This is a genomic window from Shewanella nanhaiensis (assembly GCF_019457885.1).
GTDB classification, from domain to species: Bacteria; Pseudomonadota; Gammaproteobacteria; order Enterobacterales; family Shewanellaceae; genus Shewanella; species Shewanella nanhaiensis.
The window spans coordinates 1-102032 of record NZ_JAHZST010000019.1; the positions used below are offsets into that span (position 1 = coordinate 1).

Here is a 102032-nt window from a genome sequence, read left to right on the forward strand (position 1 = left end):
AGATGAAATGTGCTTTTACCTAAATCAATCCCTATAACGCGAAAGTTAGACATGATGACCACCTCTTCTTTGTTAACCAGACAAACTGGAGTTTAACACTAGGTTGGGGCGTACCATCTTATTAATGCGTTAGAGTTTAAGCTCTGAAAATGACCGCTGCCATTAAGGGAGCTATGGCAATTAGATAAGCGGTAACGCCGCGTTAAGCGGACTAAAATAATTGGTTACAATGTGGAGTAAATAGAAATCTAACCAACTGTTTTAGTTACGTTTTAACACCTTGTTATAACCGATTACAATAAACTTTGAAGCTTGGTTAATATCGAATCAGAATAGAGGCCTGCCAAAACGCCTATAATTAGCCCTCCAGTCAGATCTTCTACTGTAATGGCTTTCGTGGTTTCTGGCTTTCTAGAAACCAATAAACTGATTACCAATCCTAACCCGACACTGCCAGCCAAAACTCCCCAGTTAATTAGTGGGTCATTAGTCGTTGCTATTAGAGTATTTTTTATCATATACCCCACTGCGGCGCCTATCATTCCACCTGTAGGTACTGCAAAAGCAGAAGGAAGAATTGAAATCCGTGAAGTTATTGTGCGTGTATGCACCACATCATCATTTAACTTATATGAGGCTTTAAAAGAAGCATCCATTTTCTTTTGCTTTAAAAGATGAGGGGCTCTATATGAAAATGGAAAAGTAATTGTACTCCCGACAGGTAAAGAAACCCCCTTAGTAAAATCTTTTCCTTGGACTTTTTCAAGGCGATCCATAACTCTTTTTAATTTATCTTTATTTATAGAGTAAGCTTTAGGTAAGAAAGATTCTTCAGGCTCAAAGCTTATTACCTCTTTTTCAAGTCGCTCTACATCTTCCCATTCATCAATTTTTAATGCTTCTTCTGCCCAATAAGGAGTTGTTGGCTGTGTTTTCTTTTTAGAAAATATAGAAGCATATCCGTCAATTATTTCGATAATCGCTAAAGCAATAGCTTCCGTAAATGAAATCTTTCTTCTACGTTTCTTAGCATAGGCACTTTCCACACCTCTTTCTAATTCGCGAATTAGACGTCGCTTCTTATCTTCTAGCTCTGTTAAATTTGTTGCCTCAAGGTCATCATTTATTGATAGCTCTCGACCCGCAGAAAGAGTGTTAAAAACCTGCAAATCTAATATTGGTTGGCCAGAAATATTAGTAACATTTAAGCTAACTGAGTATTCTTGGCTTCCAGCAATATGCTCCTGAGATACCAAATTAATTGCTATATTTTCTGAATCTTTCACCAATCCTCCTTGAGGTTATAACGAGCCTGTAGAATTTCTCTTCTAGAAAAATAGGCTCAAAAATGATAAAAATTAAGCCCCAAAACGCGGAGCTACGTGAATTCTGAGGTGGTATACTTCTAAACAATTGCTTTTACGCGTTCTCCGAACGTAAATTTCATTCATCATTTCAGCTTGGGAATAATTCTACAGCCTCAACGCCCAAATAACAGGCTAAGTAATTGTTGGCTAAAATTGTGTAGCGAAGCGAAACGTAGCCAACTGTTACGTGTCCTTGTTGATTTTCTTGTTAGCCGTAAATTGGCAACATGCAAGTTTATATGCAGCAAGACCAAACCAGCCCATTGTTGGAATTGCCCATAACCTTTGGATTAAACCATTAATTTCTTGAGGGATAAACCCTGCATAAATAAGCCAAAACATAAAAACATGCAACACAGTTACAGCAACAGATAAACTCTCAAACATACTAGACTTAATCACGTTTTTGAATTCTAGGGCAAAAGCCATAGGAGCGAGAATCATAAAGATCGATAGGTTATACAAAAGGTGAAGGGGTGTTTCGAGTGTCCAAACCCCAGCACTAATCATACTTATACCAAATAAAGATGTTGCTAACATGGCAGTAGAAAATCGATTTGGTGAAAATGACTGCATAGCAAATGCAAAACCACACATAGATAATCCAATGACAATATCAGCTATGCGATGGGTATACGCATAAACTGGATCTTCTAATGCAACATAACTGATACTTTTCGCAACGAAATCAAAATCAGGAATGATAACTCCAAGCCCAATATTGACTATTGAAGCGATCCAAATGATATGAGCTTGTTTTAGTAACCTGTAGTTTAGATTATTCACCGTACTTCCTTTTTCGGCTAACATTTGTATATACGCCTTGCGCGTTTATCAAGTTAGACCAGTAAAAGTGTATGTGTTTAATCGTCTGATTTATATCATTTACAACGATCAGTCTAAACACACCTTCTGGAAAAACGAGAATGCACACTTTGTTTGCCTCGTATCTCCTGCAAACCGAGCAAGCGCGTTTTTAGTTACTTGAATTTACATCTATTTCTATTTCCACTCAATAACAAACCGTGAACTGATTGCGCAAAATTTAGAGGTTTACCGCACAAAACCGATACTACTGTACATAAGTGCAAACACTAATGAACTTAGAGGTTATCGTTAGACGGAGTCCTTACCTTTCCGACTGATGAAAGAAGTGCTGAAAAAGAGGTCTATGCTGCATAGGATGAATTGCTGTGAATAGCACATAAAGGGGCAAAAACCATTTGTAAAATTCTCCCAGTAAAGCCAAATCGAAGAGATTCATGAGCAGGTGTAGATGCGGCTACGAGCTTCGACTTCAGGGCGAAGTTTCACCCTGTGAAACTCTTTGAGCGCGAGGTAAGGATACCGAGCTGGCCGTTTAACAGGGAAGTTATTGGAAATAGCAGAGCGCCCAAGGATAACTCTTATGAAATCAAGAGCCAGTGTACCGAGAGATTACTTGCACATAAGCACGCTGCAAGCGATAGGTAACCATAAAGGTACGATCTTCAAACAGACCACCAAATAACAAAACACCTAAATATTAATCAAGAAATGTAATCAGCCTTCATTCGAAGGCTAACCAATTTTGGGGCATTTCCTACTATCCGTGTAGGTCAGACGTGCTTGCGGCGTCTCGCAGAAGTAATACACATAAGGTCGTTCTTTCAAATCCATGTGATCACGACATTGGTACATCTGACCCATAGGGATATGGGAAATGTCTTATGTATGTAGGGAACATCCAAGACCATGCACGGCACCTGCGGCAGGCAATAAACAGCAGTGAAGGCAAGACCTTCAATAATCAGCCCCAATTCCAACTTAGCCAAATGAACCAAACCAGAAAATGTGTTCTGCCTTCATTTGAAGGCAGATTAAACTCTTGGTATAGAGACCATCACACCAAGGCCTGGCTTACAATCATGTAAGGCAATAGTACCATGGTGCAAACCAGCAACCGCTTTTGCCAACGAAAGACCTAGCCCCAAGCCACCATCGGTACGGCTTTTATCGACACGATATAAACGCTCAAAAACACGCTCTCTTTCAGCTTCCGCAATACCCAAACCATTATCTTCAACCTTAAGCCAAACCAAGGAATGGTTATTATCCGCGCCGCAGCTGAGTCTGATCACACTCCCTGAAGCACAATATCGCAGCGCATTTTCAATCAAGTTGGCGGCTTGCTGGATCAACAGTTCCCGATCGCCCTGAATAAGTAACGGAGATTGCGCTTTATGCACCAGCAACTGCATTCCAGCATCTTCGGCAACATCAACATAGATCTCAGCAACCGTATCGACAATTTGAGTCAAATCAGTTTCAGTAAAGCGACTGCGCCTTGCACCAGACTCAATTTGAGTAATGCGTAACAGGGCATCAAAAATAGCAGCAAGACGTTGTGAATCAGACAAGGCATGGTCGAGTTCACTCATAAAATTCTGGCTGTGTGCTATCGGTGCAGTTTCGGCCTCGTCGCGTAAGGTCAGTAAATTGTGCCTTAAACGCGTAATAGGTGTCTTGAGTTCGTGAGCTATGTTGGCCGAAATATCGCTCATTGCAGCCACAGAACCCTCTAAACGAGACAGCATTTCATCCACTGATACCGATATTCTCGCCAGATCGTTATAGGTGTTTTTCTCACCCGTTCGTGCCGATAAATCTCCATCTGCCGCCGCATTTAATACCTGTTCAATACGAGATATCCGATGCTGACTCAAACGGCTCATCGCGACAACGATGGCAATAGTGAAGAGTGAGACCAAAACACCTGCCAGTATAAAACCACTGATAAGGACTGCAATAATGTCATCGTCTTCAATCGGATCGTCGTCGATATCGTGTTTATCACCTGTAGTCCGCTGCTTTGACTCTTTGACAATCTCACTGTTCTGCTTACCCAATTCATAGTCAACATAGGCAATGGTCACACTGGCCATCAGCACAAGACTAAACAACGACACCACAGCGAACATCACCCCTTGCTGAGTAGCAGAACTTTTCATCCAGAGAGGAAGGCAATTAATCATCTGCTGAGGTGAGATTTTGCTTTGTAATGCATCAAGAAACCTGCGTTTCATTTGGCTTCCTCATTAGATCGATGCTCTAACTTATAACCTGCGCCTCGTACGGTTTGGAGCAGTGTATCGCCAAAGGGCTTCTCTATTTTATTCCTAAGGCGACTAATGTGGGTTTCAACCACGCTAGTTTGGGGATCAAAATGAATATCCCACACATGCTCAAGCAACATAGTTCGGGTGATCACGCGACTAGGATGGCGCAAAAACAGCTCTAAGATACGAAACTCTTTAGGCTGCAGATCAAGCTGCTTTCCTTGGCGGGTCGCAGTATGTTCATACAGATTTAACACCAGATCGCCAAAAGTCAGTTGCGGTTTAGTGTCAGTCGATGTTAATGAACTGCGGCGAGAAAGCGCACTAACACGCGCAAGCAGTTCAGAGAAGGCAAATGGCTTAGTGAGGTAATCATCACCTCCAGCCTCTAACCCCTGTACACGATCATCCACCCCACCTAAGGAGGTCAAAAACAAGATAGGCGTTCCAACTTGCGCAGCACGAAGTGCCTTAACTAAAGACAGTCCGTCTAGACCCGGCAACATACGATCGACGATTGCGACATCAAAATGCTCCGTCATGCATAGGGTCAACGCATATTTGCCGTTTTCCGTCACCTCAACTTGGTGCCCAGCTTCACGCAGCCCTTTTTCAACAAAACTGCTCAGACTCACATCGTCTTCAACCAGCAACACTCGCATGACGCCTCTCTCTCAGAAATAAGGTTATAATGCCACAACAGGGACATTCTCTTGCTCCTCTGTCGCTGGTTCTGCCACATTATTTGGCGGAGTTTCCTCATTATGCTGCTGCCATTTCATCATAATCACCGCTGCGACACCAGCTAATAAGCTTACCCCCAATGTCACCAATCCCAGCATAAAAAACAGAGAGAAAGAGACCACGCCTACCAGTGCTTTGGGTCCATTTTCACAGACAGTTTTTAGCCCTAATCGTATTTTTGACGACCATAGCTTCGATTTATTAATACAGTCAGACCAAGATGTCGCTCTTTTGGTATCAGATTCAGTTTCTTGATTGGCATTTGACCCTGCTGATTCAGTCATTATATCTCCTTAAGGTGTCATCATAGATCACACCCTCTTAGTTATTCACAGTTAGTTATTCACAGCTCGTTTAAACTGTTCACAGAGAGAATTATTTCGCCGCTGATGATGTTAGTGCATTCACCTCAGTTTCAATTTGCTTACCATTGACTGTCATCAACTTGATTTCATAAGCAAGACTACCATGATCATCATCCAGTTCGACACTCCACGCTTTACCACTAAATTGCGTTTCAGCCTGCTTCACAACCTCTTCTAGCGATAAATACTGACCACTGTTCAAGCCCGATAGAAACAATGCATCTTCCAACTTATCGTCCTCATCGTCATGCTCGTCACGCTTGCGACGATTGTCAGTCAAAATAACATCTCCTGTTTGTATATTGATTGCGGTATATACTTTTTCGCCGTTTTTACCTAGCAACTCTATTTCATAGATAGCTTGGCCCATTTTGACTTCACGCTCTGCTTCAATAGTAATGCCACCTGTATTGGTTTCTGCCAATGCAACGGCCTGAAGGAGAGAGACTGAATCTTGATTCGGTAATATCGGTGCGTCATCTGCATTTGCAGAGCCTACTGCAGCTATAGCACTCAGCCCAAGAAGAGTAGAGATTGCCGCGGTTTTAAAAACTGATGAATTGTTCATGGTAAAGTCCTCATATTGTTTTGATACTGACAAGGTGAATTCCCTGTCGATGAGGTAACTTTACCTAAGTCATCTTTCCGCAAGTTTTCCTGAACTATACAATTTTGTAAGGTTTCAAAGCGGGACAATATTTCACAATAAAATAATCATGTTCGAGGTTTTAAAGCCTGATCAGTTATCGTTCCATCCCACCAAAATCATAACTCTCCCACAAAGAAGTCGTAGCGAATGATTAAATCAAAGAGATAACTATCTTGTTATTAGCACTGAGGTGCCGCAGTGAGCTTTCAAAACAAGGTGAAGTGTCAATAAGTAGTACGCTTCGAGTGAGGAATATAGAAGATCTCTTTAATACTTAAGACTCTAGAGGGTAGATGTAATTGGCCTTCATTCCAAGACCAGCCACTTTATTGGTTAAAAGCAAAGCTGATAACCCCTAATACACGGTATTGCCATTCTCAGACTTACCAGGGATCTCCTGCATGGAATCCCAATGTTCTATGATTTTCCCAGCATCATCGAAGCGGAAAAAATCCATGGTCACATACTCAACACCACCCGGCCAGGTTTGGTGTGTGTGAAGGGCGACTAAATCCTCCTCAGCCACGGCACGGACAAATTCGATGCTTTTATCTGGGTACTCAGTTGCCATTCTGTCGAAATAGGAAATAAAGGGTTCTTTTCCATCTCCCACTAGTGGGTTGTGCTGAATATAGTCTGCTCCAACATAAAGCTCGACCGCTTTACGAGGTTCGCCTTCATATGACATTTGATAAAAAGCAATTGCATGGGTTTTATTGAGCGCTAAGTTATGAGCCATATTCATCTCCAAGAATCTAGTCACTGACTAAGACGTTACCACACAGGAAAGTGTATGAATATCACAAAGTAAGTGCACACTTACCATTAAGTTGGCAACCTAATGAACCTCTACTATGAGCCTGTCTATCATAGAGAGTGCTGAGTCCATTCCAGAAAGATCACTATGGATATCTCCATCTTGGCCCGAGTGATGACCTCTGCCAGCTAACCCCATCAGATAAAGCCTTTCGGGGTTATCAAAATCAAGAGTTGTTTCATAGACCACGGAGGGCTGCGCAGAGAAACCGCTGCCTGAATAGATAGGATCTGAAGGGAAGCGGTCGCTCGAGTAGTACTGGTTAAAATCAAAGGACTGGTTCATCTCCAGCTTCAATCTAAATTTGCCACTAAGTACTCTTTCAAGCTTGGTTCGATAGACAAAATTATCACTCATGGTCGCGCCCGTGTAAGCGTCAGGTATCAGGTTTTCACCATGAGTAACAAACTGTCCCTCCTCATCCCGTATCCCTAATTGATGCAGAAAAACAGGTAAAGATTCCGGCCTTACTCTCTCTGATTTAGATTCAGGCTCTACCACTAAATTAAAGGCATCCTCCATCTTGAAACCTGCTGTATTAAAAGGGTTATCTTTAAAGACAGTGGACTCATCAAGCTGAGTGACCCTATTTTCAAAATTATTCTTTGCCAACTTACTAGTCACATATAAAGGTTGAACTAACTCTCCCTCCATGGTTTCTAACCAGATTGCATACTGAGGCCATAAAAAACTAGTTCCGGTTTTTAGCTCTATAGTCAGCTCTTGCCCTGGTAAAGATTTATCTGTTTTATCCACCACAATGTATTGGTAACTCGGCGCATCACCAAAGGTATCGGCGACTCTCAACTCCATTCCCCATTGATAGAAGCGTTTTATGGGCCCATAGCCATACCAGCTAAGGCCGATTAAACTTGCTCCTAAAAACAGCACTAAAGGGAAACTGGCCTTATATCTCGACGTTTTGCCCCAAAACTTTAATGACAGATAGCTCTTTAAGGGAGAGAAGTTATTTTTAAGGTGTAAGATTGCAAATAGCAGTAAGCTAAAACCAAGCACTGTGTGTAGCATCGCCACAGGCATATAGTGGTTTTTAGCGAACATCAGCACAGAGGTGACTAACATAACAATCAAGCAAAGCAGTATCGACAAGCTCACAAGGGCTCGTGGGTTTAACCATCTATTCAACATAACGACTCTTATAAGTGGAAAGTTGAATGACTTTGCTTTGCTAGATTAAACCTCACCACAAAAATTTTCTAAAATTTTATCAAAGCATTGATTTTAATTATTAAAATCAACTAGCGGGTGCTCTATTTTTAATTGATGTAGCTCAATCTGCTCCCTCGCCGCCATTAAAAACTCATCAGATAACGCCATATTTCCATTTTCACGGTAGAACTCAGCGAGTACTAATTTGGCAGTGCTGATCCCCATAGGGCAAAAAATAGCTCGGTGAAAATTAAGGGTATCTAAAAAAGCGGTTTCCGCCTTTTCCATCTTGCCAGACATCTGATAAAGCTTCCCTTTTGCCAGTGAAGCATAAGCCAAATACAAACTATCACTCTCTTTAAGGCTATAGGTTAACGACTTGTCTAACTCAAGCAGGGCTTTTTCGGCGGCGGTATCAAACAGGGTGATGGCTCGCCAATAATAGAGACGGCCAAGCCTAGCTTGCGACTTGTCCTCCCCTTGTTCTATCGCAACATCAAGAAGCTCTCTAGCTCTGCTTAACATCTCTTGCTCAACAAACCATTGAGCCAACAATAGTCGCACTCGATTGTTCTCAGGTTCTAGCTCCAGCACACTGATCAATAGCTGATTGGCAGCTATCAGTTGCTTCTCTTTTTGTAACCCTATGGCGCGATGAACCATCTCGTTTTTGAGCTCACTCTCAAACTTAACCTTGAGTTGCTCAACCTTGCCACCTTGGTAAACCAATATCATTTTAGCTAAAGATATTAAGGCTTCATCCACATTGTCACTAAACAGAACCCCGACTTTTACATCATGTTGAAAGTGCAGTTTATAACTCAACTTATACTCATGCACAGAGCCAGATAGCTCACTCTCAACAATCAAATTTGCACCGGTAGTGTTAAAAACACTAGCTACCTCATCCACACTGTATGCCGTTGTCCGCTTTATCTGTGATACCAGCGGCAATACATACTCAGTGCTCATCATCTTAGCCCCTCTGCTCAGTTTGCCAATCAACTGATCCATGGCTCCCAACGGTACCCAAAGATGATCTTGACCAACCACATTATTAACAACAGGCAATACAATCACAGTCCCCTCATTGAGAGCCGTAGGTTTGGAGGGGGAAAATAGAAAAATAAGCAAAAGTGATACGGTAAAAAAGTAGAGAGGCAAAGCTTGCTTACTCTTCCCCCAACGAAGTAGTAGACCCAGAGGGTTTTCAGAACTTAAATCATCACTTGGGGTTGTTTGTGAAGATGTATCGCTTACAGTCTCGCTACTAAGATCACAGTTAACAGTAGCAATCCAAGCATAACCTTTACGGGGGTAGGTTTGAATGACCTGAATAGGCCCAAATATTTTACGGATCTCACTGATGGTTTGAAACAGAACTTGTTCATCACAAACAACATCGTCCCAGACCTTAGCCAGTAAGCTCTCTTTATTCACGACATTATCTTGCTGCTTAATAAGTTCAATGATCAATGCCAAGGTTTTTGGGCGCACGGTAACTTGACGATCATTAAATTGGATCTGATGTGTACTACAACATATAGAGAATCCATCTCCATAGTAGACCTTTGCCACTTAACAACCTCAAAAGTGATGAATGCTTAGGCAAAGACAATAAAACAATACTGTAACAATTTGAAGTTAAAGAACTAAAAAGGCACTTAATATCGAGCAATATACAGCGCCTTCCATATGACGTTCATTTAAAAGCGATAACTCATGCCGAAATTGAAGCTGTGTACTTGTAACTCCTGCACTGGGACATATTGATACTCCAGATTTAAACCAAGACCCGATTGAAAACGAACCTCCCAGCCGACAGCGCCATAAAAATCGCTGCCACTACTTTCAATACTCTTAACCTCGTCACTACTGAAAACGCCTCTAAAATCATAATCTAGCTGATTGGCACTCATGCCAACTTTAGCATAGAGATGGTTACTCTCAGAGAGTGGAACTTGCCCATAAACGGCGCCTCTAAAACCTTTATAGCTAATATTATCAACACTAGTAAATACACCAGAAATTGCACTGACTATGCCACCAGTACCAGACATGACACCAGCTTCAAGACCAAAGTGCTCATTAAGCATGTATCGATAATAGATATCAGAACTAAAACTGTCCCCAGCGCTAAATTCCTTGCCATCATTGGACTCAAAATCTTGAGATCCATAGCCGACGCTCCCGCCAATAATATGATCTGATTCACCAGCATAGGCCACAGAACTCATTAGGCAGAAGGCCACCAACAGTACGTTTCTCATATTCATTCCCTTATTGTGAGTTTTAGTCACTCTATTTATGCACTACAACTCAAGTTACATCTGTTAGTAATATTGAGCATAAGTAGCTTACAACTCAAAACAGCAACATTATCAGCAATGCTGCCAAGAAAGCTGTACTGAAACTGAACACATCAAAAAATATCAGGTCACGGGACTATTTTTATTCTTAAGTCTCTGGTGGAGAGAAGAGTTTCCCCCACCTCTGCTTTAGCGTCAGCCCAGATGCAAACGCGTCACTGAACATATCCCGCCATTCGCTAAAAGTCACAACAAGGGGGTTATGGCTATTAATAGGTTTAGTGATCCCATACTCAACGCTCTCCTCCTCTTTAACATAAGTGCCAAATATCTTGTCCCAAACAATCAAGACTCCAGCATAATTTTTATCGATATATTGAGGGTTACGGCCGTGATGCACTCTGTGATGAGACGGTGTATTAAAGATAAGTTCCAAAGGGCCCAATGATTTAACCGCTTGGGTGTGGACAAAAAACTGTAGACCAAGATTAAGTAATACGACAAAGATAACCCAATTAGGGTCAAACCCAAGCACAACTAAAGGCAACCAAAAAAGCCACATCCCTGCAAAGGGGTACATCAATGATTGACGAAATGCAGTGCTAAAATTCATGGTTTCAGAGCTATGATGCGCCACATGAGCCGCCCACATCCAACGGAGCCGATGGCTGGCTCGATGAAACCAGTAGTAACAGAAATCCTGCAACACCATGAGTAATAAAAAGGTCAAAGGACCCATCTGGATATCAAAGAGACGCCAGCCGAAAAAGAGCAGGTAAAGCTTAGCAATAAGTAGGCCTGTGAGTATATCGGCCCCTTGATGCAGTCCTGCAAGAGAGAGGTTACATAACACTTCAGGCAACCGATACTTGGCATTTACTGGCAACTTATTGCGCCTATCCCCCAAGTACCACTCCAATAAGATGCAGATGAAGAAAAGAGGCGCTAGGCCAATGAGTAGCAACTCGGGGTGAGTAATGAGAGCATCAAAATCCATCTAACTTCCTATGTTGTTAGTTTATATCGGACAGGCGAGCTTATCGCTTACCAGCGAGCAAAGTGGTCTTCGGTGAGTCCCAACACATTATCCAAAACATGTTTAACGCCTGAGTTATCGATAATATGACCAGAATAGTACCCAATGTACTGCCTAAAATTACTCTTCAACAGGAGTAAATTGAGCTTCTCTTGCCTGCAATTTAGCGAGCTAAAGGTAAGATCCACCTGACCATTATCGGAATAAATTCGCCACGACTCACCCAGTGTCCCACCTTGGGTTTCACCTCTCAAACGGCCAAAATCAAAATGCACAGGACCTAGTAAGTGCCTCTCTCCATTCACCCAAAACACATTTTCATTACAGCCAGTTTCATTGACCCCCGCCGCCAGATTCAAGCCGATAACACCTTCATCACTATGGGCATTTATACAGGCCCAGCGCCAACTGGTTTCTCGGCGCATATAGCCAGCAGAGAAGTCATAACTTGCTAACGCTCGATTCAAAGGTTGAGGCTCGTCATTGACGGTAAGCTGCCCCTTGAGTGTTAACCCATTATGTTTCTGGGTGTAGGTCCAGCCGCTATATCCGGTTGGATTGCACATGGCCATGGGTAAACTCAATACTGGCGGTGACAGGGTTAACTCAGCATGAATGGTGGGAGTATTGATAGATAGAGACCAGATCCCCTCATGCAGATTAAATACGACAGCACCTTTACCTCCTGAGATCTTGGCCGTCCCCTCCATAGGCGAGGGCGTTAAACTGTAACCTAAGCCCAAAGGTTTTAGCCAACTGGTCTCCACTAGGGTGTTCTTCTTGATATCAAAGAGGTAGCAAAATGCACTGCCCACATAGCGAATATCGGCAATGGCAACACCAATGATAAAGTGGGGCGTGACTATGCTGACAAATTGAAACTGCTTGTAATGAAAATAGCGAGCTAAATTAGATACTTGCCTATCCATCTCATTGTTATAGTGAAACCGTTCAAGTCCCAGAGAGGCCACTGTGCCATCAAAATAACCAAAAATGGGCCTCCCCTTTTCTGAGATGAGCACCTGAGGAGCAGATTTCGTATTGACTCTCATAGGGTTAAACTCTTCCACACTCATCACCTTAAATTGTTCAATATCAAACACTGACTCTAACCTGATGTTAACAGAGTTGAAAGTCTCTTTATTGACCATAGATACACAGATTTGTAGCGAAAGGATAGGCGATGGAATATAGACGCATTTCTGGTATGCTGATGCCACTCAGTTTTGTTCATTTAATTAAAGATAAACACCACTATGAAATCTCTTTTTCTATCATTAATAGCGCTAGTTGCTCTATCGGGCTGTGCCTCTCAAATGCCAAGCCACATTGCACTCAACCCTCAAGTACCAGATATCCAAACTCAATCTCACTCCTTACAACCTCTGGCGCTGGAAACCATAGATACCCGCCCAGCTAACTTTATCGTTCGATTCAATAATGGCGATGAAGCAGCCAAGCTAGTGAGCCCATCTGAAGCACCAAGAAGGCAGATGGATGAGGTGTTTCGTGAGGGATTAGTTAAAGCTGGATATCAGGTTACTCCCAGCTCAATGAAACAGGTACAGTTTCAATTAGAGCAGTTGTTAACCGACGTTAACGACACCACTTTTGGCTATGAAGCTAACAGCAATATCGTGATCAATGTGATTGCTAAAAATGATCGCGATACACTCACCAAACGCTATACCGCCCGTAACACAGTAACAGGGCCATTTAGTGCTGACTTTGCCACCCTTGAGCTTGCCATTAATAAACTGCTTGATGAGCTAAGCAGTAAAATTTTAACCGATCCTGAACTGAATACTTTTATTCAGCAGTGATTGCCAACAAATTAATAATAACAAGGAAGCCCTATGTTCCGCTTATTCAACGCCTTCATTTTACTCTGTTTAAGCCAAAGTGCCCTAGCTGTCGATATTCAGCCCAACACCCTCTATCCCAAAGTGCAACTTGACACTAACATGGGCAAAATAGTGGTAGAGCTCGATAGAACCCGAGCACCAATCACAGTCGATAACTTTCTCACCTACGTGGTAAAAGGTCACTACGATAAGACACTGTTTCACCGCGTCATTGCCGAATTTGTGGTGCAAGGTGGCGGATTAGATCTTAAGCAGGAGGAGCGCCCAGTCGATACTCCTATTATCAATGAGTCTGGCAATGGCTTATCTAACGGCTTTGGCACAATTGCGATGGCGCGAGATCAAAATCCTCATTCAGCAACCAGTCAATTTTACTTCAACGTTGCTGAAAACCAGAGACTAGACCCATCATCAAGACGCTGGGGATACGCGGTATTTGGTGAGGTGATCGAAGGTGAGGAGGTACTCACTGCCATGTCAAATGTTGAGACAGGACACAACGCAAAACTTAAATGGCCTGATTTTCCTATAAAAGACATTATATTAGAAAAAGCAACACTTTTACCCAGAGAGTAATGTCTATCTGTATCATTCAATAATAGTCATTATTTTTCACAAATAATGGGCAAGCTGTTGCCATTTAGTTCTATACTGAATTGGCACAAATAATAAGGAGGCGAACGATGACACCTAATGAGTTCATCGACAATAAAGCGCCCCAGCTGGCCCAATATGGAAAAGCGTTTCTGAGTAATCAACTCGATTTTAATGAGGTACAGCTATATCTATGGGACACCCTAGAGGAGTGGCAACAGTTCAATCATCAGGGTGATGCGCAAACGGACATGGAGCGAGTTTTTTGGCACCTATTGCATGCTTTTGACAAATGGCCCGACTGGATGATCCGCGGCAATCAATATCTACGTAGACAGATAGATGAATGTTGTGATTTTCTCAGTATCGGTGGTCAAATACCCAAAGGATGCATAGGTATCAGACCTTAGCTTCAGGTTACAACACCATAAAAAGCAAAGCCCAGACAGATTGTCTGGGCTTTTTATATTCAGTCACTAACACGCTTTTTTACCTTGTATCAAACATCATCCCCCCTTAAGCTAACCCCAATGACAACTCAGAATTTTTTTTATGCCTCCAGTCGATAACTCACCGCTTTCCCAAATAAAAGAAGCGCTCTCCATCTACAGCCATAAAAGGGTACTGGTTTTACTCCTACTGGGTTTCTCAGCTGGCTTACCTTTGATGTTGGTATTCTCAACCCTCTCTTTTTGGTTAAGAGAAGCTGGCATTGATAGAACTGCAATTGGTTACTTTAGCTGGATTGCACTCGCCTACGGTTTCAAGTGGGCTTGGTCCCCCTTGGTCGATAGACTCTCGCTACCTATCTTCACCCGGCTATTAGGCCGCCGGCGAGGTTGGATGCTGTTTGCACAGATACTGTTAGTCACCGCAATCTTAGGCATGTCATTTAGCGATCCAGTTAAGGATTTGGAGCGCCTCGCCCTCTTCGCCTTAATGGTGGCGTTCGCCTCGGCAACTCAAGATATTGTGATCGATGCCTTTCGTATCGAATCGGCGCCAGAGAAGATGCAAGCCGCACTTGCAGCGGCCTATCAAGTTGGCTATCGCAGCGCCATGATTGTCGCGACAGCAGGGGCGCTCACCATTGCCGCTTGGGTAGAACCAAGCAGTGATGCCTATAATCTGTTGTCATGGCAAACTGCTTACTTAATCATGGCTGGGCTCATGTCTGTGGGTATTCTCACCACCCTGTTCAGTAAAGAGCCACAAGTTGAAACTAAGCTTGCCGATGAGAAAGAGTTAGCGATTAAAAGTGAGTTTAGTCAGCGCTATCCAAAAGCCATTGCAGGAACCCTATCTTGGTTTTACACCGCAAGCGTCTTGCCCTTTATAGATTTTTTTAAACGCTATGGGCATAACGCCATCCTCATTTTATTGCTTATTTCCTGCTACCGGATCTCTGACATAGTGATGGGGATTATGGCCAATGTTTTCTATGTGGATATGGGATTTGCTAAAGATGAGATAGCAGCGATAAGTAAAGTTTATGGTCTCATTATGACCTTAGTCGGAGCGGGGTTTGGTGGGGTACTACTCGCCCGTTATGGCACCATGAAGATCCTGTTTTTAGGTGCACTGCTTGTGGCCGTGACCAATTTACTCTTCGCTTATCAAGCCATGATTGGCTATAACGTGCCGTTTTTAACCTTGGCCATCTCAGTCGATAACTTCAGTGCAGGTATCGCAACCGCCGCCTTTATTGCGTATCTATCAAGCCTAACCAGTACCGGGTACAGTGCAACCCAATATGCCCTGCTCTCCTCGATTATGTTGCTCTTCCCTAAGTTTATTGCAGGCTTCTCCGGTGTCTATGTCGATACTTTTGGCTATATCAACTTCTTTATCGCCGCCAGCATCATAGGTCTCCCAGTACTTTGGTTAGTGCGTATCGTTGATAAGCGAACGAAACATGACAGTGGCATGATTGAGCAAACAGATAAACAAGTTTACGAACAGGAGCGATGACCGTAACTAGTGATTAATTTAACTATTATGTGGTTATTTTATCACTAATTGGTGTTTCCTTAGTGGCGCAAAGAAACTTAAAGCCATGTTTTAAAAAGACAATAAGCCTTGGCTCGCATATTGCTTAACTTTTTTCACCTAAAAAGCATCTTGCATCATTAAAGGAGTAATTGATGGATATTGAACAAATTATCATCGTAGCGCTAATATTTGGTTTTCCTTGGCTAAGTTATGACTACTTTAAATATAAAACCAAAATGAAACAGCTAGAAGCCAAGCTGCAGGACTCTGAAAAAGTAAAAGTCATCGATGAGTTAGACAGTGTGAAACACCGCTTGGTCGTGCTCGAAAAGCTAATAACAGATAAAGGCTACGAAGTGAATGAAGAGATCCGAAAGCTTTAATACCAATCAGTATAACTTACTGTCTTAAATAAAAAAGACGCTTTAAAGTGGTGTTCTTTAAGCGTCTTTTATCTTAATTTTTTCGCAGAAAAAATTAATCTCGGAAGTTATTAAACTGGAAAGGCTGATCTAAGCCTGACTCTCGAGCCAGTGTCATAACAGCTTGTAGATCATCACGCTTCTTACCTGTGACACGTACAGAATCGCCCTGAATTGAAGACTGTACTTTCAACTTGCTGTCTTTAATTATCTTCACCAGCTTCTTAGCTGTCAGAACCTCAATCCCCTCTTTAAAGCGAACCTTTAATGAGAATGTCTTGCCACTGTGTACCGATTTATCATCCACATCCATCGAAGCGGGATCGACATTACGCTTACTCAGCTGCATACGCAAAATATCAACCAGCTGCTGACACTGAAAATCATCTTCAGCAGAGAGTGTTACCACATGGTCTTTGTATTCAATGCTTGCATCTTTACCACGAAAATCGAAACGACTCTTAAGTTCACGAACCGAGTTGTCTACCGCATTTCTTAATTCAACTTCATCGACTTCTGAAACTATATCCATTGAAGGCATTTCATGGACCCTATTACTAGATTGATCGTGGCGCTAGTTTACCTCATACCAAGCGGGATCACACTAACCGCTATGGAAAAGTGGGTGACAAGGGGGCAGCATTTTCCTATTATGACCCAAATAACAAAAAGCTTCTGAACCAGTGATATCTAAACGAAATATATTCAAATTAGCCCTGATAGCCGCCTTAATCGCGATCAGTTATCTGGTCTTCTCCCGACCTAGCTATCCTCAGCTTATTCCTCATATGGACAAGGTTGGGCACTTAGTAAGTTTCTTCTGTCTATCCTATCTGACCTACTTGGCTTTCAAACCCAGATGGGGGGTTCTTGCCATAACACTTGCTTGTTATGCTATCTTCATCGAGTTAGTTCAGTATTGGCTCCCCTACCGAAGTGCATCACTGGCTGACTTTGCTGCCGATATGCTTGGCGTTCTGCTCTTCTATTTTTGCCATTGGAGCTACCTAAGGTATTTTCAAGCATCCCATCTATCAGAGCCAGAGTAGTTAGGGCAATAAACATGAATAAAGCAGAGCCTAAAGTGGCTATTCTAGGAGCTGGCGCCATTGGCCAGCTGCTGTATCATCAGCTATCCGCTGCCGGTATCTGTCCTTACTTTATTACTAGAAAAGAGACATTGAGTAAGCAAACACTTACTTTCACCTCCCTTGAAAACAAGGTTAGTGGCTCAGAAGCTCAACTCCTATCCAGTGATACTCAATCACACTCAGGTGATGAGCTTGCCAGCATATTAGCTGGCACAGAACTCATCATAGTGTGCGTTAAGGCTTATCAAGTCAGGAGCGCCATCGATGCTATCCTTTCACGGCTACCTAAACAGTGTCATATCCTACTGCTCCATAACGGAATGGGCCCACATCTTGAAGTAGCCAAACAGCTATCAACTCAAGGACTAAGTGTCGGCACCACCTCTCAAGGCGCGCTCAAACTCGCCCCTTGGCATATACAGCAAACTGGTTCAGGCAGCACTCAGCTCGGTCATGTATGCGGCTCAAAACTGCCAGACACACTCAAAGCGTTATTGCTTAATGCCATTACACACAGCCAATGGTGCGATCCCATATTACCGCTGCTTTGGCAAAAATTGGCCATCAATGCGGTGATTAACCCGCTTACCGCCATTGAGCAGTGTCGCAACGGCGACTTAGCAGCTCCTCGCTATCAAGCAATGCAGGCTGAAATCATCTCCGAGCTTGTTGAGGTCGCCCATGCAGATGGAGTGGAACTCGACGAGTTAGTGCTTACCAACCGGATAAATGAGGTGATAATGCTCACTGCTAATAACTTCTCCTCCATGCATCAAGATGTGACAAACAAGCGGCAAACAGAGATAGAGGCCATCAGCGGTTATATTATTAAACGAGCAGCTATACATGGGCTTGAATCAAAAGCCAATCAGCAACTTTTCGAACAGGTAAAAACTCTCGAGTCTCGCTACCTCTATTAATTCACATAGAGATAAATCTCAAACTTAAAATTCAGTATTTTTCTCAACGACTAGAAATAGCCATAATTAGCCTCGAGTAAATTAGCCCTAGACGCCATACTTCTTATCTGTCTACTATGATGGAATAATAAATAGACAGATATCATGGTAGAGTTTATGAAAAGAGAGCAATGGAACTCGCGAATAGGCTTTATACTCGCCGCCGTAGGCTCGGCAATAGGACTGGGGAATATTTGGCGCTTCCCCTATATGGCCTACGAGAATGGTGGTGGTGCCTTCTTTATCCCCTATCTTTTCGCCATGCTTTCAGCCGGGATCCCATTTATGATAATGGAGTTCAGCCTGGGACATAAACTTCGCGGCGCTTCACCTAAAATTTTTTCCAAATTAGGGGAAAATTACGGACTCAGACTCGAATGGTTAGGCTGGTTTCAGGTCTTTATCGCCGCCATTATTGCTATCTACTATGTAGCTGTTATCGGTTGGGCCATCTCCTTTTTCAGCTTCTCATTTGATCAAAGTTGGGGGGGCGACACCAACGCCTTCTTCTTCAGCGAATACCTTAAAATTGGCGACCACTCCCCCACCAGCCTAGGCGGTTTTCAACTGCATATCGCCATCCCTATGGCCATCGCTTGGTCAATCACCTTTATGGCCATATTTACAGGTGTCAAAGGCGGCATTGAGCGAGCTAGTAAGATAATGATGCCGCTGCTCTTTTTTATGGTGTTGATATTAATTGGACGAATAGTCTTTCTACCTGGCGCACTAGAGGGGCTTAACTACCTGTTTCAACCTGACTTTAGTAAAATCATGGATGCAAAAGTCTGGTCGGCGGCTTATGGTCAGATCTTCTTCACCCTAAGTGTTGGCTTTGCCATCATGTTGGCCTATTCGAGTTACCTTCCTGAAAAGTCAGATATTAATAACAACGCCTTTATGACGGTATTGATAAACTGTGGCTTCTCAATTCTGGCGGGGGTACTCATCTTTGCCATCTTAGGTTATATGGCGCAAGAACAAGCTAAACCTCTGACCGAAGTGGTCTCATCTGGGGTTGGTTTGGCTTTCGTGACTATCCCCGCCGCGATTAACTTACTTCCAGCCCCCTATATTTTTGGCCCCCTCTTCTTCTTTGCCTTAGTCGTTGCAGGACTAAGCTCACACATATCGATAATTGAAGCGGTCACCTCGGCCCTGATTGATAAACTCTGTATGCCACGAAAAAAAGCCGCCATCATAGTGTGTGGCAGCGGCTTTATTATCTCCATGGCATTTGCCACCAATGGCGGATTACTGCTACTCGATCTAGTTGATTACTTTATTAATAATGTCGCCCTACTCTTTAGCTGCTTTGCAGAGCTGATAATATTGGCTTGGTTGTTTAAGATTGCCGACATTCGAGAGTACGCGAATCGAATATCTGATTTCACAATTGGCAGCTGGATGGAGCTCTGTCTGCGCTTTATCAGCCCCGCCATGTTAGCGATTATCTTAGTTAAAAACCTGATCAACACAGTCAACAACGGTTATGGCGATTACCCCATTACCGATCAGCTGATCTTGGGCTGGGGGCTTATCGCCTTTATGTTGTTTGTCTCTCTTATCATCAACCTAGCATCCAATAAGGAGGAGCTATGAGTACTGGCGCCTTAATCATGATGACACTAGCACTACTGATCACTTGGGGCGGTGCGGGGATATGTATCGCTATTGCGATGAAAAAATCCAAGGCTTAACCCAGTAAAAAGCCCCTTTCGGGGCTTTTTTATTGCTCAAGCAAGCTGACTCGCTCGATATCATTATCACGATACCACTCATCCAGTAGTGCAAGTAGATGTGCCCGCCGCTTAGGCTCTAAATGCTCAAGATTGACCTGCTCAGCGATATCATTGCTTAGATTGTATAACTCCACCCTATTTTGTTCATAAAAGTGCAGCAGTTTCCAATCACCTACACGAATAGCGGCACTTGGTTTGTTACCGCTGCCATGATAATGCGGATGATGCCAGACTATGACTCGCTGCTTAGCAAGCTCTGGCGCTTCATCCAATAAAAAGATATCTGAGCCATCAATCCCAGCAGGGAGCTTAGCACCTGCCACATTAGCCAATGTTGGATAGAGATCTGCCGATGTCGTCAGGGTATCGTGCTGACTCTGAATTTGCTGACCGGGTTGATGAATAAGCAGAGGAATACGCACTCCTCCCTCATAGACCCAACCTTTACCAGAGCGCAGAGGCAAATTAGCAGTCGATGTCACCCTTTCATCCCCCTGAAGGCGTGTGGAAAAACCACCATTATCAGAGGTTAATACCACCAAAGTATTCTTATCTAGCCCCTGCTTTTCAAGTGACTCAAGTATACGGCCAACAGACTTGTCTACCGCCCAGATCATGGAGGCGTAGTTGGCATCGACTTGATTTATCTGAGTTCGACTTTGATGGCCTTTGTCGATTAAAAAAGCTTTCTCACCTGCCACAGTATTGGTTTTCTCCTTAAAGTACGCCAACTTATCAGGCCCCGCCTGCAGAGGAGTATGTACCCCATAATATGACAAGAGAGCAAAAAAAGGTTTCTCATGTTTTTGTGATAAAAAGTCTATGGTTTCATCAGTCAACCGCTTCGTCAGGTGCTCGCCTTTGTCACGATTTGGAAGATTGGGGTTTTTATAGGGATCGTAATATCCACCAGGTGGAGAGCCACGGTGCATTCCACCAATATTGATATCAAAACCTTGATCTGTCGGTAGGTAGCCCTCTCCTCCCATATGCCACTTTCCCGCAAAAAAAGTTGCGTAGCCTCGAGATTTAAAGGCTTCGGCTAAGGTAAATTCAGTTAAGGCCAAGTGGTCTGTTTTCCACGGCTCCTTCAACTTAGGAAACTTAGCTTTATAACCAGGGAAATGGGTCGTAATTTTGAGTTTACTGGGGTGCTTTCCCGTCATTAAGGCGGCCCGAGAGGGAGAGCAGACCGGAGATGAGGAGTAAGCTTGAGTATAGAGTCGACTCTGCGATGCTAATGCATCTATGTTTGGAGACTCATAATATTGACTGCCATAGGCACCCAAATCTGTCCATCCGAGATCATCTATCAGCAGGACAAGCACGTTTTGCTCAGCGCCATTAGGTGATTTCTCTAATTGCAGTTCAGGTTGAGGAGCAGCAAACACACTGAAGCTGACAAGGCTTGCTAATAACAGGGGATTGTATTTCTTCATCACAACAGATCCATATTATCAAATTAACATCATAGCTGGGCTCAATTAAGCCCAACTAAACACAGAAATTTACTTAACTTCTAACTGTTGCCAATAACGTTTCTCCCAGCCAGCTGGCTTTGCCAGCGTATCAAACCAGGCTTTGTAATCAGCAGTCAGTTGCTTCACAACTTGAGGATGCTTATTGGCAATATCCTGGTGCTCAGCATGATCTGTGCTCACATCAAACAGCTCCGTCTTCTTGCTATCGGCCCAATACCTGAGCATCCACTCACCACTTCTTACGGCCCAAGCAGGCTCTGCGGTGGACTTATCATCTATCTTCTTCCCCTTAGCATCACGAATAAATCCCCAGTGGTAAGAGAGCTGACTTGCCCAGAAAAGCTGACGGTTATCTTCTTCAGCCCTCTTCAGCTTAGGCAGTAAACTGTTTCCATCAAGATCCTCTGATAAATCCACACCAGCAGCAGCCAGAGCAGTCGGCATCAGATCCATTGAGGAGATAACAGCATCATCAACACGCCCACCATTAACTAAGGCTTTAGGCCCCCAAATAACGACGGGAACCCGAGTGCCACCTTGCCATACCTGTCCCTTGTAACCGGTAAAAGGGGCATTGGCAGGTAGAGGGAAAGGCTTACCACCCGGCGCACCATTGTCACTTAAAAACATGATGATGGTGTTATCTAGCTGACCATTACTGTCCAACTGCTTGATAATTTTGGCCACTCCTTGATCTAACGCGTAGAGGTAGGAGTAGAAATAATCCAGATATCGGTCACCACTGTTAAAAGGTGCCTGATACTCTTTAGGAGCTGCCTTATTTAAGGGGCCATGCACGGCGTTATAAGCCATATAGAGGAAGAAAGGCTTACTCTTGTCTTGATTAATGAAATCAATAGCATTATTAGTCAACTGATCGGTCAGGTAGCCTTCAGCCTTCACAGGTTTACGATTAAGTTCGAGAATTTTGGAATCATAATAGGGGGTGCCTGAACGATCAAAACCGAAAAAGAAATCGAACCCACGATCTAGCGGGTGTTGAGCTAACTTGTAGGAAGCTTTTTTCTCTCCCTTTGTCAGGTGCCATTTACCAACAGCGCCAGTACGGTAACCCGCTTTACGGAAGTTATTTGCCAGTACATTCTCCTCAACGGGTAAACCAGCGGCCTTAACATCTGCATTATTATATATACCAAATCGCTGTGGATAGCGGCCAGTCATCAAGGCTGCACGGCTAGGACCACACAGTGGGCTAGGAACATAAGCATTGGTAAAACGAACCCCTTCACTGGCTAATTGAGTCAAAGTTGGCGTCGCTTTTTTTGCATAAGAACGAGCAAGCTCAGGTTTATGACGCTGACTATCCCGTTTAAGGTTTTGAGGGTTATAGCTATCGGCTGTTGCCAAGTCCAGATTCATGGCCACATGACCAAATCCCATGTCATCAGCCAACACGATGACGACATTCGGCGGTGTCTGCTGCGCTGCAATAGCTGAGCTACCAAGCATCAGACCCATCAAGCTCCAGCGTAAGGAGGTTATTAAACTCATGACTTCTCTCTTTCCTTGCTATCATTATTATTTAGGTTTGAAAATCCACCTTAGCAATTAAATGCTATTTATAATACATAAAGGCTGGAGCTTTACCTTTTTTTACAAATCAGCCACATTTAGCTCTACCAGTGTAGTGTGGCACTAGACCCCTTATCACCTAAACAACTTAACCGACTAATTAATAAAAATAATAAATTAATAGCCGACTTATATTCCAGTCAAGATCTCCTTGGCGGTAGATTCCCTGTCAGGGTGATTTAAAGGCGGACAAGCAATGAAATATTTAACAAGTGTATGGTTCTTCCTCTATAAAATATATATGATAATTAGAAAATAATAACATCTTGGCAGTCGATCCTCTTCTAGATATTGGTTGCAAAAGGTTTGGAGTCATTGTGCTGCGTTTCTCTATTCTCATCATGCTAATCTTATCCCTTGAGCTCTCTGCTTCAGAGAAGGCACAGCCAAAAAGTAATACTAGCTGTATCAGCTGCCACCAACAGGAAGCTGGCCATTGGCAACAATCTGATCATGCTAAAGCGATGGCAATTGCAACGGAAGCCAATGTATTAGGTGACTTTTCCTCAGTCGATATCCAGCACTATGGCCAAAGAGCTCACTTTTACCACAAGAGTGGAAAATACTTTGCCGATATCAGCTATGACAAAACTGAAAAACAGCCGGGTAAAGCCAAGCAAAGCTTCGAAGTAAAATACAGCTTTGGCCACTACCCTCTGCAGCAGTATCTAGTCGAGACTGGCAAAGGAAAGCTACAGGTATTGCCATTTGCATGGGACAGTCGACCAAAAACTGAAGGTGGGCAGAGGTGGTACCACAACTACCAAAATGAAGCTATCGCTCCCAACGACAGACTACATTGGCGACAACCACTACAGAACTGGAATGGCATGTGCGCCGATTGTCACTCTGACGGACTCAAACGACACTTCTCTTTGAGTGAACAATCTTTCGATACCCAGTGGGATAATATCAATGTGGGCTGTCTATCCTGTCATGGAGATATGTCGGCCCATAGCCAAGCGCAAACAATCAAAAGTAATAACCCAAGTCAGTTATCACTCAACACTAACCCCATGCATAGGGACGATAAAGGAGTCTGGAAACGAAAGGTCGAGGAAAAGGTAGCCACTTGGCACGGAGAGCCCAGAGACAACCGCTTTATGGAAACCTGTTTCGCCTGTCACTCCCTAAGATCGCCACTAACCGACGGAATTGAAGCGCAAGAGCCGTTTCTGGATCAATTCTCCCCTAGATTTATCAATGCTCCAAGCTATTATCCTGACGGTCAAATTAAGGAGGAGGTCTATGTGTATGGCTCCTTTATGCAGAGCAAGATGCAAGCCGCTGGTGTCAACTGCCTAGATTGCCATGATAGCCATACTATGAAGCTTAAAGCTGAAGGTAATAATCTGTGTCTGCAGTGTCATAGTCCAGCGCACTTTAATACTAAGGAGCACCTTCACCACAAAGCGGGAACAGCCGGCAGTCTATGTGTTGATTGTCATATGCCACAAACCCGTTATATGGGCGTTGATGACAGGCGAGACCATAGCTTTAGTATTCCGCGCCCTACATTGAGCGAACAAACGGGCTCACCTAACGCCTGCAATCGTTGCCATCAAGATAAAGATCCTAACTGGGCAGCTGCACAATTAAAAGACTGGTTTGGCGGTGAAAAACAGCTAGCGTCAAACCAGCTCGCACTCATCTCCCTTAGAGCTGGGGAGGCGATCTCGCCAATCGCCCACAGAAAAATAATCGATGATGCAAGTATTGCAGCTATCAAGCGTGCCAGTGCAATCGAGCTACTACCTATGACCCATGAGACCGTCAACGTTAACTGGTATCAGAGCCAACTCACCTCATCAGAGCCACTTATTCGCTTAGCTGCTGCGGAGCAAGGCTACCTCTTACCAGATAATATTCGAGCACAGGCGCTTTCCCCTTTATTAAACGACCCACTACGCTCTGTTCGTATCGCAGCAGCAAGAACCTTGAGTGCAGATACAAAGCTAAAGGCAACCCAAGAGTTAACCTTTTCTAATGAAGTCAGCAGTTGGCGAGGAGAGGGAAGATTGAATCTGGCATTACAACATCTGGCACTAGGCCAATGGGAGAAAGCTGAAACCCAGCTTATCGCCAGCATTGCCACCGACCCCTATTTCGACCCAAGCTATATTAATCTGGCAGATATTTACCGAGCAAGCGGACAAACGAGCAAGGCCAGTAACACTTTTAAAGAGGGACTATTACACAACCCTAACTCTTCAGGTCTGCATTACGGATTAGGTTTACACCTCATAAGAGCTAAAGATTATTTAGCCGCTGAAAAATACCTAGAGAACGCTGCCACACTAGCCCCTCAAAATGTGCAATATCAATATGTCTATCTGGTGGCATTAGATCATAACGGCAAAACGACTGACGCCTTGGACTACCTTAAGCGATACCTATCAAATTATTCCGCGCATCCACAACTTATCGACACAGGCATCAGCTTTGCCCGAAAACAGGGCCACCTGAGCATGCTCAACTACCTGCAACAGCTGAAAAGATCCAAAGGATAAAGTAATTAACTATGAGAAAGAAAACCAGAAGTCATGACTTCTGGTTTTTTATTTGAAGAGACTTAGTTAACTGTTAGTTTTTAAATTTAATCTAGCACCTTGCATATCATCGCTTTGCAGATAAGTAGCACTAACCTTATTCAGCGTTATGGGTCATACAGCCGGAAACTGCAACTTCTCTAAGTAAAGGGGTGACTATCATATTTAGCAGCTAGCTTTGTTTGGAAGTTTGACCCTAGTGGGCGAAACTTTTTCGCTGACATATAGCCTTCTTTACCATCTTAAAATTGGGCAAAAAAAAACCGAATTCAGGGTTTAACAAACCCAGAATTCGGCAAACAAAAGGAAAACTACACATTAAACCTAGCAATAAGGCATCAACATAGTGATTAACAAATCTTCAGGAATGCCTGTCCAAGCGCCCTAAAGCAAAAGTGCAGCAGTGTCGCTTCAGCTCCACCAACTCATGGAGTGTTGATGAAACTGACTAATTCCTCCTATCAATCGCTGCACGAAATACTGATAGGAGAAACTCTTTAGTCCCTTAACATCAGAGCAGATCAGGTCGTTTAAGTATTGGGTTAACCCCCACATCCATCTGCCACTCTAATAGGGTTTGCTTTAACTGAGCTACACGCTCCGGTTGCTGCTTAGAGATATCCATGGTTTCAGCAGGATCGGTGAGCAGATCATAAAGTTCCGTTTTACCAGAGACAAAAGCAATCAACTTCCAACGTTTACCTATAACGGCAGCATACGCATCTTCATAGTTGCGATATAAGATCACATGTTCGCGACTCAATACCTCTCCCTTCAACATAGGCACTATGCTCTGACCATCCAACTCTTTAAAACTAGATGGATCTCCACCGGCAATATCGACAAATGTGGGTAAAATATCTGTTGATAGCACCAACTGCTCCGATATTTGCGAGTTAGGTGTGACCCCAGGCCAACGTACCATTAATGGCACTCTTGCACCGCCTTCATACAAGGCTCGGCCTCCAATTTTGCCTCCGCGAAGAGGGGCATTGGTGAAGTATCCACCTTGATCTGAGTAAAAAATAACAACGGTATTGTCCGCCTGTCCAGAATCTTCTAAGGCTTGTAGAATGCGACCGACTGAGGTGTCTAAAGACTCAACCATGCTACCGAAATTGGCATATCTCTTATCTAAACCTCGGTCTAAATATTTTTGAGTAGCCGCCTTTGGCCCTTGGTGTGGTGTATGCACTGAGTAGTAGAAGTTAGTCAACATAAAGGGCTGATCTTTATCGTAATCATTGATAAAGTTCACGACATCATCCGTTAAACGTTCAGTCAGATTCTTACCTTTGGGCGCATCGGGATAGGGGTTACGGTATGCCTCCCAAAATGGCGCGTGATAACTCTTTGGATGACCCGCTGTCGATACTCCAAACTGCTCATCAAAGCCCTGCTTTATTGGAAAATACTCCTCTGAACCCAGATGCCATTTACCGGAAAACGCCGTGTAATAACCTAAAGGCTTAACCGCTTCGGCGATGGATGTCACCTCCAGCGGTAGGTAGTTCCTAGAGGGTTCCTGAGCAGGATCTGTCGGCAACAGATGAAACTCTTTCGTCGCTCGATGAAATTTATCAAAACCTAGTTCAGTTTTGCCATCGGGAATATGCCGCGGCATCTTCAACCTCGCGGGGTGTTGCCCTGTGATAACAGAGGCGCGACTTGGGCTACAGGTGGGCGATGCAACATAAGCCCGAGTAAACTCAAGACTCTGCTGTTTCAAACTATCTATGTTTGGTGTATCCCAACGAGCCGTGCGGTAACCTAAGTCTGTCCAGCCCAAGTCATCAGCAAACAGCAATAAAATATTAGGTTGCTTCTGAGCCTCGGCGACTGACTCAGTCGCTATGGCACCAACCTCAGAGCTGACAGACTCGTTTGTTGGCGAACATGCTTGTAGTAATCCCATGAATATCGGTACTAATACGGTACAAAGTGCTGTTTTACGGGTATTCATTGTCATTTTACTCTCCGGCACTGTTATCTATCGTTTTGCTCTCATCCTTAAAACGCTTTGGATGGTCAAACATCATGGCTTTAAACGATTGGCGATGTTTGCTTCGTAATAGCTCGGAATTAAATAGATGCTCTGGCGGCGTTAATCCCTCTACATGGATTGGGGCTGGTTTATCCGCTTGCCAAGCGTGAATGCTTTGCTGCATCGATTTGACCTTAGCTTGATACTCGGGCATCTCAGCCAAATTATGATTCTCAAGGGGATCCTCGGCTAAATTGTATAACTCAAGCTTCCCTTTCTTGCCCGCTTTGGCTGGCATAATGAGCTTAAAATCCCCCTCTCTGAACATAAAGTCGGAGCGTTGGGAGAATGCCCTATTTTTCCAATTTTTAGCCTCTCCGGAAGTAAGCGAAAGTAGGGACTCTCCCTGCATTCCCATCGGTGCCTTGATATCAAGCATCTTCAATAGGGTCGGCATAACATCGATACTCTCCACCACCTGCTCAACCACCCTACCGCGATTCATTAACTTGGCATAACTTGTGTTTTTTCCTGCTCGAATAATCAATGGAATACGACTTGAACCTTCATGCATGACACCTTTAAACCACTTGCCATGATCCCCAAGCATATTGCCGTGATCGGCAGTAAACACCACAATAGTATTGTCAGCTAACCCTGAACTATCTAGGTAATCCAAGACTCGTCCAACATTGTCATCCACATTAGACACATGGCCGAGGTATTGAGCCGTTAAGTCCCGCATCATCTGCTCATCATCGATCAGATGACGAGACTTCCCTTTTATCTTCTTCTCCAAAGCAACTTTACGGTCAGCCTTAACGCTTGCAGGAATATTAGGTACTGACAAGGTTTTGGGGTCGTACATAGAAGCATAAGGCTCTGTCACCATGTAGGGGCTATGGGGCTCGTTATAACTCAAAAATAGGAAGAAAGGTTTCTTCTCCTTTCTGGCCAAGTAATCCAACGCTTTGTCCGTCAACCAATAGGTTTCAAAATCCTCTTTGCCGAATCTGTATCGCCCCAAATCATGGCCAAGAGGATCATCTGGATAGGTGACGCTGCCCTTAATAGGCTTAAATGCATCATTGCCATGTTTAGCCACCATATACTGACGATAAGTTTCCAAACGGTTTGGACCTTCACTGCTACGAGCCCAAAACTCATCGAAGCCCCAATCATGCCACTCAGGATAAAAGTGTAGCTTGCCCGATATCGCAGTACGGTAACCTTCATGTTTAAGTATCGTCTGTAGATCAACCTCACCATCATTGGCTAAAGCCTGTTTACTGTTATCTATAACCCCATGGACGTGGGTATAGCGTGAGGTAAAAAACGAGCGTCGTGACGGTGAACAGATGGGGGCTACTGTATAAGCAGTTTTATAGTAGGTCCCCTCTGATGCCAGCCTATCAAGATTAGGTGTTTTCACTACAGGGTGACCCGCCACCCCCATCACATTCCACTTCATCTCATCTGTCATGATAAACAGTAAGTTATCTTGGGCTTGTGAACTACTAAAGGGCAGTAAGCAAGCTAGGGCAGAAGCAAGTAATAAACGTCCCATTACCCCTCTCCTCGCAGCTTTTCCCAACCAGAAACGAACTGGCCATCGATAGAGAGGAGCTCACTGTGCCCAAAACCTGCAAACTCATTGCCTTGGTACACAAAATTACTGGAACGCTCTACATGAATAGGTGCAAAAGTACTCTTTCTTTCAGGATACTCATTGGTTTTCACGACCTTATTATTCACAAAGGAGACCCCTTGAGTTCGGCTGGTAGTGAGAACTCGCTCGTTATAAACCCGAAACTCATTTTGGTGAATCTTCACATTCTGATGATAAGGAGTGGTCGCTTTACTCTTTCTACCAGGAACAATATCGATAGCAGAGCTGTCTTTAGCGTAGTTACAGTTATCGAAGATGTTATTACGGATCTCGACCGATTCAACTGGCCCAGACTCATACCACTTTAGTCCGCCTGAGCCTATCTTTATCGCCATCATAGGCGTACTAAAATAGTTGTTCTCAACAATGATCTTCCCAGAGACGGTCAACAAGGCACCTCGTGCTCGGTTACCAGTAAATCTGCAACCGCTGATCATTACATGATCAGGTTGCCAGGTCATATTATCCAACACATCATCTATCTTGAGCGCTGTATCTAATGGCTCTTTAAAGCTCACAGTCCAATACTTAGCATCTTGACGCACGGCTTTATCGACCACATTGTCATGGAAAACATTCAAGACACTGTCACTGAAGTTCACTTGACTACCAGGTTTAAAGATATCTATCCCTAACTGCTGATAATGTACTAACTCAAACGTGATTGTGTTCGAGTCATGTATCTCAGCAACCCTCGCATACATTCCATGCACATTTGTGCCATCATCAATCTGTCCCTGAAACAGACAGTCTTTGAGGACGACATGCCCTTTACAGTTGATAAAATGTGTTGCATCGACGGTAGTTGAAACCGTACGCCCACTACCATCCCTTGGGTGAACATTCACCTTATCCAGCTTAATGCCGTCCGCAAGTTGAGCGATGACTCCCATGGCGCCAGAGTGGTGGATATCAATATTTTCCAGCCAAGTATTTTTGGTGTCTTGTACCGAGAAAGCGGGCCAATCTCGCCTCTCCTGCATAATGAGCAAGGTATTGCCCACCTTGGGCAAAGTGGGGTACTTACCTTGTAAACGCAACACGCCGGGACGGATCTCGGTCGTCACAGGTTGGATCTCTCGCTGAAAATTGTCTCGCGCCATATAAGCTTGCTTCTGTCGCTTAGTGTCAAACTCCAGCAAGTTTTTGATCACTGGGTTTTCAAAACCTTCCCCCACAAAAATAAAACGCCCATTCTCGACCTTGTAGCTAAAACCATCTTTAATCTTAAGATCGACATAGCTCTCTTTTTCATTTACCGCTTCAACAATACCCTCACAATGAAATGGCACATCCCAATCCACAGAGAAATTTTTCAAAGTAATGCCGCTAGACTCACGAACAATAACAGGCACCATGCCGCCATGAAAAACGAAACGGGAACCCCGACCATCGATGATCAAGTTTTTAAACTCTGTCAGTGGAAAAGCCACCGGCTTGATACCGTCATCGTTGTTAGAGATATAATAGAAATCACGATCTGCCTTGGTACTCCAAAAGTCATATCGTCCAAAAGGAAATATAAGGGAAGTACCAGGGTGCTTTTTACAATATGCCAGCGCCTTTTGCAGTGCAGGAATAGCATCATCACCTGAGTTAGGTTTAAGCCCAAAATCTGTGATTGATATATGTTTCTCAGTCGCCAAAGAGTTAGATACACAACCAAGCGTGGTCGATGTAGCCATCATGGCGGAGATCGATTTAATAAAAGTACGTCTTTGCATGATCACGCTCCTCTAATCACTCTTATTGCCACTTAGCTGATGGCGGGTACGATAGCTTTGGCACTCTGGGCTTTGGCATTTATCATGGTAAAAATCCAGCACCTCTCGGATCCCAACATCAGACTCAGGAAGTTGACCTTTATCACCCGTCTCAGCAACCCAGTTATTGAGAACTCCACGCATCTTAGTTAACTGGATTTTATAGGCAGCAATACCTGCTAAGTTATTAACTTCATGGGGATCATTATCCAAATCATATAGCTCCTCAGCAGGCTTACGCTCAGCCATTAACTGCGCCTCAATCTCATTAAACTCTCCAGCTGCGAAGGCTTTTTTATACTCCTTTACCAGAGGCCATTTATCACGATACTGTGCTTGCATATAGGGACGCTCGGGGAAGTAATTACGGATATATTTAAACCTGTCGGTGCGCACTGAACGCATCTTTTCAAAGGTATAATCACAGCGGTCTCGAGCTGAGATAACCCAAGGCTTAGCTTGATAATCTGCAGCGAAGAAGTTTTCAGTTGTCATATATGCTGGGATATCGATACCGGCAAGACCTAAGCTACTACCACCAATATCAAGACCGCGGATCAGCTCCTTACGTTCAGCCCCTAGCTCACGTAACTTATCGTTACCATTCATCCAGCTGATCACTAAAGGAACTTGAAGACCACCGTCATACAGGAACTGTTTGTGTCGCAACAATCCCATGCCATGGTCGGTAAAGAAGAATACGATAGTGTTTTCCAGTAGGTTGTTATCTTTGAGTTCTTTAACTATCTCTCCCACATCAAGATCCGTCAGGTGGATATTCTCATAGTGGCGCGCCCAAGCGTCGCGAGTTAAAGGTTGATCATTATAGTAAGGCGGAAGCGTCACGCTGGCGCGATCGACTTTAACAGGGGGATTCTTGACTTTATATTTCCCGCCACGTAACTGGATCTGCCCAAAGAAAGGCTTGCCTGATTGAGCTAACGTTTTACCCCAATCAAAATCTGGACCATTTTTTGCGCCTTGATGACCTGCTACAGGCCCAGGATGAAGTGAGTATAATTGACTACGATCGTAGTGAAAGTTGTAATCATCCTTACCAATATTAAAGGTTTCGTAACCGTTATCGCGAAATAGCTCAGGTACCGTTTTATGACCTTGAGGTAAGGTAATAGGGTTATAATCGAAGCGGCCACTACGATGATTATGAAAGCCTAAAGTGGTTTGCATCTCACCAGAAATAATGGCGGAGCGAACAGCAGAACAAACTGCTGCAGGCATGATCACCTTATCAAAGCGCACACCTTGACTAGCCAGCTGATCAATATTTGGAGTCGGTACAGTCTTGTCACCATAAGCCCCCATCCAATCATTCATATCTTCCACATAGATCCACAGAATGTTGGGCTGCTTTGTTATCTCTTTTGAAACCTTATCTTCCTCTGTGGCCTGACAACCAGCCATAAATAACAACAGGATGATGACAATTCCGATACGCATATTTTATCTCCGATCACAGCTACTCTGTTTACTGTAGAACAGCTTTTAATTATAAGCTCGAACAATAATACTATTAATATTACAATTAACATTCAACCCATAATTACAACATTAATACAACTTTACAGAGTTTTACATTGATAGCTAACACTAACTGCCTGCAACCAATGGGAAAGTAAGAGGAAAATAAAAAAGGCTTCAATATATGAAGCCTTTTCAATTCAATCAAAATGTATGCTTAAAAGCGGTAGCTCAAGCCTAGGTGGAATCGACGACCATACACATAGTTCTCATACAAACGCTCATCAAACTCAGAGTACTGACGCTGCTCCGCCTCGGTTAAATTAATCGCATTAAAGCTAACAGTTAGATTTTTCAAAATATCGTAACTGACCGAGTAATCCAGTTGACCATATGCATCACCAAAGACCACGTCATCTTGACGGCCATCAGGATCTAACAGGTACTTACCACGGTAGTTGTAAGCAAGACGAGTGCTGAATGCATCTTTCTCATAAAAAACAACGGCGTTATAGCTGTTCTTAGAGAGACCCGGCATACCGAAACTATTACTCACTCCCTCTTGGCTAAAGTCTGCATCACTGTCTTGATAGGTGTAGTTGAGGTTAACACCAAAGCCATTAAGCAAACCTGGCAAGTAATCAAACATATGCTGGAAAGCAATTTCATACCCTTTAACTTTCGCACCCGCCCCGTTGACTGGCGTTATCAACTCAACATCCTGACCATCATCATTAACTGAATCGACTCGGGTATCAAAGATAAAAGAGTCCACATCTTTATAGAAACCCGCCACCGAAAAGAGTGACGCTTCATCAAAGTACCACTCTAATGACAGGTCGTATGCGGTAGCGCGGTAGGGGTCTAGCTCTGGGTTACCACCTCGAATCTTGATAACCCCATCAACCTCACTTATCGCGCGGTGAGCAGACAGATCAGACAGAGCCGGACGAGACATCACTTTGGCAACAGCGCCACGTAATACAAGGTCATCTGATAAACCCAGCGCAAAGTTCAAGCTAGGTAACAGATCGCTATAATCATTTTCAACAGTTCTATCTACGACAAGCGTGCTCTCATCAGTATCTAAGCCCATCCCTTTTGATTCGACATCGGTTTCAACATAGCGCGCGCCGAAATTACCTCTCAAGGGCATATCGCCAAACACTTGAGTAGCATAATCAAAACGAACATAGGCAGCCTGAGTCTGCTCAGTGACATCATAGGCAAAATCAGCAATAGGCTTAGTAGTTAAATCTTCACCGCTCTCAACGGCAGCATCACGCAGTGCAAATAGATCCGTTTTAGACCAAGCTAAACTAGATTGCTCTGCATCCGAGCCAGCAAACAGATCTGAGACTGAATCGTTGAAAAACTCATTCAAACTGCGTCCAGCAAACTTTTTCACTACAACTTCATTTTTGATTCTAGTTTTGTTCTGATCTTTAAACATGGCGCCAAACTGAACGCTACTGAGAAACTCAGAATCAAGTTCACCTTTAATATCAAATTTAAATGTATTTTTAGTATTTTCAATATTGAACAACTGCACTCGCAGGTTCGCAGGTTTATTCTGGTAGAGCTCACTGTCACCTGGATTTAAGGCCAGGCTATCAGGTCCAATAGCTTCTTTTTTCTTATCCTCGAAATAATTGATAACAGGAAATTGGCCATCAAGTGAATAATCCAGATCGAAGCGCTGATCAGCCTCAACGGTAGAGCGTATATTATTATCAGTATTGCGCTCTATGTGCGAATGGCCAATTTCAGATGAAAGCTCCCAATTATCATTAAGCATGTAGCTTCCACCTAATGTGGCCGTGATGGTTTCAGTTGTTTCCTCATTATACCAAGCACTGTTGAATACTTGAGCACCATCAATCTGGCCAGCAACTAAGGTACCATTCTCATTTATTACCGCAGAATCTGAGCCATCTAAAATCACTTGACCTGCCTTTTTACCGAAAGGAAATCGAGTCTCCAGATAGGTTTCATCACGGATCTGATTTAGTTGACTGTAAAGCACATCAAGGTACAACTCTGAATCATCTGATGGTAAAAGCTGAAAAGATGCTGTCGCACCAGTACGGGTCCGCTCTTTAGTGCCAGTTTGATGACGTAAACGGTTCAAGTATGAAAACTCATCGCCTACCTCTGCACCTTCAACTAAACCGTCCTTCTCTTCAACATTATACTCACGCCAACCCCAGCCACGTAATGCCTCCTCTTGTAAGGTACGTACAGAGTGGTTCGCAGACAGTAAAAAACCAAAGGTTTCATCTTCATTTTTACGGCTAATCATGCCTGACAAGCGAGGCTCAGTCTTACCCGTTAAGTCAGAGTAATCAGCAAATGCCGACAATTTTGCTTTATTATCCTTAAAATCCAGCGCTCTTCGAGTAACCAGATTTACCGTGGCACCAATCCCCCCCTCTTCCATATCGGCGGTAGGGCTTTTGATAACCTGAAGAGCGGACAGATGTTCAGAAGCAATCGTATCGAAAGAGAATTCACGTCCTTCACCAGAAGCACTTGCCTGACTTTGTCCATTGACAGTCACATTGGTCAATCCAGGATCAACACCACGTACACTGACTAATGCCCCTTCACCGGAATCACGGGTCACTGTAACGCCAGTAACACGTTGAAGCGCATCGGCAACATTCTCATCTGGTAATTTTCCGATATCTTCAGCAGATATCATATCCGCCACTTGATTGGCATATCGCTTATCGTTGAGGGCTTTTTTCAAGCTAGACTTGATCCCCCGCACCTCAATGACCTCCATCTCTTTATTGTTGTTTTTCTTCTGAGCATCATCGGCAGCAAGCGCTTGCCCGGATAAACCGGAAATAACACTGATACACGCCAAAGATACCGCACTCTTACGGAACCAAGCCATAAATCCCTCCCTTCAATCTATTAGTTATAGCAGTAAAAAACTTTATTCAGGCAGAGATAGGATCCTACGTTGCCAAGATAACGTTTCTATTTATTATGATTTATAGTATTAATAAACTGACAAGAATAAAAAATCAACAACAATTAGCGATAAATTAATAATTAATTAACAATCAAGAGAGAGGTGTAACAAGATTGAGTGCAATACAAAAAGTGACAGTGATTTTAAATTTAGATTAAAAACAAACAATTAAAAGTATTACTAATAGTAAATAACACCCCACTGATTGGAGAGTGACTTGAAAACCAACAAAACGCTTCTAACAGCACTTTTACTTGGACTAGTGATTAGCGCCAAGATAAACGCATCCTTTTCTCCCTTAAAAAAGGAGGGAGATAAGCTTAAACAGGCTAATGTTGTCATCATCTATATCGATGATCTTGGCATTATGGATACAGGCATCTACGGTTCAACCCAATATCCAACACCCAATATCAATAGGCTCGCCAACTCAGGAGTTCGATTTACTCAAGCTTATGCCAATGCCGCCAATTGCGCTCCCAGTCGAGCCAGCCTGATGACAGGTCTAACACCGGCAGAGCACGGTATCTTAACCGTAGGCAGCTCTGAGCGCGGAGAGAGCCGATACCGCAAATTAATTCCAGCCACCAATAAAACCGAACTCAATCCTAAACTCACCACTATTGCCGACCTATTTAAACAACAAGGTTACACCACTGCCGTCATCGGGAAGTGGCACCTTGGTAAGACTGCGCCCACAGAGTACGGCTTTGATACCGCTATTGCTGCCTCCCACTTAGGCCATCCCCCCAGTTATTTTTATCCCTACAGTAAAGGGAAACGCAAACTCATAGGGCTTGAAGAGGGGGGGAACAAAGACGAGTACCTCAGCGACCGAATAACTCGAGAGGCCGTTAACTACATCTCATCACAACGGCAACCTTTCTTTCTTTACCTCCCATTTTACGCTGTCCATACCCCGATAGAAGCTCCAAAAGAGTGGGTCAATCAGCACAAAGCCAGACAGCAAGCTGGAGAGATCAAGAGCGCGGCTTATGCGGCGATGATCGCCAACCTTGATAAAAATGTGGGTAAGCTTCTACAAGCCATAGAGAAAAGCGAACAGCGTGAAAATACCTTAGTGGTGTTTGCATCCGATAACGGCGCCTATGATCCCGCAACCTCATCTCTGCCTTATCGTGGCTACAAAAGTAGCTTATTCGAAGGGGGTCTTAAGATCCCACTTATTCTCTCGTGGCCCGCACAGATACCAGCAAATAGTCAAAATAGGACTCCAGTGCAGATGAGCGATCTATTTTTAGGTATAAAACACCTCCTGCAGCCTAAACTAGCGCTACACAACCAAGATATCATTTCACTAGCCGAACAAGACAAGGAGCAACCAGAGAGAGCACTTTACTGGCATGCTCCTGTCTATATCGATCAATTTGCTCCCTACCGTGGTCAAGCTAACCATCCTTACTGGAAACACACACCCGCAGCGGCGATACGATTAGGGCGCTATAAATTAATCCACAGCTATGAAACGGGTAAACAGCTACTATTCGATTTAGACAAAGACAGTGAAGAGAGAAATAACCTTGCTAATCAAAAACCTGAAATAAGGGAGAAACTGTTTAAAGCCTTAAATCAATGGCAAATCTCGGTGAATGCTCCCATGGTTTCTGAACTAAACCCTAACTATCAATCTCAAGCGACGAGTCACTATTAAAGTTGCAAAGGATTACTTAATGTATTATTAATATGACAATTTAAGTTATGGAATAGATATAATGACCTTTACCCGATCTGTGCTACTCACATTGATTACAGGAGCAGTTGTCAGCGGATGCTACAGTGCTGACCAGTCGATACAACCTGATGTAGATACTAGTTTAGCCTCCACCGAACTAGGTAAACCTAACTTAGTGATCATCTATGCCGATGATCTTGGTTATGGTGACATCAGCAGCTATGGAGGAACAGGAGTCAACACCCCCAATATTGATGCATTAGCAGCAAAAGGACTTAAACTAACAGATTCTCACGCCTCAGCTGCAACCTGCACACCGTCACGTTACTCGCTACTGACAGGAGAGCATGGCTTTCGCTCCGATGCGGCCATTTTACCTGGTGATGCACCGCTATTGATTAGCCCCAGACAAGCCACACTACCAAAACTGCTCAAACGTGCGGGTTATGCATCGGCTGTTATCGGTAAATGGCACCTAGGGTTAGGTTATGGTGACGTTGATTGGAACCAGGCTGTCAAACCAGGTCCTCTTGAGATTGGTTTTGACTACAGCTTTCTTTTACCTGCTACTGGTGACAGAGTGCCAACGGTATTTTTAGAAAACCACCATGTAGTGGATCTGCAAACAACAGATCCTCTCTCAGTAAACTATCAGGAAAATATTGGCACGCTCCCCACTGGTATCTCTCATCCTCAGCTGTTAAAGATGAAAGCCGATCCCCAGCACAGCAATACCATAGTCAATGGTGTCAGCCGCATTGGTAGCATGACAGGCGGTGAATCCGCTTATTGGATAGATGAAGACTTTCCTGACATCTTTACCGCCAAAGCCGTCGACTTTATTCGGGAACATAAGGAGCAACCCTTTTTCCTATTTCATTCAATGCATGATATCCATGTTCCCCGTTTGCCTCATAAGCGTTTCCAAGGGAAAAGTGGTATGGGTCCCAGAGGAGATGCAATCGTTCAGTTGGATTGGATGACTGGACAGATAGTTAAAGAATTAGAAAAACAAGGTATTGCTGAAAATACCATTGTCATTTTCACCAGTGATAATGGCCCAGTACTGGATGATGGATACGATGATAATGCCGTTGAGATGTTAGGTAATCACAAGCCTTCAGGGCCATTTCGTGGTGGAAAATACAGTGCATACGAAGCGGGTACCCGCGTACCTACCATCGTCTATTGGCCTGAGCATATTCAGCCTAAAGAGAGTGATGCATTAACCACACAAATTGATATCTACGCATCTATGGCTGAGTTACTGAGACTCGATTTAGTGGAAGATGAAGCCATAGACAGTATACCTCAGCTGGATACCTGGTTAGGCAGATCAGAGAGCGGGCGTGAATTTTTGGTAGAAGAGTCCCTTGGAACCATCTCTCTGCGACATGGAGAGTGGAAATACATCCGCCCAGCTCTCGACAACACACTACCTGATTGGAGCAAGAACAAAGATATAGAGCTAGGGGTACAAAATTCGGAGCAACTGTACAAGTTAACAGATGATATAGCTGAGCAAAATAACTTAGCAAACAGCCATAGTGACCGAGTCAATAACATGAAACAAAAGCTAGAGCAGATCATAGAATCAGGTTATCGATAAAAGCGTTAACCTTATCTTGAGGAGTTGCAGTAACCAGCCAAAAACAGAAAGGAGCCTTCAGGCTCCTTTCTGTTTTTGGCAACTTATAAAGGTGCTAGTTATTCGATTGAAAGTTCCATGGTAGATGAGACGAGCGTTGACGCTGGGCCATGATCATCTCCGCTTGCTTTACCAACTCAGGGTGTTTAGCGGCAAGATCTTCACTCTCAGTCGGATCCTCTTGCAAGTTGTACAGGGCGGTCGCACCGAGTTCTAATACACTGTTGCCACTCTCTTTACTGTAATGCCTGATCGCCTTCCAGTTTCCCATCACCACAGCTTGTGAGGGGTTACGACTAAAAAACTCCCAATATAGGCTCGCGTGCTGCTCATTTTGAGGTTTCCCTAACAAAGTTGGCAACATGGAGATCCCTTGAATATCTTCAGGCACACTCAGATCCAGCAGCTGTGCAAACGTTGGTAACATGTCCCAAAATGCCGATAAGTGATCACTCTCGCTCCCAGCAGAAATATTACCAGGCCAGCGAGCAATTAAGGGCGCGCGGATCCCACCTTCATACAAGGTGGCTTTTTCTCCTCTAGCGCCTGCTGTGCTATTAAAGAAGTTGATATCAGAGCCACCAGCGGTGGTAGCACCATTATCACTGGAAAATAGGACAAGTGTATTGTCATCCAGCCCAAGCTCTTTCAGCATAGCCATAATGTCACCAACATCCCTATCCATTCTCGATATCATCGCTGCGCGAGCCGCTCTAGGCTTAGGATGGGGCGTATAGGCACGAGCTCCACCAAGGCGGTGTGGAGTCTCATCAAATTGATAGCCCTCCAGCTCTTTATCCGGGATCTGAATTGCGGCATGGGGGACCACAAAAGGAACATAAAGGAAAAACGCTTCATCCCTATTTTGATGAATAAACTCCTTAGCTCTGGCTAAGATCTTATATGGCGCGTAATCTTTGCCGATATACTCCCTGTGATCGCTCTTATCACGGCCAAGCTTAGGATGAACATTAATAGCTGGGTTATCTAGCCTAACTACCTCATCACCTGCCCATAGGTATTGTGGAAAATAGTTATGGGCATGACGCTGATCAAGGTATCCATAAAACTGATCAAACCCCATCGCCTTTGGGTTGCCACTACTTTGTAATGAGCCTAGACCCCATTTACCAAAAGCCCCCGTTTGATAACCCGCTTGCTGAAACAGATGAGCCAGCGTGATGGTGCCTTGGGCTAATGGATATTGACCCTGATACTCAGGAATATCAGGTTGGTTCTTAAGTTGAGTATTGCCTCTGATATCTGTATGCCCCATATCCCGCCCAGTCATCAAGCTTGCCCGGGAGGGAGCGCACACGGAGCTGCCTGCATAATGACGGGAAAAACGCATCCCCTCAGCGGCAAGCTTATCAATGTTTGGAGTGCGAATATGTTGCTGTCCATAACTGCCCAAATCGCCAACCCCTAAGTCATCAGCTAGAAAGTAGATAACATTAGGTTGTCTGTTAACTTTAGGTGCTATATTGCTTTGACTACAGCTTGTGACCATGGTGCTACAAAGTACCGCCACGCTAAGCGTTATGCAGCAACACTTCATGGTAAGAACTCCTCGCTCACTAGAGCTGATCTATCTGTACCTAAGGTGGTCATTAAGCCACCAGCCGCATTAACAACATAGATAGTCTCCTGTAAGCCAAAATATTGATGGTACTGGCTTGAAACTGCCTCAACAATCTTAGGCACATCCCCATGGCGACAGATACAGATGACCGCACCGCCAAAACCACCACCTGTCATCCGAGTCGCACAGGCTGTTCCCAGTGCGCTATGGCAAATATCCACCAAGCCATCAGTAACGGCAACGGTGACCTCAAAGTTGTCCCGTAGTGAGATGTGTGACTCAGCCATCAGCTCGCTAAGTGCTTGCAGATTATTCTCTTGCAGGGCTTTAGCAGCTTGCAATACGCGACGGTTTTCAGTGATAACGTGGTGAGCACGCTTATACTCATTTAGCGTCATCAAGGCCCTACTCTCCTCAAGCAGATTCAAACTCGCTTGACGTAAGGTTGAAACTCCCATCTTTGCCGCCGCATTCATGCAGTCTCTGCGACGCTGGTTATATTCGCTTTCAACTAACTTACGCGGAAAATTAGAGTTAATAACGATTAATGCCAACTCTTCTGGAACAGAGAAGTGCTCAATAGCAAGGCTCATACAATCAATCATCAAGGCTTGGTTTTTAATGGCCTTCGCTGAAACCAGTTGATCCATGATCCCGCACTGGCAACCTAAAAAGTAATTTTCAGCCTGCTGACCTAAAAGCGCAATCTTCTCAAGGGTCAAGTCAAGTTCAAAAGCTTGATTTAAGGCGCCACCTAACGCCACCTCTAGCGCCGCAGATGATGATAAACCAGCCCCCTGTGGCACATTAGAGCTAATCAAAATGTCCATACCACTTAACTGATAACCTGCCATTTTATACACATAGGCAATCGCACGAACATAGTTTCCCCAGTGGCTCATCCCATGGGAGATCGCAGGAGCCAGCTCAAAGGCTTCGCACTCATCTGGATAATTTGTGGAATAAGCCATAATGATATTATCGCTACGCTTACGATAAGCCACATAAGTTCTGAATGGCAAAGCACAAGGCAGAACATACCCATCATTATAATCGGTAAATTCGCCAATTAAATTAACTCTCCCCGGCGCACTGCTAACACCCTCGACAGTTCTGGAAAAAAGTGACTCAAATTGTTCAAATAGTTTATTAAGATCCACGATAAATCCTTTCTGAATTATTTAGGCTTTGCTCTAAAAAGGAGCCCCAGTCACTGAAGCTGCTATTAAAATAGAAACCGGCAAGCCCTATATGCCCATTGGGTACTTTGACTGCCAACGCCAAACATCCGCCGTCATCTGGGTTAAATCTCGGCTGGCCTGCCAATCAAGTTCACGCTGAGCTAAGCTGGGATCGGCATATGAGCATGGAATATCGCCACTGCGGCGATCGGCGACTCTATAGGGAATAGCTTGTCCGCTCTCTTTGGAGAAACTATTAACCATCTCTAGCACTGAATACCCTTGACCCGTTCCAAGGTTGTAGGCATAGAATCCCTTTACTCCCCTCTTTCCTTGCAGCGCCTGCACATGGCCGGCAGCTAAATCCATCACATGGATATAATCTCTAACGCCTGTGCCATCATCTGTGGGGTAATCATCACCAAACACCTGTAAATACTCTCTCTTACCAACGGCAACCTGAGCGATAAATGGCATCAAATTATTGGGCATCCCCATAGGGTTTTCACCTAACAGACCTGAATCATGGGCACCAACAGGATTAAAATACCGTAAAGAGATTGCCTGCCAACTCGCTTTAGAGGCGCAGGTATCTCGCAGGATCTGCTCCACCATCACCTTGCTCCAGCCATAGGGATTTGTCGCACGAATGGGATGACGCTCATCGATAGGAATATAATCAGGATCGCCATAAACAGTGGCCGATGAACTAAACACTATGTTGCGTACAGCACTCTCCTCCATCGCTTTGAGTAAAGAGAGGGTACCGCCTACATTATTATCGTAATAACGATGGGGCTGCTCAGTGGACTCCCCCACGGCTTTTAATGCAGCAAAGTGGATAACAGCAACACATTGATGCTTAATCAACACCTGTTTCAGCAGAGCTGTATCGCGAATATCACCTTCAACAAACGAGAGGACTTGTCCACTGATTGTGTATATCTGCTGTAACACGCCAGCACTCGAGTTAGATAAATTATCAAAAATAACAGGTTCAAAACCCGATTCGAGCAGTGCTAAACAGGTATGACTGCCAATATACCCCATCCCGCCAGTAACCAAGATTTTGTCCATGTAGCCCCATTTCTATGATGATTATCTCGTCTAACTTTAATTTATACTATAAATACCATAAAAAACAAGACCATTAATCAACTTTATAAAAAGTAGCTAAAAATCAATTAAATATGATTTTGCCGAGATGATTTATTGCATCGAATTGATAAAGAAAAAGCGGTATTAAAGATAAAAAGAGAAAACACTAGGAATTGATAGCAGAGAAAGACGTAACGGCTCTATAAAGAAGTAGCAGAAAGGGAGTTGATGCTATTTTAAAGCTGACACTATAGTTGATAATGAGGGGTTGGCAGGCCTCGAACGCCTTTCAATTGATACACGAGCAGATCACCGGCTAACGCTTGTTGATCTAACTGTTTTGACGACAAGCCCTCACGAGCCGTTGTGACAAACAGCAAGTTCATCTGCTCCCCCCCAAAAGACACGCAACTAGGCTGACTCACGGGTAACTTGAGTATAAATTGGATATCACCATTAGCAGAGTAACGTACAACTCTTCCGCCTCCCCACTGTCCGCTCCATAAACCTCCTTTTGAGTCAACCGTCGCCCCGTCTGGATAAGTATGCTCCTGAGTCGTAGCAAAGGTCTCAGCAGGTCCTATAGAGGCTGTTTTATCATCAAATGAGTGCCGATAGATACGATTTTTAGCTGAATCAGCACAGTAGAGCCAACGGTTATCAGGGCTCCAGGCAAGACCATTAAATATTTGATAACCATCTCTCTGGAATTGGCACAGGCCTTTATCAATACAATAGAGACTTCCTGTATCCACTTGTGCAGTTTCATTCTCAACCATACTGCCACACCAAAAGCGTCCCTTGGCATCAACCCTGCCATCATTCATCCTATTTCCCTGTAGTGATAACTCAGGACGGGCTAACCACTCAATATCAGGCCCCTTACCTTCAAAACGGTAGAGCGCAAACCCCGAGGCGAAGGCTGCCAGTATCAACCCCTTAGTCTCAGTCAAAGCAAAACTGCAGAGCCGCTCTGGCATAAGCCATTGACTCAATTTGTGACTTTTAGGTTCAAAGGCGTATAACATCTCCCCTTCGATATCTGTCCACCACACCTTTTGACTTAGCGAATCCCAAATGACCCCCTCTCCCAACTGATTAGCCACCGGCACTGAATAGAGGAGCTCTGCCGTTACCTCATTGCTCGCATTATCAGGCTGCATACGTACCATCAAGAAACAGAGTTGAGTTAAGGCTCCCGCCCCCTTTCATCATAAAAGTCATGGATAGCGTCAATTGAATCCTCCTATTTTAACCTGTTTCTGCCATATTTCAGGCCACACTCTTAAACACTTTCTGATAGATGGCACAGAAACCTCTCAGGCAGGTCTCTTTCTCCTGTGTTGAGCGAACAGTAATACCTTTCATCTTCAAGGTTTGGCTAAATAACTCACATAGGGGGTGACTGCCGATCAAACTGATCGAGGTAAGCTCATCGATCCGCCACTGGGGCGCCATCAAAGCTGCGCGAACGTCGCTGCCAATTAACAGGCCTGATAGATAGGATTTGGCATGCTCAGCATCAAGCTTGCCTTGTACTTGCAAAGTGCGGACGCTGAATAGTCCATGAACAAACTGGCCCAACTCACTCTCAAGAGTTAACTTAGCGCCTTGCTCAAAAGCCCTAATATCAATTTCTGACCCTTGCTGTTGGATAAGCACACTGTGGTGGCAAAGTAGATCGAATAATTCACCTGTGATGGCAGTTTTAAATACCTTTATTTTTCCCTCTTCCACTAGCACCCATTTGGTGTGAGTACCAGGTAAACACAGTAGATGCTTACCACGCCGATGAGACTCATCCATTGTCAACCAGCCCAACACATGGGTCTCCTCACCACGCATCACATCAGCATGGCCGTCAGGCTCTTCACAACTAACCCCCGGAACCACAAATATTGAATGGCCGTTTGACTCAAACTCGAATAGCTCTTTGGTCACTTCAAGAGGGGAGACAGGACACGATACATAGGGGGTTTCATGCCAACCTAGACTGGAGCCGATATGACCAGACATCAGTACAGGTAAGGCGCCATATTGAGCACTCCAGCGACCAATGACGCTGTTTAATACCGCTTCAAACTGCTGACTAACTTTGGCTGCACCAGGGCCCGATACCTGCTCAATAATCTCAAGCTCACCACCATTATCAAAACAGAGATACGCTCTGAGAAAGCTGGCTCCCCAGTCAACCACAATCACATCAGCTTGATGGCGCACTTATACTCTACCGCCATCAATAACCATGCACTGGCCCGTAATCAACTCGCTATCTTCAGAGGTTAAAAACAGTGCTAGTTTAGCAATATCTTCAGGGGTGATCCGTTTCTGTATCGCCACCTTTTCCATCAACTGTTGTTCTTGCTCCGGTGATAACCACTGCTCTAGTTGCCTCTGTGTGGCCACCCAACCGGGCACGATGGCATTGACTCTTACTCGACTCTCACCATAATCTTTTGCCAGCGCCTTTGTCATGCCAGCAATACCCGCTTTCGCAGTGATATAACCCGCCATATTGCGCTCTCCGATATAAGCCATATTGGAGCTAAAATTGATAATGACCCCCTGTTTACGCGGCTTCATGACCAGATAAGCGGCCTGTGAGGCAAAAAAAGCAGAATCCAGATTGATAGCCATGCACCGTTTCCATTCATGTTCATCAACTCCATCAGCATCGTGTCGACTATCATTACCTACGTTATTAATTAATATATCTAACTGACCAAGCTTTTTATCTTGCTCGGTGATCATCTGTTGCAACTGTTTAGTGTCTGTGACATCCAGCAGATGGAAAGCAACCTGTTGGCCTTGATTAATATCCAAACCTTGTAGTAACGCTTCCCCGGCATCATGATTTGTATCTACAAAGGTGACATTTGCCCCCTGCTCCACAAATGCTCTGACTAATGCAGCTCCTATACCGCTGGCACCGCCGGTAATAAATACCCCGCGTCCTCCAAGACGATAATCTAGCTGTGAGATGGTCATAAATTTACTCCTGATAGACGGCCTATAACAAACAAGAACTCTATAGTTTACATTTACACAACATAGCCTATTAATCTATGTTGGATAAAACCATCTTTAACCTCTCCCACTAAAAACTTTCCACCTAAACGGTGTAAACCTCTGACATTCCCCCCTTATAAACCAAACCACTGTGGTTCTCAGCAAAGAAAAATTTACATTACAGCTTGCGTCAGATTAACGTTACCGCCTTAATTATCACATTAATACGATATTAAAACAGTGTCAACTGAATGATAAATCTGGCTGATTTAATGTTTAGAATGCGCTTTTTTGCCAATGAAATTGAATTTACTTGTTTTCCAGATAGCTGTATCTAAGGTAGGATGGGAGTATTACTATCTGGGTTGCAGAATATACTCCCTAGATAAAACAATTATTTAAATGATAAATAAGAAACCTTATGAATTTTCGTGAGAAACACAATTTAACCCATCAGCTGACTCATGATCTCGGAATGGAGGTTGTTAAGGGGAACTATGCTGTAGGCGGTGGCCTCCCTTCAGAAGCTGATATCTGCTCTTTATACAATGTCAGCCGCAGTGCTACACGTGAGGCTGTCAAAATGCTTTCCGCTAAAGGCCTTATCACCTCACGCCCTAAGCAAGGCATTCGGGTTATGCCTGAACACAACTGGAATCTATTTGATACTGATGTATTAAGCTGGATATTAAGTAGTAAACCATCGATTCAACTGCTCCATGAGTTCACTCAGATGCGAGTTGCTATTGAGCCACAGGCCTGTGCTTTAGCGGCAGTTCATGCCAATGCTGAACAATTAAGAAATATTGAAGATGCACTCAATCGTATGCGTGACGCCGATAATGGTTTAGATGATCCGCTAGAGGCCGACATCGCATTTCACACTTCGATTCTTGAAGCCAGCTGCAATCGATTTTTTTATCAGCTAACTAACTTTATTGCTACAGCGTTAAGAGTGAGTATTCGCTATACCAATAAGATTAAAGGTGTCCATGGAGCCGATGTTCTTAAGCATCAGCATATTCTTGATACCATTAAATCCAGAGACTCTGAGTCTGCTTATAAAGCATCAAAAGAGATCCTTGATGAAGCGATTGAGCTGATTGAAACTCAATTTGTTGAGCGAACCATTAGTGTGCCTGTTGTCAACGCAGACTAATCCTTAACAGACTCTACATCTTGCCTTAAGGCTACTAATGCTTAAAACCGGCGAACAAGCCGGTTTTCGTTCAAGTTGACCTATCTAGTTGATACTTTTCTTCATCAAATTCTCAATTTTTTCAATAGCATCAAGCAGTAAAGTATCTCGCCTGTAACTTAGATAAACGGGCCTATCCCACGGCTCAGCTCCCTTAACAAGATGCAACCTATTATCTTGCAAGTAAGGGGCTGAAATGGACGTTGGCAGATAGGCAGCTCCCCCCTTTTTAAGAATAAACTCTAGCGCAATGCGCCCCGTTGATGTTCTTAAGTAAGGCGCAGGCATCTGGCTGTGACGCTCAGTATGCTCAGATGAGAATCGAGTTCCCCAGTCAACATACACATAGCGCTGAGACAATGCTTCATCCACAGAGCAGTGAGAAGTAGATACTAACTCAAGCTTAATATCTGCCACTTTCTGGCTAACGAGTTCATCACTTTTTAGTGGCTCGAACGCAAACGCCATATCTAAAGTGCGTTCCAGTAACTGCCGATTTAGTTGCTCACGACTTAGGGCTTCGGCTTGAAAACCATAACCACTAAACACCTCTGTCACTTCATTCAAACACTCTTGCAGATACGCATCCCAAATGTTGGGGGTACCTGCCATGGTCAATTGCAGGCTTCGATTGTCCGCAAGGGATAACTCATTCTTAGCCTGGGCTAGCGTGGTCACCATCACTTCAGCGTAGGCGATTAACCTCTCTCCCGATGTCGTCAACTTGATGCTATTTCTATCTCGAATAAACAACACTTGATCGAAGAATGACTCAAGCTGCTTGATCCTAGCACTCACGGCTGCTTGAGTGATGTATAGGTTCTCAGCAGCCCGACCAAAATGGCGAGTTTTCGCCACCTCTAAGAAGGTTTTAAATACTTTAACGTCCATCGCTATCTCTAATATCGACTCCAGTTGGAGACGGCTTGAGAATAACAACAATCTGTTATGGTGACGACAAAAATATATTGTTTCTCTTTTAAGGGTAAACCCCCTAATTTCTTGAGTCATCTAACTTATGCAATCCAGTTAATTACCACTATTTTTTGGGGTTTAGAATGTCTGAAGATTCATTTCGTTTTGGTCAAAAATGTTTCATCGATAACATCAATTTTCCACGAGGTTTTAGAAAGTCTGGTGACTTTACGCTAGCCGAATCTGAACTGCTTAGTCTTTATGGTGACACCTTGCTTGGTCTAGAGTCAGGGCTACTCTCACCTGAAACGATTGAGGAGGAGCATTTTGTACGCACCTTGACTCAGCCCCATAAAGCAAAAACAAAAATAGAGCTGGTGTGGATTAAATACATGAAGCTGACTCGGGAACCTAGACGTTTTCACAGCTTAAACAGTACCCACTCCTACAAGGTTCCAAGTGAGATAATGCCAGCCGCAAGCATGAAATTTGAGGAGGCAGGCCAGCTAGATGCAAATATATAGCCTTGAAGAGGTTTTAACCTTTATCAAAAAAGGAGAGGTTTTCTCAGGAAAACTCTCCACCTCAGGCTGCTTAATCAAGATTGAGGAGTACCTCCCTGTTGTTTGTAGTGCTATCCATGCAGGTAACCATCTAAGAGATGAGCTACTAAAACACTGCCAGCTCACAGATGAGGAGCGTGCTCCACATGAAGCCAGACTCACAGATGATCTGATCGCTTCGCAACCCATCACTTTAGTCGCTCTAGACTCCAGACTTGAGTATGATCTCGATTGCCCTAAAGCCCTGTCGACATCCTATAAGTTAAGCATGAAACAGAAGCTTTGGGATAAGCCGATGAGCACTAAACAGCGCTCAATAAGCCATGCCAAACACGATGAGTTCTTTCAAATCTACAAAGCTCTTATTACCAAACTAGAGTCACAGTTCGGTAAAGTGATTGTGTTTGACTTAAAGGCCTATACGCCGAACGACTCCGATGCATCAAGCCCGCTATTTGATATTACAACGACTCAAATCGACCTAACTAGATGGCAGTCAGTCGTCAATAAATGCCGTAGTGAGCTAAAACAAGTCACAGTGCCGAATACGGAGTCGAGTGCGGATCTCGACCTAATTCACCGAGGAAGCGGCTACCTAACTACTTACACTAACTCACATTTTGATCGCACTTTAGTGCTGCCGATTCAGGTGAGAAAAGTCTATATCGATGATCAAAATGGTGATCAGTTCCCTCTGGTCCTTGATTCATTGAAGTTAGGGTTAAAACAAGCATTAAGTGAAACCAGCGCCTTCTTCCAGCGCAGAATAAACCTTAAGAACCGAGTACGCAGTGCCGATATGTTGAGCTCGGCCATTGAGCCCGCCGTGCTCAATGTCGATGCCGCTATCTATAAGTTGGCACAGAGAGTTGGCATTCTAAAATATGTAAACCCCGTGAATATCACAGCTGAGCGCCGTCGTTTTGAGCGTGCTCCGAGTCGATTTACACCAAACTTTCATTATCGTCAGCTACCTATCGATGCCAATGCGTTTAAGCAAAAGCTCTATCGCATCCCAATCGAAACCATCTCAGACCCTGCGATGAAACAGCTCTACTCAGATATGATCCACTCCTTGAGTGAGCAGGTCGATCTGCTATCTACCGTCGGCCAAGAGGCGTTTTTATATAACTCTCTACGCCACTACGGCAGGCCCGATGCACTGTCGATCAACAACGCTAAATTTCTTCTGTACGCAAAAGAGATAGCGGAGAACAGTGGCGAGCTCATGGACGCTAAAAGTGCCTGTGAGCTGATGAAAAAGCAGGCAAGTGATTGGGGGATGAAGTGTAAGGTCAACTTAAGTACGGCGATTCTGGCACGAGCTATGGTCAGCTCAGCCCCGCCTCAACTTAAAGTGAACACACACGCTCAATTTAGCTATGCGGAGGTTCAAAGGCTTAACCACCATGAACTGGGCGTTCATATGGCGACGACATTAAACTCTCGCCAGCAAGCACTAAAAGCAGTGAGATTAGGCTTACCTGGTGCAACCCAAACTCAGGAAGGCTTGGCGATAATGGCTGAGTACAATGCAGGTTACATGGCCCATGGCAGACTCAACACCCTCGCTTACCGCGTACTGGCCGTTGACTCCATGTTAAATGAGCAGAACTTCTATCACACTTATAGCTATTTAACCGATGAACTGGAGATGAATAGAGACGATGCCTTCGTGACCACAACTCGGGTCTATCGTGGCGGTGGTTTAACCAAAGATCACCTCTATCTCAGTGGCTTTGTTAACATCAAACAGTTATCTGCTGAACGTGATTTAACCAATCTTATGGTAGGAAAAACCAGTGCAGAGTATCTCGATCTTATCGATGAGTTAGTGCAAAGAGGTTGGCTCACCGCGCCTAAATTTGTTATCGACTCAGCTCAAGGCAGAGCCCTTGAAGCTAGCAGCGTAGAGAGCGAGCAATCAGCAAGCTTAAGCTACTTAATTGACAGTTTAAGGCGTTAAATTCAAGATAGCTGAAGGGTAGATGCATGCCGCACTTAGCATGCATTTATCCTTATAATGATTTTATATCCAAAAAAGGGTAGATTAGGCGCCACTAAATTTGTATTTCGAGTGATACTCATGCCTTCGACTCAAGCTCCCCACCCTCTGTTCTCTCTTAAAAACAATATCATCTTCTACGCAGTGATGCTTTGTATGACGCTACTGAGCATACTCTTTATCGATCGCCATCTGGCAGATTTTATCCATCAGCATGAGTTTGCGAACTCATTCACTAAGTTACTCAGTAATATTCCAGCTCTACTCGAAACATTAGCCGCCATCGCCTTACTAGGCTGCTTAGCCCCAAAACTTAGAACCAAACTATCAGCTTTAGTCATTCATCTGATTTTTACTCTGCTCTTAGCTACGCTAATACGTTTCGGCGCAAAGGCGCTGTTTGGTAGGACTTGGCCAGAGACTTGGGTTGATAATAATCCCTCCTGGATAAGTGATCGCATAGAGGCTTTTCACCCGTTTGCAGAGGGAATAGCCTATAACTCCTTTCCATCGGGACATGCCCTCTTCACTTTTGCACTAGCCAGCACGTTCTGGTTTCACCTTCCCCGTTACCGCCTATTTTGGGCAGTCTGTATGTTAGGGGTATTTATCGGTCAGTTATCTCAAAATTATCATTACTTAGGGGATCTATTAGCGGGTGCAAGCTTAGGGGTTGTTTGTACACAACTCGCCTTCGCCATCGCACAAAAGTGTCACCGATAATTTTCCAAGACTGTAACTATACCTAAGCCACCTCAAGATCAGCCACTAACTCCACATCACTAAAATGGCAGCGAGGGCAATCAAGATTAAAGCCAACATATCCTTAATTTTGACTCGCTCCTTAAGCCAAAACATGGCGATAAACAGAGTAAAGAACACCTCCACCTGACCTAATGTTTTAACATAGGGAACCGCCTGTAAAGACATGGCACTGAACCAGCCTACAGAGCCCAAGCAGCTAGTTGTGCTGATAAGTATCGTCTGCCTAGGACGCTGCCAAAGTGCCACTAATGTGGCCCTCTCTTTCACTATAATGTAGCCCAGTAGTATCAAGGTTTGAAGTGAGATAACTAAGAGTAATACCCAAGCCGCTCTATGGGGAAAAGGTAAGCTTAAACTCAAACTCGCCTCACGAACCCAGAGTGAAGTTAACGCAAATGTGCTGCCGCATGTCAGGCCTATCAGCGCCGTAGGTAAGGAGATATCCCTTAAGCCTTGGCGGCTGCTCATCATAAACACCGCCACGCCACCAATCGACACACCTATCCAGCCGAGCACAGAGAGTTGAGTTCCGAAAATACACAATCCAAGTACCGCAGCCACCAGAGCCTCACTCTTAGCCAAGCCTGCCCCCACAGCAAAGTTCTTCAACTTGAAAAGCTTAACCAACAGAGCTGTCGCTAAGATCTGCATCACTGACGCACCGAAAATGTAGAGAACAAACTCGACAGTGAAAGTCGGTAATGCCACTGACTGCCACAGGTATAGCCCAATGAGATAACCCCCTGCAATCGGCCAAGCCCAGATAAAGCGCGCTAAAGTCACGCCAGCAACACTCACCTCTTTGCTAAGTTGACTCTGAAATGCATTACGCCACGCCTGCATAAAGGCTGCTAACAAGGTAAAAAAGATCCACATATACTCAAACTACCTAGAAATGCTCGTTTCAGAGGCGTTGTGCGAGTTCACGTCTAGACGCATTTGCACAGAAAGGCCCCCTTTAAAGTCAATGCAACAACGAAGTTGGCTTGCACAAAGCCTTCGTTGATGGGTTTTAATGCTCTTTATTCTGCGTTATTGATTTTGCCAAGGGAATAACCATTCTGTCATTCATTCGCCTTGAATTAGTTTGCCAAAAAACTCTGAGTAGATCACTTTCTTATACTGATTGGTATTAAATACTCACTATCAATGATATGAATGCCAAGTCACAATAAAAAGCCCCAACATGATGTCGGGGCTTGAAATTAACAGGCGTCGCTATTTAAGGTTAATAGGTGTAGCTAGCACCTAAACCTAATGGGATCCCGAGTGACCAATACAGGAGCAACCAAGCACTCCAGATCGCTAATAGACAGAGGCTGAACGGTAACATCATGGAGATCAGAGTTCCAATGCCTATATTTTTCACATAGCGTTGACAGTAGACCACCACTAAGGGGAAATATGGCATCAGAGGCGTGATGATATTAGAGCTCGAATCCCCGACTCGATAAGCGGCCTGAGACAGATCTGGACTAATATTTAACTGCATCAGCATAGGCACTAGAACAGGTCCGATTAATGCCCATTTAGCCGATGAAGACCCCACGAACAAGTTCACGAACCCCACCAAGAAGATCATACCAATCACAGTCACTTCAGCCGACAGGTTCATCGCCTTAAGCGCTCCCGCGCCCTCAACTGCAATTAATGCCCCAAGGTTGGAGTGAGAAAACGCCGCCACAAACTGGGCACAAAAGAACGCCATCACTATGTAGTGAGACATGCCGCTCATGGACTTAGACATCGCCTGCACAACATCAGCAGAGCTTTTAAAGGCCCCAGTCATATAGCCGTATACTAAACCTGGAAGCATAAAGAAGATGAAGATCAGCGGTACAATTGACTGCATCAAAGGCGCTTTAAAGCTAGTTAAGGAACCATCAGCGTCACGTAGCGTTGAAGTTTCAGGCACAGTTAACGAGAAGAAAGCGACAATTGCCACTAGCATCACTAAGGTTGCCACACGGAACGCTTTAATCTCGAGTGGCTTCTCCTCTTCCATCGCGGGAAGATCCACCTCTTCACGATTAACCTTATGAGTACGATTTAGGCGTGGCTCTAGAACTTTATCTGTTAGATACCAGATAACCAGCGTAATAGGGATACAGGAGGATGCGGCGAAGAACCAGTTATTTAGAGGGTTAACTTCAATGTTAGGATCAACGATTTGCGCAGCAGCTTGTGTAAAACTCTGCAGTAATGGGTCAATACCTGAAGGAATAAAGTTGGCACAAAAACCACCAGAGACACCAGCAAACGCTGCTGCAATACCCGCTAATGGATGACGCCCTACGGTAAAGAAGATCACACCAGCAAGAGGAATAACCACCACGTAACCAGCATCGGTTGCAGTATGAGAGATAATTCCCACCAAAACCACGGCCGGAGTTAACAATTTAGCAGGGGTAATTCTTAACATACGTTTTAGCGCAGTGTTAATAAATCCGGAGTGCTCAGCGACCCCAACCCCCAACATAGCCACCAATACCACCCCTAGCGGCGCGAAGGCGGTAAAGGTTTTCACCATACTGGTTAAGAAGCCGGTTAAGGCTTCTGGGCTCAAAAGGTTATTCACCTCAATAGGCATCTGGGTTCTGGGATCGATAGCTTCAAAGCTAACCCCAGATAACAGAGCCGATAGCCCCCAAACTGCAAACAGTAAAATTAAAAATAACATGGCGGGATCGGGAAGCTTATTGCCTACCCTTTCAATGCCATCTAACGCTTTGCCTAATATACCTTGTGGCCCTTCATCAGGAAGCACCTGTTTGTCTGCTTTCATCATTCAACCTATTTATTATGCTCTTTCACTTTTAAAGTATGCCATCCACAGAGGACATCACTTAATGGTGAGTATTTTTTTATAACTTACTAGAATAAATGTCTAAACTGTATCGAAACTTAATTTACATAGCTCAAAACAATAAAACCCTGACATGATGCAGGGTTCTATTTTATTTAATAAGCCTAAAACGGCTTAACACACTCAGAAGTTACTTACTGGTATCAATCGCATCGAATGACTTAACTAGGTCATCGACAGCCTTCATCTGAGTTAAATACGCTTCTAACTGATGCAGAGGAAGTGCACATGGACCATCACACTTAGCGTTATCTGGATCTGGGTGCGCCTCAATAAATAGGCCTGCTAACCCTAGCGCCATACCACTACGAGCGAGCTCAGTGGCTTGTGCACGACGACCACCAGCACTATCGGCACGTCCACCTGGGCGTTGCAGTGCATGAGTCGCATCGAAGATAACTGGGTAACCAGTCTGTTTCATCTCATCCATACCCAGCATGTCGACCACTAGGTTGTTGTAACCAAAGCTTGAGCCACGCTCACACAAAATGATCTCATCATTGCCCGCTTCATTGAACTTAGTGATGATATGACGCATCTCATGAGGCGCTAAGAACTGTGGCTTCTTCACATTGATGATGGCCCCCGTTTTCGCCATAGCAACCACGAGATCGGTTTGACGTGCTAAAAATGCAGGTAACTGAATAATATCGACCACTTCAGCAACCGGTGCACATTGATGGATCTCATGGACATCGGTAATTAATGGTAAGTTAAAGGTAGATTTGATCTCCTCAAATATCTTTAACCCCTCCTCCATACCTGGGCCACGATAAGAGTTGACTGAAGAGCGATTAGCCTTATCGAAAGAGGCTTTAAACACATAAGGGATCCCCAGTTTCTGAGTGACTTCGGCATATGTTTCTGCAATCTTCATTGCCAAGTCACGGGACTCAAGCACGTTCATACCGCCAAACAGCACAAAAGGCTTATCGTTTGCGATCTCGATTGAACCTAAACCTATGGTTTTATTACTCATCAGTACTTCTCTCTAAAAGAGCCAAGGCTATACCTCGGCGTTAATCAATTCAATTTTTAGGCAGGAGTAACAGGCTAGCTTGCCACTATTTGCAAGATCTGGCCACATATCCACGCCATATAGGTGCCCACAGCATAGCCTAATACAGCCAGCAATACACCGACTGGTGCCAATGCAGGATGGAATGCTGCCGCAACCACAGGGGCAGATGCCGCGCCGCCCACATTTGCCTGACTTCCCACCGCCATATAAAACAGTGGTGCTTTTATCAATTTTGCCACAATCAGCATAAAACTTGCGTGCACCAGCATCCAGATAATACCGATAGCAAAATACCACAGATTCTCAGCATCAAATAACTTAGAGACATCCATATGTAAGCCGATGGTAGCGACCAAAATATAGAGGAAAGCTGAAGCCACTTTAGATGCACCAGCAGCCTCTAAGTGACGTACAGGGCTAAAGGACATCGCTAAGCCTATGGTCGTCACTGTCACGATCAACCAGAAAAACTTAGAGGTAAGGCTATAATCGCGAGTCCAAGGGTAGTTCGCTTCGAAAAATGGGCCTAAGAAGTCAGCAACCACATGGGCAAGGCCTGTGACACCAAAACCTACCGCCACTATCATCATCAGATCGTTAAGGCTAGGTATACGGGCATTTTCAGCATGGTACTTCTCAACTTTATCCTTTAGCGCCTCAAGTGCTGAAGTATCTGCACCAGTCTTAGCATCTATCTGCTTCGCCTTTGATGCCATAAACAGCAAGACCGCCATCCAGATATTGGCCACGATAACATCCACAGTGACCATAATAGAGAAGATATCACCGCCTGCTTCATAGATCTCTTTCATCGCCGCTTGGTTAGCGCCGCCACCGATCCAACTTCCAGCCAGTGTGGTCATCCCGCGCCAAACCGCTTCCGGTCCCTGCACCCCGAGAATTTCAGGATGAATAGCCGACACAATCAACAAGGCAATGGGGCCACCTATCACGATACCAACGGTTCCCGTCAGGAACATGATGATCGCCTTAGGCCCCAAAGACATAATCGCCTTTAGATCGACACTTAAGATCAATAAAACTAAACATGCAGGCAGCAGATAACGCGATGCCACAAAGTAGAGCTGTGAGGTGTGACCATCGATAATATTGAAAGTATTGAGCAGTGAAGGCAAGAAGTAGCACATTAGAAGTGCCGGAATAAAGGTATAAAATTTAGTCCAAAATGGATGCTTACTGTTGCTAGTATAAAATACAAAGCCCAATACAAGGGCCAATATTCCTAATCCAGTGGCATCGTTGGTCACTAATGCAGTGCTACTCATCCTAGTCTAATCTCCCATCCATAATTATTATTGTAATTTTTATTTGTTGATTTTATTTATATTTATTTTTATACGAACAAATCTAAGACGGCAGTCTCTGAACTACCGTCATCAAGCCCACTAATCTAGTGATAGATCTCCTGCTCCTCTCTTAACTCTTTGAGTTGCATCTTCACCAGTTCAATCACAGGATCATGGGGACTGTTATCGACGAAGTGCTTAAGATCGGCTGCGGCGACATTGATGCAACCTAACTGCTGAGCAATAAAAGCACGCTCACGATTAAGATTGAGATCGTCTGGGTGCCACTGCAGTAACAAGTTACAACACTCCAGCGCTGGTTCAAACTTATGAGAGACGATACAACCCGCTTTAAGCTCATGGATCATACGTGACACCAAACGTTTTAAACTCACCGGCTTAAGGTAACTTGCCTTGAATGGCACACCATTACCTAGCTCGCCTCGAACTAACACATGCAGTTGATGACGAGTTAACTCGCTACCGTTCATAGGATCGATATACTTGACCACACCATCGATTCGACTACACAGTACCGTTGTTCCTGGTAGCAACAAAGGTTCCAGCTTTAGATCTAACTGCTTGGCAAGTAGCATCAATACCGTAGCCAACGTGGTGCTATTTCCCTGACGACTGCTGATGCAGGTTCCAAGATCTGCCGCCTCAACACTAAAGTAGGGCTGGCGTATGCAAAATCCTAAATCTTGATAAAACCAACGCAGTAATCCCGCAAGACGTTCGTGCCTGTCAACCACATAGTGACTAAGCACAGATCCAGCTAACTCTAGCCAAGCCCAGTTAGCTGACTCCGCTTTTGAAAAGTTGAGATGAGCGCCGATCTCAAATGCCATTTCAGGCAGTGCAATCTCATTTTTAAGAGGCAAAGTGGTCATTATCCCAACAACATAGCTTGTTTAAACATGGCAAGCTTAGCGGCATAAACCACCCAAGCAATTGCACCTAAGGCCGCAAAGGTTTTGAACAACTTATTGCGATCTGCTTTTAACGCTATTGTTGCTAAAAGTATGTAAGCAACAACGGCACCGAGCTTTTCTGATAGCCAAGGATCCACAAACGGATACTGCTTGATGATGAAGCAAAGTGTTAGGCCTGAAAGCAGTAGAAAAGTATCGATAACATGAGGAGCTATTTTAACTAGCTTCTTCTGCATGATAGGTGAGTCACGAAGATGTAGCGCAAAACGCACGATAAAAAACAGCACACTTACCGCTATAAGCGTTAAATGAAGGTGCTTAATCGCCGGGTACAGGTTATTCAAAGTTTCCATTTTAATACTTACTTTGCTGACAAAGGCGGTAGTGTACCCGATCCCCTTAATCTAAACCAATATCATGGTCATAATCTCTGCAAGTGAATGGAATTTATTCAAGAGAACACAATAAGAATAGATATGGTCAACTAATTAGATACAAACAGAGAGAGTAACAACTCCCTCATCCAAATATTTTCCAGAGTATCTTCACTCGGTTTGTAAGTGAATAATTTCAGTTGATACTTCGGCATTCCAAATGGAGGCTCAAACAGTGTTATCGGTAGCATAGCTTGCATAGTTTGTGCTGCAAACTTAGGGAGAGTGAGTAACAGCTCTGATCCAGCAACCATAAATGGTCCGTTCAAAACATTAGGTATCTGCAAAGCAATATCTCGTTGCAAGCCTAACTTCTTAAGTTGCTCATCCACTACCCCACTCTTCTCCCCCCAGGGGGAGATTAAAATATGCCGATGGGATAGGAAAATTTGAAGATCCATCTTGTCAAACTTATCACTTGCGATGGTGCAGTAACTATCCTCCCACCATGTCCACTGATTGATTAATGGATGCAGAACATCATCAAAATGTGAAAAACCTAAAGCAAAATCCAGTTCACCACTCTCAAATGCCTCTAGGGGGAGTTTCTCTCCACGGGAAATTAAGTTTACTCTCACCATAGGGGCGTGCAACTTTAGATAAGGTAACAGACGAGAATTCATCAACTGCGCAGTAAAATCCGTCACCGCAAAATTAAACTCATGCCTGCTCTCTTCAGGAATAAATTTAGCTCGCGCCGCAAAACAGTCCTCCAAAATAGATAAGGCCTCTGTAACCTGAGGATAAATATTGTCGGCATAATGTGTCGGTACCATCTGAGTACTACCTCGAATAAATAACTCATCATCAAGTTGCACTCTTAACCTTGCCAGAGCGTGACTAAATGCAGATTGGCTAAGATTCATTGATTCTGCCGCCACTGAAACATTGCGCTCTCTATACAAAGCAGAAAACAACTTCAGCAGGTTTAGATCAAGACGGTTCAACTTATTATGCAATTTGTTCATCTCCTAATGATTAATATGCACTTATCGCATAGTCAAACCTAGTCTATGCTGTGCACAAGATAATTCAACATGGAAATACAGATGACCCAGATCTCTACACACCACTTTACACTCGATGACAGCAAGGAGTTTGCTAATGCAGTCGAACAAAGAATTGCTGACTTTAACTGGCAACAGTGGGAAGTTTCAGAGCGCTTACCTTTAGGGTTGAAGCTCGAAAGTGAAACAGGGGAACTATTAGCGGGTTTCTCAGCCCGAACCTTCGGTAACTGGTTGCAGATAGACAATCTCTGGGTATCTGAATCACTCAGGGGGCAAAACATTGGAGATCAATTATTAGCTGAGGCTGAGAAGATTGCTATCGAACGAGGTTGTATCTACGCAATCTTAGACACCCTAAACTTTCAAGCACGCCCCTTCTACGAAACCAGAGGGTATACCCTCCAATGGACTCAAAAAGCCTACCCGAAAACAGGCTGTAAATACTTTATGGTAAAGAACCTTAAAGAGTAAAAATTTACCTTCACCTTAAAACCAACAAAAAAAACAGCAACCTACAAGAAGAAAGCCCTAAATGAGTCAAACTAAACCTAGGGCTTTATCATTTACATAATAAGTAAAACCAAGTTAAAGACTACTCCTTTAACTTAGTACGCTTTTTCTGCATCGCACTGCTGCCAAGGTAAGCATCATCATACTTCTTAAACGCTTTTAAAGTAGGAAGCTCAATCATCTCTACATGGCTGTTTTTGATTCCCCAACCAATAATGTTATGAATCAATCCTGACCCCTGCTGTATCTTCACATCGGTTTGGAAATACAGCGGGGCCTTAGATCTGGTGCCGCGATACTTACTCGCTGCATAATAGATCGCATGTTGATCATTATTAAACGCGTTAGCATCTTTATCTTCCTGCTCCAGACTATTATTACCACTGACGCAATTTCCGGCTTTACGACAGGTCTCAACGGTTTCTTTCATCACACCGGTACTCAAGGGCCAGTCAGACTTTGAAGGCGATGAAGCCATCTTTTTGAACTGCCTAAAATGGGGACGCGCCACAGATACCCAAGTAGTGTCCCATTTCCCAGCAACCGCATTTATTTGCCAGTTTTGACAATCCTGATCTTTTTGCCAGGTTAATCCTGCATCAATCAAGATATTAATATTTTGATATTCGCTGCGAGCCCTGTGCATATCGGCATTTTTTATCATGCACCCTGATATTGCCACCTCTGTAATTAGTGGCTCGGAATCATATTTATTGGCCAGTAAACCATGAAACTGTTTATAGCGAGTCTTAAAAGCCGATTTCCAAAAATGCGGAAACTCTCCGTCAAAACTGCTGCCTTTAAAATCCAGTGTTGATGATCCAACCTCATCTTTAACCCATTGAGGTGTATAGATCCCCGCAAATACCCTCAGCTTTATCCCAAGCTTGTTGTTTCCCTGAACGGCGTTCCACTCTCTGACATCAGCCAGAGCATCTTCAATCAACTGAGTATTCAGTTTATCTTGCCCTGACGGTACTGTTTCAGGTTTTTGGGACTGCAATGCCGCCCACTCTAACTGCACAACAATACCGTCAACATTCTTGGCCCAATCCTTTGGTTTAGTTGGGTCGCTAGCTGAAGCGGTTGGATCGTCATAACCATTTCGTAAGCCAGGCGTTTTAGACACATCACCACGGGTATAAAACCCTGCCGCACGATCTTTAGCTTCCGCTTCGACGCTAATACCTGCGCCAATGAGTCCTACCGTTACTAGGGAAAGCATAAGTAAAACTGATTTTGACTTTTTCAGTTGGTACATAATTGCCTCTTTATTCTGTATATTCATGTTTTAATTATTAAATTAATATCTACAGCAATAAATACTACACTCACATCGACCAAATACTATTTATAGTATTTATAAGATACGAAGTAAAAGTTAACACCACTGACAACTGCCGTCAACAGATAAAATCACGATGGAATTGAATAATTATTCACAAACAGACTCTACGGATGATTTACTTCATTAACCCTATGCCACTATTTAACACCAAAAAGAGTGGGGATCATAAGAAGAACTGGAGAGCTAAACCCAACCAAGATAGTGATTTAGTAGGTAGAGATTTAACCTAGATAGTGAGATGTTTCTTCAATGCTAACTTGAACTCCTCTAGGGCGAGGTATAGCACCTTCTATTGAAGCAATAGCTAAAGCTTAGTTGGAGATAGGAATTTACGTAATGAACTATGCCTGTCCATAATTGTTTTTCGATTGAGGTTTTGGGCTGTAACTTATTTTTGGACATAAATGCACTAGTACTGTGCTGGCGATTTGCTCAGCAAATGGCATAACAGCCTTGGTGAATCTTAATTTAGAGGCTTGTTATATTCGATACCTGTTGTTTTACACTTGGATTTGGTATAAATGCGGTTCTTTCTCCATAAGTTTCTTTCCCCATAAAATAACCATGATTGGATCGAAAAAGTAAGATTCCACTTTTAGAATAAATCCGTTTCATAGTACGCTCACTTGCCCCAAACCCTCTAAATTTTGTAATCCAAACACCATCTTTAAAAGTTGTATTTACCTCAGATTTCCCTGTCGAATTTTCATACTGGCATTTCCCTAATTTAAATTCACACTCTTTGAAATGCGATACATGCGAACTAAAATCTCCAGACTTGGTATATTTTATAAATCTGGTGTAGTTAACGAGTTTTATTTCAGTATCAGACATAGAGAAATTCTCATCAAGATGCTTAAAGTAGTTAGCTGAACTATCGGTCTTGTAGAGTTTGTAATATTCTTTTTTGGTATCGATTTCACCTTTTGAATAATACTGTTTTACTAAATAGCCTACGGTAAAGTCCAAGCCTAGTTCAACTGGTTCTTCAGATAAATCATTAGGGTAAAGTAAATTACCAGAGTTTTTCTCCAGTACCCCCCTTATAGTATTTGCTTCATTGTAAGGACTCAACATACATCCATTAATGGAAAAGATAATTAAAGTTGCTATTGTAAGTTTAAATTTTTTCATTCAATTACCTAGAATATAACGCCCGTATAAAATGCGAATAATGCTTGGCTATAATTAGCGAAGAATGAGCGCCAGCCAAGCGTCTGACGTCATTTTTGATGCGTTTGTTATATGAATGTACCCTGTTTATAGAATTACTAAAAAAATATTACTCCAATGATAACCAATAATATTATTGCCCATAAAATTGAACAAAAAACATAATACTCAGTACCATAAGATTCATTTTTACATACTGGGCAAGTTTTTTTAATAATATGTCGAGATCCAGACAGTGAACTAAGATCTGGTATCATTTTACATTTACACTTTTTACAGAGCACGACAATTCCAATAATTCATATAATAGCTTATTGATTAGCAGCAGGATAATGTTCCAGTCTGCTTGGTTGTTTTTTGTCAACCTAACACTAGTAACTCACTGTTGTAAATGGGTTACTTTTAGTAGAAGTTAGAAAAAATACCATAAATCACCCGATAAAAAGATGCGTGGGAGTTTATGAGGTCCGCATAACACTTTTGGCACTTTCTCAATACTTTGATATTAAATAGAATAAAATATTTACTTGAGTTATCGATGCGTACCCCCTCCATTTCGTGCATCTTTTTTAGGCAAGTTATCTCGATATCAGTTATAACTGTATGTATGTATGTACAGTTCTTGTAAAAGAGGCGTTATGTCATCAAAAAATAGGACTGGCACAACTTATAGACAATTCAAAACCCTTTCATATTAGCTTTTATATAGCCAAAACTTTACGTGTTAGCAGTTTACTCAGATAAGCCAAAATCGAAAAGATACTCTTGCTTAAAATCAGCTGGTGTAGATGCAACTGCGAGTTTCGGTTTCAGGGTGAGGTATCGCGAAGTGATACTCTTCGAGCGAGAGGATGGGACGCCGAACTGGCTGTTTAACAGGGAAGTTATTGGAAACCGTAAAGCGACCATGGCAGAAAATGTTCCAGACATTTTTCTGCATTTCCTACTATCCCTGTAGGTCAGATGTGCTTCACAGCGTCTCGCAGAAGTATCTACACATACCTCGCCGGGCAGGCGTTAGATAAAGATGAAGGTATGACCTTCAAACAAACTATCCAATAGCATAAAGCTGGATCCTGAAACAAGTTCAGGATGACGGTAACAATACTTCAGCCAGAAATAAATCAGATAATGTAATCAGCCTTCATTTGAAGGCTGACAAGCTTTGTCGTTCTACAAACAAAAACGCCATTGGTATGAGAGCTACCAATGGCGTTCTAATTCACCTTATTCAAATACGCTCAGGGCTGTTAATTTAAAGCAGACTCAGGGCTGTTCAGCCTAACTCAAAAAAGCAGAACCAGTCGATGCCCCAGCGCCCACTATCTTGGCCAACGCCCCAAGGTACAGCGGTCATTACTACCAAAATCTCGCACAGTGGCGACATTCTCATAGCCAAGCTCGATCATCTTATCCCTAAGTTGTAGCGCCTGACCAAAGCCATGCTCCAGCAACAAGTAACCACCTGGTGCAAGATAATCGCGAGCACAATCGGCAATATGGTAGAGATCGGCAAAACCATGCTCAGGCGCAGTTAAGGCACTGTGAGGTTCAAACCTAACATCCCCCTCTTCAAGATGAGAGTCCTCTTCATCTATGTAGGGCGGATTGGAGACAATCAGATTGAAATCGTAACAGTTTACCGAATCAAACCAATCACTTTGAATAATATCGACTTGAGGCAACTTTAAATGAGAGCGGTTAGCTTTTGCTAAGGCTACAGCTTCGATTATCTTGTCGACTGCAGTGATCTGCCAGCTGGGCTTCTCATAAGCCAGAGACAGGGCTATTGCACCGGTTCCTGTGCCTAAGTCGAGTACTTTCGCTTTTTCAGCTAATGGCAGGTTAAGAGCAGTTTCCACTAAGATTTCAGTGTCGGGTCTTGGGATTAAGGTGGTCGGATTAACCATAAATGGCAGTGACCAGAACTCACGTTCGCCAACAATGTGGGCTATCGGAGTGCCGATAACACGTCTACCAACCATCTTGGTATAGTCATCTATCTGCTCCGATGTTAAGCGCTCATCAGGCCATGTATAAAGGTAACCTCGCTGTTTATGTATGATATGCAGCAACATCACTTCAGCATCTAGCTTAGGTGTATCAGAAACATCAAGCAACTGAGGTGAGGCCCAGGCTAGGGCCTCAGAAAGTGTTTGGTACAAAGGCTGTCCTTAATTTGAAACCTTATTTAAATAGCTTTTAGCAAGACTCGTCGAGTTAGTCTTCAGCTAACGCCGCTAACAGATCAGCTTGGTTTTCTAATATTAATGGCTCAATAATCACATCTAGCACGCCTTCCATCACTTCGTTTAAGCGGTATAGAGTCAGGTTAATTCTGTGATCACTCATACGCCCTTGAGGGAAGTTGTAGGTACGTATACGTTCAGAACGATCGCCACTACTTACCAAGTTACGGCGAGTACTCTCCTCTTCACTGCGGCGCTTTTCATCTTCTACCGCTTGAATTCGAGCAGAAAGCACGCTCATGGCTTGAGCACGGTTTTTGTGCTGAGAGCGTTGATCCTGACATTCAACAACAATCCCCGTTGGGATATGGGTGATACGAATAGCAGAGTCGGTTTTGTTGACGTGCTGACCACCGGCACCTGATGCGCGGAAGGTATCAACTTTTAGGTCGGCCTTATTGATTTCGATCGCTTCTGCTTCTGGAATTTCAGGCAGAACAATCACAGTACAGGCTGAAGTATGAACGCGACCTTGAGATTCTGTTTCTGGCACACGTTGAACTCGGTGTCCACCGGACTCGAACTTAAGTTTACCGTAAACACCTTCACCACTAATTTTTGCGATGACCTCTTTAAATCCGCCATGCTCACCTTCGTTGGTGTTCATGACCTCTATCTGCCAACGATTGCTCTCTGAGTACTTGCTGTACATACGGAACAGATCGCCAGCAAAGATAGCCGCTTCATCGCCACCCGCACCAGCACGGATCTCGATAAAGGCATTATTATCATCGTTAGGGTCTTTAGGAAGCAGCAGGATCTGGAGCTCATCTTCTAGCGTTTCTAGTACAGACTTAGCTTCCTTCATCTCCTCTTGAGCCATCTCTTTTAGCTCAGGGTCATCCTCATTAAGCATCTCTTTTGCAGCTTCAAGATCTTCTGTCGCTTGTTGAAAAGCGGTGAAGCTCTTAACAACATCTTCAAGCTGAGAGTACTCTTTAGAAAGCGCACGAAAACGCTCCTGATCAGCGATAACACTCGGATCGCTAAGTAGAGCCAGCACTTCTTCATTACGCTCAAGCAAGCCTTCAAGCTTGCGAATCACACTGTCCTTCATTATAAAACGCTAACCTTAGTTTTTATCTAATCCGAGCGCACTTCTAAGCTGGCCAATGCTATTCAAATCGCCTTGGCGGCTCGCTGCTGTTAAGGCTTGTGTTGGCGCGTGGATCAGTTTATTGGTTAGCTTATTTGCCAGTTCAAGTAATAGTTGTTCACTATCACCGCCCTGGGCTAACTTATTGATCGCACGCTCCACTAGCTCATCTTTAATCGCCATACTTTGGGTACGGTACTCACGGATACTGTCGACCGACTCTAACGATCTGACCCACTCCATGAAAAGATGTGACTCATTTTCAGCAATTACTTCAGCTTGCTCGGCAGCCTCTCTACGTGAGGCCATATTCTGTTCAATGATGCTCTGCAGGTCATCCACTGTATAGAGGAAGGCATCGTCAAGGTCGGCAACCTCGGCTTCAATATCGCGAGGAACTGCTATATCTACCAACAACATAGGTTGATGACGACGCTGCTTAAGCGCTTTTTCTACCATGCCTTTACCGAGTATAGGTAATGGGCTGGCGGTGGATGATATCACGATATCAGCCTTAGGGAGAAAATCTGGTATCTGTTCAAGTGTAATTGCAGTGGCCCCGAACTCGTCGCACATGCCTTCGGCACGTGAAAGTGTACGGTTGGCAACCACCATAGAGTCCACACCATTATCTTTTAAGTGTCTGGCAACCAGCTCTATTGTCTCTCCGGCACCTATCAGCAACACCTTAGTTGAACTGATTGAGGAGAAAATATGCTTTGCCATACTCACAGCAGCAAAGGCAACAGATACGGCCGCAGCACCGATCTCGGTTTCTGTTCGTACTTTCTTTGCTACTGAAAATGTATTCTGAAACAGGCGATCCATGGTGATAGCAACTGAACCCGCCTCTCTCGCTTTAGCAAAAGACTGCTTCACTTGCCCCAAGATCTGAGGCTCACCTAAAATCAAGGAGTCCAAGCCCGAAGAGACTCGCATTAGATGCTTCACCACAGCTTGGCCCTCAAACTTATACAAGCAGGGCTCCACCTCTTCGTGACTGAGTTGGTGATACTCTTCGAACCAACGAATAACCTCAGCCTCATCACCAGTATTGGTGTACAGCTCTGTGCGGTTACAGGTTGATATGATCACAGCTTCGCCGGTCTTGGTACATTTCGCCAAACTCTTCATGGCATCATGAATTTTGTCTGGTGAAAAGGCTACCTTCTCGCGTAGGTCGACCGTGGCTGTTTTATGATTAATACCGATTGCTACAAGGCTCATCTGACTCGTTCTGGTCTCTAGGCATCTCATTTATTGTCGTTCATTCTACTGAATTGAATGAACTAAAAACAGAATATGCTTAACAAAACCGAATAATAATCTTAATTCTTATCCGTTTTTATAATTAAGGTCACCTTTTAAAAGAGCTGAAGCTAGATCTCTTAAAAAGCTTACAAGCTTGATAGCGCAAGGATTTCAGTAAATTTGCTGATTTCCATTGTATTCTCATCAGGCACTCGTATCATATGAAACCATCAATATCAGCAATAGATGAATAATTTGAGCTACTTCACAAAAACCAAGCTTGTCTGGGTGATATTAAGCCTCTCTTTACTGTCAGCTTGTGCCACTAAGACACCCGACAACCTGATCCCGGTTCAGGTGAATCATGTATCACAAGCTCAGGCTTGGGAGATGCAGGGAAAACTCGCGGTCAGAACTGCCGATGATAAATTTAGTACCAACCTCTACTGGCTTCATACTGCCGATATTAACGAGCTTAAGTTAACCACTATGCTCGGCACCACTTTGCTCTCTTTAACAACCGAGGAGGGGGTCGCTAAGTTAGAGGTAGATGGAAAAGTGTATCGGCATCATGACGCTCAGGAGCTGCTAACTGAGATCACAGGCTGGTCTATCCCCGTCGATGCTTTGCCACTATGGATAACAGGCCAAGCAGCCCAAGGTGATAAGATTATCAGTCGAGATCCAAAATCAAGACCCACAGTATTGCTTTCAGAAAAAGACTCACCACCTTGGAAGGTCGAGTTTAATAGCTGGCAAGAGCAAAGCGGCGCTGAGATACCAAGGTTGCTAGCACTCACCAGAGAGCAACTAAGACTCAAGATACAGATAAGCCAATGGCAGGCACTCTCAGCCACCACATTAGCGACAAATAATCAGAAGAAATGATAATGAGCAATCAACTATCCTTAGGCTGGCCCGCACCTGCAAAATTAAATCTTTTCCTACACGTTAACCACAGACGTGAGGATGGTTACCATGAACTGCAGACACTTTTTCAATTTATCAGTCATGGTGATCTACTAGATTTTAAGGTAACCGATGACGGCTCACTGAAGTTGCACTCAAATATCGGTAACGTTGTCGCAGATAGCGATAACTTAATTCTGCGTGCCGCAAAATTACTCCAAGAGAGAAGTGCAACAGAAAAAGGCGCCGAAATTTGGCTCGATAAACGCTTGCCTATGGGTGGGGGAATAGGCGGAGGTTCATCGGATGCAGCCACCTGTTTAATCGCACTAAACGCGCTATGGCAGACCCATTTAAATCGAACTGAACTGGCGGAGCTAGGACTCTCACTCGGTGCTGATGTTCCTGTTTTTATTAATGGTTTATCGGCTTTTGCCGAAGGTGTGGGGGAAAAATTAATTCAAGTTTCTCCCAAGGAGTTTTGGTACCTTGTTCTGGTTCCAGATGTGCATGTTTCCACAGCCGAAATATTCCAAGATCCAGATCTGCCACGAAATACCCCCAAGCTAGATCTAGACTCATTAATGAGCAGCCCATGGAAAAATGACTGCCAAGAACTTGTCGTAAAAAGATACCCTCAAGTTGCCAAAACCTTAGACTGGCTGATAGAATATGCGCCGTCCAGAATGACGGGAACCGGGGCTTGTGTTTTCGGAGAATTCGAACAGCAGCAGCAAGCACTGGATGCCTTGGCTCAGTTGCCAAGTAACATGACAGGTTTTGTTGCTAAAGGGACAAACATATCGCCTTTAGAGTTACGTTTAGCGCAACTTTAAAGAACACTTTCTGGGGCAACCTTTTTTATGCCCCAGCCATTTAATGAAGCATACGCCTGAGGTTGATACAGTGCCTGACATTAAACTTTTTGCTGGTAACGCAACACCTAGTCTCGCTAAGAAGATAGCCGACCGTCTATTTTGTAAACTTGGAGACGCGGATGTTGGCGTTTTCAGTGATGGCGAAATCAGTGTCCAGATAAACGAAAATGTACGTGGTGCGGATGTCTTCATCATTCAATCTACTTGTGCACCGACTAACGATAACTTAATGGAGCTTATCGTTATGGTTGACGCACTTCGTCGTGCTTCAGCTGGTCGTATTACCGCTGTGATCCCTTACTTCGGTTACGCTCGTCAAGACAGACGCGTACGTAGTGCTCGTGTACCTATTACCGCTAAGGTTGTTGCTGACTTCCTATCTAGTGTAGGTGTTGACCGAGTATTGACCTGTGATCTTCACGCCGAGCAGATCCAAGGATTCTTCGATGTTCCTGTTGATAACGTATTCGGTAGCCCTGTGCTGCTTGAAGATATGTTAGATAAGAAACTTGAAAACCCTGTCGTTGTCTCTCCAGATATTGGCGGTGTTGTACGTGCTCGTGCAGTCGCTAAGCTACTCGATGATTCAGACTTAGCAATTATCGATAAGCGTCGTCCTCAAGCAAACGTTGCTCAGGTTATGCATATCATAGGTGATGTTCAAGGCCGTGATTGTATTATCGTTGATGACATGATCGATACTGGTGGAACCCTATGCAAAGCGGCTGAAGCATTGAAAGAGCATGGTGCTAACCGTGTATTCGCTTACGCAACTCACCCAGTATTCTCTGGCAATGCAGCGAAGAACATCGCTGAATCTGTTATTGATGAAGTGATTGTGACTGACACTATTCCATTAAGCAAAGAGATCAAGGCACTGGATAAGGTTACTCAATTGACCATGTCAACGCTGATGGCTGAAGCTATCCGCCGAGTAAGCAACGAAGAGTCTATCTCTGCGATGTTTAAGCACTAATTAATTTTATTGCTGCATCAAAAAAACGCACTCAATGAGTGCGTTTTTTTATGGCTACTAATTTCGACAATATCACATAAAACTTTTTCTTAGCGCGTCATCTCTGACAGCTTTAGTCACATCTAGGGCTATCTGCTTGCGTAACCTAACTAACCAATCATCCACGGTATCGTCATCAACTTTACAGCTTCTCTTAGTGCAATTAGGTCGCTGCGCCGAGATAAGCTCAATGGCAAGGGTTTCATCTTGCACTAAAAACTTTGCTTGAACCTGATAATCTTTATAATCCAGATCGGCAAAGTAGCTGCCTGAGTCATCTTTAGATAGCTGCCAATGGTTACGCTTCATCACCTTTTCAAGCAGCGGGCCAATATCTTTCACATACCCTTTAAATGGCACAGGATCTTGATAGCTATGTATCGCCTGAGCATCAAACACAGCCATTGAGCTTAAACCTATTATTAAACTTGCGATTATTTTTTTCATCTCATCCCTCACTACAGGCGCATTAACTGTCTGGCGATACTCTTTCTAAGGTTTTTTATATAGTTATAGTAACCTCGACCATTTTTATAGCAGATATCATCAATCAAATTTTTACACTCATAGTCACCAAGTGCATCTTGGTATTTAAGCTGCACTAATGATTGGTTGTACTCTATCCTCATGATATTTGTGTCGCCGCGATAGGTAAATCTTGCCAAAATGTAACCTTCCCCCTCTCCGTCATAGAGCCAGGCAATGCCTTTGGTTGTCAGCATCCCCTCAAGTATCGCGTAACGGATTTTATTCAGATCATCAGTCCTAGTGACTATCTCTTTATGAACGGCGTTTATATAGCGATCTGAGGACTTAGGTTTGACTTTTTTAATCTCGAGCGGCACAGGCTCAGCCTGAAGTGATGAGGGGATTAACCCCCACACAAGAATAGCGAATATGATTATTTTAAAGCGATTCACAAGAACAACTCCCTTGGTAAAGTGAAGTATTAGAGTAAACCATATCGATACTCATGAGGAGGGCTGATTGACTTGAGGATAGGGAAAGAGATAATTTACTGAATTTTAGGCACAAAAAAGCCCGTCATAAGACGGGCTTTTTTGTATATGGCTGGGGTACCAGGATTTGAACCTGGGAATGCCGAGATCAAAACCCGGTGCCTTACCGCTTGGCGATACCCCAATCTAGCTTTTACAAACAACCTGCTAAAGCAAGTTATCTTTTAATAAATGGTACGGGAAGAGAGACTTGAACTCTCACACCTTACGGCACCAGAACCTAAATCTGGCGTGTCTACCCATCTCTGGATAAAAGTACCACTCCCGCACTGCATCAAGCCTTTCATCTTGATTAAGCTCACCAATATTAGGCAAGCTATCTTTTATAAATGGTACGGGAAGAGAGACTTGAACTCTCACACCTTACGGCACCAGAACCTAAATCTGGCGTGTCTACCAATTCCACCACTCCCGCACTACATCTAGTTTTACATCTTGACTAAGATGGCAGCTTATAGAATCTGGCGTGTCTAACATCAACACCACCACTCCCGCACTACATCAGTTTTACATCTTGATTAAGATGGCAGCATAAAGAATCTGGCGTGTCTAACATCAACACCACCACTCCCACACTGCATCTAGTTTTACATCTTGATTAGATGAAAAAACCTGTCATAGACAGGTCTAAATTGGCTGGGGTACCAGGATTTGAACCTGGGAATGCCGAGATCAAAACCCGGTGCCTTACCGCTTGGCGATACCCCAATCTAACTTTTAAAACAACCTGCTAAAGCAAGTTATCTTTTAATAAATGGTACGGGAAGAGAGACTTGAACTCTCACACCTTACGGCACCAGAACCTAAATCTGGCGTGTCTACCAATTCCACCACTCCCGCACTGCATCTAGTTTTACATCTAGATTAAGATGGCAGCATATAGAATCTGGCGTGTCTAATATCAACACCACTCCAGCATCGAACTTTACTGCAAGTTTCCCTACTTTATCTTCAATAGTATAAGAGAAAACCTCATTAACTATCGATGACAAGGTCAATAAATTAACCTTTTAAAATGGCTGGGGTACCAGGATTTGAACCTGGGAATGCCGAGATCAAAACCCGGTGCCTTACCGCTTGGCGATACCCCAATCAATCTTTTCAAACAACCCGCCAAAGCAAGTCATCTTTTAATAAATGGTACGGGAAGAGAGACTTGAACTCTCACACCTTACGGCACCAGAACCTAAATCTGGCGTGTCTACCAATTCCACCACTCCCGCACTGCATCTAGTTTTACATCTTGATTAAGATGGCAGCATTCACTGCAACTCTTCGTTTTTCATCTGAAGAAAAGATGGTAGCAATAGCGGGACTTGAACCTGCGACCCCAGCATTATGAATGCTGTGCTCTAACCAGCTGAGCTATATTGCCACATAAACCACTTTTAAAAATGGCTGGGGTACCAGGATTTGAACCTGGGAATGCCGAGATCAAAACCCGGTGCCTTACCGCTTGGCGATACCCCAATCTAACTTTTCAAACAACCCGCCAAAGCAAGTTAGCTTTTAATAAATGGTACGGGAAGAGAGACTTGAACTCTCACACCTTACGGCACCAGAACCTAAATCTGGCGTGTCTACCAATTCCACCACTCCCGCACTACATCTAGTTTTACATCTTGATTAAGATGACAGTTCTACACTGTGAACTCTCTATTTTACATCTTGAGAAAGATGGTAGCAATAGCGGGACTTGAACCTGCGACCCCAGCATTATGAATGCTGTGCTCTAACCAGCTGAGCTATATTGCCATCGTTTTGTTTCTTGTCCCTCTTGCTGAGGAACGGGGCGTATTATGCTTATTCAGCTCATCTAGGTCAACAGCTTTTTTCGCTATTTTTTACTATTGCAATCGTTCGGCTATAACTTCGTCAAAGTGATGACTAGATGCGCAATTTAAGCCTATTCCAATCAATTTTTGCCACCAAAAACTCACATCAAGTTAAAACAAAAAAACAAAAATGGCTCAATTCTTCAATTGAGCCATTTGCTTTAGCAATATTAAAAGCTAATAAGAGGCTTAAAATGCCTATACGTTAAATAGGAAATGCATAACATCGCCATCTTTAACGATGTAAGTTTTACCTTCAACTCTTAACTTACCCGCTTCCTTAGCGCCAGCTTCACCTTTATAGGTAATGAAGTCATCGTAAGCCATCACTTGAGCACGAATGAAGCCACGCTCAAAATCGGTATGGATAACACCAGCAGCTTTTGGTGCACTCGCGCCAACAGGAACAGTCCAAGCACGCACCTCTTTAACACCTGCTGTAAAGTAAGTTTGCAGCGTCAATAGGTCGTAACCGGCACGAATAACACGATCTAAGCCTGGCTCTTCCAAACCAAGATCAGCCATAAACTCTTCGCGATCCTCTGCATCCATCTCTGCAAGCTCTGACTCAATTGCAGCACAAACAGCAACAACAACAGCATTCTCTTTAGCAGCAATTTCACGAACGGTATCTAAATGTGGATTGTTTTCAAACCCATCTTCGGCAACGTTAGCAATATACATAGTAGGCTTAAGCGTCAGGAAGTTCAGATACGCAACGGCAGCTAACTCCTCTTTACTTAGCTCCATAGAGCGCAGCATGTCACCTTCATCAAGCACTGGGCGCATCTTTTCAAGTACAGAAACTTCAAACTTCGCATCGGCGTCGCCACCTTTAGCACGTTTGGCCTGACGAGTGATCGCACGCTCACAAGAGTCAAGATCCGCTAATGCAAGTTCAGTGTTAATCACTTCAATATCTGAAGCTGGTGAAACTTTATTGGCAACGTGAACGATATTGTCATCTTCGAAACAACGTACAACGTGACCAATGGCATCCGTTTCACGAATGTTAGCGAGGAACTTGTTTCCTAGACCTTCACCTTTAGAAGCACCAGCAACTAGACCTGCAATATCCACAAATTCCATGGTTGTTGGTAGTACACGTTCAGGGTTAACTATCTGAGCTAATGCATCCAAACGAGCATCAGGTACAGGCACAACACCAGTATTTGGTTCAATAGTACAAAACGGGAAGTTAGACGCTTCGATGCCCGCTTTAGTTAACGCATTGAATAATGTTGATTTACCTACGTTTGGCAAGCCTACAATGCCACATTTAAAACCCATATCGTTTACCTTTAATATCAATTACAAACTAACAGGGTCACTGCCAATTTGGGTATATACAAAGCCGCCATCGGCGACTTAATCAAATTCTTGCCGCCTTAATCTAATGATCAAGACGAGACTATTTTAAGCCTTATAAGCGTGCAACCGGTTCATGGCCTTGGCCATATCTTGGTTAAAGAGCACCTCAGTTGACCTAACTGCTTCATCAATCACATCTTCAATCGCTGTCTGCTCTGTCCCCGGTGCTTTACCTAAGACATAGTTGCTCACTTGACTTTTATCACCAGGGTGACCAATACCGATACGAAGTCGATAAAAGCCTTTATTGTTAGCGAGACTTGCGATGATATCTTTCAAACCATTATGGCCACCATGACCACCACCAAGTTTAAACTTGGCAACACCTGGCTCCATATCCAGCTCATCATGAGCCACTAATATTTCATCAGCCTCAATACGAAAGAAGTTAGCCATCGCCCCTACGGACTTACCACTAAGATTCATAAACGTACTTGGGATCAGCAGACGCACATCTTTTCCATGTAGCGTCACTCTTGCCGTCAGACCAAAATATTTACTATCTGCAACTAAGGTTGCGCCGCATACTCTCGCTAACTCTTGTACGTACCATGCGCCAGCATTATGTCTAGTCTGAGCGTATTTTTCGCCCGGATTTGCGAGCCCAACTATTAGTTTTATATTACTCATTCAGCCTATTCTTTGGTTCGATGTGACTTAGCACTGCCAGCCTTTTTTCATTAGCGGTTCCGCCAAATAAAAAGCACTATGCAGATAAAAACGCGGCATTTTAACACTCAATGACCCAGTCAACAAACTATTAGCAGTCACCTCAGTATCAGCAGAGGAATTAAAAGTAACAATGGGAGATGAATATAAGCTATAAAGAGGTAAAACTAGCGCTGGCTTTTGCCACAGCAGACAAAAGCCAAATACTAATGAGTATAAAAAGTCGCCCTATTAAAGCAGCGTTATTTAAGTCCCATCGCATACATAAGCACATGCTTTTTTATCGGAGAGTCGATGTTAGCGATTTTCAATGCAGTATTTCGCATCACTTTTAATGGCAGCAGCTCATTACTAAAGCCTGCATAGAAAAGATCCATTGCCGTCATCATCAACTGGTTATCTTGATAACGTAACTTCTCATAAGCCTTTAATGTTCCCTCTTCCCACCAAGCTTTACCTTGACTCAGACTTGAGGATACCGATGAGATAATCGCCTCTACATCTTTAAAGCCAATATTAACTCCCTGACCAGCAAGCGGGTTAATGGTATGGGCCGCATCTCCCAAAATCACCACATTGTCTGAATAGTAAGTTTGTGCATGACGTCTGGTGAGTTTAAAACTTCCCTTCTGCAGGACCTCGAAATCTCTATCTAGCCTTGCAGGAAAATGCCGCTTAATCTGTTCACCTAACGCCTTTTCACTCATCAAGGACAGTTGCGCGATCCGATTTGCATCATCATACCAAACTAAAGAGGCATGATTACCGGGCAGAGGCAGTAAAGACCTTGGACCATTTGGGGTAAACTGCTGCCAAGTAACATCTTGCTGGTCTTGCGCTGTTTTAATGTTAATCAACATCGCCGATTGCGCATAATCCCAACCAGTCAATCCAATACCAGCCCACTGCCTCACTTGCGAGTTAGCTCCGTCGGCGCCCACAAGCAACTTAGCCTCTATGCAAGTCGCATTATTAAGGTGCACCACCACAGCATCATGACGGCTAAAACGCTCAACTCTGACCGGCGACAAAAGCTCAATATTGTCATACTGCTTAAACTGCTCCCAAAGGGAAAGTTGAATAAGTCGGTTCTCTACAATATGGCCAAGATGTGTCACACCAACCTGATCTGCGTGAAACTGGGTGATAAATCCCTCCAGCTCCCAGGTCTCAAGCCCTAAATAAGCAGCCCTTCGCATTTGACTTAACCCAGCAAGGGCTCCTAAGCGCTCTAGCAAATTCTCAGATGCCACGCTCACTGCGGAAACACGAATATCTATCTCTTGCTTATCGTTATAGGGTTCTGGCTCAAAAGCCTCAATAACTGCGATATTAAGCCCCAACTGCGCTAAACCAATAGCCGTTGCAGCCCCCACCATACCACCACCAAGAATGACAACATCTTTGCTAATTGGCTTAACTTGTGACTCACTCACTATTGAATTCCCATTCCATTATCTCTTTTATCCAGATTTAAACGCTCAACTATGACTGGAACATTTAAATAAGTATGTAAATGTTGCTAACTCCACAAAAGCTCACACACGCTTACAAACAGACCCATTTGCACATAGGAGTTTGTCTTACACTCAATCCATCGAACAAACCTGAACTGATTATAAGTGAGCCAATTATGAAAATCATGACACCATTTGCCCTACTTGCAGCAAGCCTACTTCCACTGACTGCAAGCGCTGACTTAGCTAAACAACAAAACAGAGCCGAGCCAATGGAAACAATCACTGTAACCTATAGAGAACCATCAGATTATGCCCTATATCAATATACGACGGATATGTTAGTCAATTTTAGATTGCAGATCCAAGCCGATATCTATCAGCAAGCCCATACAAGCATCATGAAAATGGCCAATACAACCCCTTATATGTCAGCAATGAATCAAACTCCTGAGCAGGAACAAAGCAGCACTGAGTAGATAATTTTCAATTAAACAGTCCAAAAGCTGGTCAGTACCCTGCTCAAGGGGTAAAATGTTGCGCTATTTTTCCCGTGGTACCAAGAGTGACATAAACTGATGAGCAAGAAACTCCATATTAAAACCTGGGGCTGTCAGATGAATGAGTATGACTCATCTAAGATGGCTGATCTGATGGATGAGTATAAAGGGTACACCCTAACAGAAGAGGCTGAAGAGGCTGATGTACTTCTGCTAAATACCTGCTCTATCCGTGAAAAAGCTCAGGAAAAGGTGTTCCATCAACTTGGGCGCTGGAAAAAACTAAAAGATAAGAACCCCAACCTTATTATTGGTGTTGGTGGCTGTGTCGCATCACAAGAGGGCAAAGTGATTAAAGATCGCGCCCAGTGTGTCGATCTGATCTTCGGCCCTCAAACACTTCACCGCCTGCCAGAGATGATCGATCAGATCGAAGCAGGAGGTAAAGCCGTCATCGATGTGAGCTTCCCTGAAATAGAAAAGTTTGACCGTCTGCCAGAACCGCGCGCCGATGGCCCAAGTGCTTTCGTATCAATTATGGAAGGTTGCAGCAAGTATTGCTCTTTCTGCGTCGTGCCTTATACACGTGGTGAAGAGGTCAGTCGCCCCCTTGATGACGTTATTCTAGAGATAGCCCAGTTAGCTGAACAGGGTGTGCGTGAAGTAAACCTGTTAGGTCAAAACGTTAACGCATACCGCGGCGCAACTCATGATGATGAGATCTGTACCTTTGCAGAATTACTTCGTTATGTTGCGGCAATTGATGGCATAGATAGGCTGCGTTTTACCACCAGCCACCCAATTGAATTTACTCAAGATATTATCGATGTTTACGAAGATACCCCTGAACTGGTTAGCTTCCTTCATCTGCCTGTTCAATCGGGCTCAGATAGAATTTTGACCCAGATGAAACGTGGTCATATGGCAATCGAGTACAAGTCTATTATTCGTCGTCTACGCAAGGCTCGTCCAGATATTCAGGTCAGTTCAGATTTCATCATCGGCTTCCCGGGTGAGTCCAAGCAAGATTTTGAAGACACCATGAAGTTGATTGAAGATGTTCAATTTGATCATAGCTTTAGCTTTATCTACAGTGCACGTCCAGGCACCCCAGCCTCGGATCTGCCCGATGATGTAACCCTTGATGAGAAGAAAGAGCGTTTAGCTATCTTACAAGACAGAATAACCCAACAAGCGATGCGCTATAGTCGTCAGATGCTTGGTACGGTTCAGCGTATTCTAGTCGAAGGCCCTTCGGTTAAAAACCCGATGGAGTTAAGAGGCCGTACAGAGACAAGTCGTGTGGTTAATTTCGAGGCCGATCCTAAGCATATTGGCAGTTTCGTCGATGTAGAGATTGTAGATGTATATACAAACTCACTAAGAGGTAACTTCATTCGCGGAGAAGATGAGATGGATCTTAGACGTTCACTACGTCCATCAGATATTCTTGCTAAACATAAGAAAGATGACGAACTAGGTGTGACTCAGTATATCCCTTAAACTCACACCTTATCTGAAAGGGCGGCATAGTTTATGCTGCCTTTTTCGTCTCTATTGTGCCGGTAAATACCATTAGCAATTGTCCTGTTTCGCTCGTAAACTGTGAGTATATGTCTATGCTCATCTGGAGTAATTTTTGTCTAACAAGTTAACCACGCTTAACCTATATCTTGAGCCAGCCGATACTCGCCGTTTATTGTCTCTATGCGGTCCATTTGATGACAATATTAAGCAGTTAGAGCGCCGAATTGGTGTCGAGATCAGCTACCGTGATAACCATTTTCAAATTGTAGGCCAAGCAAAGAACTGTTTAAGTGTCAATAACCTGCTTAAGTCCCTCTATGTTGAGACACAATCTGTTAAGGGCAGTACACCTGATTTAGAGCCTGATACAGTGCACCTTGCCATTCAAGAAGCCGTGGCTCTGGAAGCTGAACTGCCAAGAGATGACAAAGAGCTCTATATAAAGACCAAGCGTGGCGTGATTAAGCCTCGCAATCCTAATCAAAGCGATTACGTCGCCAATATCGCGACCCACGACATCACATTTGGTATTGGTCCTGCGGGCACAGGTAAAACCTACCTTGCCGTCGCAGCAGCTGTTGATGCCTTAGAGCGTCAAGAGGTTCGCCGCATATTACTGACTCGCCCAGCCGTTGAGGCGGGAGAGAAACTTGGCTTCCTGCCCGGTGACTTAAGTCAGAAGGTCGATCCATACCTTCGACCTCTTTACGATGCACTGTTTGAGATGATGGGCTTTGAAAAAGTAGAGCGTTTGATTGAACGTAATGTGATTGAGGTCGCTCCACTGGCTTATATGCGTGGACGCACCCTTAATGATGCCTTTATCATCCTCGATGAGAGCCAAAACACTACCGTTGAGCAGATGAAGATGTTTCTCACCCGTATTGGCTTTAACTCTCGTGCCGTTATTACAGGGGATATTACTCAAATAGATCTGCCAAAACATCAAAAGTCTGGCTTACGCCATGCCATTGAAGTGCTCAGTGAAGTCGAAGAGATAAGCTTTAATTTTTTCCAAGCAAAAGATGTGGTTCGCCACCCTGTTGTGGCCAGAATCGTAGAAGCTTACGAAGAGCACGATCAAAAAGCTCAAATTGCCAAAGCTAAACGTGAAAACCATTACAAGCTTCAGGAAGCCACAGAAAATGAGCACTAGCCACACTAAGCTTGAATTGGCACTCGATCTTCAGATTGCGACAGATAATAAACAGCTACCGACGCAACAAGATTTTGAACTTTGGGTGCGCACCGCACTCAGAAGCACCATGGCAGAGGCTGAATTGACCATACGAGTTGTCGATACGGCAGAAAGTCAGGCGCTTAACTCGACCTATAGAGGAAAAGATAAGCCCACAAATGTACTATCATTCCCTTTTGAAGCACCCGCTGAAATTGAGATCCCTTTGCTAGGTGATTTAATCATCTGTGCATCGGTGGTTGAACACGAAGCAATACAGCAAAACAAGCCCTTACAAGCACATTGGGCTCACATGGTTGTACATGGTTGTCTTCATCTGCTAGGGTATGATCATATTAACGATATCGAAGCTGAAGAGATGGAGTCAATTGAGACTCAACTCATTGAAAGCTTAGGTTTTAACAATCCATACAAGGAACAATAATTGATCTGTGTTTGGCAATAGTTGCTAAATAGTTTAGATCAGGTAAACACTATGAGTGATGATATCCCACCGAGTACCAGCGCCCAAAAGAAGAGCTGGTTAGATAAAGTAAGTCAGTTGTTTCAGGGCGAGCCTCAAAGTCGCGATGATCTTGTTGAAGTAATACACGATGCCGAGCTTCGTGAAGTTATATCAGAAGATACGCGAGAGATGATTAAAGGTGTCTTAGAAGTATCCGATCTACGCGTAAGGGATATCATGATCCCAAGAGCGCAGATAGTCGCACTTCAAATAGATGATTCGGTAACAGAACTTCTCTCTACCGTCATAAGTTCTGCACACTCACGCTTTCCAGTGGTTAACGAAGATAAAGATCATATTGAAGGTATTTTGCTTGCAAAAGACCTACTCCAATATGGATTTAAGAACAGTGATGAGCCTTTCTCTTTAAGCCAAGTTATCCGCCCAGCTGTTGTTGTTCCCGAGAGTAAACGTGTTGATGTTCTTCTCAAAGAGTTCCGCTCCCAGCGATACCATATGGCGATAGTCGTCGATGAATATGGTGGAGTTTCAGGCTTAGTAACTATCGAAGATATTCTCGAAGAGATCGTTGGTGAAATTGAAGATGAGTTCGATCACGACTCAGCCGAAGAGACTGAGATCCGTAAAGTCAGTAAATTGGTCTATATGATCAAAGCACTGACTCCAATCGAAGACTTCAATGAAAGCTTTAATACCCAGTTCAGTGACGAAGAGTTCGACACCGTTGGAGGCTTAGTCTCTCACGCCTTTGGCCATCTGCCAGAGCGTAATGAAAAGGTCACCATCGATGGTATTGAATTTACCGTGATCAGTGCAGATACTCGCAGGTTACTGCAACTTAGGGTCAAACTCCCCGACCCTAGCATCGAAGAGAAAAGCGAATAACGCCTTTTTGAACTCGATAAACTTTTCTATGATGAGGCTGGAATGCTGAATAAACTTCGGGCATCCGCCCATCATTCAAAAATACGTCTGGTGCTGGCATACTTTGCCGGTGCCAGTACCGCACTCGCTTTTGCTCCCTACTCCATATGGCCAATCTACTTAGTCGCCATGGCATTTGCACTGCATTTAAGTCGCACGCTATCCCCCAAACAAAGCTTTAACTTTTGGCTCAGCTTTGGATTTGGTTGTTTTTCAGTTGGAATAAGCTGGGTCCATGTTAGCATGGATAAATTTGGCGGCCTGCCATTGATTGCCTCTATCGGACTCATGGCACTATTAGCCCTTTATCTGGCACTCTATCCCGCTCTAAGCGGCTACCTGCTGCAAAAACTGTCCCCTAAAAACCCGCTCACAAGAAACCTGCTGCTCTTCCCTGTCCTATGGACACTGACCGAGTGGGCCAGAGGCTGGGTGTTAACGGGATTTCCTTGGTTATGGGCCGGATACTCCCAAACCGAAGGACCAATAAAGGAGCTCGCCAGTGTCATTGGCGCACTGGGACTGAGCTACCTTATCGCCATGTTTGCAGGTTCTTTAGCCCTATGTCTGCAGAAACGCTGGCACAGCGCCGCAATCATCTTACCGCTACTTATCGCTGCAACTTACTTAAGCCCAATGCTCTCAAGCGTTGAAGCTAAAGGGGAGTCAGTTAAGGTAACACTGGTACAAGGCAATATTGCCCAAAGCATGAAGTGGGAACCCGAGGCGCTGTGGCCTACCATGCTAAAATACATGGATCTCTCACGACCTGAGCTTGCAGACACAGACATCTTTATCTGGCCAGAAGCTGCAATTCCAGCGCCTGAGTCCATGGTGGCCGATTTTCTAGATAACGCCAATAAGGTCGCAAATCTGAATAACAGCGCCATCATCACAGGCATCATCAGCCAGCAGCAAGACAGTTTTTATAATTCACTTATCGTGCTTGGAAACCATGATAAGCCAGAGCAAGAACAAGCCGACTACACCATAGGCGGAGGCAACGAGTTTAAGAAGCATCACCTGCTACCTATTGGTGAATTTGTTCCTTTTGAGTCGCTGCTCAGGCCAATCGCCCCATTCTTTAACCTGCCTATGTCTTCATTTGCCAGAGGCGAATATCAGCAAGCAAACTTAGATGCTGTCGGCCATCAGATAGCCCCAGCCATCTGTTATGAGATAGCTTTTCCTGAACAGTTAAGAGCCAACGTTAATGAAGATACTGAGTTACTGCTCACAGTCTCCAATGATGCCTGGTTTGGCAGCTCTAACGGTCCACTACAGCATATGGAGATAGCCCAGATGCGCTCCATTGAGCTTGGTCGTCCACTGGTCAGAGCCACCAACACTGGCGTCACGGCCGTCGTGGATGAGCACGGCAATATTACCCATAGGTTGCCACAATTTGAGGCAGGTGTACTAGTGGCTGATATCCCTTTGGTGAAAGGGAGCACAGCATTTTCTAAATGGGGAGAGTGGCCAATACTTCTCTGGTCATCATTGCTCCTTGCTCTCGTTGTTTTCAGAAAAATAAGCAGCAAAACTTAACGTCTCAGCTGCTTGCGCTTATATAAAGATGCCCGTAATTGCGGGCATCTACACAATAAACTGATTGAGCAAGGCTTCCTGCTCCTTCACATGCTCAAGCTGTGTTTTAGAGGAGATATTGGATTGCTCGGCATTATCAGCAACCTGCAAAGATAGATCTCTGATATTGGTCGTATTCTTGTTCATCTCTTCAGCCACATGACTCTGCTCTTCCGCTGCACTGGCTATCTGCAGGTTCATATCCGTGATCTCTTCGATACTGTTGCGAATATCGTTTAATGTCTCATTTGCGGTTTTCGCTTTTTCAACCGTAGTTGAGGTGGTACCTCGACTTTCTGCCATCACTTTAACAACGTCAGCAACCCCAGACTGTAACTTCTCTATCTTCCCCTTAATCTCTGAGGTCGACTCCTGTGTCCGCGCCGCTAAAGTACGTACCTCATCGGCGACAACCGCAAAGCCTCGTCCCGACTCTCCCGCCCTTGCCGCTTCAATAGCAGCATTAAGGGCTAACAGGTTAGTTTGTCCAGCGATCTCATTAATCACGCCTAAAATAGACTCTATGCTGACGGTATCAGATTCTAACTCTTTAACCGCAACCGCTGCTTGCTCTATCTGCTTAGCGAGCACCGCAATGGAGTCGGTAGTTTCCTGTACAGCTTGAGCACCGTCAGTAACCGCATTATCTGCGTGTTGCACTGCAGAGGCGGCCCCTTGAGCATTTTGAGCAACTTCTGCTGCTGTCATCGCCATCTCATGCATTGCTGTTGCTAGCTGTTCCACCTCTTGAGCCTGAAGCGTCATAGCTTTGGTTGCGGAGCTTGCGCCAATTGCAATTGTCTCGGAGCCTGAACTAACTTCACCACCAATTGATTTAACTTGCTGAATAAGTAGCTGAAGCTTCACCACAAAACGGTTAAAGTTATCCGCTAAAGTTGCAAACTCAACATCGGAATCAGTGCATAATCTTCGAGTCAGATCACCATCTCCTGTGGCCACATCAGCCATTGCATCATTTAAGGCCTCCAAAGGCTTCATAAGACGACTAAGAGTTCCACTCATGATCAAAATAGCAATAATCAATGAGAGTAAAGAGTAGAGAATCGCATCATTTCTAAGCTCATGGGCTGCAGCAAAAATAACCCCCTCATCAAGCATCACTCCTAAGGTCCAGTCGAGTCCAGATAACGGGCTAAAGCTGACCGAATGGGGCTGCCCATCAACCTCAATCTGATTTTCATTCACGCTAGTATCAAATTTCATCCCAAAAAAATCAGCCATAGATTTACCATTTTGAGCCGCATCAGGATGAGCAATAAAGTTGCCTTGTTTACCCACAATAAATGCGTAACCAGCCCCAAATAGATCAGCTTGATTGCTGATTTCGGCCAAACTTTCAAGACTCACATCGGTAAAGAGAGCCCCTTTAAACTGGCCATTTTCAAACAGTGGAACCGACACTGAGACTAATATATTTCCGCTAGATGCATCGGCGTAGGGTTCAGTAAATAGAGCTTTACCTTGACGCTTAGCCTCCTGATACCACATTCGCTTACGAGGATCATAATCAGAACCTGGATCCCAATTAGAATCGTTACCAACAAAGTGCCCCGTCTCGAGACCCATTCCGGCTAACAAGAAGTGTTTTTTTATCACAGGCTGACTTAACACCTCTAGAAAATGCCTATCCGACAGCTCGGTTTGCAATAGAGATACTGCATAAGCGGTTAAATCGGCTTTCTCAGCCATTACGGCCTCAATATTGCTCCCCATTGAACTAGCAAGTTCAGTCACACTGCTCGTCACTTGCTCCTCTAGCTGACGCTTAATCTTAAAGTACTGATAAGTCGATAAAGACCCTAAAGAAAGCGATAGAATCAAACTCACAGCAATAACAATCTTATGCAAAAATCGCATTTAAGCCCCCATAAATACAATTTAATCAGTCACTAATAAAACAGCAGTTGCCAGACATTTAACCTTGATACTACAAAATAACCATGGATAAAACTTACAACAAAGCAATTATCTAGAATAATTTTAAATATAGTAAACTTATTCATATATTGATGGGGCACACTAAAACATTTAAGAATAGTGAGAAGGTTGGGGGATTTACTCGCAAAGTAGAGGGGTACTGACTCACCCCCAATGCATTAGAAGAGAGGCAAACAGACAAGCTTTGGTACCCCAAAGAGGTACCAAATTAGAACAGAGAGAATGGTCTTAAATTAAGGTGCGAGCGCTTCTCTGGTAAACTCACTCTCATCACATTCGGGACAATCTGGGATCACACCGGGAAACTCAATCTTCATCTCATGGCCACAGTGAATACACACCATGTTTCCCTGCCCGACAATTTCACCACTTTGGTAGTGACCTTGATGCTTAAAGTCCTGTAACACCTCATGCCACTCAATCTGGCTTCGGTCGGTAATACCACTCAACCAATGCCAAACAGTGTTCTCCACAGTGATCATGGTAGGACTATGACTTAAATCTGTATCATTTTTCTCCTGAAGGTAGCTGGCGATATCACGTTTTAAAAATTGTTCAACTAAAGCTAACTCATCTTCTTTAGCTTGCTCTTTAAGGGAGAGAAACTCTTTACCGTTAGTAACAACTGCAAATAACTCCTTTACAGTCATCGAGTTATCATTAAGGTAATCAGCTTTGACTTTCGCCAAGAGAGCTTCATAAAGCGATAGTAACTCCGCACTTCTTGCACTCATATTCAATACTCCTTCATCCGAACCTTTTTAATGACTCACTTCTAGTTTATTCTATGCAGATCTAACTCGCGCGGAAAGTGCGCAAGATCAAATAATGGGCGGCATGGCCGGGAAATATTGATGCAAGAGCAATATCAACCTTCAGAAATTGAAGCTAAGGTGCAGCAGCACTGGCAAGACACGAAAACATTTGAAGTCACCGAAGATGAGAATAAGGAGAAGTTTTACTGCCTCTCTATGTTCCCATACCCGTCGGGCCGTCTACACATGGGTCATGTTCGTAACTACACCATAGGTGACGTTGTTGCCCGTTACCAGCGTTTGCAGGGAAAAAATGTCCTACAACCTATTGGTTGGGACTCTTTCGGCCTGCCAGCTGAGAATGCTGCAATTAAAAACAGCAGCGCACCAGCCCCCTGGACCTATGAAAATATCGATTACATGAAAAACCAGCTAAAAATGCTGGGCTTTGGTTATGACTGGAGCCGTGAAATCGCAACTTGTACGCCAGAGTACTACCGTTGGGAACAGTGGTTCTTCACTAAGCTTTATGAGAAAGGTTTAGTTTATAAGAAAACCGCCTCTGTAAACTGGTGCCCGAACGACGAAACAGTACTTGCCAACGAGCAGGTACAAGATGGCTGTTGCTGGCGCTGCGATACTGAAGTGGTCCAAAAAGAGATCCCTCAGTGGTTCATTAAGATCACCGACTACGCCGATGAGCTCCTCTCTGATATCGACCAGCTCGATGAGTGGCCAGAGCAAGTTAAGACCATGCAACGCAACTGGATTGGCCGCAGTGAAGGCATTGAGATGACTTTCCAAGTTGCCGATAGCGATGAGTCTTTCGATATCTACACTACCCGTCCTGATACTGTGATGGGTGTAACCTACGTTGCGATAGCAGCGGGTCATCCTTTGGCAGAAAAAGCTGCTGCAAACAGCCCTGAGCTAGCTGCATTTATCGAAGAGTGCAAAAACGCCGATACCACCGAAGCTGCAATGGCAGCAATGGAGAAAAAAGGTGTCGCAACGGGTCTTTATGCCATTCATCCACTAACAGGTAAGCAGGTACCTATCTGGGCTGCAAACTTCGTGTTGATGAACTATGGCACAGGCGCTGTGATGTCAGTACCAGCTCATGATCAACGTGATTATGAGTTTGCAACTAAATATGGTTTAGCCATCGAAGGCGTCATTAAGCCTGAAGATGCTGAGCTAGATATCAGTGAAGAAGCGTACACAGAAAAAGGCGTGCTATTTAACTCAGCTGAGTTTGATGGACTGGACTTCCAAGCAGCCTTCGACGCTATCGATGCTAAGCTTACCGCTGAAGGTAAAGGTAAACGTCAGGTCAACTTCCGTCTTCGTGACTGGGGTGTCTCTCGTCAACGTTACTGGGGTGCGCCAATCCCTATGGTAACACTTGCCGATGGCACTGTAGTGCCTACACCTGAAGATCAATTGCCAGTTATCTTGCCTGAAGATGTGGTGATGGATGGGATCCAAAGCCCAATCAAGGCCGACAAAGAGTGGGCAAAAACTCAGATCAATGGTGAAGATGCGCTAAGGGAAACTGATACCTTCGATACCTTTATGGAATCATCATGGTACTACGCACGCTACTGTAGCCCCCATGCTGATGAGATGCTAGATCCTGCTAAAGCCAATTACTGGTTACCCGTTGATCAATACATAGGTGGTATCGAGCATGCGTGTATGCACCTACTTTACTTCCGCTTCTTCCATAAGTTATTGCGTGATATCGGCTTAGTTAACTCAGATGAGCCAGCTAAACGTCTACTGACTCAAGGTATGGTATTGGCAGATGCTTATTACTACACCAATGAGAAAGGTGCACGTGTATGGGTCTCGCCAGCTGATGTCACTGTACAGGAAACTGACGACAAAGGTCGTACAGTTAAAGCGGTTGACAATCACGGTAATGAGCTTGTCTATACCGGTATGAGCAAGATGTCTAAGTCTAAGAACAACGGCATCGATCCTCAAGAGATGGTCGACAAGTACGGCGCTGATACTGTTCGCCTGTTTATGATGTTTGCTGCACCGCCAGAGCTAACACTTGAGTGGCAAGAATCGAGCGTAGAGGGAGCACACCGCTTCATTAAACGTTTGTGGAAAGTCGCCCACGATCATGTAGCGAAAGGGGCAACCGTATCATTAGACGTTAAATCTCTCGATGCTAAGCAGAAAGAGCTTCGTCGTGAGCTGCATAAGACTATCGCTAAAGTCGGTGATGATATTGAACGTCGTCAGATGTTCAACACTGCCATCGCTTCTGTCATGGAGCTGATGAACCGTCTGCAAAAAGCGCCTACTGAAATAGAGCAAGATAGAGCTCTGATGCAAGAAGCACTGTCAGCGGTTGTTCGCCTGCTCTACCCTATCATTCCTCACACTAGCTTTAGCCTGTGGAAAGAGCTTGGGAACGAAGAGAACATCGAAGATGTACGTTGGCCTGAAGCCGATGAGTCAGCCTTAGTTGAAGATAGCAAGCTGATCATCGTTCAGGTAAACGGTAAGCTTCGCGCTAAGATCACAGTGCCTGCTGATGCAACGAAAGAAGCTGTCGAAGAGCAAGGTTTTGCCGAGGAAGGTGTGATTAAGCACACCGAAGGTAAAACAGTACGTAAAGTGATCTATGTACCTGGTAAGCTACTTAATATCGTAGCCAACTAGTAAAACTTTGAAAGTAGATGCCAAGCCGATGCAATAAACTGCTAGGCTTGGCATTAATCAATGTGATATCAGCCAAAGGGATACCTGTCTCGCTTATGCTTATTAAACGCATATGTTTCGCCATCATGACACTGGCTATTTTGTTCAGTGCTGGTTGCGGCTTTAAACTTCAGGGAAGCTACTCCATCCCAGAACAGTTAAGAACTCTGCACTTGAGCAGTCAAGATCAGTACAGTGAGCTGACTCGTTTGGTGCGTGAGCGCTTACGCCTGCACAGCATTACACTGGCCGAGGATAGTGATAACGTTCCTACGCTACAGATATTGCACGACTCACTCGATAGGTCGACCCTCTCACTATACCCAACGGGCAATGTGGCCGAGTATGAACTGACCTATCATGTCACCTTTGCTGTTGCATTCCCCGATAAAGAGTCTCAACGATTCGATGTCGATATTCATCGTGATTATCTTGATGATCCCCGTACTGCTTTAGCAAAAAGCCGTGAGATGGAGATGTTACTCAAAGAGATGCGTATTCAAGCCGCAGATCAAATGATTCAAACACTTGCTTCCATTGAGGTTAAGTAATGTTCAGGCATCACACCTCTTAATTGGCCGCGCTAGCCATCACTTTTTAAAGGTAATTTGATGCGGGTTTACCCAGATCAACTTTCACGTCAGCTCAAGCCACTACAACAATGCTACCTTGTCTTTGGCGACGATCCATGGCTATGTGAAACCAGTCGAGAGCTGATCTTTGCCCAAGCAAAGAGAGAGGGATTCGAAGAGAAGATACAGCTGACTCAAGAAGCGGGATTTAGCTGGAATGATCTCGTCGATCAATGGCAGGCAATGAGCCTGTTTGCAAGTCGCCGGATCATCGAGCTCATCTTGCCACAGGCAAAACCAGGCAGTGAAGGTGGCGCTATCTTCCAAAGCCTGATGCAGATGCCAAATCCAGATGTGCTATTAATCATCTCGGGTCCTAAATTAGCTGCGGAGCAAACCAAGAGCAAGTGGTTTAAAACATTGGATGCGCAAGGCGTATATGTCCCCTGTGCAACGCCTGAAGGAAACCAGTTTCAACGCTGGCTCGATGAGCGGATAAATCATTTCAAACTCACACTCACCCGTGATGCTAAAGAGATGCTTTTTGGTCTGTATGAAGGCAACCTGCTGGCTGCTGATCAGTCACTGCAATTACTTCAGCTTTTAAGTCCTAATGAACGGGTCGATAGCAATCAGCTCAGCGCCTATTTTGAGGATCAATCTCGCTTTAGTGTCTTTCAGCTCACCGATGCCATGCTTAATAACCAGCAAGATAAAGCTCTGCATATTCTCTCCCAACTTAAAGCCGAGGGAGTTGCGATGCCGATCATTCTTTGGGGGGTATTTAAGGAGCTTGCTACTCTTCTGCAGCTCAGAACGGCGCTGGATAACAATGAATCACTGCAATCCTTGTGGGGTAAATTAAGGATTTGGGATAAACGTAAGTCTCTGTATCAAGCAGCCCTTAACAGACTCAGCTTAACCCATATTGAGACCTTACTAGCAGGTGCATCGGCAATTGAACTTAAACTAAAGCAACAAGGCATCGAAGATTGGACTGGTATGAGCCACCTTAGTCTGCTTTTCGATCCCAAAGCACACGCACAACTTGCTCATATCCAGTTAAACGAAGAGAGATAATAACTTATGCGTATCGGCATCCTAGGTGGCACATTCGATCCGATACACTTTGGTCATATTCGGCCTGCACAGGAAGTGAAACTGGCACTGAATTTAGACAAAGTCTGGTTGATGCCCAACCACATTCCTCCCCATAAAACCTCAACCTCAGTTAGCACAGAGCAGCGACTGGAGATGACACAGTTAGTCTGTGACGAATACTCAGAGTTTGAACTCTGCGCCATTGAAGCTAAAAGAGAAGCCCCCTCCTATTTAGTGACAACCCTCAAGCAGATAACCAAGAGCCAGCCCAATGATGAATTCTTTTTCATTATGGGAATGGACTCACTGCTATCTCTGGACACTTGGTTTGAGTGGCAATCTCTATTTAGCTTGTGTCATATCGTTGTTTGCCAACGTCCAGGCTGGAGCTTGTCTCCTGATAGCAGTATTTTTAGCCAGTACCAGAGCAGAGCATGTTCGCCAAACAAAATAACAGGAAAGCAATCAGGACTTATCATCCCTATTCCTGTCACGCCCCAGGCCATCTCATCGACCCATATTCGCGAGCAACTCTCCCAAGGCATCACGCCTACAGATGCCCTTCCAGACAAGATCATCCATTATATTAAAGATAAAAACCTGTACCGAACATAGGGTTAATCGATCACCTCGCCGCTTTAATCATCAAATTACATTTCTATACCAGCAATCACTTATGAGAATTGCCATAACCTGTTATACTACTGCGCTGTCAAAAAATTATTAAGGAATAACGCGTGGAAAGCGCCGAGTTAAAGCTGTTTGTAACCGACAAAGTCGAAGATTTAAAAGCAAAAGATATCGTAGTTTTAGATATTTCAGAACGTTCTAACCTAGCTGATTTTATGGTTGTTTGTTCAGGTACTTCAAAAACTCACGTAAAAGCGATCGCTGAAAACCTAGTGGTAGAAGCTAAGCGTGCTAACCTTCACATTAATGGTGTTGAAGGCCGTGAAAGCAGCGAGTGGGTACTCGTTGATCTTGGTGATGTGATCCTTCACGTTATGCAAGATAAGACTCGTGACTTCTACGAGCTTGAAAAGCTATGGACTGAAAAACCAGCTTAATGAAGATACAGCTAGTCGCAGTGGGCACACGTATGCCAGATTGGGTCACCACAGGTTTTAAGGAATATCAACGTCGATTTCCCAGAGACATGGCACTCGAACTGGTTGAGGTCCCAGCTGGCAAAAGAGGAAAAAATGCTGATATAGCTCGAATTCTACATAAAGAAGGTGAGCAGATGTTAGCAGCAATCCCGAAAGGAAATCACATTGTCAGCTTAGATCTTCCAGGTAAAACATGGACAACCCCACAACTAGCGACTCAACTGAGTCGTTGGCAGTTGGATGGACGAGACGTCAGTTTACTCATTGGTGGTCCTGAAGGTCTAGCTCCCTCCTGTAAGCAAGCAGCAAGCCAGAGCTGGTGTTTATCCGCTTTGACCTTACCTCATCCATTAGTAAGGGTCGTTGTTGCAGAAAGTCTCTATCGAGCATGGAGCGTAAATACTAATCACCCTTACCACAGAGAGTAGTAAGGGGATTAAGTTAAGGCCAGTCTCTCTATAGACTCTGGCAGTGTCTCGATACATATACCAATGACATAAAATCTAGGCTGGAGAAAGTGTAAGTGGCGCCAAAAAAGCGGATAACGATGCATGACCATGCAGCAGAAGCCTCACTTTTCAAACGAAGAGCTCTATTTACTTTTGTATGCGTCGTCATTCTATTAGGGATATTGCTGAGTAACTTATACCACCTACAGATCCTCTCATATACCGATTATGAAACTCGCTCTAATGACAACCGCATTAGGGTCGTCCCAGTCCCACCTAGTCGCGGCTTAATTTATGACAGACACGGTAAACTACTTGCTGAGAATCAGCCTTTCTTTGCGTTAGAGCTGATCCCGGAAAAAGTGAAACATATTCCGGAAACATTGACAAGACTGAGTCAAATTATCCCCCTAAGCGCCGAAGAGCAGGAGAAGTTTACTGAGTCGCTCAAATACCATAGGCGCTTTAAACCATTAACCCTAAAGACCCCGTTAACCGAGGAACAGGTCGCTCAGTTTAGTGTCAATCAACATGAGTTCCCAGGGATCTCTGTCGTTGCAGGCTTAAAACGCCACTATCCTCACCAAGGCTTATTAACACATGCACTTGGGTATGTCGGTCGGATTAATGACAGAGATAAACTAAGACTTCAGCAAGCTGGTGAATGGAAAGATTACGCTGGCACTAAATATATTGGTAAACAGGGCATAGAGAAATTCTATGAAACCTTACTTCATGGCAAGCCAGGTCACCTCGAAGAGGAGGTCAATAACCGTGGCAGGACTATTCGCACCCTGAAATCGGTACCACCCGATCCGGGTCAAGATATCTACCTCACATTAGATCTTGAGTTACAAAAAAAAGCTTTTGAACTACTCGATGGACGTCGTGGCTCAGTTGTCGCTATCGATCCCCGTGACGGTGGGATCTTAGCCATGCTTTCGAGTCCAACCTACGACCCGAACCAATTTGTACACGGCATAAGCAGTAAAGCCTATGGAGAGTTACTCAACTCACGTTCGCGGCCTCTCATTAACCGTGCAACCCAAGGACAATACGCGCCAGCATCAACCATTAAGCCACACCTTGCCCTATTGGGGTTAGATGAGAACACCATAACGGCTAAAACACGGATCTGGGATCCTGGCTTCTGGCAGATCCCTGGTGTTGAGAGAAAATACAGAGACTGGAAACGCTGGGGGCACGGTTGGGTCGACGTCAACACAGCTTTAATCGGCTCATGTGATACCTACTTTTACGATCTGGCCTATAAAACCGGAGTCGATAAGATAGCCAGCTTTATGCAACCATTTGGTTTTGGAGAGCGCACAGGTGTCGATATTTTCGAAGAGTCCGCTGGTATCATGCCCTCTAAAGATTGGAAACGGATGCGTTACAACCAGCCTTGGTACATCGGTGATACTATCTCAGTTGGGATCGGCCAAGGCTACTGGACAACCACCCCACTCCAGCTAGCAAATGCAGCCGCAATTATGGCAAACAAGGGCAAACGATTCGTCCCACACATGCTTAAGTCCATCAAGGACAACACCTCAAAAATTGACTCTCCGGTCGATGAAAAAGCACCTATTGTGCTTAACGACCAGAAAAATTGGGACATTATCAATGAATCTATGATGAATACGGCCCATAAATCACGCTTTAAAGATGCGGGTTACACTGCTGCGATGAAAACGGGTACCGCCCAAGTATTCAGTGTCGCAGAAGATGAAAAATATGATGCTGAGACCGTTGATGAATTTTTGAAAGATAACGCACTGATTATCGCTTATGCTCCCTATGAAAACCCAACAATTGTGTTAGCCGTTGTACTTGAAAATGCGGGTTGGGGCGGAGCAAATGCAGGCCCCGTTGCCAGAGCACTACTTGATGAATATATGTTACGGGACAGTCTGGAGTTTAATCAATGAGTCCGCAAAACCACCGGCCTAATATCTGGCAGAGAATGCATATCGACCTCCCTCTGCTGCTAGGGATTTTAGCGCTTATGAGCTTTGGGCTCTTTGTTATCTACTCTGCTGGCGGTGAAGATCTAGCCTTAATGGAGCGCCAACTGTTTCGCATGGGATTATCTCTATTTATCATGTTTGTGGTGGCACAGATAAATCCAGAGGTCCTAAGGCGCTGGGCATTCCCCATCTACATCGCCGGGGTCATACTGCTGCTTGGAGTGCACTTCTTTGGTGAGATCAACAAGGGCGCGCAACGCTGGTTAAACTTAGGCTTTATGGAGTTTCAACCATCTGAGCTGATAAAGTTAGCCTTCCCTATTACCATGGCTTGGTACATCAGTAAGTTTCCGCTACCGCCAAAGAAACGCTACCTCGCGGGCGCTGGTGTTATCTTACTGATCCCAACACTCTTGATAGCAAAACAGCCAGACTTAGGCACATCGATTTTGGTTGCAGCATCTGGGATTTTCGTGCTCTTTCTCTCGGGAATGAGTTGGCGCATTGTGGGTGGTTTTATCGGCAGTATCTTGGCCATGCTACCTGTACTCTGGTTTTTCCTAATGCACGACTACCAACGTACCCGTGTTCTTACCTTGCTCGATCCAGAGAAAGATCCACTCGGTGCTGGTTATCATATTATTCAATCGAAAATAGCCATCGGCTCCGGCGGTATGCTAGGCAAAGGTTGGCTTGATGGCACTCAGTCTCAACTGGAGTTCCTACCAGAGCGACATACCGACTTTATCTTTGCCGTAATAGGCGAAGAGTTCGGTCTTATAGGAAGCTTTCTGCTACTTGCCATCTACCTGTACGTCATTGGCCGTGGCTTAGTTATCGCCTCTCAGGCCCAAACCAGCTTTGCTCGTTTATTGGCAGGCAGTATTACCTTAACCTTCTTTGTCTATATTTTTGTCAACATAGGCATGGTATCGGGCTTGCTTCCTGTCGTCGGGGTTCCATTACCATTAATTAGTTATGGTGGTACATCCATGCTAACGTTGATGACTGGATTTGGTATTTTGATGAGTATCCACACCCATAGACGCTTTATCGATAGATAAGCTTAATGCCCATGAAGTGTAAAGCTTCATGGGCAATTAAGATAAGTCGGTTAGTATCGAATTTAACCTTTTGAGTCTCTTCTGGAGCGGTTTTACAGGCCGTCTACCGACTCAGTTAATTACATTTTATAGGGAACTGATAAGTGAAAATTATACCGACGCTTTTAGCAACACTCCTTATGGGCACGATCTGTATTACAGCGCCAGTTTCTGCTCAGTCTGACGAAACGATTGAACAAGCAGCAGCGCTATTAAAGTCTGAATTTCATGATACTCAGCGAGCTTTAGGCTTTAGCGATACCGAGATAAACAGCTTTCTCTCTTCCGGTCAGTTTAACCAAGGCGTGATAGATGCCATGACAAAGCCTTGGGAAGCTAAGCCTTGGCATCAGTATTACCCTATTTTTCTCACAGAAAAACGCCTTCAGGCTGGCCTAAAGTTTTGGAAAGAACATGAAGCGACAGTTGAGCGAGCAGCTAAAGAGTTTAATGTCGATCCACAAATCATCATCGCCATTATAGGTATTGAGACCTTTTATGGCGGTTATATGGGGAACTATCCAGTTGTCGATGCCCTCTATACACTCGGTTTCTACTATCCACCGCGCGCTACCTTTTTCAGAAAAGAGCTAGGAAACCTACAGAGCCTAGCCAAAGAGGAGGGGTTAAATATACAAGAGCTTAAAGGCTCTTACGCTGGCGCCATGGGCTATGGCCAATTTATCCCCTCTAGTTACCGCCACTACGCCGTTGATTTTGATAATGACGGTCAGCGAGATCTGCTTAATAATCCAGTCGATGCCATCGGCAGTGTCGCGAACTATTTTCATCAGCATGGCTGGGTAGCCAATGCACCTGTCGCCATTCCTTTAGCCGAAACAGATGGACTCCCAAAGCCGTTAAAAGTCTGGTCAGGTGAGCGTTTACATTACCAAGTCTCCGATATTCTATCCCCATCCCTCGCCCTAGCAGAATCGATTGATCTCGACGTCTCTCAACCTGCGCTAGTCATAGAGTTAGAGCAGGAAGCTAAGAGTGAATACTGGCTCGGTCTCAAGAACTTTTACGTGATCACCCGTTATAATCGAAGCCCGCTTTATGCTATGGCCGTTTACCAATTCAGCCAGCAATTAAAGAAGGCTCACGATGCACAATAAACTCTCTAAAGCCATAACAATAGCCTCGCTTGTATTGCTCGTATCAGCTTGTTCAAGCTCAAATAACAGTCGCTACCAGATGGCCAATGATAAGGCCCCGACTAGCGCCCCGGATATGACTAAGGTTGAAGACGCACACCCAAAATATGAGGCATATAGTCGTGGTGGAAATAAGAAAAACTACACTGTGCTAGGCAAGTCCTATCAGGTGATGGACACAGGAAAAGGTTACCGTAACAGTGGTACGGCATCTTGGTATGGAAGCAAGTTTCATGGCCATCTAACTTCAAATGGCGAGACCTATGATATGTACTCCATGTCGGCGGCCCATAAGACTCTGCCACTGCCTAGTTATGTCAGAGTGACTAATCAGGCAAATAATAAGCAGGTCATTGTTCGTGTTAATGACAGAGGCCCTTTTCATGAAGATAGGATAATCGATCTCTCCTACGCTGCCGCTCACAGATTAGACATGTTAAAGACTGGCACAGCAAAAGTGGATATTGAGGTGATATACATTGAGAACCCCGAATCAATTGCGCTCGCAGAGCTTAAAGAGACCAAGCTGCACTATATTCAGATTTTGGCATCTTCAGACAAAACCAAGGTCGACAAGCTCGCAAAGCAACTAGAAGATAAATATCAGGTTAAAACCCGATTGCAGCAGAGTAATAATCTCTATAAATTACAGCTAGGCCCAATTGGTCGCCAACAGTTGGCAACTCAGCTTAATCTGGAATTAAAGTCCGATGGTTACCCTCAAAGCTATTTGATCTCTGAATAGATTTGGATAACCGCTAATAGTTAAAGATTAATGAACCTTCACTGAATAAGCTTGTCGACTAATGATATACTCTCGCAAGCTTACGATTCTGAATATAACCAAATAAGACGTGCCTTAATTGATATGAATTTTTTAAATCGACCATTAAAATCACTTATTCTTGCAACTAGCCTTGCATCCTCTTTTGTTTTCGCCGCTCCCGTTGTGACGCCAAATGCGCCAACCGTGGCAGCTAAAGCCTTTGTCTTAATGGATTACAATACAGGACAGGTTATTGCAGAAGAGAACGCCTACGAAAGTTTAAATCCAGCCAGCTTGACTAAGATGATGACCAGTTATGTTATTGGCCATGAGATAAAAGTCGGTAATATCTCTCCCGATGATCAGGTGACCATCAGTAAAAAAGCATGGTCAAAGAACTTTCCTGATTCTTCTAAGATGTTTATTGAAGTCGGTAAGCAGGTCACTGTAGACGATCTTAACCACGGTATTATTATCCAGTCGGGTAACGATGCCTGTGTCGCTATGGCCGAGCATATTGCTGGTACCGAAGATGGCTTTGTTGATCTGATGAACTCATGGGCCAAGCAACTTGGAATGCAGGACAGTTACTTTGAGAACTCTCACGGACTGGATTCTGAAAACCATAAAACAACCGCTTATGATATGGCCATTTTAGGGGCTGCACTTATCCGCGACGTACCTGAAGAGTATGTTCTGTATAAGAAGAAATCGTTCACATACAACGGTATCAAGCAATATAACCGTAATGGGTTGCTCTGGGACAAGAGTATGCATGTTGACGGTATTAAGACAGGTCATACTTCTGGTGCAGGCTACAACTTAGTGACCTCAGCGACCAAAGATGGCATGCGCTTAGTTGCTGTTGTAATGGGCACGAAGAGCGAAGCGGCTCGTAAAGCTGAAAGCAAAAAGATCTTAAATTATGGCTTCCGTTTCTTTGAAACCATCACGCCATACAAGGCTGGTGACAGTTTCGTTACTCAGAAAATCTGGTACGGCGACAAAGAATCTGTTGATTTAGGGGTTACCACAGATACACCTATCACAATCAATCGTGGCCAAGCTAAAAACCTACAAGCCAACTTTGAGCTCACAAAAGAGCTTACTGCACCACTGGCAAAAGGAGAGACTGTCGGCCGTATCTACTTCCAACTAAACGGTAAAGATATCGCTCAATTCCCACTTGTTACCTTACAAGAGGTAAATGAAGGCAGTTGGTTCAGTAAGTTAATGGACTACTTCACCCAGATGTTCACAGGTTGGTTTAGCTAAACCTTACCTTATGTACAAAAAGCCACCTTAAGGTGGCTTTTTGCATTTTGCTCAACACACCTTGAATTAGGTATAATAGGCACCATATAGGGTCAATTGGTCCCTTTGAAATAGTGAGAGATGTGCGATGTTAGATACAAAATTTGATGAATTAATGGAGTTCCCCTGCTCTTTTCCGTACAAGGTTGTTGGTGATGCAAGCGAAACACTGGCTGACAGAGTTGTCGCCGTTGTGCAAAAGCATGTACCAGGTGATTACGTACCGAGCAGTAAGGTTTCAAGCAAGGGCACTTATAACTCCATCACGATCAGAGTGACAGTGCAAAGCAAAGAGCAGGTCGAATCCCTCTATATTGATCTTGCTGCTATCGAAGGCGTAAAGCGCGTTTTATAAGTTTATTTCTCTCTGATAACAGGTTTTAACAGCTCACGCTAACTTAATCAGTTACCTAAGCGCCATGTAAGTGTGATCTGGCTTACAATTATCAGTTAGAGGAGTATAATGCCGCCATTATTGTTTAGGGGAGAGGTTGCCCTTGTCTCAGAGCACATTGCACGTAAGGTATCTTGGTCAACAAGATTACGAGTCTGTATGGCACGCGATGCAGGAATACACAGATAATCGAGATAGTTCCAGCCCAGATCAGCTCTGGATAGTTGAACATCCTCCTGTGTTTACCCAAGGTCAGGCGGGGAAAAGTGAACATATCTTAAATCCCGGTGATATTCCTGTCATTCAGGTAGACCGAGGAGGTCAAGTCACGTATCACGGACCAGGCCAGCTTGTGGCTTATCCTCTTATCAATATTAAGCGGTTAAAAATCGGTGTACGCCAACTGGTGACCGATATCGAAAATAGCATAGTGCAGATGCTTGAAAACTATCAAGTCAAAGCCTATGCCAAAGCTGATGCTCCTGGCGTTTATGTCGATGAACGCAAAGTCGCATCATTAGGACTAAGGATCCGTAAGGGCTGCTCCTTTCATGGTTTAGCGCTTAATGTCGATATGGATATGAGCCCATTCCAGCGAATTAACCCATGTGGTTATGCCGGTTTAGAGATGGTGCAATGCAAACAATTAGGCGGACCTCAAACTGTCGAAGAGGCAGGTGAGCAGCTCGTTAAAACATTTAGCCACAACTTAGGCTATCAGAATCTAGTTCATCATCAAGGATTGTCACAGTCATATGAGTAGGCCAGAAAGATTACAACCAGGTGTTAAACTTAGAGATGCGGATAAAGTATCACGCATCCCAGTTAAAGTCGTGCCCTCCGAACGCGAAACCATGTTACGAAAGCCCGACTGGCTAAGGGTAAAACTTCCCTCTTCAAGCCAACGTATCGATGAGATTAAGCAGGCTTTAAGAAGCAATGGCCTACATTCAGTGTGTGAAGAGGCATCATGCCCTAACCTAGCAGAGTGTTTTAACCACGGCACAGCGACCTTTATGATCTTAGGTGCTATCTGTACCCGTCGCTGCCCCTTCTGCGATGTTGCCCATGGGCGACCATTAAAACCTGATGCGCAGGAGCCTAAAAAACTAGCGCAAACAATCAAAGATATGAAGCTAAAGTATGTCGTGATCACCTCTGTCGATCGTGACGACCTTCGTGATGGTGGTGCCCAGCACTTTGCCGATTGTATTCGTGAGATCCGCTTATTAAACCCTGAAATAAAGATTGAGACCTTAGTTCCAGATTTCCGTGGTCGCATCGATGCCGCACTCGACATCCTAGCCACTGAGCCACCAGATGTCTTTAACCACAACTTAGAAACAGCGCCAATGCACTATCGCAAGGCCCGTCCTGGTGCGAATTACCAATGGTCACTGGATCTGCTTAAGAAGTTTAAAGAGCGTCACCCAAATGTACCTACTAAGTCAGGTCTGATGATGGGATTAGGTGAAACCAACGAAGAGATAGCACAGGTATTAAAAGATCTGCGCGCTCATAACGTTGAGATGCTCACTTTAGGCCAGTACCTTCAGCCTTCTAAGTTCCACCTGCCAGTTGAGCGTTATGTACCGCCAGCAGAGTTTGATGAACTAAGAGTATTTGCAGAGGAGATTGGTTTTACCCATGCTGCATGCGGTCCTATGGTTCGCTCAAGCTACCATGCAGATCTTCAGGCTCAAGGTAAAGAAGTGAAATAACCACTTTATTCAAATAGATTAAATGGCGCTGCTAATTTAATTAGCTGACGCCATTTTTTACCTCTAAAGAGCTAGCTCCATCAAAATCGCATCTTCGTTGCCATCAGCTGTTTTATAATAGCCTTTACGATGTCCAGTCTCCTTAAAGCCCTCTCTTTTATACAAGCTTATTGCAGCAATCCCAGACTTTCTCACTTCCAAAAAAAGTGTCTCAGCGCCTTTCTCACCAACCGATGCAATAACACTCTCTAGTAGCAGGCGCCCAAAGCCTCCCCCTTGAGATTTAGGGCTAATGCAGATATCCATTAACGTCGCATCTTCAAAAATCTGATGCACTATAGCGAAGCCTTGAAGTTCATCTGCTAAGTAAACACCAAAGCTTTGATATAAGTGCCCAAAGCAAGACTCGATTGTCGACTGGCTCATCGGGTGTGAGTGTGCTTGAGAGGCGATATATGCCATTTCTGGAGCATTATCGACATTCAGAGTAACGATATAGGGCTTTGCACTAAAACTCACTGACTCTTCTCCTGTTGAGCCATAATCATATTCCATAAATCCCGCTTACTCTCCGCCGTTTTCTCCAGTTCACTCAAAGGCGCAGAAGTTAACACTGCATTCGACTTGGGTAGCTTCACTCTTCGCATATCCCAAATAACATTGGCTCCCTTAGCAAATGAACTAGAAAATGTGCAATGAGTAAAAGGGCAATCGATAAGAGATAATACCGTTGTGATAATAGGATGCGTCTCTAACTCGGGAGATAGGGTATCCACCAAAATAGTGTATGAGTCTATCGCCCCGTCTCCTTGGCTCCACCTTGAAATTCCCATTGCGTCTAAATATGCAGATTTTTCCACGCGACTATCACTTAAAATAAAGAGTTCGATAGCCGCTAGGATACCAGTTTATCCAACACTAATACTAATTGCGGGTTGGGGAGATAACATTCAAGTCATCTGGCAAAGAGAAGCTAGAAGTCCAAGCGACAAAAGCGAAAAGAAAGAGTGAATTTCAGATGTGAAAAAGCCGAGCTATTGCTCGGCTTTTTCTGTATTTGGCAGGGGTAGCAAGACTCGAACTCGCAACCATCGGTTTTGGAGACCGCTGTTCTACCAATTGGAACTATACCCCTGTTGACGAGACGCATTATGCTTAAACTCCCCTAAAAGGTAAAGTACTTTTTATCAAAAAACCGCTTAACTGCAGCATTTTCAATCAAGAAGTTCAGTTGTGATATAAAAACAGACGACTTGATTAAAAACTATCAGCACCAGCTTAAACTCATTAATAAAAAATGGGCTTTGATACCACCGACAGCCCCATACTTAATGGAATAGTCACACCTCCATATTAGCGTTATTCAGTATCATACAAATCAGTAATGAGTTGTAATACTAATCGGTATGAAGCTAGGATAGGCCAACAAAATACAGCGACACGTTTATGGGCAAGAGAGGAAGTCGTCCAAGAGTTGTTCGGCAGCAACAGTTTGAATATGCCTATGTTTTCGGTGCTGTATTTCCGGCAAATGGTAACACTGAGGCACTTATACCAATCGGTATAAGAAAGTGATCTACTCAGAGTTTTTTTGGCAAGCTAATTCAAGGCGAATGAATGACAGAATGGTTATTCCCTTGTGAGTTAATTCAACGCAGAAGTAGGCAGCCAAAAACACTCCTTACAGGCGAGTTTTAGCGGTTCTGATTCTGCGTTAACGAGCTTAAACGTAGAACAACTATGTTCCTCACTCGTTGCAAACTACATGGATGTGGTGAATGTCATTAATGCAGGAGCAATTAATGACCTTGCCTCAGAAGCGCTAAACTCTCGCTGAGCGATCACATCTTTATACCGATTGGTATCACTCTTTCGTTATTAGGCGCCTTCCAATGGCCCAGCTGCGAGCCAGCTCTCCGCGTTCAATAGGCACGAAGCTGCGCTTCGCCAACAACGCCTACTTCACCCTACTCCACATGGAAATGTGGCATGCTTCGCATGCGCTATCTATTTCCCCATGTTCAAGTGGTCATTTTTCCAGGCTAAAAACGAAAAAAGCCCGTTGCTAATGCAACGGGCCTTATCGTTTATTAGGCGCTTGGAAATGACCTACTCGTACCACGTAGTGGACACATGGGGGCGGAGAAGTAGTGTTTTGAATGCGCAGCATTTAGCTACTTTGTAGCGAGAAGCGACGCAGCCGCTGAACTGGAGGCAAGGTACACGGATGTTCCGAATGTCAGAAACGCATGGATGCAGTTCCTGACCAAGCTCAGCGGCGTGGCGACCGCCATGGATGGTGGAAGTGTCGATATTGAAGGAGCATTTATCGACCGACGTCGACTCTTTATAAACCAAAGTGGCATTGCACGTACGTGCTTAAGTGGATAAGCCACCTGACATCGTTTCAGGTCAGCTCGAGCTAATGGCTGTTATTTTAAAAAAGTCCAAACGTAAAAAAGCCACCTTAATAAGGTGGCTTCTTCACTTAAATAGGCGCCTGGAAATGACCTACTCTCACATGGGGAGACCCCACACTACCATCGGCGCGATTGCGTTTCACTTCTGAGTTCGAGATGGATTCAGGTGGGACCACAATGCTATTGTTTCCAGACTAATTCTTACTGGTTAATTATCCGTCTGACGGTATTGTTTCCTCACTCTAGTGCTCATGTACTGAAGTACACTCCGCGCTTCGCTCGTCACGGCTTTGTCAGCCAAACAATTACCTGCCTAATTAACCAAAATTATAAATTTGAAAAGCTTTCTAAATAACTAAGTCACACTAAATCAAGTACTTCATATTCTTTCAGTTAAGCAAAACCATGTTACTTGCATGACCTCCATGGACGGAGGAAATGCCGCGAAATGATTGGACTCATTCCAGGTAAAACCCATCTGGGTTGTATGGTTAAGCCTCACGAGTCATTAGTATCAGTTAGCTCAACGCCTCACAACGCTTACACACCTGACCTATCAACGTCCTAGTCTCGAACGGCTCTTTAGAGGGA

General features: G+C 44.2%; 90 protein-coding genes, 12 tRNA genes, 2 rRNA genes and 1 pseudogene. 42 read left to right on the top strand and 63 right to left on the bottom strand.

Annotation, left to right across the window (positions count from 1 at the left end):
- Positions 1-293 precede the first annotated feature (293 nt).
- The 12 genes from K0625_RS20235 to K0625_RS20290 form a co-directional block, all read right to left on the bottom strand.
- Entirely contained in the window at positions 294-1286 is a 993-nt protein-coding gene (locus tag K0625_RS20235) for a hypothetical protein (RefSeq protein ID WP_220111315.1), read from the bottom strand.
- 264 nt (positions 1287-1550) lie between these two features.
- Positions 1551-2177: a DUF998 domain-containing protein gene (locus tag K0625_RS20240; RefSeq protein WP_220111316.1), complete on the bottom strand. Its 627-nt coding sequence runs from the start codon at positions 2175-2177 to the stop codon at positions 1551-1553.
- Between the two features lie 1049 nt (positions 2178-3226).
- A complete protein-coding gene (locus K0625_RS20245; RefSeq protein ID WP_232847208.1) occupies positions 3227-4432 on the bottom strand; it encodes a sensor histidine kinase in 1206 nt (401 codons plus the stop codon).
- Positions 4429-5127 carry a response regulator transcription factor gene (locus K0625_RS20250; RefSeq protein WP_220111317.1) on the bottom strand — a complete coding sequence of 233 codons (699 nt, stop codon included), beginning with the start codon at positions 5125-5127 and terminating at the stop codon, positions 4429-4431. Before K0625_RS20250 ends, K0625_RS20245 begins: the two co-directional genes overlap by 4 nt.
- Before the next feature lie 24 nt (positions 5128-5151).
- Positions 5152-5493: a hypothetical protein gene (locus K0625_RS20255; protein ID WP_220111318.1), complete on the bottom strand. Its 342-nt coding sequence runs from the start codon at positions 5491-5493 to the stop codon at positions 5152-5154.
- A 91-nt stretch (positions 5494-5584) separates the two neighbouring features.
- The gene (locus K0625_RS20260) at positions 5585-6142 is read right to left on the bottom strand and encodes a PepSY domain-containing protein (protein WP_220111319.1); all 558 of its coding nucleotides are present in this window, start codon (positions 6140-6142) and stop codon (positions 5585-5587) included.
- A 436-nt stretch (positions 6143-6578) separates the two neighbouring features.
- Positions 6579-6962 carry a nuclear transport factor 2 family protein gene (locus K0625_RS20265; RefSeq protein WP_220111320.1) on the bottom strand — a complete coding sequence of 128 codons (384 nt, stop codon included), beginning with the start codon at positions 6960-6962 and terminating at the stop codon, positions 6579-6581.
- 99 nt (positions 6963-7061) lie between these two features.
- Positions 7062-8189 (bottom strand): DUF4405 domain-containing protein, encoded by a 1128-nt coding sequence (locus K0625_RS20270; protein WP_220111321.1) that lies wholly within the window; start codon positions 8187-8189, stop codon positions 7062-7064.
- A 93-nt stretch (positions 8190-8282) separates the two neighbouring features.
- Positions 8283-9788: a winged helix-turn-helix domain-containing protein gene (locus K0625_RS20275; RefSeq protein ID WP_220111322.1), complete on the bottom strand. Its 1506-nt coding sequence runs from the start codon at positions 9786-9788 to the stop codon at positions 8283-8285.
- A gap of 128 nt (positions 9789-9916) precedes the next feature.
- On the bottom strand, positions 9917-10480 hold the full coding sequence (locus K0625_RS20280) for a porin family protein (protein ID WP_220111323.1): 564 nt from the start codon (positions 10478-10480) through the stop codon (positions 9917-9919).
- Between the two features lie 187 nt (positions 10481-10667).
- Positions 10668-11516 (bottom strand): sterol desaturase family protein, encoded by an 849-nt coding sequence (locus K0625_RS20285; RefSeq protein ID WP_220111324.1) that lies wholly within the window; start codon positions 11514-11516, stop codon positions 10668-10670.
- A 47-nt stretch (positions 11517-11563) separates the two neighbouring features.
- Positions 11564-12607, bottom strand: coding sequence for a DUF2804 domain-containing protein (locus K0625_RS20290; protein WP_220111384.1), 1044 nt, complete (start codon positions 12605-12607; stop codon positions 11564-11566).
- 204 nt (positions 12608-12811) lie between these two features.
- Between K0625_RS20290 and K0625_RS20295 the strand changes: the two genes are divergently transcribed.
- From K0625_RS20295 to K0625_RS20315, 5 genes are all read left to right on the top strand, one after another.
- Positions 12812-13378 carry a YajG family lipoprotein gene (locus tag K0625_RS20295; protein ID WP_220111325.1) on the top strand — a complete coding sequence of 189 codons (567 nt, stop codon included), beginning with the start codon at positions 12812-12814 and terminating at the stop codon, positions 13376-13378.
- Positions 13379-13411: 33 nt separating this feature from the next.
- Positions 13412-13996 carry a peptidylprolyl isomerase gene (locus K0625_RS20300; protein ID WP_220111326.1) on the top strand — a complete coding sequence of 195 codons (585 nt, stop codon included), beginning with the start codon at positions 13412-13414 and terminating at the stop codon, positions 13994-13996.
- Between the two features lie 107 nt (positions 13997-14103).
- Positions 14104-14424 (top strand): hypothetical protein, encoded by a 321-nt coding sequence (locus K0625_RS20305; RefSeq protein WP_220111327.1) that lies wholly within the window; start codon positions 14104-14106, stop codon positions 14422-14424.
- A gap of 142 nt (positions 14425-14566) precedes the next feature.
- The gene (locus K0625_RS20310) at positions 14567-15985 is read left to right on the top strand and encodes an AmpG family muropeptide MFS transporter (RefSeq protein WP_220111328.1); all 1419 of its coding nucleotides are present in this window, start codon (positions 14567-14569) and stop codon (positions 15983-15985) included.
- A gap of 173 nt (positions 15986-16158) precedes the next feature.
- Positions 16159-16389 carry a hypothetical protein gene (locus K0625_RS20315; RefSeq protein ID WP_220111329.1) on the top strand — a complete coding sequence of 77 codons (231 nt, stop codon included), beginning with the start codon at positions 16159-16161 and terminating at the stop codon, positions 16387-16389.
- A 94-nt stretch (positions 16390-16483) separates the two neighbouring features.
- Here the strand turns inward: K0625_RS20315 and K0625_RS20320 are convergent, their stop codons facing one another.
- Positions 16484-16969: a YajQ family cyclic di-GMP-binding protein gene (locus tag K0625_RS20320; protein ID WP_012326241.1), complete on the bottom strand. Its 486-nt coding sequence runs from the start codon at positions 16967-16969 to the stop codon at positions 16484-16486.
- A 142-nt stretch (positions 16970-17111) separates the two neighbouring features.
- Between K0625_RS20320 and K0625_RS20325 the strand changes: the two genes are divergently transcribed.
- The 4 genes from K0625_RS20325 (at position 17112) to K0625_RS20340 (ending at position 20178) form a co-directional block, all read left to right on the top strand.
- On the top strand, positions 17112-17477 hold the full coding sequence (locus tag K0625_RS20325) for a VanZ family protein (protein WP_220111330.1): 366 nt from the start codon (positions 17112-17114) through the stop codon (positions 17475-17477).
- Between the two features lie 14 nt (positions 17478-17491).
- A complete protein-coding gene (locus K0625_RS20330; RefSeq protein WP_220111331.1) occupies positions 17492-18439 on the top strand; it encodes a ketopantoate reductase family protein in 948 nt (315 codons plus the stop codon).
- A 156-nt stretch (positions 18440-18595) separates the two neighbouring features.
- On the top strand, positions 18596-20080 hold the full coding sequence (locus tag K0625_RS20335; protein WP_220111332.1) for a sodium-dependent transporter: 1485 nt from the start codon (positions 18596-18598) through the stop codon (positions 20078-20080).
- A complete protein-coding gene (locus K0625_RS20340) occupies positions 20077-20178 on the top strand; it encodes a MetS family NSS transporter small subunit (RefSeq protein ID WP_220111333.1) in 102 nt (33 codons plus the stop codon). The genes K0625_RS20335 and K0625_RS20340 overlap by 4 nt, the downstream gene beginning before the upstream one ends.
- Positions 20179-20207: 29 nt before the next feature.
- Here K0625_RS20340 and K0625_RS20345 read toward each other — a convergent pair whose 3' ends face one another.
- Positions 20208-21659, bottom strand: a complete 1452-nt coding sequence (locus K0625_RS20345; protein ID WP_220111334.1) for a sulfatase — start codon at positions 21657-21659, stop codon at positions 20208-20210.
- A 69-nt stretch (positions 21660-21728) separates the two neighbouring features.
- Entirely contained in the window at positions 21729-23213 is a 1485-nt protein-coding gene (locus tag K0625_RS20350; RefSeq protein ID WP_220111335.1) for a sulfatase family protein, read from the bottom strand.
- A 398-nt stretch (positions 23214-23611) separates the two neighbouring features.
- Between K0625_RS20350 and K0625_RS20355 the strand changes: the two genes are divergently transcribed.
- Positions 23612-25804, top strand: a complete 2193-nt coding sequence (locus K0625_RS20355) for a tetratricopeptide repeat protein (protein WP_220111336.1) — start codon at positions 23612-23614, stop codon at positions 25802-25804.
- Between the two features lie 550 nt (positions 25805-26354).
- On the opposite strand, the gene K0625_RS20360 is transcribed toward K0625_RS20355, so the two are convergent.
- The 5 genes from K0625_RS20360 to K0625_RS20380 all read right to left on the bottom strand — a co-directional run bounded on the left by K0625_RS20360 (position 26355) and on the right by K0625_RS20380 (position 35640).
- Complete coding sequence (locus tag K0625_RS20360) at positions 26355-27812, bottom strand: sulfatase (RefSeq protein WP_220111337.1); 1458 nt, start codon at positions 27810-27812, stop codon at positions 26355-26357.
- A gap of 1 nt (position 27813) precedes the next feature.
- Entirely contained in the window at positions 27814-29394 is a 1581-nt protein-coding gene (locus K0625_RS20365; RefSeq protein WP_220111338.1) for a sulfatase family protein, read from the bottom strand.
- Complete coding sequence (locus K0625_RS20370; protein ID WP_220111339.1) at positions 29394-31220, bottom strand: alpha-1,3-galactosidase-related protein; 1827 nt, start codon at positions 31218-31220, stop codon at positions 29394-29396. Before K0625_RS20370 ends, K0625_RS20365 begins: the two co-directional genes overlap by 1 nt.
- A gap of 12 nt (positions 31221-31232) precedes the next feature.
- On the bottom strand, positions 31233-32717 hold the full coding sequence (locus K0625_RS20375; RefSeq protein WP_220111340.1) for a sulfatase family protein: 1485 nt from the start codon (positions 32715-32717) through the stop codon (positions 31233-31235).
- A 238-nt stretch (positions 32718-32955) separates the two neighbouring features.
- Positions 32956-35640: a TonB-dependent receptor gene (locus tag K0625_RS20380; protein ID WP_220111341.1), complete on the bottom strand. Its 2685-nt coding sequence runs from the start codon at positions 35638-35640 to the stop codon at positions 32956-32958.
- A 298-nt stretch (positions 35641-35938) separates the two neighbouring features.
- On the opposite strand from K0625_RS20380, the gene K0625_RS20385 reads away from it, so the two are divergent.
- Together K0625_RS20385 and K0625_RS20390 are read left to right on the top strand one after the other, a co-directional pair.
- On the top strand, positions 35939-37393 hold the full coding sequence (locus K0625_RS20385) for a sulfatase (protein WP_220111342.1): 1455 nt from the start codon (positions 35939-35941) through the stop codon (positions 37391-37393).
- 61 nt (positions 37394-37454) lie between these two features.
- Positions 37455-39023 carry a sulfatase family protein gene (locus tag K0625_RS20390; RefSeq protein WP_232847209.1) on the top strand — a complete coding sequence of 523 codons (1569 nt, stop codon included), beginning with the start codon at positions 37455-37457 and terminating at the stop codon, positions 39021-39023.
- 94 nt (positions 39024-39117) lie between these two features.
- Here K0625_RS20390 and K0625_RS20395 read toward each other — a convergent pair whose 3' ends face one another.
- The 6 genes from K0625_RS20395 to K0625_RS20420 form a co-directional block, all read right to left on the bottom strand.
- Positions 39118-40620: an arylsulfatase gene (locus K0625_RS20395; protein ID WP_220111343.1), complete on the bottom strand. Its 1503-nt coding sequence runs from the start codon at positions 40618-40620 to the stop codon at positions 39118-39120.
- Complete coding sequence (galK, locus tag K0625_RS20400; protein ID WP_333473875.1) at positions 40617-41804, bottom strand: galactokinase; 1188 nt, start codon at positions 41802-41804, stop codon at positions 40617-40619. Before galK ends, K0625_RS20395 begins: the two co-directional genes overlap by 4 nt.
- A gap of 87 nt (positions 41805-41891) precedes the next feature.
- The gene (galE, locus tag K0625_RS20405) at positions 41892-42902 is read right to left on the bottom strand and encodes a UDP-glucose 4-epimerase GalE (protein WP_220111344.1); all 1011 of its coding nucleotides are present in this window, start codon (positions 42900-42902) and stop codon (positions 41892-41894) included.
- 269 nt (positions 42903-43171) lie between these two features.
- A complete protein-coding gene (locus K0625_RS20410; RefSeq protein WP_220111345.1) occupies positions 43172-44086 on the bottom strand; it encodes an SMP-30/gluconolactonase/LRE family protein in 915 nt (304 codons plus the stop codon).
- 109 nt (positions 44087-44195) lie between these two features.
- Positions 44196-45143, bottom strand: a complete 948-nt coding sequence (locus tag K0625_RS20415) for a 2-dehydro-3-deoxygalactonokinase (protein ID WP_220111346.1) — start codon at positions 45141-45143, stop codon at positions 44196-44198.
- Positions 45144-45911, bottom strand: coding sequence for an SDR family NAD(P)-dependent oxidoreductase (locus K0625_RS20420; RefSeq protein WP_220111347.1), 768 nt, complete (start codon positions 45909-45911; stop codon positions 45144-45146).
- A 442-nt stretch (positions 45912-46353) separates the two neighbouring features.
- On the opposite strand from K0625_RS20420, the gene K0625_RS20425 reads away from it, so the two are divergent.
- Entirely contained in the window at positions 46354-47091 is a 738-nt protein-coding gene (locus tag K0625_RS20425) for a FadR/GntR family transcriptional regulator (protein WP_012326262.1), read from the top strand.
- An 84-nt stretch (positions 47092-47175) separates the two neighbouring features.
- Here K0625_RS20425 and K0625_RS20430 read toward each other — a convergent pair whose 3' ends face one another.
- Positions 47176-48021, bottom strand: coding sequence for a LysR family transcriptional regulator (locus K0625_RS20430; RefSeq protein ID WP_220111348.1), 846 nt, complete (start codon positions 48019-48021; stop codon positions 47176-47178).
- Positions 48022-48188: 167 nt separating this feature from the next.
- Here K0625_RS20430 and K0625_RS20435 point away from each other — a divergent pair, with 167 nt between their 5' ends.
- From K0625_RS20435 to K0625_RS20445, 3 genes are all read left to right on the top strand, one after another.
- Positions 48189-48569: a MaoP family protein gene (locus tag K0625_RS20435; RefSeq protein ID WP_220111349.1), complete on the top strand. Its 381-nt coding sequence runs from the start codon at positions 48189-48191 to the stop codon at positions 48567-48569.
- The gene (locus K0625_RS20440; protein WP_220111350.1) at positions 48556-50574 is read left to right on the top strand and encodes a flavohemoglobin expression-modulating QEGLA motif protein; all 2019 of its coding nucleotides are present in this window, start codon (positions 48556-48558) and stop codon (positions 50572-50574) included. The genes K0625_RS20435 and K0625_RS20440 overlap by 14 nt, the downstream gene beginning before the upstream one ends.
- 120 nt (positions 50575-50694) lie before the next feature.
- Positions 50695-51336: a phosphatase PAP2 family protein gene (locus K0625_RS20445; protein ID WP_220111351.1), complete on the top strand. Its 642-nt coding sequence runs from the start codon at positions 50695-50697 to the stop codon at positions 51334-51336.
- 45 nt (positions 51337-51381) lie between these two features.
- On the opposite strand, the gene K0625_RS20450 is transcribed toward K0625_RS20445, so the two are convergent.
- The 7 genes from K0625_RS20450 to K0625_RS20480 form a co-directional block, all read right to left on the bottom strand.
- Complete coding sequence (locus K0625_RS20450; protein WP_220111352.1) at positions 51382-52254, bottom strand: DMT family transporter; 873 nt, start codon at positions 52252-52254, stop codon at positions 51382-51384.
- Positions 52255-52606: 352 nt separating this feature from the next.
- Positions 52607-54163 carry an AbgT family transporter gene (locus tag K0625_RS20455; protein ID WP_220111387.1) on the bottom strand — a complete coding sequence of 519 codons (1557 nt, stop codon included), beginning with the start codon at positions 54161-54163 and terminating at the stop codon, positions 52607-52609.
- A 211-nt stretch (positions 54164-54374) separates the two neighbouring features.
- Complete coding sequence (gene kdsA, locus K0625_RS20460; RefSeq protein WP_220111353.1) at positions 54375-55223, bottom strand: 3-deoxy-8-phosphooctulonate synthase; 849 nt, start codon at positions 55221-55223, stop codon at positions 54375-54377.
- 74 nt (positions 55224-55297) lie between these two features.
- Positions 55298-56551: a DUF819 family protein gene (locus K0625_RS20465; RefSeq protein ID WP_220111354.1), complete on the bottom strand. Its 1254-nt coding sequence runs from the start codon at positions 56549-56551 to the stop codon at positions 55298-55300.
- Between the two features lie 125 nt (positions 56552-56676).
- A complete protein-coding gene (locus tag K0625_RS20470; RefSeq protein WP_065188128.1) occupies positions 56677-57465 on the bottom strand; it encodes a transglutaminase family protein in 789 nt (262 codons plus the stop codon).
- Complete coding sequence (locus K0625_RS20475; RefSeq protein WP_220111355.1) at positions 57465-57860, bottom strand: SirB2 family protein; 396 nt, start codon at positions 57858-57860, stop codon at positions 57465-57467. Before K0625_RS20475 ends, K0625_RS20470 begins: the two co-directional genes overlap by 1 nt.
- A gap of 131 nt (positions 57861-57991) precedes the next feature.
- Positions 57992-58909, bottom strand: coding sequence for a LysR family transcriptional regulator (locus K0625_RS20480; RefSeq protein ID WP_220111356.1), 918 nt, complete (start codon positions 58907-58909; stop codon positions 57992-57994).
- Between the two features lie 81 nt (positions 58910-58990).
- Here K0625_RS20480 and K0625_RS20485 point away from each other — a divergent pair, with 81 nt between their 5' ends.
- Positions 58991-59422 (top strand): GNAT family N-acetyltransferase, encoded by a 432-nt coding sequence (locus K0625_RS20485; RefSeq protein ID WP_220111357.1) that lies wholly within the window; start codon positions 58991-58993, stop codon positions 59420-59422.
- 121 nt (positions 59423-59543) lie between these two features.
- Here K0625_RS20485 and K0625_RS20490 read toward each other — a convergent pair whose 3' ends face one another.
- The 6 genes from K0625_RS20490 to hemA all read right to left on the bottom strand — a co-directional run bounded on the left by K0625_RS20490 (position 59544) and on the right by hemA (position 66554).
- Positions 59544-60722, bottom strand: a complete 1179-nt coding sequence (locus K0625_RS20490) for a hypothetical protein (protein ID WP_220111358.1) — start codon at positions 60720-60722, stop codon at positions 59544-59546.
- A 555-nt stretch (positions 60723-61277) separates the two neighbouring features.
- Entirely contained in the window at positions 61278-61943 is a 666-nt protein-coding gene (locus K0625_RS20495) for a hypothetical protein (protein WP_220111359.1), read from the bottom strand.
- Between the two features lie 814 nt (positions 61944-62757).
- Entirely contained in the window at positions 62758-62922 is a 165-nt protein-coding gene (locus tag K0625_RS20500; RefSeq protein ID WP_220111360.1) for a hypothetical protein, read from the bottom strand.
- A gap of 382 nt (positions 62923-63304) precedes the next feature.
- Positions 63305-64147 (bottom strand): peptide chain release factor N(5)-glutamine methyltransferase, encoded by an 843-nt coding sequence (gene prmC / locus K0625_RS20505; RefSeq protein WP_220111361.1) that lies wholly within the window; start codon positions 64145-64147, stop codon positions 63305-63307.
- Positions 64148-64202: 55 nt separating this feature from the next.
- Complete coding sequence (prfA, locus tag K0625_RS20510; RefSeq protein ID WP_012326277.1) at positions 64203-65288, bottom strand: peptide chain release factor 1; 1086 nt, start codon at positions 65286-65288, stop codon at positions 64203-64205.
- A gap of 15 nt (positions 65289-65303) precedes the next feature.
- Positions 65304-66554: a glutamyl-tRNA reductase gene (gene hemA / locus K0625_RS20515; RefSeq protein ID WP_220111362.1), complete on the bottom strand. Its 1251-nt coding sequence runs from the start codon at positions 66552-66554 to the stop codon at positions 65304-65306.
- Positions 66555-66824: 270 nt separating this feature from the next.
- Between hemA and lolB the strand changes: the two genes are divergently transcribed.
- The 3 genes from lolB (at position 66825) to K0625_RS20530 (ending at position 69341) form a co-directional block, all read left to right on the top strand.
- Positions 66825-67466, top strand: a complete 642-nt coding sequence (gene lolB / locus K0625_RS20520; protein ID WP_220111363.1) for a lipoprotein insertase outer membrane protein LolB — start codon at positions 66825-66827, stop codon at positions 67464-67466.
- Between the two features lie 2 nt (positions 67467-67468).
- Positions 67469-68323: a 4-(cytidine 5'-diphospho)-2-C-methyl-D-erythritol kinase gene (gene ispE / locus K0625_RS20525; protein WP_220111364.1), complete on the top strand. Its 855-nt coding sequence runs from the start codon at positions 67469-67471 to the stop codon at positions 68321-68323.
- Positions 68324-68393: 70 nt separating this feature from the next.
- Positions 68394-69341: a ribose-phosphate pyrophosphokinase gene (locus K0625_RS20530; RefSeq protein ID WP_220111365.1), complete on the top strand. Its 948-nt coding sequence runs from the start codon at positions 68394-68396 to the stop codon at positions 69339-69341.
- Between the two features lie 72 nt (positions 69342-69413).
- On the opposite strand, the gene K0625_RS20535 is transcribed toward K0625_RS20530, so the two are convergent.
- From K0625_RS20535 to K0625_RS20610, 16 genes are all read right to left on the bottom strand, one after another.
- The gene (locus tag K0625_RS20535; RefSeq protein ID WP_220111366.1) at positions 69414-69827 is read right to left on the bottom strand and encodes a hypothetical protein; all 414 of its coding nucleotides are present in this window, start codon (positions 69825-69827) and stop codon (positions 69414-69416) included.
- Between the two features lie 11 nt (positions 69828-69838).
- Positions 69839-70300, bottom strand: a complete 462-nt coding sequence (locus K0625_RS20540) for a hypothetical protein (RefSeq protein WP_232847211.1) — start codon at positions 70298-70300, stop codon at positions 69839-69841.
- Between the two features lie 148 nt (positions 70301-70448).
- Positions 70449-70523 (bottom strand) — tRNA-Gln (locus K0625_RS20545).
- 48 nt (positions 70524-70571) lie between these two features.
- Positions 70572-70667: transfer RNA gene (locus tag K0625_RS20550), tRNA-Leu, on the bottom strand.
- A 62-nt stretch (positions 70668-70729) separates the two neighbouring features.
- A tRNA-Leu gene (locus tag K0625_RS20555) sits at positions 70730-70814 on the bottom strand.
- Between the two features lie 218 nt (positions 70815-71032).
- Positions 71033-71107 (bottom strand) — tRNA-Gln (locus tag K0625_RS20560).
- A gap of 47 nt (positions 71108-71154) precedes the next feature.
- A tRNA-Leu gene (locus tag K0625_RS20565) sits at positions 71155-71239 on the bottom strand.
- A gap of 176 nt (positions 71240-71415) precedes the next feature.
- Positions 71416-71490: transfer RNA gene (locus K0625_RS20570), tRNA-Gln, on the bottom strand.
- A 47-nt stretch (positions 71491-71537) separates the two neighbouring features.
- A tRNA-Leu gene (locus K0625_RS20575) sits at positions 71538-71622 on the bottom strand.
- 75 nt (positions 71623-71697) lie between these two features.
- Positions 71698-71774: transfer RNA gene (locus K0625_RS20580), tRNA-Met, on the bottom strand.
- A gap of 20 nt (positions 71775-71794) precedes the next feature.
- A tRNA-Gln gene (locus K0625_RS20585) sits at positions 71795-71869 on the bottom strand.
- Between the two features lie 47 nt (positions 71870-71916).
- Positions 71917-72001: transfer RNA gene (locus K0625_RS20590), tRNA-Leu, on the bottom strand.
- Positions 72002-72077: 76 nt separating this feature from the next.
- Positions 72078-72154, bottom strand: a tRNA-Met gene (locus tag K0625_RS20595).
- Positions 72155-72432: 278 nt separating this feature from the next.
- Entirely contained in the window at positions 72433-73524 is a 1092-nt protein-coding gene (gene ychF, locus K0625_RS20600) for a redox-regulated ATPase YchF (protein WP_012326284.1), read from the bottom strand.
- A 126-nt stretch (positions 73525-73650) separates the two neighbouring features.
- Positions 73651-74235, bottom strand: coding sequence for an aminoacyl-tRNA hydrolase (gene pth, locus K0625_RS20605; RefSeq protein ID WP_220111367.1), 585 nt, complete (start codon positions 74233-74235; stop codon positions 73651-73653).
- A 281-nt stretch (positions 74236-74516) separates the two neighbouring features.
- Complete coding sequence (locus tag K0625_RS20610) at positions 74517-75653, bottom strand: FAD-dependent monooxygenase (RefSeq protein WP_232847216.1); 1137 nt, start codon at positions 75651-75653, stop codon at positions 74517-74519.
- 254 nt (positions 75654-75907) lie between these two features.
- Here K0625_RS20610 and K0625_RS20615 point away from each other — a divergent pair, with 254 nt between their 5' ends.
- The 6 genes from K0625_RS20615 to lnt all read left to right on the top strand — a co-directional run bounded on the left by K0625_RS20615 (position 75908) and on the right by lnt (position 81894).
- Positions 75908-76210 (top strand): hypothetical protein, encoded by a 303-nt coding sequence (locus K0625_RS20615; protein WP_220111369.1) that lies wholly within the window; start codon positions 75908-75910, stop codon positions 76208-76210.
- 99 nt (positions 76211-76309) lie between these two features.
- Complete coding sequence (gene miaB, locus K0625_RS20620; protein WP_012326288.1) at positions 76310-77734, top strand: tRNA (N6-isopentenyl adenosine(37)-C2)-methylthiotransferase MiaB; 1425 nt, start codon at positions 76310-76312, stop codon at positions 77732-77734.
- A 136-nt stretch (positions 77735-77870) separates the two neighbouring features.
- A complete protein-coding gene (locus tag K0625_RS20625; RefSeq protein WP_012326289.1) occupies positions 77871-78914 on the top strand; it encodes a PhoH family protein in 1044 nt (347 codons plus the stop codon).
- On the top strand, positions 78904-79380 hold the full coding sequence (gene ybeY / locus K0625_RS20630) for an rRNA maturation RNase YbeY (protein ID WP_220111370.1): 477 nt from the start codon (positions 78904-78906) through the stop codon (positions 79378-79380). The genes K0625_RS20625 and ybeY overlap by 11 nt, the downstream gene beginning before the upstream one ends.
- Before the next feature lie 51 nt (positions 79381-79431).
- Positions 79432-80307 (top strand): CNNM family magnesium/cobalt transport protein CorC, encoded by an 876-nt coding sequence (gene corC / locus K0625_RS20635; protein WP_012326291.1) that lies wholly within the window; start codon positions 79432-79434, stop codon positions 80305-80307.
- Between the two features lie 42 nt (positions 80308-80349).
- Positions 80350-81894 carry an apolipoprotein N-acyltransferase gene (gene lnt / locus K0625_RS20640; protein WP_220111371.1) on the top strand — a complete coding sequence of 515 codons (1545 nt, stop codon included), beginning with the start codon at positions 80350-80352 and terminating at the stop codon, positions 81892-81894.
- A gap of 48 nt (positions 81895-81942) precedes the next feature.
- On the opposite strand, the gene K0625_RS20645 is transcribed toward lnt, so the two are convergent.
- Together K0625_RS20645 and K0625_RS20650 are read right to left on the bottom strand one after the other, a co-directional pair.
- A complete protein-coding gene (locus K0625_RS20645; RefSeq protein WP_220111372.1) occupies positions 81943-83811 on the bottom strand; it encodes a methyl-accepting chemotaxis protein in 1869 nt (622 codons plus the stop codon).
- A gap of 314 nt (positions 83812-84125) precedes the next feature.
- Positions 84126-84626: a zinc ribbon-containing protein gene (locus K0625_RS20650; protein WP_012326293.1), complete on the bottom strand. Its 501-nt coding sequence runs from the start codon at positions 84624-84626 to the stop codon at positions 84126-84128.
- Between the two features lie 120 nt (positions 84627-84746).
- Between K0625_RS20650 and leuS the strand changes: the two genes are divergently transcribed.
- From leuS to lipA, 14 genes are all read left to right on the top strand, one after another.
- Positions 84747-87326, top strand: a complete 2580-nt coding sequence (leuS, locus tag K0625_RS20655) for a leucine--tRNA ligase (protein ID WP_220111373.1) — start codon at positions 84747-84749, stop codon at positions 87324-87326.
- A 95-nt stretch (positions 87327-87421) separates the two neighbouring features.
- Positions 87422-87916: an LPS-assembly lipoprotein LptE gene (locus tag K0625_RS20660; protein WP_012326295.1), complete on the top strand. Its 495-nt coding sequence runs from the start codon at positions 87422-87424 to the stop codon at positions 87914-87916.
- A gap of 60 nt (positions 87917-87976) precedes the next feature.
- Positions 87977-89017, top strand: coding sequence for a DNA polymerase III subunit delta (gene holA, locus K0625_RS20665; protein WP_220111374.1), 1041 nt, complete (start codon positions 87977-87979; stop codon positions 89015-89017).
- Between the two features lie 6 nt (positions 89018-89023).
- Positions 89024-89653, top strand: coding sequence for a nicotinate-nucleotide adenylyltransferase (nadD, locus tag K0625_RS20670; protein WP_220111375.1), 630 nt, complete (start codon positions 89024-89026; stop codon positions 89651-89653).
- A 122-nt stretch (positions 89654-89775) separates the two neighbouring features.
- Positions 89776-90105, top strand: coding sequence for a ribosome silencing factor (rsfS, locus tag K0625_RS20675; protein WP_012326298.1), 330 nt, complete (start codon positions 89776-89778; stop codon positions 90103-90105).
- Positions 90105-90575, top strand: a complete 471-nt coding sequence (gene rlmH / locus K0625_RS20680) for a 23S rRNA (pseudouridine(1915)-N(3))-methyltransferase RlmH (RefSeq protein WP_220111376.1) — start codon at positions 90105-90107, stop codon at positions 90573-90575. Before rsfS ends, rlmH begins: the two co-directional genes overlap by 1 nt.
- Positions 90576-90670: 95 nt before the next feature.
- On the top strand, positions 90671-92527 hold the full coding sequence (gene mrdA, locus K0625_RS20685; protein ID WP_220111377.1) for a penicillin-binding protein 2: 1857 nt from the start codon (positions 90671-90673) through the stop codon (positions 92525-92527).
- A complete protein-coding gene (gene rodA, locus K0625_RS20690; RefSeq protein WP_220111378.1) occupies positions 92524-93630 on the top strand; it encodes a rod shape-determining protein RodA in 1107 nt (368 codons plus the stop codon). Before mrdA ends, rodA begins: the two co-directional genes overlap by 4 nt.
- Before the next feature lie 179 nt (positions 93631-93809).
- Complete coding sequence (gene mltB, locus K0625_RS20695; RefSeq protein ID WP_232847218.1) at positions 93810-94787, top strand: lytic murein transglycosylase B; 978 nt, start codon at positions 93810-93812, stop codon at positions 94785-94787.
- Entirely contained in the window at positions 94777-95571 is a 795-nt protein-coding gene (locus tag K0625_RS20700) for a septal ring lytic transglycosylase RlpA family protein (RefSeq protein WP_220111379.1), read from the top strand. The genes mltB and K0625_RS20700 overlap by 11 nt, the downstream gene beginning before the upstream one ends.
- A 123-nt stretch (positions 95572-95694) precedes the next feature.
- Positions 95695-96867, top strand: coding sequence for a serine hydrolase (locus K0625_RS20705; protein ID WP_220111390.1), 1173 nt, complete (start codon positions 95695-95697; stop codon positions 96865-96867).
- A gap of 127 nt (positions 96868-96994) precedes the next feature.
- Entirely contained in the window at positions 96995-97261 is a 267-nt protein-coding gene (gene ybeD / locus K0625_RS20710; protein ID WP_012326305.1) for a DUF493 family protein YbeD, read from the top strand.
- 142 nt (positions 97262-97403) lie between these two features.
- Positions 97404-98063, top strand: coding sequence for a lipoyl(octanoyl) transferase LipB (gene lipB / locus K0625_RS20715; protein ID WP_220111380.1), 660 nt, complete (start codon positions 97404-97406; stop codon positions 98061-98063).
- Positions 98056-99021, top strand: coding sequence for a lipoyl synthase (gene lipA / locus K0625_RS20720; RefSeq protein WP_220111381.1), 966 nt, complete (start codon positions 98056-98058; stop codon positions 99019-99021). Before lipB ends, lipA begins: the two co-directional genes overlap by 8 nt.
- A gap of 63 nt (positions 99022-99084) precedes the next feature.
- Here the strand turns inward: lipA and rimI are convergent, their stop codons facing one another.
- The 3 genes from rimI to K0625_RS20735 all read right to left on the bottom strand — a co-directional run bounded on the left by rimI (position 99085) and on the right by K0625_RS20735 (position 100156).
- Positions 99085-99540 (bottom strand): ribosomal protein S18-alanine N-acetyltransferase, encoded by a 456-nt coding sequence (rimI, locus tag K0625_RS20725; protein WP_333473883.1) that lies wholly within the window; start codon positions 99538-99540, stop codon positions 99085-99087.
- On the bottom strand, positions 99537-99881 hold the full coding sequence (locus K0625_RS20730) for a hypothetical protein (protein ID WP_333473884.1): 345 nt from the start codon (positions 99879-99881) through the stop codon (positions 99537-99539). The genes rimI and K0625_RS20730 overlap by 4 nt, the downstream gene beginning before the upstream one ends.
- Before the next feature lie 198 nt (positions 99882-100079).
- Positions 100080-100156, bottom strand: a tRNA-Trp gene (locus K0625_RS20735).
- A gap of 273 nt (positions 100157-100429) precedes the next feature.
- Between K0625_RS20735 and K0625_RS20740 the strand changes: the two are divergent.
- Both K0625_RS20740 and K0625_RS20745 read left to right on the top strand, forming a co-directional pair.
- Positions 100430-100575 (top strand): annotated as a pseudogene (locus K0625_RS20740) (IS630 family transposase); the annotation flags it as partial.
- Positions 100576-101274: 699 nt separating this feature from the next.
- Positions 101275-101412, top strand: coding sequence for a hypothetical protein (locus K0625_RS20745; RefSeq protein WP_220111382.1), 138 nt, complete (start codon positions 101275-101277; stop codon positions 101410-101412).
- A gap of 107 nt (positions 101413-101519) precedes the next feature.
- Here K0625_RS20745 and rrf read toward each other — a convergent pair.
- Positions 101520-101635, bottom strand: a 5S ribosomal RNA gene (gene rrf / locus K0625_RS20750).
- A 293-nt stretch (positions 101636-101928) separates the two neighbouring features.
- Positions 101929-102032, bottom strand: a 23S ribosomal RNA gene (locus tag K0625_RS20755); the annotation flags it as partial.

Excerpts from the sequence above, each read along its gene's own strand:
- K0625_RS20350 (WP_220111335.1), bottom strand. The coding sequence starts at position 23,213 with ATGAGTTTAATAACCTCCTTACGCTGGAGCTTGATGGGTCTGATGCTT.
- galE (WP_220111344.1), bottom strand. The coding sequence starts at position 42,902 with ATGGACAAAATCTTGGTTACTGGCGGGATGGGGTATATTGGCAGTCAT.
- K0625_RS20380 (WP_220111341.1), bottom strand. The coding sequence starts at position 35,640 with ATGGCTTGGTTCCGTAAGAGTGCGGTATCTTTGGCGTGTATCAGTGTT.
- K0625_RS20370 (WP_220111339.1), bottom strand. The coding sequence starts at position 31,220 with ATGCAAAGACGTACTTTTATTAAATCGATCTCCGCCATGATGGCTACA.
- K0625_RS20340 (WP_220111333.1), top strand. The coding sequence starts at position 20,077 with ATGAGTACTGGCGCCTTAATCATGATGACACTAGCACTACTGATCACT.
- K0625_RS20245 (WP_232847208.1), bottom strand. The coding sequence starts at position 4,432 with ATGAAACGCAGGTTTCTTGATGCATTACAAAGCAAAATCTCACCTCAG.
- ispE (WP_220111364.1), top strand. The coding sequence starts at position 67,469 with ATGAGCAATCAACTATCCTTAGGCTGGCCCGCACCTGCAAAATTAAAT.
- K0625_RS20300 (WP_220111326.1), top strand. The coding sequence starts at position 13,412 with ATGTTCCGCTTATTCAACGCCTTCATTTTACTCTGTTTAAGCCAAAGT.
- K0625_RS20465 (WP_220111354.1), bottom strand. The coding sequence starts at position 56,551 with ATGAGTAGCACTGCATTAGTGACCAACGATGCCACTGGATTAGGAATA.
- K0625_RS20455 (WP_220111387.1), bottom strand. The coding sequence starts at position 54,163 with ATGAAAGCAGACAAACAGGTGCTTCCTGATGAAGGGCCACAAGGTATA.
- K0625_RS20335 (WP_220111332.1), top strand. The coding sequence starts at position 18,596 with ATGAAAAGAGAGCAATGGAACTCGCGAATAGGCTTTATACTCGCCGCC.
- K0625_RS20700 (WP_220111379.1), top strand. The coding sequence starts at position 94,777 with ATGCACAATAAACTCTCTAAAGCCATAACAATAGCCTCGCTTGTATTG.
- lipA (WP_220111381.1), top strand. The coding sequence starts at position 98,056 with ATGAGTAGGCCAGAAAGATTACAACCAGGTGTTAAACTTAGAGATGCG.
- K0625_RS20475 (WP_220111355.1), bottom strand. The coding sequence starts at position 57,860 with ATGGAAACTTTGAATAACCTGTACCCGGCGATTAAGCACCTTCATTTA.
- K0625_RS20610 (WP_232847216.1), bottom strand. The coding sequence starts at position 75,653 with ATGGTGGGGGCTGCAACGGCTATTGGTTTAGCGCAGTTGGGGCTTAAT.
- K0625_RS20535 (WP_220111366.1), bottom strand. The coding sequence starts at position 69,827 with ATGAAAAAAATAATCGCAAGTTTAATAATAGGTTTAAGCTCAATGGCT.
- K0625_RS20495 (WP_220111359.1), bottom strand. The coding sequence starts at position 61,943 with ATGAAAAAATTTAAACTTACAATAGCAACTTTAATTATCTTTTCCATT.
- K0625_RS20435 (WP_220111349.1), top strand. The coding sequence starts at position 48,189 with ATGTCTGAAGATTCATTTCGTTTTGGTCAAAAATGTTTCATCGATAAC.
- K0625_RS20365 (WP_220111338.1), bottom strand. The coding sequence starts at position 29,394 with ATGGGACGTTTATTACTTGCTTCTGCCCTAGCTTGCTTACTGCCCTTT.
- K0625_RS20485 (WP_220111357.1), top strand. The coding sequence starts at position 58,991 with ATGACCCAGATCTCTACACACCACTTTACACTCGATGACAGCAAGGAG.
- K0625_RS20390 (WP_232847209.1), top strand. The coding sequence starts at position 37,455 with ATGACCTTTACCCGATCTGTGCTACTCACATTGATTACAGGAGCAGTT.
- rodA (WP_220111378.1), top strand. The coding sequence starts at position 92,524 with ATGAGTCCGCAAAACCACCGGCCTAATATCTGGCAGAGAATGCATATC.
- K0625_RS20310 (WP_220111328.1), top strand. The coding sequence starts at position 14,567 with ATGCCTCCAGTCGATAACTCACCGCTTTCCCAAATAAAAGAAGCGCTC.
- K0625_RS20375 (WP_220111340.1), bottom strand. The coding sequence starts at position 32,717 with ATGCGTATCGGAATTGTCATCATCCTGTTGTTATTTATGGCTGGTTGT.
- pth (WP_220111367.1), bottom strand. The coding sequence starts at position 74,235 with ATGAGTAATATAAAACTAATAGTTGGGCTCGCAAATCCGGGCGAAAAA.
- ychF (WP_012326284.1), bottom strand. The coding sequence starts at position 73,524 with ATGGGTTTTAAATGTGGCATTGTAGGCTTGCCAAACGTAGGTAAATCA.
- K0625_RS20395 (WP_220111343.1), bottom strand. The coding sequence starts at position 40,620 with ATGAAGTGTTGCTGCATAACGCTTAGCGTGGCGGTACTTTGTAGCACC.
- K0625_RS20645 (WP_220111372.1), bottom strand. The coding sequence starts at position 83,811 with ATGCGATTTTTGCATAAGATTGTTATTGCTGTGAGTTTGATTCTATCG.
- K0625_RS20250 (WP_220111317.1), bottom strand. The coding sequence starts at position 5,127 with ATGCGAGTGTTGCTGGTTGAAGACGATGTGAGTCTGAGCAGTTTTGTT.
- K0625_RS20425 (WP_012326262.1), top strand. The coding sequence starts at position 46,354 with ATGAATTTTCGTGAGAAACACAATTTAACCCATCAGCTGACTCATGAT.
- K0625_RS20450 (WP_220111352.1), bottom strand. The coding sequence starts at position 52,254 with ATGTGGATCTTTTTTACCTTGTTAGCAGCCTTTATGCAGGCGTGGCGT.
- K0625_RS20430 (WP_220111348.1), bottom strand. The coding sequence starts at position 48,021 with ATGGACGTTAAAGTATTTAAAACCTTCTTAGAGGTGGCGAAAACTCGC.
- K0625_RS20445 (WP_220111351.1), top strand. The coding sequence starts at position 50,695 with ATGCCTTCGACTCAAGCTCCCCACCCTCTGTTCTCTCTTAAAAACAAT.
- K0625_RS20320 (WP_012326241.1), bottom strand. The coding sequence starts at position 16,969 with ATGCCTTCAATGGATATAGTTTCAGAAGTCGATGAAGTTGAATTAAGA.
- rlmH (WP_220111376.1), top strand. The coding sequence starts at position 90,105 with ATGAAGATACAGCTAGTCGCAGTGGGCACACGTATGCCAGATTGGGTC.
- K0625_RS20410 (WP_220111345.1), bottom strand. The coding sequence starts at position 44,086 with ATGCAGCCTGATAATGCGAGCAATGAGGTAACGGCAGAGCTCCTCTAT.
- K0625_RS20745 (WP_220111382.1), top strand. The coding sequence starts at position 101,275 with ATGCAGTTCCTGACCAAGCTCAGCGGCGTGGCGACCGCCATGGATGGT.
- K0625_RS20295 (WP_220111325.1), top strand. The coding sequence starts at position 12,812 with ATGAAATCTCTTTTTCTATCATTAATAGCGCTAGTTGCTCTATCGGGC.
- lolB (WP_220111363.1), top strand. The coding sequence starts at position 66,825 with ATGAATAATTTGAGCTACTTCACAAAAACCAAGCTTGTCTGGGTGATA.
- holA (WP_220111374.1), top strand. The coding sequence starts at position 87,977 with ATGCGGGTTTACCCAGATCAACTTTCACGTCAGCTCAAGCCACTACAA.
- K0625_RS20290 (WP_220111384.1), bottom strand. The coding sequence starts at position 12,607 with ATGAGAGTCAATACGAAATCTGCTCCTCAGGTGCTCATCTCAGAAAAG.
- ybeD (WP_012326305.1), top strand. The coding sequence starts at position 96,995 with ATGTTAGATACAAAATTTGATGAATTAATGGAGTTCCCCTGCTCTTTT.
- K0625_RS20615 (WP_220111369.1), top strand. The coding sequence starts at position 75,908 with ATGAAAATCATGACACCATTTGCCCTACTTGCAGCAAGCCTACTTCCA.
- K0625_RS20280 (WP_220111323.1), bottom strand. The coding sequence starts at position 10,480 with ATGAGAAACGTACTGTTGGTGGCCTTCTGCCTAATGAGTTCTGTGGCC.
- K0625_RS20500 (WP_220111360.1), bottom strand. The coding sequence starts at position 62,922 with ATGCAGAAAAATGTCTGGAACATTTTCTGCCATGGTCGCTTTACGGTT.
- ybeY (WP_220111370.1), top strand. The coding sequence starts at position 78,904 with ATGAGCACTAGCCACACTAAGCTTGAATTGGCACTCGATCTTCAGATT.
- miaB (WP_012326288.1), top strand. The coding sequence starts at position 76,310 with ATGAGCAAGAAACTCCATATTAAAACCTGGGGCTGTCAGATGAATGAG.
- mltB (WP_232847218.1), top strand. The coding sequence starts at position 93,810 with ATGGGCACGATCTGTATTACAGCGCCAGTTTCTGCTCAGTCTGACGAA.
- K0625_RS20330 (WP_220111331.1), top strand. The coding sequence starts at position 17,492 with ATGAATAAAGCAGAGCCTAAAGTGGCTATTCTAGGAGCTGGCGCCATT.
- K0625_RS20490 (WP_220111358.1), bottom strand. The coding sequence starts at position 60,722 with ATGTACCAACTGAAAAAGTCAAAATCAGTTTTACTTATGCTTTCCCTA.
- K0625_RS20480 (WP_220111356.1), bottom strand. The coding sequence starts at position 58,909 with ATGAACAAATTGCATAATAAGTTGAACCGTCTTGATCTAAACCTGCTG.
- K0625_RS20265 (WP_220111320.1), bottom strand. The coding sequence starts at position 6,962 with ATGGCTCATAACTTAGCGCTCAATAAAACCCATGCAATTGCTTTTTAT.
- K0625_RS20255 (WP_220111318.1), bottom strand. The coding sequence starts at position 5,493 with ATGACTGAATCAGCAGGGTCAAATGCCAATCAAGAAACTGAATCTGAT.
- K0625_RS20345 (WP_220111334.1), bottom strand. The coding sequence starts at position 21,659 with ATGAAGAAATACAATCCCCTGTTATTAGCAAGCCTTGTCAGCTTCAGT.
- hemA (WP_220111362.1), bottom strand. The coding sequence starts at position 66,554 with ATGAGCCTTGTAGCAATCGGTATTAATCATAAAACAGCCACGGTCGAC.
- K0625_RS20660 (WP_012326295.1), top strand. The coding sequence starts at position 87,422 with ATGCTTATTAAACGCATATGTTTCGCCATCATGACACTGGCTATTTTG.
- K0625_RS20260 (WP_220111319.1), bottom strand. The coding sequence starts at position 6,142 with ATGAACAATTCATCAGTTTTTAAAACCGCGGCAATCTCTACTCTTCTT.
- corC (WP_012326291.1), top strand. The coding sequence starts at position 79,432 with ATGAGTGATGATATCCCACCGAGTACCAGCGCCCAAAAGAAGAGCTGG.
- K0625_RS20305 (WP_220111327.1), top strand. The coding sequence starts at position 14,104 with ATGACACCTAATGAGTTCATCGACAATAAAGCGCCCCAGCTGGCCCAA.
- kdsA (WP_220111353.1), bottom strand. The coding sequence starts at position 55,223 with ATGAGTAATAAAACCATAGGTTTAGGTTCAATCGAGATCGCAAACGAT.
- lnt (WP_220111371.1), top strand. The coding sequence starts at position 80,350 with ATGCTGAATAAACTTCGGGCATCCGCCCATCATTCAAAAATACGTCTG.
- K0625_RS20270 (WP_220111321.1), bottom strand. The coding sequence starts at position 8,189 with ATGTTGAATAGATGGTTAAACCCACGAGCCCTTGTGAGCTTGTCGATA.
- K0625_RS20360 (WP_220111337.1), bottom strand. The coding sequence starts at position 27,812 with ATGACAATGAATACCCGTAAAACAGCACTTTGTACCGTATTAGTACCG.
- K0625_RS20650 (WP_012326293.1), bottom strand. The coding sequence starts at position 84,626 with ATGAGTGCAAGAAGTGCGGAGTTACTATCGCTTTATGAAGCTCTCTTG.
- leuS (WP_220111373.1), top strand. The coding sequence starts at position 84,747 with ATGCAAGAGCAATATCAACCTTCAGAAATTGAAGCTAAGGTGCAGCAG.
- K0625_RS20705 (WP_220111390.1), top strand. The coding sequence starts at position 95,695 with ATGAATTTTTTAAATCGACCATTAAAATCACTTATTCTTGCAACTAGC.
- nadD (WP_220111375.1), top strand. The coding sequence starts at position 89,024 with ATGCGTATCGGCATCCTAGGTGGCACATTCGATCCGATACACTTTGGT.
- K0625_RS20470 (WP_065188128.1), bottom strand. The coding sequence starts at position 57,465 with ATGACCACTTTGCCTCTTAAAAATGAGATTGCACTGCCTGAAATGGCA.
- K0625_RS20315 (WP_220111329.1), top strand. The coding sequence starts at position 16,159 with ATGGATATTGAACAAATTATCATCGTAGCGCTAATATTTGGTTTTCCT.
- prfA (WP_012326277.1), bottom strand. The coding sequence starts at position 65,288 with ATGAAGGACAGTGTGATTCGCAAGCTTGAAGGCTTGCTTGAGCGTAAT.
- K0625_RS20240 (WP_220111316.1), bottom strand. The coding sequence starts at position 2,177 with ATGTTAGCCGAAAAAGGAAGTACGGTGAATAATCTAAACTACAGGTTA.
- K0625_RS20420 (WP_220111347.1), bottom strand. The coding sequence starts at position 45,911 with ATGACCATCTCACAGCTAGATTATCGTCTTGGAGGACGCGGGGTATTT.
- K0625_RS20285 (WP_220111324.1), bottom strand. The coding sequence starts at position 11,516 with ATGGATTTTGATGCTCTCATTACTCACCCCGAGTTGCTACTCATTGGC.
- K0625_RS20440 (WP_220111350.1), top strand. The coding sequence starts at position 48,556 with ATGCAAATATATAGCCTTGAAGAGGTTTTAACCTTTATCAAAAAAGGA.